The organism is Marinobacter psychrophilus, from assembly GCF_001043175.1.
GTDB lineage: Bacteria > Pseudomonadota > Gammaproteobacteria > Pseudomonadales > Oleiphilaceae > Marinobacter > Marinobacter psychrophilus.
In genome coordinates, this window is record NZ_CP011494.1 from 690797 (window position 1) to 805584 (window position 114788).

Annotated in this window: 105 protein-coding genes, 7 tRNA genes, 3 rRNA genes and 1 pseudogene (2 of these 116 running past the window's edge); 88 read left to right on the forward strand and 28 right to left on the reverse strand. The window is 53.4% G+C overall.

The features are described from left to right. Both ABA45_RS03055 and erpA read left to right on the forward strand, forming a co-directional pair. Nucleotides 1–129, forward strand: partial view of a DUF6776 family protein gene (locus tag ABA45_RS03055; RefSeq protein WP_048384299.1) — the end only. 600 nt of this gene lie to the left of the window's left edge; 129 of the gene's 729 nt are visible here — the last part of the coding sequence; the start codon falls outside the window, past its left edge; it ends in the stop codon at nucleotides 127–129. 111 nt (nucleotides 130–240) lie between these two features. After that, nucleotides 241–594: an iron-sulfur cluster insertion protein ErpA gene (gene erpA / locus ABA45_RS03060; RefSeq protein WP_014869905.1), complete on the forward strand. Its 354-nt coding sequence runs from the start codon at nucleotides 241–243 to the stop codon at nucleotides 592–594. Between the two features lie 71 nt (nucleotides 595–665). On the opposite strand, the gene ABA45_RS03065 is transcribed toward erpA, so the two are convergent. Both ABA45_RS03065 and ABA45_RS03070 read right to left on the reverse strand, forming a co-directional pair. Continuing rightward, nucleotides 666–1763 (reverse strand): anhydro-N-acetylmuramic acid kinase, encoded by a 1098-nt coding sequence (locus tag ABA45_RS03065; protein ID WP_048384300.1) that lies wholly within the window; start codon nucleotides 1761–1763, stop codon nucleotides 666–668. 2 nt (nucleotides 1764–1765) lie between these two features. Continuing rightward, entirely contained in the window at nucleotides 1766–3199 is a 1434-nt protein-coding gene (locus ABA45_RS03070; protein ID WP_048384301.1) for an OapA family protein, read from the reverse strand. Nucleotides 3200–3501: 302 nt separating this feature from the next. Here ABA45_RS03070 and tyrS point away from each other — a divergent pair, with 302 nt between their 5' ends. The 54 genes from tyrS (at nucleotide 3502) to rplQ (ending at nucleotide 44722) form a co-directional block, all read left to right on the forward strand. Beyond that, nucleotides 3502–4704 carry a tyrosine--tRNA ligase gene (gene tyrS / locus ABA45_RS03075; protein WP_048384302.1) on the forward strand — a complete coding sequence of 401 codons (1203 nt, stop codon included), beginning with the start codon at nucleotides 3502–3504 and terminating at the stop codon, nucleotides 4702–4704. 487 nt (nucleotides 4705–5191) lie between these two features. Next, nucleotides 5192–6732: ribosomal RNA gene (locus ABA45_RS03080) — 16S ribosomal RNA — on the forward strand. Between the two features lie 110 nt (nucleotides 6733–6842). Beyond that, nucleotides 6843–6919: transfer RNA gene (locus tag ABA45_RS03085), tRNA-Ile, on the forward strand. A gap of 16 nt (nucleotides 6920–6935) precedes the next feature. Beyond that, a tRNA-Ala gene (locus ABA45_RS03090) sits at nucleotides 6936–7011 on the forward strand. A gap of 365 nt (nucleotides 7012–7376) precedes the next feature. Further along, nucleotides 7377–10269: ribosomal RNA gene (locus ABA45_RS03095) — 23S ribosomal RNA — on the forward strand. A gap of 99 nt (nucleotides 10270–10368) precedes the next feature. After that, nucleotides 10369–10482, forward strand: a 5S ribosomal RNA gene (gene rrf, locus ABA45_RS03100). The 16S, 23S and 5S rRNA genes sit together here with 2 tRNA genes alongside, the layout of an rRNA operon. Before the next feature lie 262 nt (nucleotides 10483–10744). Beyond that, nucleotides 10745–11710: a biotin--[acetyl-CoA-carboxylase] ligase gene (locus ABA45_RS03105; RefSeq protein WP_048384303.1), complete on the forward strand. Its 966-nt coding sequence runs from the start codon at nucleotides 10745–10747 to the stop codon at nucleotides 11708–11710. Further along, entirely contained in the window at nucleotides 11707–12450 is a 744-nt protein-coding gene (locus ABA45_RS03110; protein ID WP_048384304.1) for a type III pantothenate kinase, read from the forward strand. The genes ABA45_RS03105 and ABA45_RS03110 overlap by 4 nt, the downstream gene beginning before the upstream one ends. A 253-nt stretch (nucleotides 12451–12703) precedes the next feature. After that, nucleotides 12704–12779 (forward strand) — tRNA-Thr (locus ABA45_RS03115). A gap of 39 nt (nucleotides 12780–12818) precedes the next feature. Then, nucleotides 12819–12902 (forward strand) — tRNA-Tyr (locus ABA45_RS03120). Nucleotides 12903–12911: 9 nt separating this feature from the next. Further along, nucleotides 12912–12986: transfer RNA gene (locus ABA45_RS03125), tRNA-Gly, on the forward strand. Nucleotides 12987–12999: 13 nt separating this feature from the next. Beyond that, a tRNA-Thr gene (locus ABA45_RS03130) sits at nucleotides 13000–13075 on the forward strand. 49 nt (nucleotides 13076–13124) lie between these two features. Further along, on the forward strand, nucleotides 13125–14321 hold the full coding sequence (gene tuf, locus ABA45_RS03135; RefSeq protein WP_014869911.1) for an elongation factor Tu: 1197 nt from the start codon (nucleotides 13125–13127) through the stop codon (nucleotides 14319–14321). A 52-nt stretch (nucleotides 14322–14373) separates the two neighbouring features. Further along, nucleotides 14374–14449: transfer RNA gene (locus ABA45_RS03140), tRNA-Trp, on the forward strand. A gap of 33 nt (nucleotides 14450–14482) precedes the next feature. Further along, on the forward strand, nucleotides 14483–14851 hold the full coding sequence (gene secE, locus ABA45_RS03145; RefSeq protein ID WP_048384305.1) for a preprotein translocase subunit SecE: 369 nt from the start codon (nucleotides 14483–14485) through the stop codon (nucleotides 14849–14851). A gap of 12 nt (nucleotides 14852–14863) precedes the next feature. Continuing rightward, nucleotides 14864–15397 (forward strand): transcription termination/antitermination protein NusG, encoded by a 534-nt coding sequence (gene nusG / locus ABA45_RS03150; protein ID WP_014869913.1) that lies wholly within the window; start codon nucleotides 14864–14866, stop codon nucleotides 15395–15397. A 102-nt stretch (nucleotides 15398–15499) separates the two neighbouring features. Continuing rightward, entirely contained in the window at nucleotides 15500–15931 is a 432-nt protein-coding gene (rplK, locus tag ABA45_RS03155; RefSeq protein WP_014869914.1) for a 50S ribosomal protein L11, read from the forward strand. A gap of 1 nt (nucleotide 15932) precedes the next feature. Next, nucleotides 15933–16631 (forward strand): 50S ribosomal protein L1, encoded by a 699-nt coding sequence (gene rplA / locus ABA45_RS03160; RefSeq protein WP_048384306.1) that lies wholly within the window; start codon nucleotides 15933–15935, stop codon nucleotides 16629–16631. A gap of 269 nt (nucleotides 16632–16900) precedes the next feature. After that, complete coding sequence (gene rplJ, locus ABA45_RS03165) at nucleotides 16901–17431, forward strand: 50S ribosomal protein L10 (RefSeq protein ID WP_048384307.1); 531 nt, start codon at nucleotides 16901–16903, stop codon at nucleotides 17429–17431. A 39-nt stretch (nucleotides 17432–17470) separates the two neighbouring features. Continuing rightward, on the forward strand, nucleotides 17471–17842 hold the full coding sequence (rplL, locus tag ABA45_RS03170) for a 50S ribosomal protein L7/L12 (protein WP_014869917.1): 372 nt from the start codon (nucleotides 17471–17473) through the stop codon (nucleotides 17840–17842). Nucleotides 17843–18083: 241 nt separating this feature from the next. Beyond that, complete coding sequence (gene rpoB / locus ABA45_RS03175) at nucleotides 18084–22160, forward strand: DNA-directed RNA polymerase subunit beta (protein ID WP_014869918.1); 4077 nt, start codon at nucleotides 18084–18086, stop codon at nucleotides 22158–22160. A gap of 76 nt (nucleotides 22161–22236) precedes the next feature. Then, complete coding sequence (gene rpoC, locus ABA45_RS03180) at nucleotides 22237–26451, forward strand: DNA-directed RNA polymerase subunit beta' (RefSeq protein WP_048384308.1); 4215 nt, start codon at nucleotides 22237–22239, stop codon at nucleotides 26449–26451. Between the two features lie 162 nt (nucleotides 26452–26613). Further along, the gene (rpsL, locus tag ABA45_RS18415; RefSeq protein ID WP_007350507.1) at nucleotides 26614–26988 is read left to right on the forward strand and encodes a 30S ribosomal protein S12; all 375 of its coding nucleotides are present in this window, start codon (nucleotides 26614–26616) and stop codon (nucleotides 26986–26988) included. 111 nt (nucleotides 26989–27099) lie between these two features. Then, entirely contained in the window at nucleotides 27100–27570 is a 471-nt protein-coding gene (rpsG, locus tag ABA45_RS03190) for a 30S ribosomal protein S7 (protein WP_007350506.1), read from the forward strand. Nucleotides 27571–27588: 18 nt separating this feature from the next. Beyond that, nucleotides 27589–29694: an elongation factor G gene (fusA, locus tag ABA45_RS03195; RefSeq protein WP_048384309.1), complete on the forward strand. Its 2106-nt coding sequence runs from the start codon at nucleotides 27589–27591 to the stop codon at nucleotides 29692–29694. Nucleotides 29695–29729: 35 nt separating this feature from the next. After that, the gene (gene tuf / locus ABA45_RS03200) at nucleotides 29730–30926 is read left to right on the forward strand and encodes an elongation factor Tu (protein ID WP_014869911.1); all 1197 of its coding nucleotides are present in this window, start codon (nucleotides 29730–29732) and stop codon (nucleotides 30924–30926) included. A gap of 185 nt (nucleotides 30927–31111) precedes the next feature. Then, nucleotides 31112–31423: a 30S ribosomal protein S10 gene (gene rpsJ / locus ABA45_RS03205; protein WP_048384310.1), complete on the forward strand. Its 312-nt coding sequence runs from the start codon at nucleotides 31112–31114 to the stop codon at nucleotides 31421–31423. Between the two features lie 75 nt (nucleotides 31424–31498). Beyond that, complete coding sequence (gene rplC / locus ABA45_RS03210; RefSeq protein ID WP_007350502.1) at nucleotides 31499–32137, forward strand: 50S ribosomal protein L3; 639 nt, start codon at nucleotides 31499–31501, stop codon at nucleotides 32135–32137. Between the two features lie 11 nt (nucleotides 32138–32148). Next, the gene (rplD, locus tag ABA45_RS03215) at nucleotides 32149–32754 is read left to right on the forward strand and encodes a 50S ribosomal protein L4 (protein ID WP_007350501.1); all 606 of its coding nucleotides are present in this window, start codon (nucleotides 32149–32151) and stop codon (nucleotides 32752–32754) included. Continuing rightward, nucleotides 32751–33044, forward strand: coding sequence for a 50S ribosomal protein L23 (gene rplW, locus ABA45_RS03220; RefSeq protein WP_007350500.1), 294 nt, complete (start codon nucleotides 32751–32753; stop codon nucleotides 33042–33044). Before rplD ends, rplW begins: the two co-directional genes overlap by 4 nt. Nucleotides 33045–33061: 17 nt before the next feature. Then, the gene (gene rplB / locus ABA45_RS03225) at nucleotides 33062–33889 is read left to right on the forward strand and encodes a 50S ribosomal protein L2 (RefSeq protein WP_048384311.1); all 828 of its coding nucleotides are present in this window, start codon (nucleotides 33062–33064) and stop codon (nucleotides 33887–33889) included. 23 nt (nucleotides 33890–33912) lie between these two features. Next, the gene (rpsS, locus tag ABA45_RS03230) at nucleotides 33913–34188 is read left to right on the forward strand and encodes a 30S ribosomal protein S19 (protein ID WP_007350498.1); all 276 of its coding nucleotides are present in this window, start codon (nucleotides 33913–33915) and stop codon (nucleotides 34186–34188) included. 17 nt (nucleotides 34189–34205) lie between these two features. Beyond that, nucleotides 34206–34538 (forward strand): 50S ribosomal protein L22, encoded by a 333-nt coding sequence (gene rplV, locus ABA45_RS03235; protein WP_014869923.1) that lies wholly within the window; start codon nucleotides 34206–34208, stop codon nucleotides 34536–34538. Between the two features lie 11 nt (nucleotides 34539–34549). Continuing rightward, on the forward strand, nucleotides 34550–35233 hold the full coding sequence (gene rpsC, locus ABA45_RS03240; RefSeq protein ID WP_007350496.1) for a 30S ribosomal protein S3: 684 nt from the start codon (nucleotides 34550–34552) through the stop codon (nucleotides 35231–35233). Nucleotides 35234–35245: 12 nt separating this feature from the next. Next, entirely contained in the window at nucleotides 35246–35659 is a 414-nt protein-coding gene (gene rplP / locus ABA45_RS03245) for a 50S ribosomal protein L16 (protein WP_014869925.1), read from the forward strand. Then, complete coding sequence (gene rpmC / locus ABA45_RS03250) at nucleotides 35659–35850, forward strand: 50S ribosomal protein L29 (RefSeq protein WP_007350494.1); 192 nt, start codon at nucleotides 35659–35661, stop codon at nucleotides 35848–35850. Before rplP ends, rpmC begins: the two co-directional genes overlap by 1 nt. A 1-nt stretch (nucleotide 35851) precedes the next feature. After that, nucleotides 35852–36118: a 30S ribosomal protein S17 gene (rpsQ, locus tag ABA45_RS03255; RefSeq protein ID WP_014869926.1), complete on the forward strand. Its 267-nt coding sequence runs from the start codon at nucleotides 35852–35854 to the stop codon at nucleotides 36116–36118. An 18-nt stretch (nucleotides 36119–36136) separates the two neighbouring features. Then, a complete protein-coding gene (gene rplN / locus ABA45_RS03260) occupies nucleotides 36137–36505 on the forward strand; it encodes a 50S ribosomal protein L14 (protein WP_007350492.1) in 369 nt (122 codons plus the stop codon). Between the two features lie 17 nt (nucleotides 36506–36522). After that, nucleotides 36523–36843, forward strand: coding sequence for a 50S ribosomal protein L24 (gene rplX, locus ABA45_RS03265; RefSeq protein ID WP_014869927.1), 321 nt, complete (start codon nucleotides 36523–36525; stop codon nucleotides 36841–36843). A gap of 15 nt (nucleotides 36844–36858) precedes the next feature. After that, nucleotides 36859–37398, forward strand: a complete 540-nt coding sequence (gene rplE, locus ABA45_RS03270) for a 50S ribosomal protein L5 (protein ID WP_048384312.1) — start codon at nucleotides 36859–36861, stop codon at nucleotides 37396–37398. A 12-nt stretch (nucleotides 37399–37410) separates the two neighbouring features. Continuing rightward, the gene (gene rpsN, locus ABA45_RS03275) at nucleotides 37411–37716 is read left to right on the forward strand and encodes a 30S ribosomal protein S14 (RefSeq protein WP_014869929.1); all 306 of its coding nucleotides are present in this window, start codon (nucleotides 37411–37413) and stop codon (nucleotides 37714–37716) included. 88 nt (nucleotides 37717–37804) lie between these two features. Further along, entirely contained in the window at nucleotides 37805–38197 is a 393-nt protein-coding gene (gene rpsH / locus ABA45_RS03280; protein ID WP_014869930.1) for a 30S ribosomal protein S8, read from the forward strand. A gap of 9 nt (nucleotides 38198–38206) precedes the next feature. Further along, on the forward strand, nucleotides 38207–38740 hold the full coding sequence (rplF, locus tag ABA45_RS03285) for a 50S ribosomal protein L6 (protein ID WP_014869931.1): 534 nt from the start codon (nucleotides 38207–38209) through the stop codon (nucleotides 38738–38740). A 9-nt stretch (nucleotides 38741–38749) separates the two neighbouring features. After that, entirely contained in the window at nucleotides 38750–39097 is a 348-nt protein-coding gene (rplR, locus tag ABA45_RS03290) for a 50S ribosomal protein L18 (RefSeq protein ID WP_007350486.1), read from the forward strand. A gap of 12 nt (nucleotides 39098–39109) precedes the next feature. Further along, the gene (rpsE, locus tag ABA45_RS03295) at nucleotides 39110–39610 is read left to right on the forward strand and encodes a 30S ribosomal protein S5 (RefSeq protein ID WP_048384313.1); all 501 of its coding nucleotides are present in this window, start codon (nucleotides 39110–39112) and stop codon (nucleotides 39608–39610) included. Nucleotides 39611–39614: 4 nt separating this feature from the next. Next, on the forward strand, nucleotides 39615–39803 hold the full coding sequence (gene rpmD, locus ABA45_RS03300; protein WP_007350484.1) for a 50S ribosomal protein L30: 189 nt from the start codon (nucleotides 39615–39617) through the stop codon (nucleotides 39801–39803). Between the two features lies 1 nt (nucleotide 39804). Then, complete coding sequence (gene rplO, locus ABA45_RS03305; RefSeq protein ID WP_014869933.1) at nucleotides 39805–40239, forward strand: 50S ribosomal protein L15; 435 nt, start codon at nucleotides 39805–39807, stop codon at nucleotides 40237–40239. 17 nt (nucleotides 40240–40256) lie between these two features. Next, the gene (gene secY, locus ABA45_RS03310; RefSeq protein ID WP_048384314.1) at nucleotides 40257–41579 is read left to right on the forward strand and encodes a preprotein translocase subunit SecY; all 1323 of its coding nucleotides are present in this window, start codon (nucleotides 40257–40259) and stop codon (nucleotides 41577–41579) included. A 30-nt stretch (nucleotides 41580–41609) separates the two neighbouring features. Beyond that, nucleotides 41610–41723, forward strand: a complete 114-nt coding sequence (gene rpmJ, locus ABA45_RS18420) for a 50S ribosomal protein L36 (protein WP_007350481.1) — start codon at nucleotides 41610–41612, stop codon at nucleotides 41721–41723. A gap of 139 nt (nucleotides 41724–41862) precedes the next feature. After that, on the forward strand, nucleotides 41863–42219 hold the full coding sequence (gene rpsM, locus ABA45_RS03315) for a 30S ribosomal protein S13 (protein ID WP_007350480.1): 357 nt from the start codon (nucleotides 41863–41865) through the stop codon (nucleotides 42217–42219). A gap of 13 nt (nucleotides 42220–42232) precedes the next feature. Beyond that, nucleotides 42233–42622 carry a 30S ribosomal protein S11 gene (gene rpsK / locus ABA45_RS03320; protein WP_007350479.1) on the forward strand — a complete coding sequence of 130 codons (390 nt, stop codon included), beginning with the start codon at nucleotides 42233–42235 and terminating at the stop codon, nucleotides 42620–42622. A gap of 17 nt (nucleotides 42623–42639) precedes the next feature. Beyond that, entirely contained in the window at nucleotides 42640–43260 is a 621-nt protein-coding gene (gene rpsD, locus ABA45_RS03325; RefSeq protein ID WP_007350478.1) for a 30S ribosomal protein S4, read from the forward strand. 35 nt (nucleotides 43261–43295) lie between these two features. Beyond that, nucleotides 43296–44300 carry a DNA-directed RNA polymerase subunit alpha gene (locus ABA45_RS03330; RefSeq protein ID WP_041635047.1) on the forward strand — a complete coding sequence of 335 codons (1005 nt, stop codon included), beginning with the start codon at nucleotides 43296–43298 and terminating at the stop codon, nucleotides 44298–44300. Nucleotides 44301–44332: 32 nt separating this feature from the next. Then, nucleotides 44333–44722, forward strand: coding sequence for a 50S ribosomal protein L17 (rplQ, locus tag ABA45_RS03335; protein WP_048384315.1), 390 nt, complete (start codon nucleotides 44333–44335; stop codon nucleotides 44720–44722). Between the two features lie 220 nt (nucleotides 44723–44942). On the opposite strand, the gene uvrA is transcribed toward rplQ, so the two are convergent. Beyond that, nucleotides 44943–47786, reverse strand: a complete 2844-nt coding sequence (uvrA, locus tag ABA45_RS03340; RefSeq protein ID WP_048384316.1) for an excinuclease ABC subunit UvrA — start codon at nucleotides 47784–47786, stop codon at nucleotides 44943–44945. 154 nt (nucleotides 47787–47940) lie between these two features. Between uvrA and ABA45_RS03345 the strand changes: the two genes are divergently transcribed. The 3 genes from ABA45_RS03345 to ABA45_RS03355 all read left to right on the forward strand — a co-directional run bounded on the left by ABA45_RS03345 (nucleotide 47941) and on the right by ABA45_RS03355 (nucleotide 52297). After that, entirely contained in the window at nucleotides 47941–49311 is a 1371-nt protein-coding gene (locus ABA45_RS03345; RefSeq protein ID WP_048384317.1) for an MFS transporter, read from the forward strand. 58 nt (nucleotides 49312–49369) lie between these two features. After that, nucleotides 49370–49954, forward strand: a complete 585-nt coding sequence (gene ssb, locus ABA45_RS03350) for a single-stranded DNA-binding protein (protein WP_048388629.1) — start codon at nucleotides 49370–49372, stop codon at nucleotides 49952–49954. 165 nt (nucleotides 49955–50119) lie between these two features. Next, the gene (locus tag ABA45_RS03355; RefSeq protein WP_053076112.1) at nucleotides 50120–52297 is read left to right on the forward strand and encodes a DUF3141 domain-containing protein; all 2178 of its coding nucleotides are present in this window, start codon (nucleotides 50120–50122) and stop codon (nucleotides 52295–52297) included. 74 nt (nucleotides 52298–52371) lie between these two features. On the opposite strand, the gene ntrC is transcribed toward ABA45_RS03355, so the two are convergent. From ntrC to glnA, 4 genes are all read right to left on the reverse strand, one after another. After that, a complete protein-coding gene (gene ntrC / locus ABA45_RS03360; RefSeq protein WP_048384318.1) occupies nucleotides 52372–53796 on the reverse strand; it encodes a nitrogen regulation protein NR(I) in 1425 nt (474 codons plus the stop codon). Continuing rightward, a complete protein-coding gene (glnL, locus tag ABA45_RS03365; protein WP_048384319.1) occupies nucleotides 53793–54935 on the reverse strand; it encodes a nitrogen regulation protein NR(II) in 1143 nt (380 codons plus the stop codon). Before glnL ends, ntrC begins: the two co-directional genes overlap by 4 nt. Nucleotides 54936–55053: 118 nt before the next feature. Next, complete coding sequence (locus tag ABA45_RS03370; RefSeq protein WP_048384320.1) at nucleotides 55054–55578, reverse strand: DUF4124 domain-containing protein; 525 nt, start codon at nucleotides 55576–55578, stop codon at nucleotides 55054–55056. 210 nt (nucleotides 55579–55788) lie between these two features. Beyond that, a complete protein-coding gene (gene glnA / locus ABA45_RS03375; RefSeq protein WP_048384321.1) occupies nucleotides 55789–57192 on the reverse strand; it encodes a glutamate--ammonia ligase in 1404 nt (467 codons plus the stop codon). 521 nt (nucleotides 57193–57713) lie between these two features. Here glnA and typA point away from each other — a divergent pair. The 6 genes from typA to ABA45_RS03405 all read left to right on the forward strand — a co-directional run bounded on the left by typA (nucleotide 57714) and on the right by ABA45_RS03405 (nucleotide 64429). Further along, a complete protein-coding gene (gene typA / locus ABA45_RS03380) occupies nucleotides 57714–59525 on the forward strand; it encodes a translational GTPase TypA (protein WP_048384322.1) in 1812 nt (603 codons plus the stop codon). 134 nt (nucleotides 59526–59659) lie between these two features. Beyond that, on the forward strand, nucleotides 59660–60619 hold the full coding sequence (pip, locus tag ABA45_RS03385; protein ID WP_048384323.1) for a prolyl aminopeptidase: 960 nt from the start codon (nucleotides 59660–59662) through the stop codon (nucleotides 60617–60619). Nucleotides 60620–60747: 128 nt separating this feature from the next. Next, nucleotides 60748–61200, forward strand: coding sequence for a D-aminoacyl-tRNA deacylase (dtd, locus tag ABA45_RS03390; RefSeq protein ID WP_048384324.1), 453 nt, complete (start codon nucleotides 60748–60750; stop codon nucleotides 61198–61200). 337 nt (nucleotides 61201–61537) lie between these two features. Then, nucleotides 61538–62533, forward strand: coding sequence for a porin (locus tag ABA45_RS03395; protein WP_048384325.1), 996 nt, complete (start codon nucleotides 61538–61540; stop codon nucleotides 62531–62533). Nucleotides 62534–62660: 127 nt separating this feature from the next. Then, on the forward strand, nucleotides 62661–63473 hold the full coding sequence (locus ABA45_RS03400; RefSeq protein WP_227506112.1) for a DUF547 domain-containing protein: 813 nt from the start codon (nucleotides 62661–62663) through the stop codon (nucleotides 63471–63473). 65 nt (nucleotides 63474–63538) lie between these two features. Then, entirely contained in the window at nucleotides 63539–64429 is an 891-nt protein-coding gene (locus ABA45_RS03405; RefSeq protein ID WP_048384326.1) for a CYTH domain-containing protein, read from the forward strand. 38 nt (nucleotides 64430–64467) lie between these two features. On the opposite strand, the gene ABA45_RS03410 is transcribed toward ABA45_RS03405, so the two are convergent. Next, nucleotides 64468–65640 carry a potassium channel family protein gene (locus tag ABA45_RS03410; protein WP_048384327.1) on the reverse strand — a complete coding sequence of 391 codons (1173 nt, stop codon included), beginning with the start codon at nucleotides 65638–65640 and terminating at the stop codon, nucleotides 64468–64470. Nucleotides 65641–65734: 94 nt separating this feature from the next. Between ABA45_RS03410 and glnE the strand changes: the two genes are divergently transcribed. The 3 genes from glnE to ABA45_RS03425 all read left to right on the forward strand — a co-directional run bounded on the left by glnE (nucleotide 65735) and on the right by ABA45_RS03425 (nucleotide 70117). Further along, nucleotides 65735–68635, forward strand: a complete 2901-nt coding sequence (gene glnE / locus ABA45_RS03415) for a bifunctional [glutamate--ammonia ligase]-adenylyl-L-tyrosine phosphorylase/[glutamate--ammonia-ligase] adenylyltransferase (protein WP_048384328.1) — start codon at nucleotides 65735–65737, stop codon at nucleotides 68633–68635. A gap of 72 nt (nucleotides 68636–68707) precedes the next feature. Continuing rightward, the gene (locus tag ABA45_RS03420; RefSeq protein WP_048384329.1) at nucleotides 68708–69634 is read left to right on the forward strand and encodes a branched-chain amino acid transaminase; all 927 of its coding nucleotides are present in this window, start codon (nucleotides 68708–68710) and stop codon (nucleotides 69632–69634) included. 78 nt (nucleotides 69635–69712) lie between these two features. Then, the gene (locus ABA45_RS03425) at nucleotides 69713–70117 is read left to right on the forward strand and encodes a DUF6165 family protein (RefSeq protein WP_048384330.1); all 405 of its coding nucleotides are present in this window, start codon (nucleotides 69713–69715) and stop codon (nucleotides 70115–70117) included. A gap of 28 nt (nucleotides 70118–70145) precedes the next feature. Here the strand turns inward: ABA45_RS03425 and ABA45_RS03430 are convergent, their stop codons facing one another. Further along, a complete protein-coding gene (locus tag ABA45_RS03430) occupies nucleotides 70146–71198 on the reverse strand; it encodes a glycosyltransferase family 9 protein (protein ID WP_048388635.1) in 1053 nt (350 codons plus the stop codon). Nucleotides 71199–71361: 163 nt separating this feature from the next. Here ABA45_RS03430 and ABA45_RS03435 point away from each other — a divergent pair, with 163 nt between their 5' ends. From ABA45_RS03435 to ABA45_RS03465, 7 genes are all read left to right on the forward strand, one after another. Beyond that, nucleotides 71362–72078: a 3-deoxy-D-manno-octulosonic acid kinase gene (locus ABA45_RS03435; protein WP_198147047.1), complete on the forward strand. Its 717-nt coding sequence runs from the start codon at nucleotides 71362–71364 to the stop codon at nucleotides 72076–72078. A 172-nt stretch (nucleotides 72079–72250) separates the two neighbouring features. Beyond that, nucleotides 72251–73621: an O-antigen ligase family protein gene (locus ABA45_RS03440; RefSeq protein WP_048384332.1), complete on the forward strand. Its 1371-nt coding sequence runs from the start codon at nucleotides 72251–72253 to the stop codon at nucleotides 73619–73621. After that, on the forward strand, nucleotides 73605–74909 hold the full coding sequence (locus ABA45_RS03445) for a hypothetical protein (protein ID WP_048384333.1): 1305 nt from the start codon (nucleotides 73605–73607) through the stop codon (nucleotides 74907–74909). Before ABA45_RS03440 ends, ABA45_RS03445 begins: the two co-directional genes overlap by 17 nt. Before the next feature lie 36 nt (nucleotides 74910–74945). Further along, on the forward strand, nucleotides 74946–75632 hold the full coding sequence (locus ABA45_RS03450) for an acylneuraminate cytidylyltransferase family protein (RefSeq protein WP_048384334.1): 687 nt from the start codon (nucleotides 74946–74948) through the stop codon (nucleotides 75630–75632). 25 nt (nucleotides 75633–75657) lie between these two features. Then, entirely contained in the window at nucleotides 75658–77274 is a 1617-nt protein-coding gene (locus ABA45_RS03455; RefSeq protein ID WP_048384335.1) for an aldolase catalytic domain-containing protein, read from the forward strand. Nucleotides 77275–77280: 6 nt separating this feature from the next. Beyond that, on the forward strand, nucleotides 77281–78024 hold the full coding sequence (locus ABA45_RS03460; RefSeq protein WP_048384336.1) for a 3-deoxy-manno-octulosonate cytidylyltransferase: 744 nt from the start codon (nucleotides 77281–77283) through the stop codon (nucleotides 78022–78024). Next, complete coding sequence (locus tag ABA45_RS03465) at nucleotides 78024–78674, forward strand: HAD family hydrolase (RefSeq protein WP_048384337.1); 651 nt, start codon at nucleotides 78024–78026, stop codon at nucleotides 78672–78674. Before ABA45_RS03460 ends, ABA45_RS03465 begins: the two co-directional genes overlap by 1 nt. Here ABA45_RS03465 and ABA45_RS03470 read toward each other — a convergent pair. The 6 genes from ABA45_RS03470 to ABA45_RS03495 all read right to left on the reverse strand — a co-directional run bounded on the left by ABA45_RS03470 (nucleotide 78648) and on the right by ABA45_RS03495 (nucleotide 84983). Continuing rightward, on the reverse strand, nucleotides 78648–79757 hold the full coding sequence (locus tag ABA45_RS03470) for a glycosyltransferase family 4 protein (RefSeq protein WP_048384338.1): 1110 nt from the start codon (nucleotides 79755–79757) through the stop codon (nucleotides 78648–78650). The genes ABA45_RS03465 and ABA45_RS03470 overlap by 27 nt on opposite strands. A gap of 2 nt (nucleotides 79758–79759) precedes the next feature. After that, complete coding sequence (locus ABA45_RS03475; protein ID WP_048384339.1) at nucleotides 79760–80917, reverse strand: glycosyltransferase; 1158 nt, start codon at nucleotides 80915–80917, stop codon at nucleotides 79760–79762. 43 nt (nucleotides 80918–80960) lie between these two features. Continuing rightward, nucleotides 80961–81785, reverse strand: a complete 825-nt coding sequence (locus ABA45_RS03480; protein ID WP_048384340.1) for a glycosyltransferase family 2 protein — start codon at nucleotides 81783–81785, stop codon at nucleotides 80961–80963. Nucleotides 81786–81865: 80 nt separating this feature from the next. Next, entirely contained in the window at nucleotides 81866–82777 is a 912-nt protein-coding gene (locus ABA45_RS03485; protein ID WP_048384341.1) for a lysophospholipid acyltransferase family protein, read from the reverse strand. Next, the gene (locus ABA45_RS03490; RefSeq protein ID WP_048384342.1) at nucleotides 82774–84195 is read right to left on the reverse strand and encodes a mannose-1-phosphate guanylyltransferase/mannose-6-phosphate isomerase; all 1422 of its coding nucleotides are present in this window, start codon (nucleotides 84193–84195) and stop codon (nucleotides 82774–82776) included. Before ABA45_RS03490 ends, ABA45_RS03485 begins: the two co-directional genes overlap by 4 nt. A 116-nt stretch (nucleotides 84196–84311) precedes the next feature. Continuing rightward, entirely contained in the window at nucleotides 84312–84983 is a 672-nt protein-coding gene (locus ABA45_RS03495) for a YrbL family protein (protein WP_048384343.1), read from the reverse strand. A 100-nt stretch (nucleotides 84984–85083) separates the two neighbouring features. On the opposite strand from ABA45_RS03495, the gene ABA45_RS03500 reads away from it, so the two are divergent. Continuing rightward, the gene (locus ABA45_RS03500; RefSeq protein ID WP_048384344.1) at nucleotides 85084–85755 is read left to right on the forward strand and encodes an SGNH/GDSL hydrolase family protein; all 672 of its coding nucleotides are present in this window, start codon (nucleotides 85084–85086) and stop codon (nucleotides 85753–85755) included. Here ABA45_RS03500 and ABA45_RS03505 read toward each other — a convergent pair. From ABA45_RS03505 to lpxL, 4 genes are read right to left on the reverse strand one after another with little or no spacing between them, the layout of a single operon-like run. After that, complete coding sequence (locus ABA45_RS03505; protein WP_053076113.1) at nucleotides 85734–86753, reverse strand: glycosyltransferase; 1020 nt, start codon at nucleotides 86751–86753, stop codon at nucleotides 85734–85736. The two genes, ABA45_RS03500 and ABA45_RS03505, sit on opposite strands and share 22 nt — an antisense overlap. Before the next feature lie 3 nt (nucleotides 86754–86756). Further along, nucleotides 86757–87884: a glycosyltransferase family 4 protein gene (locus ABA45_RS03510; protein WP_048384345.1), complete on the reverse strand. Its 1128-nt coding sequence runs from the start codon at nucleotides 87882–87884 to the stop codon at nucleotides 86757–86759. After that, nucleotides 87881–88831, reverse strand: a complete 951-nt coding sequence (locus ABA45_RS03515) for a mitochondrial fission ELM1 family protein (RefSeq protein ID WP_048384346.1) — start codon at nucleotides 88829–88831, stop codon at nucleotides 87881–87883. The genes ABA45_RS03510 and ABA45_RS03515 overlap by 4 nt, the downstream gene beginning before the upstream one ends. After that, nucleotides 88815–89765: an LpxL/LpxP family Kdo(2)-lipid IV(A) lauroyl/palmitoleoyl acyltransferase gene (gene lpxL, locus ABA45_RS03520; protein WP_084708394.1), complete on the reverse strand. Its 951-nt coding sequence runs from the start codon at nucleotides 89763–89765 to the stop codon at nucleotides 88815–88817. Before lpxL ends, ABA45_RS03515 begins: the two co-directional genes overlap by 17 nt. 144 nt (nucleotides 89766–89909) lie before the next feature. On the opposite strand from lpxL, the gene waaA reads away from it, so the two are divergent. Then, on the forward strand, nucleotides 89910–91163 hold the full coding sequence (gene waaA, locus ABA45_RS03525) for a lipid IV(A) 3-deoxy-D-manno-octulosonic acid transferase (protein ID WP_048384348.1): 1254 nt from the start codon (nucleotides 89910–89912) through the stop codon (nucleotides 91161–91163). A gap of 30 nt (nucleotides 91164–91193) precedes the next feature. Here the strand turns inward: waaA and ABA45_RS03530 are convergent, their stop codons facing one another. Further along, on the reverse strand, nucleotides 91194–92579 hold the full coding sequence (locus ABA45_RS03530) for a TolC family outer membrane protein (protein WP_048384349.1): 1386 nt from the start codon (nucleotides 92577–92579) through the stop codon (nucleotides 91194–91196). A 217-nt stretch (nucleotides 92580–92796) separates the two neighbouring features. Here ABA45_RS03530 and ABA45_RS03535 point away from each other — a divergent pair, with 217 nt between their 5' ends. The 3 genes from ABA45_RS03535 to cpdA all read left to right on the forward strand — a co-directional run bounded on the left by ABA45_RS03535 (nucleotide 92797) and on the right by cpdA (nucleotide 94871). Beyond that, nucleotides 92797–93417 (forward strand): NUDIX domain-containing protein, encoded by a 621-nt coding sequence (locus tag ABA45_RS03535; protein ID WP_048384350.1) that lies wholly within the window; start codon nucleotides 92797–92799, stop codon nucleotides 93415–93417. Further along, nucleotides 93414–93899, forward strand: coding sequence for a DUF1249 domain-containing protein (locus ABA45_RS03540; protein WP_014869973.1), 486 nt, complete (start codon nucleotides 93414–93416; stop codon nucleotides 93897–93899). Before ABA45_RS03535 ends, ABA45_RS03540 begins: the two co-directional genes overlap by 4 nt. A gap of 156 nt (nucleotides 93900–94055) precedes the next feature. After that, on the forward strand, nucleotides 94056–94871 hold the full coding sequence (gene cpdA / locus ABA45_RS03545) for a 3',5'-cyclic-AMP phosphodiesterase (RefSeq protein ID WP_048384351.1): 816 nt from the start codon (nucleotides 94056–94058) through the stop codon (nucleotides 94869–94871). 69 nt (nucleotides 94872–94940) lie between these two features. Here the strand turns inward: cpdA and metE are convergent. Beyond that, a pseudogene (gene metE / locus ABA45_RS03550) lies at nucleotides 94941–97261 on the reverse strand (5-methyltetrahydropteroyltriglutamate--homocysteine S-methyltransferase). A gap of 145 nt (nucleotides 97262–97406) precedes the next feature. Here metE and ABA45_RS03555 point away from each other — a divergent pair. The 3 genes from ABA45_RS03555 (at nucleotide 97407) to ABA45_RS03565 (ending at nucleotide 100015) form a co-directional block, all read left to right on the forward strand. After that, nucleotides 97407–98339, forward strand: a complete 933-nt coding sequence (locus ABA45_RS03555; protein WP_014869976.1) for a LysR family transcriptional regulator — start codon at nucleotides 97407–97409, stop codon at nucleotides 98337–98339. A gap of 80 nt (nucleotides 98340–98419) precedes the next feature. Beyond that, entirely contained in the window at nucleotides 98420–98809 is a 390-nt protein-coding gene (gene gcvH, locus ABA45_RS03560) for a glycine cleavage system protein GcvH (RefSeq protein ID WP_048384352.1), read from the forward strand. A 9-nt stretch (nucleotides 98810–98818) separates the two neighbouring features. Further along, entirely contained in the window at nucleotides 98819–100015 is a 1197-nt protein-coding gene (locus ABA45_RS03565) for a class I SAM-dependent rRNA methyltransferase (protein ID WP_048384353.1), read from the forward strand. 37 nt (nucleotides 100016–100052) lie between these two features. Here ABA45_RS03565 and ABA45_RS03570 read toward each other — a convergent pair whose 3' ends face one another. After that, nucleotides 100053–100709 (reverse strand): histidinol-phosphatase, encoded by a 657-nt coding sequence (locus tag ABA45_RS03570; RefSeq protein ID WP_048384354.1) that lies wholly within the window; start codon nucleotides 100707–100709, stop codon nucleotides 100053–100055. A gap of 196 nt (nucleotides 100710–100905) precedes the next feature. On the opposite strand from ABA45_RS03570, the gene ABA45_RS03575 reads away from it, so the two are divergent. The 3 genes from ABA45_RS03575 to ABA45_RS03585 are packed head-to-tail and all read left to right on the forward strand — an operon-like array spanning nucleotide 100906 to nucleotide 105054. Then, complete coding sequence (locus tag ABA45_RS03575) at nucleotides 100906–101433, forward strand: RNA pyrophosphohydrolase (protein WP_041635050.1); 528 nt, start codon at nucleotides 100906–100908, stop codon at nucleotides 101431–101433. An 18-nt stretch (nucleotides 101434–101451) separates the two neighbouring features. Next, nucleotides 101452–103764, forward strand: coding sequence for a phosphoenolpyruvate--protein phosphotransferase (ptsP, locus tag ABA45_RS03580; RefSeq protein WP_048384355.1), 2313 nt, complete (start codon nucleotides 101452–101454; stop codon nucleotides 103762–103764). A gap of 21 nt (nucleotides 103765–103785) precedes the next feature. Further along, nucleotides 103786–105054 carry a patatin-like phospholipase family protein gene (locus tag ABA45_RS03585; protein WP_048384356.1) on the forward strand — a complete coding sequence of 423 codons (1269 nt, stop codon included), beginning with the start codon at nucleotides 103786–103788 and terminating at the stop codon, nucleotides 105052–105054. Between the two features lie 54 nt (nucleotides 105055–105108). Here the strand turns inward: ABA45_RS03585 and hslU are convergent, their stop codons facing one another. From hslU to ABA45_RS03610, 5 genes are all read right to left on the reverse strand, one after another. After that, a complete protein-coding gene (gene hslU / locus ABA45_RS03590; protein ID WP_048384357.1) occupies nucleotides 105109–106437 on the reverse strand; it encodes an ATP-dependent protease ATPase subunit HslU in 1329 nt (442 codons plus the stop codon). 12 nt (nucleotides 106438–106449) lie between these two features. Then, entirely contained in the window at nucleotides 106450–106980 is a 531-nt protein-coding gene (gene hslV, locus ABA45_RS03595) for an ATP-dependent protease subunit HslV (protein WP_048384358.1), read from the reverse strand. A 116-nt stretch (nucleotides 106981–107096) separates the two neighbouring features. After that, nucleotides 107097–107723, reverse strand: a complete 627-nt coding sequence (locus ABA45_RS03600; RefSeq protein WP_048384359.1) for an SPOR domain-containing protein — start codon at nucleotides 107721–107723, stop codon at nucleotides 107097–107099. A gap of 7 nt (nucleotides 107724–107730) precedes the next feature. Continuing rightward, nucleotides 107731–109416, reverse strand: coding sequence for an arginine--tRNA ligase (gene argS, locus ABA45_RS03605; RefSeq protein ID WP_048384360.1), 1686 nt, complete (start codon nucleotides 109414–109416; stop codon nucleotides 107731–107733). A gap of 122 nt (nucleotides 109417–109538) precedes the next feature. Continuing rightward, complete coding sequence (locus ABA45_RS03610; RefSeq protein WP_048384361.1) at nucleotides 109539–111701, reverse strand: primosomal protein N'; 2163 nt, start codon at nucleotides 111699–111701, stop codon at nucleotides 109539–109541. A 315-nt stretch (nucleotides 111702–112016) separates the two neighbouring features. Here ABA45_RS03610 and rpmE point away from each other — a divergent pair, with 315 nt between their 5' ends. Together rpmE and ABA45_RS03620 are read left to right on the forward strand one after the other, a co-directional pair. Next, nucleotides 112017–112241, forward strand: coding sequence for a 50S ribosomal protein L31 (rpmE, locus tag ABA45_RS03615; protein WP_014869990.1), 225 nt, complete (start codon nucleotides 112017–112019; stop codon nucleotides 112239–112241). A gap of 249 nt (nucleotides 112242–112490) precedes the next feature. After that, complete coding sequence (locus ABA45_RS03620; RefSeq protein WP_048384362.1) at nucleotides 112491–113756, forward strand: malic enzyme-like NAD(P)-binding protein; 1266 nt, start codon at nucleotides 112491–112493, stop codon at nucleotides 113754–113756. A gap of 128 nt (nucleotides 113757–113884) precedes the next feature. Here the strand turns inward: ABA45_RS03620 and ABA45_RS03625 are convergent, their stop codons facing one another. Further along, on the reverse strand, nucleotides 113885–114788 hold the final stretch of the coding sequence (locus ABA45_RS03625; RefSeq protein WP_048384363.1) for a penicillin-binding protein 1A. 1634 nt of this gene lie beyond the right edge of the window; 904 of the gene's 2538 nt are visible here — the last part of the coding sequence; its start codon lies off the right edge, out of view — the gene reads right to left on this strand; the stop codon is at nucleotides 113885–113887.

Sequence of the window (114788 nt, forward strand, 5' to 3'; positions counted from 1 at the left end):
ATTAAGGTTTCACTCACGTTGCCCGATGGGTTTGAGCCTCTGGAGGTGCAAGTAGTAGCGCAGCCAAAAGGTAAAGAAACCGTAAACGTCCAGCGTACTTTTTTATGGAGCAAACTGGTGGCGAACTAGCCCGCGGACAGAGGCATCGCGCTGCGCAATATTTGCGTTCTGGTAATAGTTGATTGTTTTAGTCAGGAATACGATAATAATTGAAATTCAGCCAACATTCCGGAGGGGAACTTGAGCGTAGTTCAGCAACAGGTATCAGCCCCGCTGTTTTTCAGTAACAGTGCGGCGGCCAAAGCCAAAGAGCTTATTGATGAAGAAGGCAACGCCGACCTCAAGTTGCGGGTGTATGTAACCGGTGGGGGGTGTTCTGGCTTTCAGTATGGGTTTTCATTCGATGACGCCCAAGACGATGAAGACACAATTATCGAGCGCGACGGTGTGAAACTACTGGTAGACCCGATGAGTTATCAGTATCTGGTAGGTTCTACAGTCGATTATCTGGAAGGTCTACAGGGATCACAGTTTGTGGTGAACAACCCCAACGCCAGCTCCACTTGCGGCTGCGGCAGTTCCTTCTCCATCTAAATCTAACTGGCTGTTGGCGTTGTTTACTAGCTGCCAGCATTGAGTGATGAGCTGTCGGAACGCGGCATTCATTAGGCCGGGTAGATGGCCCCCAACACTCTCGGCCCGCTGGCGCCGGTCACTTCTGGCAGATTGCCACTCAGCCCCAGAACGGTGCGACGAGCTAACCAGGCAAATCCTGCGGGTTCGACCCATTGCGGGTCGAGTCCCAGTTCCTCAGTGCTGTACACCTCAGCCGGGCTAAGCGCCCGAGCAAGTTCGCGCATCAACACGGGGTTCAGTGCCCCGCCGCCACACACATACACCGTAAATGCCGCCGATTGTGGCATCTGCTGAGCAATACTGAGCACCGTAAGCTGTAACAGTGTGCGCTGCACATCTGAGGCAAGTAAGTCTGGGTAACGTTGCAGCCGAGTTTTTATCCAGCCTAGATTAAAACGTTCTTTGCCGGTACTTTTTGGTGCCGGGCTTGCAAAGTAGGCGTCAGTAAACAGATCGCCAAGCAGCGCCTCGTTGACAATACCTTCTTCGGCCAAGCGGCCATCACAGTCAAAATGACGGCCAGTCTGGTCGGCACACCAAGCATCTAACAAGGCATTGGCTGGACCTGTATCAAAGCCGTAAACGCTTCCTGTTCCAACTCTCGGTAGCCAAGTGATATTAGCAATGCCGCCCAAATTGATGATGCAGCGGTCTTCCTCTACGCTGCTGAAGAATGACTGGTGAAACAGTGGCATCAGCGGCGCGCCTTGCCCACCAGCGGCCATGTCGCGGCGACGAAAATCGGCAACGGTCGCGACTCCGGTGTACTCGGCGATGATGTTTGGGTTAGCAATTTGCAGGGAAAATGGCGCGCTACCGCTAGGCTGGTGGCGTATTGTTTGGCCATGGCTGCCCACCGCGCCAATACTCTCTAAAGGTGTGCCGGACTGCTGAATAACGGCGTTTGCAGCCTTGGCAAACAACTGGCCCGTCAGCGTATCCAGCTCACCCAACTCATCGGGTGTCGCGTGATTCTGGGCGGCCAGTTCTAGCCTGGCTCGAAGTTCGGCGGGGTAGGCCAGGGTGTGGCGGGCGTGAAATTCTATGGTGTTGGTTTCAAATGACACCAGCACGGCGTCTATACCGTCCATGCTGGTGCCTGACATTAGCCCTATCCAGGCGGTCATGTTTACTTCCCTGAAGCCAGAGTCAAAGGCAGTTTTTCATTACCGCGTAAGTCGTCTAGCTGTGCCAGCTGTTGCTGAGTGAATTTCTCGAAGCGGGCCAGTTCGGTTTTTGGAATAGGCTTGGCGTCTGGCAACTTAACGGTGCGTGAGTTGCGCGGTGCACCGTTAACCCGGAATTCATAGTGCAAGTGCGGGCCTGTGACCATGCCGGAAGAGCCAACGTAACCGATGGTTTCACCTTGCTTAACTCGCCCGCCATTTTTGATGCCCCTGGCAAGTTTGCTCATGTGGGCATACAACGTTGTAATATTATCGCCGTGTGACAATACAACCGTACGGCCGTAACCGCCTTTCCAGCCGGCAAATTTGATTCGCCCGTTGCCTACCGCTTTAATAGGTGTTCCTGGGGGGGCTGCATAGTCGGTGCCTTCGTGAGGCCTGACGACATCTAACACTGGATGCCGACGCTGCAAATTAAAGGGTGATGAAACCCGGGCGTTTAGCGGCACGCGCAAAAAGGCTTTGCGCATACTGCTGCCAGTGGGGCTGTAGTAATCGGTTTCACCCCGAGCGTCTGTGTACAGCATGGCGATGTTGTCTTCGCCGCGATTAACGAAGTTCGCCGACAGGATGCGTCCGCTGCCAAACTTCTCGCCGTCTAGATACAGCTCTTCGTACACCACCTCAAAGCGATCGCCTTTGCGCACGTCGTATACAAAATCGATGTCCCAGCCAAAGATGCCAGCCATTTCCATGGTCAGCCGGTCGTCCATACCGGCAGCGCGGGCCGCCAGGTAAAGGGAGCCATCGATGGTGCCACTAGTAAAAGCTGTTTGCACTTCAGGCTTGCGAACAACCTTTTTGCCAACGAACCCGTCTTCACCGTGGGTAATGCTTAGGCTTTCTAATTTGCTTCGCTGCAGTTCGATCCCGGCAAGGGATCCTTCAGAATCTGTGGCAAAACGGAGGGTCTCGCCGGCGTAAAGGCGCTGCAGTTTCTTGGCTTCGCCTGTTCCATGAATAACCGACAGCATAATGCCATCATTAAAGCCGGCCTTTTTGAACAGAGACGACAAAGTGTCACCCGAACGAACATCAAACGATTGCACGTCTATGGCCGGCTTGCCTGGGCCAGGGAGAAGGGCTTCGGCTGCAAGCGCGGTCGAAGGCGCGACGGCAGTTGTCAGATTTGAATTTACGTTGGTTGCGGTGTTCGATGCTTGGGTTGCTTTTGCTTGTGCCCCAGGCACTAACAATGTTGGTAGCGCAGGAGGAGAAGTAACAACGGTAGTGGCTGCGCCCGATTCAAGATCAAGCGTGATGGACATGCGCTTGGCTTCTACATCTGCACTCGGGCTCATCATCATAGCAGTGGTAACAACAACGGTGGCTGCTGCTGCGATGGTAATGTGCGTCTTGGGGAATGTTTTAAACACGTATTTCACCCGTTTAAGTCGATATTTCGGCCGCTTGTGCCGCTGTATTAAATCTGATTTTAATAGTCTGACTGATAGATTACCGTATAAGAATCATCGGCAACAGACGTCAACATTACAGTTGCGGTGTTTGTTACGCGGATTTCTCGGAGCGCGATTGTTATAATGCGTCGCCACGACGACTCAGCGATGGTTAAAAACTGAACAGTGGTATGTTAGCAAAGTCGCGGCGAATAGGCAGGGTTGTTATCAAACTCTGTGAACTGGAGCTGTTTCAAATCAAATTATGAGGTGGGGTGTTCATGGCATCGATTGATGAATCGCTAGCGCTTATTAAGCGTGGTATCGACGAGCTAATTCCCGAGGAGGAGTTAGTCGCCAAACTTAAAGAAGGGCGCCCGCTGCGTATTAAGGCTGGTTTTGATCCCACTGCGCCTGACCTTCACCTTGGCCACACGGTGCTTATTAACAAGCTGCGCCAGTTCCAGGATTTGGGTCACGAAGTCATTTTCCTGATCGGAGACTTCACCGGTATGATTGGCGACCCGTCGGGCAAGAGTGCTACCCGGCCGCCGCTGACCAGTGAGCAGGTAGCGGCTAATGCGGTTAGCTATAAAGAGCAGGTGTTCAAAATTCTGGATCCCGCCAAAACTCGCGTTGCTTTTAATTCTGAATGGATGAGCAAAATGAGCGCTGCCGACATGATTGCTTTGGCGGGGCAGTACACAGTAGCTCGCATGCTCGAACGCGACGATTTTGACAAGCGTTACACCGGTGGTCAGCCGATTGCGATACACGAATTTCTATACCCGCTCATTCAGGGATACGATTCGGTTGCCCTGAAGGCAGACGTCGAACTCGGCGGTACCGATCAGAAATTTAATCTGCTGATGGGGCGGGCGTTGCAGAAGAATTACGGTCAGAAACCGCAAGTCATATTGACGGTACCCATTCTTGAGGGTCTGGATGGGGTGCAAAAGATGTCCAAGTCGTTGGGCAACTATGTAGGTGTGAATGACGCGCCTGGTGAAATGTATACTAAGTTGCTGTCGGTACCTGATGGGCTGTTATGGCGTTACTTTGAATTGCTGAGCTTCCGGCCTTTGGCTGAAGTAGAAGAGTTTCAGGCCCAAGTAAGTTCCGGAGCTAACCCGCAGGACTATAAAAAGCTGCTGGCAGAAGAGCTGATTACGCGCTTCCATAATGAAGACGCTGCGAAGACTGCTCACAAGTCTGCGGGCAACCGTGTGGCGCTAGGCGAAATACCCGACAACGTGCCCGAGGTAAGCGTTGCGCTGGAGGGGCAGGAACAGTTGGCAATCGGTACGGTGCTGCGTATGGCCGGATTGGTCAAGAACGGCGCAGCAGCGCGGGATGTGTTGGGCCGCGGTGCTGTATTTATAGATGGCGTAAAGCTTGAGGGCGACAGAATGTTTGCCGAAGGCGACACCTGTGTTATCCAGGCCGGCAAGAAGAAGGTTGCGCGTATTACTATGGTGAAATAGGCAGACGACGGGGATTTGAACTTTTTTCAGATTGGCCGTTGACGTGTACCGAGAAGTCTGTAGAATGCGCATCTCGCTTGAGGGACAGCCGGTTACAGAGAGGCAGGAATTGAGCGGGAACTGTTTAGTAAGACGTTGAAAAGTTTAGGAAATCTGATTTAAACTTTGAACGCGAAAACGGTTGACACGGTTCGGATACGCTGTAGAATGCGCTTCTCGAATCAAGCATTACCAGCCGGTTGATTCGGTGGTTTTGGAAAGAAGATCTTCCGGAGCGGCTCGAAATACACGGTTGACAGGAAAGCGAAACGATGTATAATTCGCCTCCTGATTGAGCCACGGCTCAAACGCTCTTTAAAAAATTAACCAAGTAATTCGTGTGGGCGCTGACTGGAGTATTTCGGTAAGAAATACCAAGTCAACGACTCGTCAAGAATTGAGTTTTTGTACTTGAGCAGATTTAAGATCTTCGGATCTTGTATGATTTAAACTGAAGAGTTTGATCATGGCTCAGATTGAACGCTGGCGGCAGGCTTAACACATGCAAGTCGGGCGGAAACGATGGTAGCTTGCTACCAGGCGTCGAGCGGCGGACGGGTGAGTAATGCTTAGGAATCTGCCTAGTAGTGGGGGATAGCCCGGGGAAACTCGGATTAATACCGCATACGCCCTACGGGGGAAAGCAGGGGATCTTCGGACCTTGCGCTATTAGATGAGCCTAAGTCGGATTAGCTTGTTGGTGGGGTAATGGCCTACCAAGGCGACGATCCGTAGCTGGTCTGAGAGGATGATCAGCCACATCGGGACTGAGACACGGCCCGAACTCCTACGGGAGGCAGCAGTGGGGAATATTGGACAATGGGCGCAAGCCTGATCCAGCCATGCCGCGTGTGTGAAGAAGGCTTTCGGGTTGTAAAGCACTTTCAGCGAGGAGGAAGGCCTTAAGACTAATACTCTTGAGGATTGACGTCACTCGCAGAAGAAGCACCGGCTAACTCCGTGCCAGCAGCCGCGGTAATACGGAGGGTGCAAGCGTTAATCGGAATTACTGGGCGTAAAGCGCGCGTAGGTGGTTATGTAAGCGAGATGTGAAAGCCCCGGGCTCAACCTGGGAACGGCACTTCGAACTGCATGGCTAGAGTGTGGTAGAGGGTAGTGGAATTTCCTGTGTAGCGGTGAAATGCGTAGATATAGGAAGGAACACCAGTGGCGAAGGCGGCTACCTGGACCAACACTGACACTGAGGTGCGAAAGCGTGGGGAGCAAACAGGATTAGATACCCTGGTAGTCCACGCCGTAAACGATGTCAACTAGCCGTTGGGGATCTTGAATCCTTAGTGGCGCAGCTAACGCACTAAGTTGACCGCCTGGGGAGTACGGCCGCAAGGTTAAAACTCAAATGAATTGACGGGGGCCCGCACAAGCGGTGGAGCATGTGGTTTAATTCGACGCAACGCGAAGAACCTTACCTGGCCTTGACATGCAGAGAACTTTCCAGAGATGGATCGGTGCCTTCGGGAACTCTGACACAGGTGCTGCATGGCCGTCGTCAGCTCGTGTCGTGAGATGTTGGGTTAAGTCCCGTAACGAGCGCAACCCCTATCCCTAGTTGCTAGCAGGTAATGCTGAGAACTCTAGGGAGACTGCCGGTGACAAACCGGAGGAAGGTGGGGATGACGTCAGGTCATCATGGCCCTTACGGCCAGGGCTACACACGTGCTACAATGGCGCGCACAGAGGGCTGCAAACCCGCGAGGGGGAGCCAATCTCACAAAACGCGTCGTAGTCCGGATCGGAGTCTGCAACTCGACTCCGTGAAGTCGGAATCGCTAGTAATCGTGAATCAGAATGTCACGGTGAATACGTTCCCGGGCCTTGTACACACCGCCCGTCACACCATGGGAGTGGATTGCACCAGAAGTAGTTAGTCTAACCTTCGGGAGGACGATTACCACGGTGTGGTTCATGACTGGGGTGAAGTCGTAACAAGGTAGCCCTAGGGGAACCTGGGGCTGGATCACCTCCTTAAACGATGCCGAACGCTTCGGTCAGAGTCCACACGAATTACTTGGTTGATTAATTAAAGAGAGCAAAGGGTCTTTCAGGCCCAGCGGTCTTGTTGAAAAACAAGCGAAACCGGGTCTGTAGCTCAGTTGGTTAGAGCGCACCCCTGATAAGGGTGAGGTCGGTGGTTCAACTCCACCCAGACCCACCAGACTTGCATAGCTTTTGGGGCTATAGCTCAGCTGGGAGAGCGCCTGCCTTGCACGCAGGAGGTCAGCAGTTCGATCCTGCTTAGCTCCACCATTATACAAGTGGTCTGAATAATCTGAGAACCCTGAGAACCCTGAATGTCCTGACTTCGGTCAGTGTACAGAAAAAAGTATTTCAGTTTAGCGTCCGCTAAGTCTGAAGTTCTTCTTTCTGATCACTGGGTCAGATTTGCTCTTTAACAAATTGGATGAGATAGAACACGAATACTTTTCTCTACGGTCTTTGAGGAAAGTGTTCAAGTGATAACGATTTTTTCAAGCGTTATCCGGTGTTGTCGTTGAAGTGGTTGTTTATAACTTCGAGTGACGGTCTCTAATGTTCCCTGGAACACTCTGTTCGACTTCGGTTGAGCGGCGGTGGGCTTGAGTCATTGGCGATCAGTTGTCTTGGGGTTATATAGTCAAGCAACTAAGCGCATACGGTGGATGCCTAGGCAGTCAGAGGCGATGAAAGACGTGGAAGCCTGCGATAAGGTTCGGGGAGCTGGCAAACGAGCTGTGATCCGGACATTTCTGAATGGGGAAACCCACCCAGTTTAGGCTGGGTATCTTACACTGAATACATAGGTGTAAGAGGCGAACCGGGAGAACTGAAACATCTAAGTACCCCGAGGAAAAGAAATCAACCGAGATTCCCTAAGTAGCGGCGAGCGAACGGGGACTAGCCCTTAAGCTAGACAACTGGTAGGAGAAGGCTCTGGAAAGTGCCGCCATAGTGGGTGATAGCCCTGTATCCGAAACCTGAGTCTAGTGAAATCGAGTAGGACGGGGCACGAGAAACCTTGTCTGAATATGGGGGGACCATCCTCCAAGGCTAAATACTCCTGACTGACCGATAGTGAACCAGTACCGTGAGGGAAAGGCGAAAAGAACCCCTGTGAGGGGAGTGAAATAGATCCTGAAACCGTATGCGTACAAGCAGTCGGAGCAGACTTGTTCTGTGACGGCGTACCTTTTGTATAATGGGTCAGCGACTTATGTTCAGTGGCGAGGTTAACCGTTTAGGGGAGCCGTAGGGAAACCGAGTCTGAATAGGGCGAATTAGTCGCTGGGCATAGACCCGAAACCGGGCGATCTATCCATGAGCAGGTTGAAGGTTGAGTAACATCAACTGGAGGACCGAACCCACTGTCGTTGAAAAGCCAGGGGATGACTTGTGGATCGGAGTGAAAGGCTAATCAAGCCCGGAGATAGCTGGTTCTCCCCGAAAGCTATTTAGGTAGCGCCTCGGACGAATACCACAGGGGGTAGAGCACTGTTTCGGCTAGGGGGTCATCCCGACTTACCAACCCGATGCAAACTCCGAATACCTGTGAGTACTATCCGGGAGACACACGGCGGGTGCTAACGTCCGTCGTGAAGAGGGAAACAACCCAGACCGCCAGCTAAGGTCCCAAAATTCCAGTTAAGTGGGAAACGATGTGGGAAGGCTCAGACAGCTAGGAGGTTGGCTTAGAAGCAGCCATCCTTTAAAGAAAGCGTAATAGCTCACTAGTCGAGTCGGCCTGCGCGGAAGATGTAACGGGGCTCAAACTGGATACCGAAGCTGCGGCTGCATACTTTGTATGCGGGGTAGGGGAGCGTTCTGTAAGCCTGCGAAGGTGAGTTGAGAAGCTTGCTGGAGGTATCAGAAGTGCGAATGCTGACATGAGTAACGACAATGCGAGTGAAAAACTCGCACGCCGGAAGACCAAGGGTTCCTGCGCAACGCTAATCGGCGCAGGGTGAGTCGGCCCCTAAGGTGAGACCGAAAGGTGTAATCGATGGGAGACGGGTTAATATTCCCGTACCTTGAGTCACTGCGATGGAGAGACGGAGAAGGCTAGGTAAGCCGGGCGACGGTCGTCCCGGTTTAAGCGTGTAGGGAGGGGACTTAGGCAAATCCGGGTCCTCAATTCTGAGACGTGATGACGACTGCCCATGTGGCGGGAAGTTATTGATGCCATGCTTCCAGGAAAATCTTCTAAGCTTCAGGTGATTTGAGACCGTACCCCAAACCGACACAGGTGGTCAGGTAGAGAATACCAAGGCGCTTGAGAGAACTCGGGTAAAGGAACTAGGCAAAATGGTGCCGTAACTTCGGGAGAAGGCACGCTGGTGGTATGTGACACCCCTTGCGGGTTGAGCAGAAGCCAGTCGAAGATACCAGGCCCCTGCGACTGTTTATTAAAAACACAGCACTGTGCAAACACGAAAGTGGACGTATACGGTGTGACGCCTGCCCGGTGCCGGAAGGTTAATTGATGGGGTTAGCATTCGTGCGAAGCTCTTGATCGAAGCCCCGGTAAACGGCGGCCGTAACTATAACGGTCCTAAGGTAGCGAAATTCCTTGTCGGGTAAGTTCCGACCTGCACGAATGGCGTAACGATGGGGGCGCTGTCTCTACCCGAGACTCAGTGAAATTGAAATCGCCGTGAAGATGCGGTGTATCCGCGGCTAGACGGAAAGACCCCGTGAACCTTTACTATAGCTTCACAGTGAACTTTGAACATGTTTGTGTAGGATAGCTGGGAGGCATTGAAGCGTGAACGCCAGTTTGCGTGGAGCCAACCTTGAAATACCAGCCTGGCATGTTTGAGGTTCTAACTCTGTCCCCTTATCGGGGATGAGGACACTGTGTGGTGGGTAGTTTGACTGGGGCGGTCTCCTCCTAAAGCGTAACGGAGGAGCACAAAGGTGGGCTAAGTACGGTCGGACATCGTACGGTTAGTGTAATGGCACAAGCCCGCTTGACTGCGAGACAGACACGTCGAGCAGGTACGAAAGTAGGTCATAGTGATCCGGTGGTTCTGTATGGAAGGGCCATCGCTCAACGGATAAAAGGTACTCCGGGGATAACAGGCTGATACCGCCCAAGAGTTCACATCGACGGCGGTGTTTGGCACCTCGATGTCGGCTCATCACATCCTGGGGCTGAAGCCGGTCCCAAGGGTATGGCTGTTCGCCATTTAAAGTGGTACGCGAGCTGGGTTTAGAACGTCGTGAGACAGTTCGGTCCCTATCTGCCGTGGACGTTGGAGATTTGAGGAAAGCTGCTCCTAGTACGAGAGGACCGGAGTGGACGAACCTCTGGTGTTCGGGTTGTCACGCCAGTGGCATTGCCCGGTAGCTATGTTCGGATAGGATAACCGCTGAAAGCATCTAAGCGGGAAGCCCCTTCCAAGATGAGATCTCCCTGGGCCCTAGAGGCCCCTGAAGAGCCGTTCAAGACCAGGACGTTGATAGGTTGGGTGTGTAAGCGCTGCGAGGCGTTGAGCTAACCAATACTAATTGCTCGTGCGGCTTGACTATATAACACCCAAGACAATTGCGGATATCGCAACGAAAAAATTATTATCACGGCCCTTAAAGCCAATGTTCTATCTCATCCCCCAGTGATCAACCGTTTTGTCTGACGACCATAGCGGCCTGGTACCACCTGATCCCATCTCGAACTCAGAAGTGAAACAGGCCTGCGCCGATGGTAGTGTGGTTCGCCCATGTGAGAGTAGGTCATCGTCAGACTCTTATTGCTAATTGCCCCGATAGCTCACGCCGTCGGGGCTTTTTTTTTGCCTGAAATACAGCAGGCAAAGGTCTAATCTGTACCCGGTGGGTCACCGGTTCCAGGCTAAGGGACATGCCAGAGGACAGATTTGAAATCTGTCCTCTGGTGAAATGCGTCCTCGCTGGGTGGTTCGCCAATTCCAAGGTCATACGTAAGCTTTGAATTGGTGCGAATTTAGTGTTTAATCCAGCGCTTAGTCATTGACACGGGCACCCCTGAATGAAAGCCAAGGTATTGATAACTCGTTTGAATGACGGCAAGATCCATTCCGGGCAGTCATTAGCCACCGAATTCGGCGTTAGTCGCACTGCAATATGGAAAATAATACAGCGAGCGTTGAAGGAGGGTTTTAACATACGAACCGTGCGTGGCCATGGCTATCAGTTAGCAAGCCCTGTGGATTTTCTGGATCAGGAAATCATCGTGAAAAACGTCGAGTCTGTTAGCTCGCGACCGCTGGCGTTAAGCGTGGTCGATGAAATTGACTCAACAAACGCAGAAGTGATGCGCTTGCTGGCCAGAGGTGAGTGTGTAACGCCTGTTGTCACTGCCGAAACCCAGACCGCCGGCCGTGGTCGTCGCGGTCAGCCCTGGTGTAGTCCGGCGGGCGAGAATATCTATCTGAGCATGGGTTTGTCGTTGTCCGGCGGGTTTTCTGCGGTGGATGGTCTCAGTCTGGTACTGGGCGTGGCAGTGGCAGATGCACTGGAGTACCTTGGAGCTGCGCCAGTAGGGTTAAAGTGGCCTAACGACATCTTCATTGACGGAGCCAAGGTTGGCGGTATTCTTGTTGAGCTTCAGGGTGAGCTACAGGATGGCGTTGTACACGCTATTGTGGGTCTTGGTTTGAATGTACACATGACCGCAGCGCCTGCTATTGAGCAGGCCTGGACCAGTCTCGCGCTTGCGCGACCGCAATTGACTTGGAGCCGTAATGCACTCGTAAGTACGCTGATCACGAGTATTGCAGATGCTAGTGATAAATTCCAAAGTGTCGGCTTTGCTGGTTTTCGAAGTTCCTGGCAGTCTCGAGATGTATTCTTTAGTCGTCACATCATGGCCCGTGATGGCGAACTACAAGGCGTTGGGCAGGGCATCGATCACAGTGGTAACTATGTTCTACGTACAATTGAAGGCGATGTCGCTGTACGTTCCGGTGAAATTAGCTTGCGATTCGCCTCGTGATACTGCTTATTGATTCCGGCAATACTCGCCTGAAATGGCGGCTTGAGCGTCAGAAAAGTGCCGAGGTGTTAGTACAGGGCGTTGGTCTTTTAACCGACGCAGATCCATTGCAGACGCTGTGCTTGCCCAAAGGTTCGCGGGTAATGTCTGTGGCAGTCTCAACCGTTGCCTCTGAGCTGCGCCAGCACAACCTCGTAGCGGCTCTAAAATCGCGGTTTACTGCCCCGGTGACCTGTTACTGGTCCGAGCGTGAGCGCGATGGGTTGGTTAATGGTTATCAGCAACCAGCAAAGATGGGTGCTGACCGTTGGCATGGTATGTACGCCGCCTGGCAGAAGTGTCGGCAAGGCTTTGCGGTCGTCGACGCGGGTAGCGCGGTGACTGTCGATTATGTAGCTGCAGACGGCCATCATTTAGGTGGTTACATACTTCCCGGCTTGCAAATGATGTTGCGTAGCTTGAGCAACGATGCCGCGCGTATTGATTTTAAGTCAGAGCTCAGCCTAGAAAGCCGGCCGGGGCTGTCGACCAACGAGTGCGTCAATCACGGGTTGGCCTGGTTAAGCGCTACCTTTTCAGATCGGGTGTTAGCAGACATACAGAGTTATGGCCTGTGCGATCTGGTGCTGACCGGCGGCGATGCGTTAAGACTCCAGCGCCTGGGTTTGCAAGGGGAGATAGAACCGGAACTGGTGCTTGATGGCCTGGCGAAAGTCCATCGCGAGCGGTTTTACGGTTAGTCGAAGGGTGCAAACGCACTAAAGGTTTAAAAAAGTCGTGGAAACGTCCGTCAAGGGTGGCAACAGTGTGGTGATTTCGGCTAAGCTACGCCCCTCGTTTTGAGTGAGGTTGTACTCAGTTGTTGAGCAGCCTCTTCGGACATAACGAATTGCTCTTGGTAAATCCATTTTGTTGCGTTCAATAAGCGCCAAGGTGTTGCAAAACCAAAAGATAATCCGTAATATACTGGCCTCGTTGTTAAGGCGAGTGTGGGCTGGCGTAGCTCAGTTGGTAGAGCAGCTGACTTGTAATCAGCAGGTCGGGGGTTCGATTCCGTCCGCCAGCTCCATTTTATAGTTTATGCAGGTCCGCGTAGCGGATTTAGCTCGGAGGGGTTCCCGAGTGGCCAAAGGGATCAGACTGTAAATCTGACGCGAAAGCTTCGCAGGTTCGAATCCTGCCCCCTCCACCATTATTGTTCGCGGGCATCGTATAAAGGCTATTACCTCAGCCTTCCAAGCTGATGATGTGGGTTCGATTCCCACTGCCCGCTCCAATTTAGTTCTTGTGCTCATGTAGCTCAGTCGGTAGAGCACATCCTTGGTAAGGATGAGGTCAGCGGTTCGACTCCGCTCATGAGCTCCATTATTTACCGGTCAACGTTACGGTCCTGGTTGATTAGGGAGTTTGTCAGATGTCTAAATCTAAATTCGAACGTAAGAAGCCACACTTGAACGTGGGCACCATTGGTCACGTTGACCATGGTAAGACCACCCTGACAGCTGCCCTGACTCGTGTGTGCCACGATGTATGGGGAACGGGCACCGCAAGTGCCTTTGACCAGATCGACAATGCTCCTGAAGAGCGTGCGCGTGGTATTACCATTGCTACGTCTCACGTTGAGTACGATTCCCCGAACCGTCACTACGCACACGTAGATTGCCCGGGCCACGCTGACTATGTGAAAAACATGATCACCGGTGCGGCGCAGATGGACGGTGCTATCCTGGTTTGTTCCGCCGCTGACGGCCCTATGCCGCAGACCCGCGAGCACATCCTGCTGTCACGTCAGGTAGGCGTTCCTTACATTGTTGTGTTCCTGAACAAAGCGGACATGGTTGACGATGAAGAGCTGCTTGAGCTGGTAGAAATGGAAGTTCGCGATCTGCTGGAAATGTACGACTTCCCGGCTGACGACACTCCGATCATCACCGGTTCTGCGTTGATGGCTCTGGAAGGTCGCGATGACAACGAAATGGGCACTACCGCTGTTCGTAAGCTGGTAGAAGCGCTGGATTCGTACATCCCTGAGCCTGAGCGTGCGATTAATCTGCCGTTCCTGATGCCTATTGAAGACGTATTCTCTATCTCTGGCCGTGGTACAGTTGTAACCGGTCGTATAGAGCGCGGTATCGTCAAGATTGGTGAAGAAGTAGAAATCGTTGGTCTTAAAGACACGGTCAAAACGGTTTGCACCGGCGTTGAAATGTTCCGTAAGCTGCTGGACGAAGGTCGTGCAGGCGAGAACGTTGGTGTACTGTTGCGCGGCACCAAGCGTGACGACGTTGAGCGTGGTCAGGTTCTGTGTAAGCCAGGCAGCATGAAGCCGCACACAAAGTTTGAGTGCGAAGTGTATGTACTGAGCAAAAACGAAGGCGGCCGTCATACGCCGTTCTTCAAGGGCTATCGCCCACAGTTCTACTTCCGTACCACCGACGTAACCGGTGCTTGTGAATTGCCAGAAGGCGTAGAAATGGTTATGCCAGGTGATAACGTGAAGATGGAAGTGACTTTGATTGCTCCGATCGCCATGGAAGATGGTCTGCGCTTCGCGATTCGCGAAGGCGGGCGTACGGTAGGCGCCGGTGTTGTCGCCAAGATTCTCGAGTAATACCCGAGTTAGGGTGTTGCTGGGGTGAAAGTGCACTGAGTAGTTCCGGTGCAGGCCAGTAGCTCAATTGGCAGAGCAGCGGTCTCCAAAACCGCAGGTTGGGGGTTCGATTCCCTCCTGGCCTGCCATTTTTTAACATCTAAATACATAAGTTGATTCCTATGGAGTCAAGATCTGTTCAGTCAAGCAGCCGCTTAGATGTTGTAAAGTGGCTTGTAGTGTTTTTGCTGGTCACGGTTGGCGTGGTTGGTAATCAGTATTTTGCTGCTGAGTCTTTGCTCTATCGCGTGATTGCATTAGTGGTATTAGCTGCCATCGCTGCTTTTGTCGCAGTGCAAACGTCACGCGGTGGCCGCTTTGCGGCGCTTTTGAAAGAGGCGCGTGTTGAAATCCGCAAAGTGGTTTGGCCCACAAGGCCGGAACTCATACAGACAACAGCCATCGTGATTGTGTTTGTTTTAGTTGTCGCTTTGATGTTGTGGATAATGGACTCGCTAATCAGTTTGTTGGTCGCCGGATTTATCGGTTAACGGGAGTGGGTAATGGCTAAGCGCTGGTACGTGGTACATGCGTATTCTGGCTTCGAAAAGCATGTAATGCGCACCCTGAAGGAGCGCATTGCTCTTAACGGACTGGAAGAGCAGTTTGGCGAGATCCTGGTTCCGACCGAGGAAGTCGTCGAAATGCGTGACGGCAAGAAGCGCAAAAGCGAACGCAAATTCTATCCCGGATACGTATTGGTCCAGATGGAACTTGAAGACGCAACATGGCATCTTGTGAAGAATACGCCGCGTGTTCTTGGATTTATTGGCGGTACGAAAGAAAAGCCGGCACCTATTACGGAAAAAGAAGCCGACGCGATTTTACGTCGTCTTGAAAGCGGTGCTGATAAGCCCAAGCCGAAAACTCTGTTTGAGCCAGGCGAAGTTGTTCGTGTTGTTGAAGGTCCTTTTGCGGATTTCAACGGCGTTGTTGAGGAAGTTGATTACGACAAGAGTCGTGTCAAGGTTGCTGTATTAATCTTTGGCCGATCCACTCCGGTTGAACTGGAGTTTGGTCAGGTAGAAAAAGACTGATTTAGCAGCAATAAGATAAAAGCTCGCGCGCCATGGCGTCGCGGGCTTTTTGTGTCTGCAAACGGGGAGCTGAGAGGCGTTTGAACCCATAGGAGAGTTACAATGGCAAAGAAAATTGATGCCTATATCAAGCTACAGGTTGCTGCCGGCAAGGCCAATCCAAGCCCTCCCGTTGGCCCGGCTCTGGGTCAGCGCGGCGTAAATATCATGGAATTCTGCAAGGCGTTTAACGCCAGGACGCAGGATATGGAACAGGGTCTTCCTATTCCTACCGTGATTACTGTATACAGCGATCGCAGCTTTACGTTCATCACTAAAACTCCGCCCGCGCCGGTACTGCTGCTCAAAGCGGCAGGCGTGAAAAGCGGTTCTGGTCGCCCGAACACCGATAAAGTTGGCAAAGTAACTCGCGAACAGCTTGAAGAAATCGCGAAAATGAAAGAGCCGGACCTGACAGCCGCCACTATGGATGCTGCGATTCGGACCATTGCAGGTACAGCCCGCAGTATGGGCCTGACCGTGGAGGGCCTGTAACATGGCAAAGCCAAGCAAGCGTCAAACGTTGATTCACGAAAAAATAGAAGCTGGCCGTGCATACTCTATGGAAGATGCGGTGGCCATTCTGGTTGAGTTGGGTCAGCACGTTAAGTTCAAAGAATCTGTAGACGTTGCCGTAAATCTGGGTGTAGATGCGCGTAAATCCGACCAGGTCGTCCGCAGCAGCACTGTTCTGCCGCACGGTACCGGTAAAACAGTTCGCGTTGCTGTATTCACCCAGGGCGCTAACGTTGAGAAAGCCAAAGAAGCCGGCGCCGATATTGTCGGTATGGATGATTTGGCCGATGAAATTAAAAAAGGCAACATGGATTTTGACGTGGTTATTGCCAGTCCTGACGCTATGCGCGTCGTGGGCCAGCTGGGTCAGATCCTGGGTCCCCGTGGCCTTATGCCAAACCCGAAAGTAGGTACCGTGACCCCCGACGTAGCTACAGCGGTTAAAAACGCTAAAGCAGGTCAGGTTCGTTACCGCACCGACAAAAACGGCATTATCCATTCTCCACTGGGTAATGTTGAGTTTTCTGCGAAGAACATTCAGGAAAACCTGGAAGCTCTGATTGCAGATTTGAAAAAGGCTAAGCCTTCATCGTCCAAAGGCGTGTATCTGAAGAAGATCACACTGTCTTCGACCATGGGGCCTGGCCTGACTATTGATCAGAGCGCTCTGGATATCTAGGCGTCTGATCGATAGTTGCTTTGTAGTCTGGGCGGAAGCCAAGGCTGTCAAAGACCGCAGGCCCCCGAAGCTGCTTTTATGAAAGCGTCACAGGGGTTAAAGCAATACCTGCGCAGACGGTGTGAAGACGTTCTCTGAACCCAAACACCGTTAGGAGCCCGTAGAGAGTGGATCGCAATCACTGCAGAAAGTAAGCAGGTTGGGAAGAAGCTTTCGAGGGCATAGATGGGTTTGCCGGGATTTTCCCGGCGAAATCGAGGAGAAATCCAGTGGCAATTAGACTCGAAGACAAGAAAGCGATCGTCGCTGAAGTCAACGAAACTGCCGGTGGTGCTCTGTCTGTCGTTCTGGCTGACTACCGTGGTGTCACCTCCGGTGATATGACGGCTCTGCGTGCAAGAGCTCGTGCTGAAAATGTCCATCTTCAGGTTGTTCGTAACAATCTGGCTAAGATCGCCATTCGCGGTACCGAATTCGAGTGCATCGGCGAGGCCCTAGTCGGCCCGACTATTCTGGCTTTTTCAATGGAAGATCCAGGCGCCGCTGCGCGTCTGTTGAAAGATTTTGCCAAAGAGAAAGAAGCGTTCGAAATCAAAGGTCTTGCCGTTGGCGGAATTTTGATGGGCGCAGACCAGATCGACCGCCTTGCCAAGCTACCAACGCGTCACGAAGCGTTGACTATGCTGGCAGCGGTTACACAGGCACCAATCACCAAGCTCGCACGTACTTTGGTCGAAGTTCCAACCAAAGTTACTCGTGCAGTAGCGGCAGTTCGCGACCAGAAGCAAGAAGCTGCTTGATTCTGTTGAACACCATTTTATTATTTTTCGGAGAAAGTCATGGCTCTGTCCCACGAAGAGATTTTGAACGCAATTGCTGAAATGAGCGTAATGGATGTAGTTGCTCTGGTTGAAGCAATGGAAGAGAAATTCGGCGTTTCTGCTGCCGCTGCTGTTGCCGCTGCACCTGCTGCCGCTGCCGCTGAAGTTGTTGAAGAGCAAACCGAGTTCGACGTAGTATTGACCGGAATCGGCGAAAAGAAAGTTAACGTCATCAAAGCCGTTCGCGAGCTGACAGGCCTAGGCCTGAAAGAAGCGAAGGAAATGGTGGACGGCGCTCCTTCTACTATTAAGGAAGGCGCTAGCAAAGCCGAAGCCGAAGAAGCCAAGAAAAAGCTTGAGGATGCAGGCGCCTCTGTTGAGCTTAAGTAGTAGTCGGTTTCTGATCGGCGCCATGCATTAGCATGGTTAGGCTGGTGGCTTGTGAGCCACCAGCCTTTTTCTGTTGTATATGCTATAGAGTCTGAAAGCGGTTTTTGGTCGATTTTGAGCCATTCGGCCGTAATCAGGCTCACGTTCAAGACGGCGCGATATGCCGAGCAAATTCGGCCCCGAAGCAGAACAATGGTTGCTTCTTGATATCAGGTATCAGATTTAACGCTGGGGAATGCAGATGAGTTACTCCTACACTGAAAAAAAGCGGATCCGCAAAGACTTTAGTAAGTTGCCGTCCGTGATGGAAGTCCCCTATTTGCTGTCTATTCAGCTGGACTCGTTCCGAGACTTCCTTCAAAGCGAATCTGCTGCTGAAGATCGTCGGGAAACCGGTCTTCATGCGGCCTTCAAATCCGTATTTCCGATTGCCAGTTACTCTGGTAATGCCGCGCTTGAATACGTGAGTTACCGTATAGGTGAGCCGGTTTTTGACGTCAAAGAATGTCAGCTTCGGGGCGTCACCTATGCTGCGCCTTTGCGCGTAAAAGTTCGCCTGATTATTTATGACCGTGAATCGTCCAACAAGGCGATCAAGGACATCAAGGAACAGGAAGTCTACATGGGCGAAATGCCCCTGATGACTGAAAACGGTACCTTCGTTATCAATGGTACCGAGCGTGTTATCGTTTCCCAGTTGCATCGTTCACCTGGTGTATTCTTTGATCACGATAAGGGTAAGACCCACTCCTCCGGCAAGCTGTTGTATTCAGCCCGGGTGATTCCTTATCGGGGCTCCTGGTTGGACTTTGAGTTTGACCCGAAAGATGCCGTATTTGTGCGCATCGATCGTCGCCGTAAACTGCCGGCGACCATCCTGCTGCGCTCGCTGGGCTACACCTCCGAGCAAATGCTGGCAATGTTTTTTGAAACCTCGAAGTTCCACATTGGCGCAGAAACGTGCAAGCTCGAACTGGTGCCAAGCCGTCTTCGTGGCGATATCGCAACTTTTGATATCAAGGATAATGACGGTAATGTGATTGCTGAAGAAGGCCGCCGTATTACCGCGCGCCATATTAAGCAGCTTGAAAAAGCCAATATCTCTGTTCTGGAAGTGCCGACCGAATATCTGTATGGCCGAGTTTTAGCCAAAGACATGATCGACACTAAAACCGGGGAAATGCTGGTTGAGTGTAACTCGGAGCTGACCGCAGAGCTGATCACCACCATTCTGGACGCCGGCGTTACGGATATTGAAACGCTGTACACCAACGATCTGGATTGTGGTCCGTTCATGTCGGACACCTTGCGCAACGATCCTAGCCGCACACCGCTGGAAGCATTGGTAGAGATTTACCGGATGATGCGCCCCGGAGAGCCGCCCACGAAAGAGTCGGCGGAAAATCTGTTCAATAATTTGTTCTTCTCTGAAGAGCGTTACGACCTGTCTGCAGTCGGTCGTATGAAGTTGAACCGTCGTTTGCGCCGCGATGAAAGCACCGGTGAGAGCATTCTGACCCACGCCGATATTATCGACGTGCTGAAGACGCTGATTGACATCCGTAACGGTCAAGGCCAAGTAGACGACATCGATAACCTGGGTAACCGCCGTGTGCGTTGTGTCGGCGAGATGGCCGAAAATCAGTTCCGTGTTGGTTTGGTGCGTGTAGAGCGCGCCGTGCGTGAGCGTCTGAGCCTGGCAGAAAGTGAAGGCCTGATGCCTCAGGATCTGATCAACGCCAAGCCAGTTGCGGCGGCGGTGAAGGAGTTCTTTGGCTCCAGCCAGCTGTCCCAGTTTATGGATCAGAACAACCCGCTGTCAGAAGTGACTCACAAGCGCCGCATTTCTGCGCTTGGGCCAGGCGGTCTGACCCGTGAGCGCGCAGGCTTTGAGGTTCGCGACGTACACCCGACCCATTACGGCCGCGTGTGTCCGATCGAGACACCGGAAGGCCCAAACATCGGCCTGATCAATTCTTTGGCGACTTTTGCCCGTGCCAACTCGTACGGCTTTTTAGAAAGCCCGTACCGGAAAGTATCCGATGGCTTGGTCACCGACGAGCTGGTGTATCTGTCTGCTATTGAAGAAAGCAACTACGTTATCGCCCAGGCTAGTGCAGAGATGGACGACGGCAATCGTCTGGTTGAGGAGTTGGTGACCGTTCGTCACCAAAACGAAACCACGGTTATGCCACCGGAAGCGGTTAACTTTATGGACGTGTCACCGCGTCAGGTTGTTTCCGTAGCCGCGTCGCTAATTCCGTTCCTCGAGCACGATGATGCTAACCGCGCTCTGATGGGTGCGAACATGCAGCGCCAAGCTGTACCTACGTTGCGTGCACAGGTGCCTTTAGTGGGCACCGGTGTTGAACGTATCGTGGCTCAGGATTCCGGCGTGTGCGTAACTGCTCGTCGTGGCGGCGAAATTGAAAGCGTAGACGCCGCACGAATCGTAGTGCGGGTAAACAACGAAGAGACCGAAGCTGGTGACGCTGGTGTGGATATCTATAACCTCACCAAATACACCCGCTCGAACCAGAACACCTGTATTAACCAGCGCTCGATTGTGCGTCAGGGCGATGTCATTGCTCGTGGTGACATACTGGCCGACGGTCCATCGGTAGATCTTGGTGAGTTGGCGTTGGGTCAGAACATGCGTATCGCGTTCATGCCCTGGAACGGTTACAACTTCGAGGATTCCATCCTTATCTCTGAAAAAGTGGTGCAGGAAGATCGCCTGACCACGATCCATATTCAGGAACTGACCTGTGTGGCACGGGATACCAAGTTGGGTAGCGAAGAAATTACGGCTGACATCCCGAACGTGGGTGAGAGCGCGCTGTCCAAGCTGGATGAGTCCGGTATTGTCTATATTGGCGCGGAAGTTAGCGCCGGAGATATTCTGGTCGGTAAGGTAACACCGAAAGGTGAAACCCAGTTGACGCCGGAGGAAAAGCTCCTAAGAGCTATCTTCGGTGAGAAGGCGTCCGATGTAAAAGACACCTCCTCCCGCGTGCCGACAGGCACCCGTGGTACGATTATCGATGTGCAGGTATTCACCCGTGACGGCATCGAAAAGGACCAGCGAGCGCAAGTGATTGAAAAGCAGCAGCTGGACAAGTACCGCAAAGATTTGAAGGACGAGTATCGCATTGTTGAAGGTGCCACCTATGAGCGCTTGCTGAACGCCCTTGAGGGTCAGGAAGTGATCAGTAGCCCAGGCCTGAAAAAAGGTAGCAAGCTGGAAGCAGATTACTTGTTGAATCTGCCGCGTCCGGAATGGTTCAAATTACGCATGAAAGGCGACGATTTGAATGAGTTGCTGGAGAAATCCGAGCAGGGCCTGGAAGAGCGCAAGAAAGATCACGAAGCGCGTTTTGACGACAAGAAAGGTAAGTTGCAGCAGGGCGATGATCTGGCGCCAGGCGTTCAGAAAATCGTCAAGGTGTACCTGGCTATCAAGCGCAGCATCCAGCCAGGTGACAAGATGGCGGGTCGTCACGGTAACAAGGGTGTAATTTCGGCGGTCAAGCCGATTGAAGATATGCCGTACGACGAGTTCGGCAACACTGTTGATATCGTTCTGAACCCTCTGGGTGTGCCTTCGCGCATGAACGTAGGGCAGGTTCTGGAAACCCACTTGGGTGCCGCAGCCAAAGGTCTAGGCGAGCGTATCAGTCGTATGCTGGATGAGCAGCGCAAGGTTGCTGAGCTTCGTAAGCTGCTGGATGAGATTTACAACCATTCAGCCGAGGTAACACAGGTAGATCTGGATTCCTTGAACGATCGGGAAATCCTCGACTTGTGTAACAACCTTCGCGGTGGTGTGCCAATGGCTACGCCGGTATTTGACGGCGCTCAAGAAGCTGAAGTCAAACACATGCTTGAGCTGGCCGGCCTTAGCACAACCGGTCAGACCCGCTTGTTCGATGGTCGTACCGGTGATGCCTTCGATCGTCCGATCACAGTAGGGTATATGTATATCCTCAAGTTGAACCACTTGATCGATGATAAAATGCACGCTCGTTCCACTGGTTCGTACAGTCTGGTTACCCAGCAGCCGCTGGGTGGTAAGGCACAGTTCGGTGGTCAGCGCTTTGGCGAGATGGAAGTGTGGGCTCTGGAAGCCTACGGTGCAGCGTATACACTACAGGAAATGCTTACCGTCAAGTCTGATGATGTAAACGGTCGGACCAGAATGTACAAGAACATTGTTGATGGCGATCATCGTATGGAACCGGGCATGCCCGAATCCTTCAACGTTCTTGTCAAAGAAATTCGCTCGTTGGGTATCGACATCGAGCTGGAATCCGATTGAGCCGAATTGTTTTTGGCAGCGTGAGCGGGCACCAGCGGTGCCCGCCCGAGATTAACGCCATCCGGAGCTTTTACTGATGAAAGATTTATTGAATCTTCTGAAGAGCCAGAATCAGAGCAAGGAATTTGATGCCATCCGCATTGGCCTGGCATCACCTGACATGATCCGTTCTTGGTCCTTCGGTGAAGTGAAAAAGCCTGAAACGATCAACTACCGTACGTTCAAACCAGAGCGTGACGGTTTGTTCTGTGCCAAGATTTTTGGCCCGATCAAAGACTATGAGTGCCTGTGCGGAAAGTACAAGCGCTTGAAGCACCGTGGTGTTATCTGCGAAAAGTGTGGCGTGGAAGTGGCTTTGGCCAGTGTCCGCCGCGATCGCATGGGTCACATCGAGCTGGCCAGCCCGGTAGCTCACATCTGGTTTCTTAAGTCGCTGCCGTCACGCATTGGTTTGATGCTGGATATGACTCTGCGCGATATAGAGCGGGTGTTGTATTTCGAATCCTTCATTGTGATCGAGCCAGGCATGACCACGCTGGAGCGCGGTCAGCTACTGAACGACGAGCAGTATTTCGAAGCTCTGGAAGAGTTTGGTGATGAATTCGACGCTCGCATGGGCGCCGAGGCGATCAAAGAACTTCTGCAAGCCATTGACCTGCAGGAAGAAGTTGATCGTCTGCGTGAAGAAATTCCGCAGACCAACTCGGAAACCAAGATCAAGAAATTCAGCAAGCGTCTGAAAATTCTTGAGGCGTTTCTGTTCTCCGGCAACAAGCCGGGCGACATGGTGATGACCGTTCTGCCGGTTCTTCCGCCAGATCTGCGTCCATTGGTACCGTTGGATGGTGGTCGCTTTGCGACTTCTGACCTGAACGATCTGTACCGTCGGGTGATCAACCGTAACAATCGTCTGAAACGCCTGTTGGAGCTAAACGCTCCCGACATTATTGTGCGTAACGAAAAACGTATGTTGCAGGAAGCAGTAGACGCGTTGCTGGACAACGGACGCCGTGGACGCGCCATTACTGGCACTAACAAGCGTCCACTGAAATCTCTTGCCGATATGATCAAAGGCAAGCAAGGTCGTTTCCGTCAGAACTTGCTGGGTAAGCGAGTCGACTACTCGGGCCGTTCGGTCATCGTAGTCGGTCCGTACCTGCGCCTGCACCAGTGCGGTTTGCCTAAGAAGATGGCGTTGGAGTTGTTCAAGCCGTTTATCTTTTCCAAACTTGAGCATCGTGGCCTGGCCACCACCATCAAAGCGGCCAAGAAAATGGTCGAGCGAGAAGAGGGTGTGGTTTGGGATATTCTGGACGAAGTCATCCGGGAACACCCGATCATGCTGAACCGTGCGCCTACGCTGCACCGTTTAGGTATTCAGGCGTTCGAACCGGTACTGATTGAAGGTAAGGCTATCCAGCTGCATCCGTTGGTGTGTGCTGCCTACAACGCCGACTTCGACGGGGACCAGATGGCGGTACACGTACCGCTGACTATCGAGGCCCAGCTGGAAGCGCGGGCGTTGATGATGTCCACCAATAACGTGCTATCACCGGCAAACGGCGAGCCTATCATTGTGCCGTCGCAAGACGTTGTGCTGGGTTTGTATTACATGACCCGCGAGCGCAAAAATGCGCTGGGACAGGGCATGGTGTTTGCTGATGTTAAAGAAGTACACCGCGCTTACGGTGCTGGCAAAGTACACTTGCAAGCCACAGTTAAAGTCCGGGTAAGGGAAGTGGCGATCGCCGAAGACGGCAGCCGTAGCGAGAGTTATAACATCGTGGAAACCACGGTGGGTCGCGCGCTGTTGTTTGACATTGTGCCTGACGGCCTGTCTTACAGCTTGATCAACAAGCCGATGGTCAAGAAAGCAATCTCTAACCTGATCAACATCTGCTACCGCGATGCGGGTCTGAAAGAAACGGTTATTTTTGCTGACCAATTGATGTACACCGGTTATCAGTACGCCACCGTATCCGGCATTTCGATTGGCTTTAATGACTTCGAAATTCCGCCAGAGAAGTACCAACTGGTTGAGGCTGCGACACAGGAAGTAAAAGATATTGAAAATCAGTACGCGTCCGGTCTGCTGACTCAGGGCGAAAAGTACAACAAGGTTATCGACATCTGGTCACGCGCAAACGACAAGGTCTCTAAGGCCATGATGGAGCGCCTGTCCAAAGAAGCGGTTATGGGGCCTGACGGCAAGCCGCTGATGGATGAAAGCGGTGAGCCTGTCATGCAGGAGTCTTTCAACTCCGTGTACATGATGGCCGATTCCGGCGCACGGGGTTCCGCGGCGCAGATTCGTCAGCTTGCAGGTATGCGTGGTTTGATGGCCAAGCCGGATGGTTCGATCATCGAAACGCCGATTACCGCTAACTTCCGTGAAGGTCTTAACGTACTGCAGTACTTTATCTCCACTCACGGTGCTCGTAAGGGCTTGGCAGATACCGCTCTGAAGACTGCAAACTCTGGTTACCTGACCCGCCGTCTGGTGGATGTGTCTCAGGACCTGGTGGTTACCGAAGTAGATTGCGGAACCAGCGAAGGTCTGCTGATGATACCTCACATCGAAGGCGGTGACGTTGTTGTGCCTTTGGGTGCGCGGGTACTGGGCCGGGTAACGGCACGTGATGTGTTTACTCCGACCGACAAAGACAATGCCATTATTATGGCCGGTACTTTGTTGGATGAGAAAGCCATTGAAGCAATTGAAGGTGCGGGTGTCGACGAAGTGTGGGTACGCTCTGCAATTACCTGTAATACCCGACACGGCATCTGTTCCAAATGTTATGGACGTGATCTGGCCCGTGGTCATCAGGTCAACGTAGGCGAAGCTGTTGGTGTTATCGCAGCCCAGTCTATTGGTGAGCCAGGTACCCAGCTGACCATGCGTACCTTCCACATTGGTGGTGCGGCAAGCCGTGCTTCTGCGGTAGACAATATTCAGGTCAAGCACGGTGGTACTGTTCGCCTGCATAACCTGAAGTCGCTGGAAAAGAGCAACGGTTCGCTGGTGGTTATCTCTCGCTCCTCGGCGTTGGCGATTGCCGACGAACGGGGTCGTGAGCGCGAGTGGTACAAGCTGCCTTACGGCGCTGTGCTGTCGGTCAAAACCGGCGACGTGATTGAAGCTGGCGTTGTGGTGGCCAAATGGGACCCGCACACTCACCCGATCATCGCCGAGGCCGAAGGTACGGCCAAGTTCGTCAACATGGACCAGGGTATTACCGTGCGCACCCAGACTGACGATCTTACCGGCCTGTCGACGATGGAAGTTATCGACCCGAAAGAGCGCCCGGCCGCTGGTAAGGACATTCGTCCCGCTATCCAGATGCTGGATGAGGCCGGCAACGACGTTGATCTGCCGACCGGAGGCGCGGCGATTTTCTTCCTGCCTGCCAATGCGTTGGTGACGATGGCGAACAGTGCGCGCATCGAGCTGGGTGACGTGGTTGCACGTATTCCTCAGGAAAGCTCGAAGACCCGTGACATCACCGGTGGTCTGCCGCGGGTTGCCGATCTGTTTGAGGCCCGTCGTCCGAAAGAGTCGTCGATTCTTGCGGAAGTCAGCGGCACCGTGTCTTTTGGCAAGGAAACCAAAGGCAAGAAACGCCTGGTAATCACTCCGCGCGACGCCGATGTTTATGAAGTGCTGATTCCCAAGCATCGTCAGATGAACGTGTTTGAAGGTGAAACGGTCGAAAAAGGCGAGGTAATCTCGGACGGTCCGTCGAACCCGCACGATATTCTGCGTCTGTTGGGTGTGGTTGAGTTGGCAAGGTACATTACCAACGAAATCCAAGATGTTTACCGTCTGCAGGGCGTGGTTATCAACGACAAGCACATCGAAGTTATTGTGCGTCAGATGCTGCGCAAAGTTGAAATTACGGATCCGGGCGATACCCAGATGATTTCTGGCGATTCTGTCGAAATCAACCGGGTACTGGAAGCCAACGAAGCGGCGAATGTCGCCGACATAGAACCGGCACGGTTCGAACGTCTGTTGTTGGGCATTACCAAAGCGTCGTTGGCAACCGAATCGTTTATTTCTGCGGCTTCGTTCCAGGAAACCACACGGGTGCTCACCGAAGGTGCAGTCACTGGCAAACGTGACTACCTGCGTGGCCTGAAAGAAAACGTAGTGGTTGGTCGACTGATACCTGCAGGTACCGGTCTGGCGTATCACGCGGCACGTCGTCGCAAGCGCGAACTGGAACAGCAGGGCGTGACTGCGGCTGATGTTGAAGAAGCACTGAGCGCCGAACTCAACCGCGAAGGATGAGTCAAACGGCGGCCACCTAGGGGTAGTTACTCACACCTGGGTGGTTAAAAAGAGAACAGTCATCTTGACTGTCCGGGGGCGCGGGCTTAAACTTGCGTCCCCTAATTTTACCCCCTTCATTGGGGGTAGATTTCATTTATACGGTTTTTGGAGTTTGCTTACATGGCAACGATTAATCAGTTGGTGCGTAGGCCTCGTAAACGCAAGGTAGCCAAGAGCGATGTTCCTGCTCTTCAGGCATGTCCTCAGCGCCGTGGTGTGTGCACTCGTGTATACACCACAACGCCAAAGAAGCCGAACTCAGCGCTGCGTAAAGTGTGTCGTGTTCGTCTTACTAATGGCTTCGAGGTTTCCTCTTACATTGGTGGTGAAGGTCACAACCTTCAGGAGCACAGTGTTGTGCTAATCCGGGGTGGTCGAGTAAAAGATCTTCCTGGTGTGCGCTATCACACTGTTCGCGGAACACTGGACACCCAGGGTGTACAGAACCGTAAGCAGGGCCGCTCCAAGTACGGTACAAAACGACCCAAATCCTGATCTTAGATCGGGTGTCTTTTATCGTTGCTTGTTAGAACGATGAGAGTAAGGCTGAGTAGCTGATGCTATCTCAGGGGTTCCTGAAGACCTTTTGACATTAAGGGCTTATCGATGCCTAGAAGAAGAATTGCAGCAAAGCGGGAAATCATCCCAGATCCTAAGTTCGGCAGTGCACGTCTTGCCAAATTCATCAATCACGTGATGGAAAGCGGTAAAAAAGGCGTAGCAGAGCGCATTGTTTATGGCGCGCTCACTATTGTTGCCGAAAAATCCAAAGAAGAGCCGATCGACATGTTCGAAAAGGCCCTGGAGAACATCCAGCCGATGGTAGAGGTTAAATCCCGTCGTGTGGGTGGTGCTACCTACCAGGTGCCGGTCGAAGTACGGCCTTCCCGTCAGCACGCGCTGGCCATGCGTTGGCTCGTTGACTTTTCACGAAAGCGCGGTGAGAAATCCATGGCGCAGCGCCTGGCCGGGGAAATCCTCGATGCTGTAGAAAGTAAGGGTGCCGCTGTCAAGAAGCGGGAAGATGTTCATCGCATGGCAGAAGCCAACAAGGCGTTCTCTCACTTCCGTTTCTAAACAGCCGAGGTTTATACAGTGGCACGTAAGACTCCGATTAAGCGATATCGAAATATTGGTATTGTTGCGCACGTTGATGCGGGCAAAACCACAACTACCGAGCGGGTTCTGTTCTACACAGGTGTCTCGCACAAAATCGGTGAAGTCCATGATGGCGCTGCGACTATGGACTGGATGGAGCAGGAGCAGGAGCGTGGTATTACTATTACGTCTGCTGCAACGACCTGCTTTTGGCAGGGTATGGACAAGCAGTATCCTGAGCATCGCATCAATATTATCGACACCCCGGGACACGTTGACTTTACCATCGAGGTAGAGCGTTCATTGCGTGTGCTTGACGGCGCTGTTGTTGTGTTCTGTGGTTCTTCTGGTGTTGAGCCGCAGTCCGAGACTGTGTGGCGTCAGGCCAATAAGTACGAAGTGCCGCGCATGGTGTTCGTCAACAAGATGGATCGCGCTGGTGCTAACTTCCTGCGCGTCGTTGGTCAGATCGAAAAGCGTCTGGGTGCAAAATGTATTCCGGTTCAGTTGCCGATTGGCGCGGAAGAAGATTTTGCCGGTGTAATCGACCTGATTCGTAATAAGGCGATCTACTGGAATCCGGATGATGCTGGCGTAACGTACGAGCAGCGTGATGTTCCTGCCGAGATGGCGGACGAAGTCGCCCAGTACCGCGAAAAAATGATGGAAGCGGCTGCAGAAGCGGACGACGAGCTAACCATGCGCTACCTCGACGAAGGCGAACTCAACGTCGAAGATATCAAGAAAGGTCTTCGGATGCGCACCTTGGCAAACGAGATCGTGGTTGCGACCTGTGGTTCTGCGTTCAAAAACAAGGGCGTCCAAGCAGTGCTTGACGCTGTCGTTGAATTCTTGCCGGCGCCGAATGAAGTTAAGGCGATTCGTGGTGAAGTCGACGAAAACGGAGCCGAAGAGACCCGTAAAGCTGATGACGATGCGCCGTTTGCTGCTCTGGCATTCAAGATTGCAACAGATCCCTTTGTTGGCACTTTGACGTTCTTCCGGGTTTACTCTGGCACGCTTCAGTCTGGCAACGCCGTTTACAACTCTGTGAAGGGCAAAAGAGAGCGTGTCGGCCGTATGGTTCAGATGCATGCGAAGGATCGCCAAGAAATCAAGGAAGTTCTTGCAGGCGATATTGCTGCTGCAATTGGTCTGAAGAACGTTACCACCGGCGATACTTTGTGCGACGAAAACCACAAGATTATTCTTGAGCGTATGGAGTTCCCGGATCCGGTTATTTCGGTAGCGGTTGAACCAAAGACGAAAGCCGATCAAGAGAAGATGGGCGTTGCACTTGGTAAGCTGGCTCAGGAAGATCCGTCTTTCCAGGTCCGTACCGACGAAGAGTCTGGTCAGACGATCATCTCCGGTATGGGCGAGCTGCACCTGGATATCATCGTTGATCGCATGCGTCGCGAATTCAGTGTTGAGGCAAACATCGGTAAGCCCCAGGTGGCCTATCGCGAGTGCATCCGTAAGTCGGTGGATGTAGAAGGGAAGTTTGTGCGTCAGTCAGGCGGTCGCGGCCAGTACGGTCACGTTAAAGTCAAGATTGAACCACTGCCCCTAGACATAGAAGACGCCGAGAACTTCATTTTCGTCAACGAAATCGTTGGTGGTACTGTGCCCAAGGAATACATCCCGGCGGTTCAGCAGGGTATCATCGAGCAAATGAAGAACGGCTGTCTGGCCGGTTACCCGCTGCTGGGTATCAAGGCAACCTTGTACGACGGTTCCTTCCACGATGTAGACTCCAACGAAATGGCGTTTAAAATCGCGGGTTCCATGGCGATGAAGAAAGGCGCACTGGAGGCGAGCCCAGCTTTGCTGGAGCCGTTGATGAAGGTTGAGGTGGTAACACCTGAAGATTACATGGGTGATGTGGTAGGTGACCTGAACCGTCGTCGTGGCCTGATTCAGGGCATGGAAGACGGTGTGAGTGGAAAGATCGTGCGTTGCGAAGTTCCGTTGTCGGAAATGTTCGGTTATGCCACAGATCTGCGTTCCGCTACTCAGGGTCGTGCGTCCTATGCGATGGAATTTTCGCGGTACGCTGAAGCGCCAAATAACATTGCTGAAGCAATTATCAAAAAGGGTTGATACCCAAGACTTGAGTAACAGGAAGAGGTGTAACTGTGTCTAAATCTAAATTCGAACGTAAGAAGCCACATTTGAACGTGGGCACCATTGGTCACGTTGACCATGGTAAGACCACCCTGACAGCTGCCCTGACTCGTGTGTGCCACGATGTATGGGGAACGGGCACCGCAAGTGCCTTTGACCAGATCGACAATGCTCCTGAAGAGCGTGCGCGTGGTATTACCATTGCTACGTCTCACGTTGAGTACGATTCCCCGAACCGTCACTACGCACACGTAGATTGCCCGGGCCACGCTGACTATGTGAAAAACATGATCACCGGTGCGGCGCAGATGGACGGTGCTATCCTGGTTTGTTCCGCCGCTGACGGCCCTATGCCGCAGACCCGCGAGCACATCCTGCTGTCACGTCAGGTAGGCGTTCCTTACATTGTTGTGTTCCTGAACAAAGCGGACATGGTTGACGATGAAGAGCTGCTTGAGCTGGTAGAAATGGAAGTTCGCGATCTGCTGGAAATGTACGACTTCCCGGCTGACGACACTCCGATCATCACCGGTTCTGCGTTGATGGCTCTGGAAGGTCGCGATGACAACGAAATGGGCACTACCGCTGTTCGTAAGCTGGTAGAAGCGCTGGATTCGTACATCCCTGAGCCTGAGCGTGCGATTAATCTGCCGTTCCTGATGCCTATTGAAGACGTATTCTCTATCTCTGGCCGTGGTACAGTTGTAACCGGTCGTATAGAGCGCGGTATCGTCAAGATTGGTGAAGAAGTAGAAATCGTTGGTCTTAAAGACACGGTCAAAACGGTTTGCACCGGCGTTGAAATGTTCCGTAAGCTGCTGGACGAAGGTCGTGCAGGCGAGAACGTTGGTGTACTGTTGCGCGGCACCAAGCGTGACGACGTTGAGCGTGGTCAGGTTCTGTGTAAGCCAGGCAGCATGAAGCCGCACACAAAGTTTGAGTGCGAAGTGTATGTACTGAGCAAAAACGAAGGCGGCCGTCATACGCCGTTCTTCAAGGGCTATCGCCCACAGTTCTACTTCCGTACCACCGACGTAACCGGTGCTTGTGAATTGCCAGAAGGCGTAGAAATGGTTATGCCAGGTGATAACGTGAAGATGGAAGTGACTTTGATTGCTCCGATCGCCATGGAAGATGGTCTGCGCTTCGCGATTCGCGAAGGCGGGCGTACGGTAGGCGCCGGTGTTGTCGCCAAGATTCTCGAGTAATCTACTCGTAGGGTCTGAAAAAGGGGCTGATTTAATCAGCCCCTTTTTCTATTTTAGTTGCAATGTATGCATCAGCCGAGTCAGGCAGCATTGCTGTTGACAGGGTTGTTTATTATGCATACAATGCGGCTCCTTTTTTGAAGGTCAGCGAAAGGTTCGCTGCTACGAGTGGAGTTTGGTGCAACATGCAAAGCCAAAAGATTCGGATTCGGTTGAAGGCGTTCGATTACCGCCTGATCGACCAGTCTACGCAAGAGATTGTCGACACCGCTAAGCGGACCGGCGCTCAGGTGCGCGGACCTATTCCTTTGCCTACGCGCAAAGAAAGGTTCACGATTCTGGTTTCACCGCACGTCAATAAAGACGCGCGCGACCAGTATGAAATTCGTACCCATAAGCGTTTGCTCGACATTGTTGAGCCGACGGAAAAGACAGTAGATGCTTTGATGAAACTAGACCTGGCAGCAGGTGTAGACGTTCAGATCAGCCTCGGTTAATACCGCCTGGTATTAACCTGTGTAACTGTCATAAGGCCATAGAGGGTGCAAGCCCCGTACACTTAGAGGTGAAACATGGCAATTGGTATTGTCGGTCGGAAGGCCGGTATGACCCGTATATTTACGGAAGACGGGCAAGCGTTGCCCGTAACGGTGATCGAGGTTGATTCTAACCGCATCACCCAACTCAAAACTCTTGAAAACGACGGCTACCGTGCAGTTCAGATAACGGTAGGTTCGCGTCGTTCCTCTCGCGTTAATAAGAGTGCAGCAGGTCATTTCGCGAAAGCCGGTGTTGAAGCGGGTCGTAGCGTATGGGAATTTCGTTTGGCAGACGGCGAAGGTGAAGACCTCGTTGCCGGCGGCGAAATTACTGCGTCAGTCTTTGAAGATGGTCAGGCTGTTGATGCCACAGGTACATCCAAAGGTAAGGGTTTCCAGGGCGGCGTAAAGCGCTGGAACTTTGCCATGCAGGATGCGACCCACGGCAACTCCCTGTCTCACCGTGCTCCGGGTTCTATTGGTCAAAACCAGACTCCGGGTAAAGTATTCAAAGGCAAAAAGATGGCGGGCCAGATGGGTAATGCTCAGGTTACTGTGCAAAACCTGAAAATTGTCCGTGTCGACGCTGAGCGCAATCTTCTGCTGGTTAGTGGTGCCGTCCCCGGCGCGACTGGTGGCGATGTTGTCATCAAGCCTGCTGTTAAAGCCTGAGGAGCGGTTCGATGGAATTGACAATTACAGGTAGCGGTCAGGGAATTACGGTTTCCGAGGCTACCTTCGCAAAAGATTTTAATGAAGCATTGGTTCACCAAGTGGTTGTGGCCTATATGGCTGCCGGCCGTCAGGGTACCAAAGCTCAGAAAACCCGTTCAGAAGTCAGGGGTGGTGGTAAGAAGCCTTGGCGTCAGAAGGGTACTGGTCGTGCTCGTGCTGGTACTATCCGCAGCCCGATTTGGCGCTCCGGTGGTGTTACCTTTGCAGCGAAGCCTCGCAGCTACGAGCAAAAGGTAAACCGTAAAATGTACCGCGCTGCAATGCGCTCCATTTTGTCCGAGCTGGTCCGTCAGGAACGCCTGATTGTGGTTGACGATTTTTCGATCGACACCCCCAAGACCAAGGCCTTTACTGCCAAGTTGGCTGACATGGGTTTAAGTAATGTGCTGATCCTGTCGGAAAATCTTGATCAGAACCTGCACCTGGCCTCACGCAACGTGCCTCACGTCGATGTACGTGATGTTGCTGGTCTGGATCCGGTTAGCCTGGTTGCTCACGAGAAAATCGTAGTGACTGTTCCCGCTCTGAAGAAAATCGAGGAGATGCTGGGATGAATCAGGAACGTATCTATAAGGTTCTGTTAGGGCCTCACGTATCGGAGAAAGCATCTCGAGTGGCCGAACATGGTCAGGTCGTGTTTCGGGTCGCCCCGGACGCTACCAAGCCCGAGATTAAGAAAGCCGTTGAGCAATTGTTCAACGTCACCGTCGAAGGTGTTCAGGTTCTGAATCGTAAGGGCAAGCTTAAACGCACAGCTCGCGGGTTCGGCAAACGTAATGACATTCGTAAGGCTTATGTAAAGCTGGCTGAAGGTCAGGACATCGATTTTCTGGATGTGGAATAAGGTAAAGGGGTCGTAATATGCCGATCGTCAAAACCAAGCCAACATCTCCCGGACGCCGTCACGTTGTAAAGCTGTACAACCCGGATTTACACAAAGGGCGTCCTTACGAACCGTTGGTCGAATCGCAAAGCAAGACGGGTGGCCGTAATAATAATGGCCGTATCACTACCCGTCACATTGGTGGTGGCCATAAACAGCACTACCGCATAATAGATTTCAAGCGGATCAAAGATGGTATTCTTGCGACAATCGAACGCATTGAATACGATCCCAACCGCTCGGCGCACATCGCGCTGATCAAGTACGCTGATGGCGAGCGCCGTTACATTATCGCTCCCAAAGGCATGCAGATCGGTGAGCCTGTGCGTTCAGGAATCGACGCGCCTATCAAGGTGGGAAGTACATTACCGCTGCGGAATATCCCAGTTGGTTCTGTGATCCATTGCGTTGAGCTCAAGCCTGGTAAAGGTGCACAGTTGGCTCGCTCTGCGGGCGCATCGGTGCAGCTGGTAGCTCGGGAAGGCGCATACGCGACTATTCGTCTACGCTCAGGTGAAATGCGAAAGGTGCTTGTAGATTGTCGTGCTACGTTGGGTGAAGTATCCAACAGTGAGCACAGTCTCAAGCGGCTTGGTAAAGCGGGTGCATCACGCTGGCGCGGAAAGCGTCCAACGGTACGCGGTGTGGCTATGAACCCAGTTGACCACCCACACGGTGGTGGTGAAGGGCGTACCTCTGGCGGGCGTCACCCAGTTACTCCATGGGGTGTTCCGACCAAAGGGCATAAGACTCGTAAGAACAAACGTACTGACAATATGATAGTACGTCGTCGTTCAGCCAAGTAAACGACTACATAGAGGTAAATGCTGTGCCACGTTCTTTAAAGAAAGGTCCTTTCATAGACCTGCATCTGTTGAAGAAGGTCGAGGCAGCTCTGGAAGTGAACGACAAGCGACCAATTAAGACCTGGTCGCGTCGTTCCACGATTTTCCCAGAGTTCGTAGGCTTGACCATCGCAGTCCATAACGGCAAGCAACACGTGCCGGTTTATGTCACCGAAGATATGGTCGGTCATAAACTAGGTGAGTTCGCAGCAACGCGTACTTACCGTGGCCATTCGGCCGACAAGAAAGCTAAACGCTGATTGTGAGGGGAAATGAAATGGAAGTAGCAGCCAAGTATAAGGGCGCTCGCCTCTCAGCTCAGAAAGCTCGTCTTGTTGCCGATCAGGTTCGCGGCAAGGCTGTTGAGGACGCTCTGAATATTTTGACTTTCAGCCCTAAGAAAGCAGCTGGGATTATCAAGAAAGCTCTTGAGTCCGCAATTGCTAACGCTGAGCATAACGAAGGTCTGGACGTAGATGATCTGCGGGTCTCCACTGTTATGGTGGATGAAGGCCCAACGCTCAAGCGGATTAAAGCTCGAGCCAAGGGGCGCGCTGACAGAATCATGAAGCGCACCTGTCATATCACCGTCAAGGTCGCCGACAAGTAGGAGATGCTCAGATGGGTCATAAAGTAAATCCGATCGGCTTTCGCCTGGGTGTGATCAAAGAGCACAACTCAGTATGGTATGCCGATAAAAAGGACTACGCGAAAAACCTGTTGAACGACATTCAGGTTCGTGAATTCCTCGACAAGCGTCTGGTTAAGGCGTCTGTTAGTAAGATTGTGATCGAGCGCCCTGCTCAGAACGCCCGAATCACGATCCATACCGCCCGCCCGGGTATTGTTATCGGGAAGAAGGGTGAAGATGTTGACCGTCTTCGTCGTGAAGTTAGCGACATGATGGGTGTGCCTGTGCACATCAACATCGAAGAAGTCCGCAAGCCGGACCTGGATGCCCGTTTGGTAGCGCAAAACGTTGCTGGTCAGTTGGAGCGTCGTGTGATGTTCCGTCGTGCTATGAAGCGCGCGGTACAGAACGCCATGCGCCAAGGCGCCAAGGGCATCAAGATTCAGGTTGGCGGTCGTCTCGGGGGAGCTGAAATTGCCCGTTCCGAGTGGTATCGCGAAGGTCGTGTTCCGCTGCATACATTGCGTGCAGATATTGATTACGGAACCTACGAGGCGCATACCACTTACGGCGTAATCGGCGTCAAGGTATGGATCTTCAAAGGTGAGATTCTTGGTGGTATGGAACAAGTCCGTGCTGACAAGAAAGCCTCTGGGAAGAAAGGTTCTAAGTAAAGGGGCACTCTTATGCTGCAACCAAAACGCACCAAATTTCGCAAGGTAATGAAGGGTCGTAACACCGGCCTTGCTCACCGCGCTAACAAGGTGAGCTTCGGTGAATACGGATTGAAGGCGGTGACTCGCGGGCGTATAACTGCTCGCCAGATTGAAGCCGCACGTCGTACCATGACCCGTAAGATCAAACGGGGTGGTAAGATTTGGATTCGCGTCTTCCCGGACAAGCCAATTACTGGCAAGCCGCTGGAAGTTCGTATGGGTAAAGGTAAAGGTTCTGTCGAGTACTGGGTGGCTGAAGTTCAGCCAGGCCGTATGCTCTATGAGATGGAAGGTGTGACTGAAGAAATCGCACGCGAAGCTTTCACTCTGGCGGCTGCGAAGCTGCCGGTACAGACCACCTTCGTAACGAGGACGGTGATGTGATGAAAGCAACAGAGCTGCGTGCAAAGTCAGCCGAGGAGCTGAACAAAGAGCTGATCGGTCTCCTGAAGGAGCAGTTTAACCTGCGCATGCGTAAGGCGACAGGCCAGCTGAATCAGTCTCATCTTCTCCCTGGGGTGAAGCGTGATATTGCTCGCGTGAAAACAGTATTGAACGAAAAGGCAGGACAGTGACATGACCGAAACTACCCAAACTGCCAGAACTTTGAGCGGCAAGGTCGTGAGCAACAAGATGGAGAAGTCCATCGTGGTGTTGGTCGAGCGTCAGGTAAAGCACCCTCTGTACGGTAAGTACATGAAACGTTCAACCAAGATCCATGCTCACGATGAGAGCAACCAGTGCAATATCGGTGACACTGTGATCATTAAGGAAACCCGCCCGGTCTCTAAGACCAAAAGCTGGGCCTTAGTGGAAGTCACTGATCATGCATCCAAGGTGTAAATCGCCCGGAGAACAACCATGATTCAGACTCAAACAATGCTTGAAGTCGCGGATAACAGCGGTGCGCGTCAGGTGATGTGCATCAAGGTCCTGGGCGGTTCACACAGGCGTTATGCTGCAATCGGGGACATTATCAAGGTAACCGTTAAGGAAGCCATCCCCCGCGGTAAAGTAAAAAAAGGCCAGGTACTGAAGGCTGTCGTAGTGCGCACTCGTAAGGGTGTGCGTCGTCCAGATGGATCTCTGATTCGTTTTGATGGCAACGCGGCCGTACTTCTGAACGCCCAGGACGCACCCATTGGTACCCGTATCTTCGGACCGGTTACTCGTGAGCTGCGAAATGAGAAGTTCATGAAGATTATCTCACTGGCACCCGAAGTACTTTAAAGGACCAGAGGCCGGACATGAAAAAGATCAAACGAGATGACGAAGTAATCGTCACTACGGGGAAAGATAAAGGCAAACGTGGTAAAGTCCTGAAAGTTCAGGACGATGGTAAGGTAATTGTTTCTGGCATCAACATGATGAAGAAGCACACTAAACCAAACCCGGCGCTGAGCACCCCTGGTGGCATCGTCCAAAAAGAAGCGCCTATCCAGGCTTCTAACGTAGCTATTTTTAATCCGCAGACCGGCAAAGCCGATCGTGTTGGCTTCCAGATCAAGGAAGACGGTGCAAAACAGCGGATCTTCAAAGCGACGAAAGAAGCTGTCGATAACCAGTAAGCGGTGGTGGTTACGATGCTGAACATGAAAGAGCAGTACAGTAAGGAAGTGATACCCGCCCTGCAGGAGGTGTTCGGTTACAAGAACATCATGCAGGTGCCGCGTATTGAGAAAATCACCCTGAACATGGGTGTTGGTGAAGCTATCGGTGACAAAAAGCTGATTGATAACGCAGTCGCTGATCTTGAGCGCCTTGCGGGTCAGAAAGTGGTTGTGACCAAGGCACGCAAATCGGTTGCGGGTTTTAAAGTCCGTGAAGGTTGGCCAATTGGTTGCAAGGTTACTCTGCGTGGCGAGCGTATGTGGGAATTCTTTGATCGTCTGGTGCACATTGCGGTTCCCCGCATTCGTGACTTCCGCGGTCTGAACCCAAAATCGTTCGACGGCCGTGGTAACTACAGCATGGGTGTGCGTGAGCAGATCATCTTCCCTGAGATTGAATACGACAGGGTTGACAAGATTCGTGGTCTGGATATTACCATTACCACCTCTGCCGGTACCGACGATGAAGGTCGTGAATTGTTGAAAGCGTTTGGCTTTCCGTTCAAGAAATAAGGAACGAGAGTAATGGCAAAGGTTTCCATGAAAAACCGTGAGCTCAAGCGCGAGCTAACCGTTGCGAAATATGCGGCGAAGCGTGCTGAGATCAAGGCAACTATCAAGAACCCCAATACCAGCGATGATGACCGCTGGAATGCACAGATGAAGCTGCAACAGCTTCCTCGCGATGCATCTCCTTCGCGTCTTCGTAATCGTTGCCAGATAACGGGTCGCCCACACGGCGTCTTGCGTAAGTTCGAACTTTCACGGATTAAACTCCGAGAGTACGGCATGCGCGGAGACGTTCCGGGTCTGACCAAAGCAAGCTGGTAAGATAGGCTTCTCGACTGCGGTCGAGAGCCTGTTGGTAAGCGGTGCGGCACGCCGCTGCACAACTAAAAAGATCAGGAGTCTCATACCAATGAGCATGCAAGACACGCTTGCGGATATGTTCACACGTATCCGTAATGCCCAGATGGCATCGAAAACAGACGTTAAGATGCCGTCCTCGAAGATGAAAATCTCCGTGGCACAAGTCCTGAAGGACGAAGGTTACGTTGCAGATTTTGTGGTTACGGCTGATATCAAGCCTGAGCTGACGATTACTCTGAAGTACTTTGGTGGCAAGCCGGTTATCGAATCTATCGACCGTGTTAGTCGTCCGAGTTTGCGCCAGTATAAAGGCGCTGCGAAGCTACCGAAAGTATCCGGTGGTTTGGGAGTCGCGATTGTCTCTACGTCCCAGGGCGTAATGACAGATCGTGCCGCACGTGCTGCCGGCGTAGGTGGCGAAGTCATCTGCACCGTATTCTAGGAGAATCACATGTCCAGGGTTGCCAATAATCCTGTCGTGCTGCCTCCCGGTGTTGAAGTGGAGCTGAACGGTCAGGAAATCAACGTAAAGGGCTCCAAAGGAGCGCTTCAGTTTTCAATCCACCAAGCGGTTGAAGTAAAGCAGGAAGAAAATCTCCTACGCTTTGCAGCCCGTGATGGTGTTAAACAGTCCCGCGCTCTTGCTGGTACAACCCGCGCCTTGGTCAATAATATGGTGACCGGCGTTACCGCAGGCTTTGAGCGTAAGCTTCAGCTGATCGGTGTGGGTTACCGGGCTCAGGCGCAAGGTACGAAGCTCAATCTGACGCTGGGTTTTTCTCACCCCGTTGCGTACGAGCTGCCCGAGGGGATTACCGTTGAAACTCCGTCAAATACGGAAGTGATTATTCGCGGTATCGACAAGCAACAGGTTGGCCACGTCGCCGCTGAAATCCGCGCCTTCCGTCCGCCCGAGCCTTATAAAGGCAAAGGTGTACGTTATGCGGATGAGCAGGTAAGACGCAAAGAAGCCAAGAAGAAATAAGGCGGGACTATGAGCGCGAATAACGAAAGATTGCGTCGCGCACGTAAAGTGCGCATGAAAATTCGTGAGCTGGGTACAAACCGTCTGTGCGTTCACCGCACACCGCGTCATATGTACGCCCAGGTTACGACAGCAGATGGCAGCCAAGTGCTGGCCACTGCCTCCACGTTGGATAAGGAACTGCGCCAGGGTGCGACCGGTAACGTGGATGCCGCCAAAAAAGTCGGTCAGCTGATTGCTGAACGTGCCAAAGCGGCGGGTGTTGAGCAGGTTGCTTTTGACCGCTCCGGTTACCGTTATCACGGTCGCGTACAGGCTTTGGCCGACGCAGCCCGTGAAGCTGGCTTGCAATTCTAAGAGGTGGAGAAGATGAGCGTGAACGAACAGAAGGCGCCTGAGCTCCAGGAAAAGCTGGTTCAGGTAAACCGCGTTGCCAAAGTGGTAAAAGGCGGGCGTATATTTGCCTTTACCGCATTGACTGTAGTGGGTGATGGTAAAGGGCGTGTTGGCTTTGGCCGTGGTAAGGCACGTGAAGTGCCGGTTGCTATACAGAAAGCCATGGAAGCTGCGCGCAAGAATATGGTAGACATACCGTTGGATGGTACTACTTTGCAGTACCCGGTTCGGGCACAGCACGGTGGTTCGCGGGTGTTCATGATGCCTGCGTCCGATGGTACCGGCATTATTGCCGGTGGCGCCATGCGCGCTGTGTTGGAAGTGGCTGGTGTCCATAACGTGCTGTCTAAGTGCTATGGTTCTACCAACCCGGTGAACGTGGTACGTTCCACCATCAAGGGTCTTCAGGCAATGCAAGCGCCAGAAGATATTGCAGCCAAGCGCGGTAAATCCGTCGAAGACATTCTGGGTTGAAGTCATGGCGAACGCAAAAACGATCACAGTTACACTGATCCGCAGCCCAATCGGCTGCCAGCCCAAGCACAAGCTTTGTGTGAAGGGCCTGGGTCTTCGTAAAATTGGCCAGTCCGTGGTTTTGGAAGATACTCCTTCAATTCGCGGTATGGCTAACCGGGTAGACTACCTGGTTCGGGTTGAGGAGAACTAAGATGCGTCTAAACGAACTAGCTCCAGAACCCGGTTCACGCCCCAACGCAAGGCGCGTTGGTCGTGGTATCGGTTGTGGTTTCGGCAAAACTTGTGGCCGTGGCCATAAGGGTCTGAAAGCCCGTTCCGGCGGCAGCGTTGCCCCTGGTTTTGAGGGCGGTCAGCAGCCGTTGGCACGTCGTTTGCCGAAGTTTGGCTTCACGTCCCGTCAGCAGCGTTACGTTGCTGAAATTCGTCTGAACGAACTGGCGAAGGTAGAAGGCGATGTTGTCGATCTTGACGCTCTGAAAAAAGCAGACATCATTCGCGACGAAATTCGCGATGCAAAAGTCATGTTGTCCGGTGAAATTGACCGTGCAGTGACTGTGCAGGGTTTGCGAGTGACCAAAGGCGCACGCGCGGCGATTATCGCCGCGGGCGGCAAAGTAGAAGACTAACGCGAGTCGAGGACTAAATGGCCAAGACAGCATCATTGCCTGCGGGCGCGGGTAAAGGACTAGCAGAGCTGCGTTCGCGGCTCTGGTTTGTCTTTCTGGCATTGCTTGTGTACCGAATCGGTGCCCATATTCCGGTGCCTGGTATAAACCCCGACCGCTTGGCTGCACTGTTTGAGCAGAATCAGGGCACAATCCTGAGTATGTTCAATATGTTTTCCGGTGGTGCACTTGAGCGCATGAGTATCTTCGCGCTGGGTATCATGCCGTATATATCGGCTTCTATTATTATGCAGCTCATGACAGCGGTCAATCCGACGCTGGAGCAGCTGAAAAAAGAAGGTGAGGCGGGTCGTCGTAAGATCAGTCAATATACGCGCTACGGTACCGTAATCCTGGCCCTGCTTCAGGGTGCTGGTATTTCTGTCGGTTTGGCGTCGCAGGGCGTCACCTTCAATGACACTCTCAGCTTCCACTTTGTGGCAGTTGTATCGTTTGTTAGTGGTGCAGTCTTCATGATGTGGCTGGGCGAGCAGATCACCGAGCGGGGTGTCGGTAACGGCATTTCACTGTTGATTTTCGCCGGTATCGTTGCCGGGTTACCCGGTGCGATCGGTCAGACTTTGGAGCAGGCCCGTAACGGTGAGATGAGCTTGTTGTTGGTGCTTGGTATCGGTGTTCTGGCTATTGCCGTCATCGGTTTCGTGGTGTTCATGGAGCGCGGTCAGCGCCGATTGACGATTAACTACGCCAAGAGACAGCAGGGTGGCCGGGTATTTGCCCAGCAGTCTAGCCATTTGCCCTTGAAAGTGAATATGGCCGGTGTTATTCCGCCCATTTTTGCATCGTCCATTCTATTGTTCCCGGCATCGCTGGGTCAGTGGTTTGGTCAGGGCGAAGGCATGGAGTGGCTGAGCGATATTTCCCAGGCACTTGCGCCCAGTCAGCCCTTGTATATTATTCTGTTCGCGGCAGCAGTGGTATTTTTCTGCTTCTTCTATACGGCTCTGATGTACAATCCACGGGAAGTCGCGGATAACCTCAAACGCTCAGGCGCTTTTATTCCGGGCATTCGTCCGGGTGAGCAGACAGCCAAGTACATTGATGGCGTTCTTACCCGTTTGACATTGTTTGGAGCAATGTACATAGCAGCAGTTTCCCTGTTCCCTCAGTTCCTGATGGTGGCCGGGAATGTACCCTTCTATTTGGGCGGTACGTCTCTGCTGATTGTTGTAGTCGTAGTGATGGACTTTATGGCTCAGGTTCAGTCGCATCTGATGTCTCACCAGTATGAATCGCTGATGAAGAAGTCCAATCTCAAGGGCTATGGTCGGAACGGGTAAATCCGTTCCCCTTGAAAACTGGAGTCGACAATGAAAGTACGCGCTTCGGTAAAGAAAATTTGCCGTAACTGCAAAGTAATTCGTCGCAATGGCGCCGTAAGGGTCATTTGCTCGGAGCCTCGCCACAAGCAACGTCAGGGTTAATTCCTTCGGGAAAAACCCTTGCTTGTAAAAGGTGTACGATAATGGCGCTTGACTCGAAGCAGGGTCAGGCGTTATTATTTCGCGCCCTTTTAGTGGCGGATAATTCACACAGCATAGCTTTGAACGCGGAGTAATTTGGATGGCACGTATAGCCGGTGTCAATATACCCGATCACAAACATGTTGTTGTATCGCTCACCTATATTTTTGGTGTAGGCAAAACAACAGCTCAAAAGCTTTGCGATGCAACCGGCGTTAAGCCGGACGTCAAAGTCAAAGACTTGACTGACGAACAGCTGGAATCACTTCGTACTGATGTGATTAAAGGCTCCGTCGAAGGCGATTTGCGTCGTGAAGTACAGATGAACATCAAGCGTTTGAAGGATCTCGGATGTCACCGTGGTCTGCGTCACCGTCATGGGCTTCCAGTCCGCGGCCAGCGCACCAAGACCAACGCCCGCACCCGTAAAGGTCCGCGCAAACCTATTCGTAAGTAACAGGTAGGCAAACATGGCAAAGCCAGGTACACGTACCCGTAAAAAGGTGAAAAAAACGGTTGTTGATGGCGTCGCGCACATTCACGCTTCCTTCAACAACACTATCGTGACCATTTCGGACCGCCAGGGCAACGTATTGTCCTGGGCCACTGCTGGTGGTTCTGGTTTCCGCGGTTCACGTAAGAGTACACCTTTTGCTGCGCAGGTAGCAGCTGAAAGAGCCGGTAATGCGGCTGCTGAATACGGCCTTAAAAACCTGGATGTTGAAGTCAAGGGCCCCGGCCCTGGTCGTGAATCTGCAGTTCGTGCGCTTAACTCGTGCGGCTACAAGATCAACAACATCACAGATGTGACGCCGATTCCCCACAACGGATGTCGCCCGCCTAAAAAGCGCCGCGTCTAACACAGGAGACAGTAATTATGGCTCGTTACATAGGCCCGAAGTGCAAACTGTCTCGTCGTGAAGGGACAGATCTTTTTCTGAAAAGCGGTGTTCGCGCTCTCGACACTAAGTGCAACCTTGAAACCCCCCCGGGTATGCACGGTGCGCGTCGCGGTCGTTTGTCGGAATACGGCGTTCAGCTGCGGGAAAAACAGAAAGTTCGTCGTATTTACGGCGTACTGGAAAAGCAGTTCCGCAACTATTATAAAGAGGCGGCTCGCCTGAAAGGCGTAACGGGTGAAAACCTGTTGCAACTTTTGGAAGCGCGTCTTGATAACGTTGCTTACCGCATGGGTTTTGGTTCAACCCGCGCGGAGTGCCGCCAGCTCGTTTCTCACAAGGCAATTCTGGTCAACGACAAGGTTGTGAATATTCCTTCCTACCAGGTCAAGCCAGGTGATGTTGTGAGCGTGCGTGAAAAAGCCAAAAACCAGTTGCGCGTTAAAGGCGCTCTGGATTTGGCCTCCGGTCGCGCAGCGGTGAGCTGGGTAGATGTCGACGCCACTAAGATGTCCGGCGTTTACAGTTCAGTGCCAACACGGATTGAATTGCCGGCCGACATCAACGAGAACCTCATCGTCGAGCTTTACTCTAAGTAAAGCCCAGTTAGCAACGATAGCAGATAGGGGCGTCTATGCAGCGTTCAGTACATGAGTTATTGACACCTCGTACCATTGACGTGAAGGAATCCGGTTCCACGCGTGCCAAGGTGACCTTGGAGCCTCTTGAAAGAGGTTTCGGCCACACTCTGGGCAGTGCGTTACGCCGTATTCTCTTGTCTTCGATGCCGGGCTGCGCTGTTACCGAAGCGCAGATTGACGGTGTGTTGCACGAGTACAGCGCCATTGAAGGTGTCCAGGAAGACGTCATAGAGATTCTTTTGAATCTTAAGGGCGTCGCTGTAAAAATGCACGGCCGTGACGATGCCGAGCTTATGCTCAGCAAGAAGGGTCCGGGTGTTGTTACAGCCGGAGATATAAAGTTGGATCATGATGTCGAGATCGCCAATCCAGAACACATTATCTGTCACCTGAGCGAGAATGGTGAAGTTAACATGCGTCTGAGCATTGCCCGCGGTCGCGGCTATGAGCCTGCTGATCAGCGCGGTCTGGATGAGGACGAAACTCGTGCCATCGGACGTCTGCAGTTGGATGCTACGTTCAGCCCGGTTCGACGCGTTGCTTATTCTGTGGAAAGTGCACGGGTAGAGCAGCGTACCGACCTCGACAAGCTGGTTATTGATCTGGAGACTAATGGTACTATCGATCCGGAAGAAGCAATTCGCCGGGCCGCTACTATTCTTCAGCAGCAATTGGCCGTGTTTGTTGATTTTGATCATGAAAAAGAACCAGAGCGCGTGGAGGAAGAGGAAGAAATTGATCCGATTCTGCTGCGCCCGGTTGATGATCTAGAGCTGACAGTACGTTCCGCCAACTGCTTGAAGGCTGAGAACATTTACTACATCGGCGATTTGATTCAGCGCACAGAAGTTGAGCTGTTGAAGACGCCTAACCTGGGTAAAAAGTCGCTGACAGAGATCAAGGACGTATTAGCGTCCCGTGGTTTGTCTCTGGGAATGCGTCTTGATAACTGGCCGCCGGCAAGCCTTCGTGGTGATGACCGGGTTCTGGGCGGTTAATCGCCGATTAGTTAAGCTAAGGAATCAGAGCAATGCGTCATCGTAAGAGTGGTCGTAAGTTCAACAGGACCAGTGCGCATCGCAAGGCCATGTTTCGTAACATGTCTGCGTCACTGGTTGAGCATGAGTTGATCAAAACAACGTTGCCGAAGGCTAAAGAGCTTCGTCGGGTAGCGGAACCTTTGATTACTCTGTCAAAAATAGATTCGGTCGCGAATCGTCGTTTGGCGTTTGCACGTCTGCGTGACGATGCAGCGGTTGCCAAGCTGTTTACTCAGTTGGGTCCCCGTTACAACGAGCGTCCGGGTGGATATCTTCGTATCCTGAAGTGCGGTTTCCGCCCAGGCGACAATGCCCCTATGGCATATGTTGAGCTGATCGGTCGTCCGCTGGATATTGAAGCGGAAGAAGTTGACGAGTAGTAGGTTGTTATAAACCTTTATTTGTCTGAAGAAAGCCGGGTACCTTTTGGTAGCCGGTTTTTTTTCGTCTGCGGGAAAGTGGCTGGTTTGTTCAGACTGCTCAATAGAGGTTGGGCTGGGTGAAGTGTCGGGCTAAAACAAGATCGGGGACGGATTTCAAATCCGTCCCCGATCTTGAGTCATTCAAGGGACAGGTTTCAAACCTGCCCCTATCTGCTACCTAAGATCGTTGAGCCTCTTTTTGCTTTTCTAGCAAGGGTTTTAGGTAGCGACCAGTGTGGCTGGCTTTGTTTTCTGCTACTTGCTCTGGCGTTCCTTCCGCGACGATCAGGCCGCCGCCGGAACCTCCTTCGGGGCCCAGGTCAATTATCCAATCTGCAGTTTTAATGACGTCCAAATTGTGTTCAATGACCACGATGGTGTTGCCGTGATCGCGTAGGCGCTGCAATACGGTTAACAACTGCTGGATGTCATAGAAGTGTAGGCCGGTGGTGGGTTCGTCTAGAATGTACAGGGTTTGGCCAGTGTCGCGCTTGGACAGCTCTTTGGCGAGTTTCACCCGTTGGGCTTCACCGCCGGATAGCGTAACGGCGCTTTGGCCCAGACGGATGTACGACAAGCCCACGTCCACTAAAGTCTGAAGTTTTCTAGCCAGGAAGGGCACAGCATCGAAGAATTGGCGGCCTTCTTCGACTGTCATAGACAGTACTTCATGGATGTTTTTGCCCTTATAGCGCACTTCCAGAGTCTCGCGGTTGTAGCGTTTACTTTTGCAGACGTCGCAGGGTACGTAAATGTCGGGCAGGAAGTGCATTTCAACTTTGATGACGCCGTCGCCCTGGCAGGCTTCGCAGCGTCCACCCTTGACGTTGAAGGAGAAACGGCCAGGCTTGTAACCTCTTGAACGTGCTTCCTGGGTGCCGGAAAACAGTTCGCGGATAGGGGTGAACAGCCCTGTGTAGGTGGCAGGGTTGGATCTGGGTGTGCGGCCGATCGGGCTTTGGTCGATGTCGATGACTTTGTCGAGCAGGTCTAACCCTTCAATGCTGGCGTAAGGGCCGTGGCTTAGGGTTGTGGCTTTGTTCAATGCCGTGGCCGCTATCGGGTACAGGGTGCCGTTGATCAACGTGGATTTGCCAGAGCCGGAAACACCAGTAATACAGGTCATTACGCCTAGGGGGATGGCTAGGTCAATGTTGGTCAGGTTATTGCCGCTGGCACCGGTCAGTTTCAGGTATTCGCCGGACCCGGAGTTGCGCTTCTCGGGTATGGCGATGAACTTGGTGCCGTTAAGGTACTGGCCCGTCAGTGAATTGGGGTTTGCGAGTATGTCTGCCGGTTTGCCTTGGGCGATGATTTGCCCGCCGTGTACACCGGCGCCCGGGCCTATGTCGATTACGTGGTCTGCCGCCAGTATGGCGTCTTCGTCGTGTTCGACTACAATGACTGTGTTACCCAAGTCGCGCAGGTGGTAAAGAGTTTCCAGCAGGCGGTCGTTGTCACGCTGGTGCAGGCCAATGGACGGTTCGTCAAGTATGTACATAACGCCCACCAGGCCGGCGCCAATTTGGCTCGCCAGGCGTATACGCTGGGCTTCACCCCCGGAGAGTGTATCGGCGCTGCGCTCAAGGGACAGATATTCCAGCCCCACGTTCACCAGGAACTGCAGGCGTTGGCGGACCTCTTTCAGAACTTTTTCGGCAATTTCGCCTCTAGCGCCCGATAGTGTCAGTTGGCTAACGTATCGATGTGCCTCGCCAATTGGCAGGTGAGCGATGGCGGGAAGGTTTCTGTTGTCGATAAACACGTTGCGTGCTGAACGGCGTAAGCGCGTTCCGCCGCAGTCTTTGCACGGCTGGGTGCTAAGGTTGCGGGCCAGTTCTTCCCTGACACTTTGGGAATCGGTTTCACGATAACGCCGTTCCAGGTTGGGTAATATGCCCTCGAACGAATGCAGACGTTCCATGATGTGGCCGCGGCTGTTTACGTAGCGAAAGCTAATGTCCTCGCCGCCGGAGCCATGCAGCATCACCTGTTGCAACGGCTCGGGCAGGTCGCACCAGGGAGTGTCCAAATCAACATTGTAGTGTTCGGCCACGCTGCTAAGAAGCTGGAAGTAATACACCGCGCGGCGATCCCAGCCCTTGATGGCGCCGGAGGCAAGATTGGCCTCTGGATGTTGGATAATTTTGTCGGAGTCGAAAAATTGCTTTACGCCAAGTCCGTCGCAGGTCGGGCAGGCGCCTGCTGGGTTGTTGAACGAGAACAGTCGTGGCTCTAGCTCGCTGATGGCATAACCACACTGGTTACAGGCATAGCGAGCTGACAGTGTGGTGTCTTCGCCGCTGCCATCCATGGCGGCCACTAGCGCTATGCCGTCTGCCAGGGCCAGAGCAGTTTCAAAGCTCTCGGCCAGGCGTTGTTCCAGGCCGGGTTTGACCTTGAAGCGGTCGACCACCACATCAATATGGTGTTTACGCTTTTTGTCCAAAGCCGGGACGTCATCAATGTCGTAAACAGTGCCGTCTATCCGTAGGCGTATAAAGCCTTGGCTGCGCATGGTTTCAACCACTTGCAGGTGCTCGCCCTTGCGGTCGCGAATCACCGGGGCCAGAATCATTAACCGCGAATCTTCTTCCATCGCTAAAATCTGATCCACCATTTGGCTCACGGTTTGCGCTTCCAGCGGTTGGCCGTGGTCAGGGCAGCGAGGTTCGCCGGCGCGGGCAAACAACAGACGCAGGTAATCGTAGATTTCAGTAATTGTACCGACAGTAGAGCGCGGGTTATGGGATGTGGACTTTTGCTCGATAGAAATGGCCGGCGAAAGCCCTTCAATATGGTCCACGTCGGGTTTTTCCATCATTGATAGAAACTGGCGGGCATAGGTCGACAGCGATTCCACATAGCGCCGCTGGCCTTCGGCGTAAAGAGTGTCGAACGCCAGTGATGACTTGCCAGAGCCTGACAAACCGGTAATCACAATCAGTTTGTCCCGGGGTATATCCAGGTCGATGTTCTTCAAATTGTGGGTGCGGGCACCCTTGATCTGGATATGGTCCATATAACCTCGCGAGGAAAAAGTGATGAGTATACCGCGTTCTGCAGCTACCTTGTGAGTGCTGCGGCTGTGTAATACGGCTTCGCGCCGGCCGGGGCGGTTCTGTTACACTACGGCGCTTGATTTTAGTCTCTGCTAACGTCTGAGGAAATGTTCCATGAACGCCCTTGAAAAACGCTCGGTTTCTGCTTTGGCGTCGGTGTACGCCATTCGTATGCTCGGGCTGTTCATGGTTATGCCAGTGTTTGTGCTGCTTGGCGGAGAGCTTGAAGGCGCAACACCCGCGCTGCTGGGCTTTGCCATCGGCGCCTATGGGTTAAGCCAGGCACTGCTGCAAATTCCGTTCGGCTTGCTGTCTGACCGGGTCGGGCGCAAGCGCATGATCTACCTTGGCTTGATCCTATTTGCGGCGGGCAGTCTGTTGGCCGGCTCAGCTGAGTCAATATACGTTGTGATTCTGGGTCGGATTCTTCAGGGTGCCGGTGCCATTGCCAGCGTACTGATGGCTTTGCTGAGCGACCTGACCCGCGAAGAGCAACGCACCAAGGCTATGGCCACGGTGGGTATCTCCATCGGTATTTCGTTTTCCGTGTCTCTTGTTCTCGGGCCGCTCGTGGGCGCGCGATGGGGCCTGTCGGGCATTTTTAACCTGACCGCCGCACTGGCATTGATCGCGCTCTTGGTTGTTTGGCGCTTGGTGCCTACTCCCCACCAAAGAAAAGTCAGTGCAGAGCAACAACCGGCCCGGGCTATGGTGGGCCGGGTGTTGAAAGACCAACGCCTGTTGCGATTGGATTTTGGTATTTTCTCCCTGCACCTGGTGCTTACCGCGCTGTTCCTGGTTTTCCCCTCTTTGCTGCAAGATCGCTTGGGCCTGCCCAGCGGCTCACACTGGTGGTTTTACCTGAGCGTGATGCTGACGTCATTTGTTGCCATGGTGCCGTTCATTATTTTTGGCGAGAAAAAGCGCAAAATGAAGCCGGTGCTGTGCGGCGCCGTGGCCTTGCTGGCTTTGTCTTGCGCGGCCCTGTCGGGAGTGGGCGAAGGCCTGCTGGCCGCCTGGTTTATGCTGTTTTTCTTTTTTATGGCGTTCAATTTACTGGAAGCCAGTTTGCCGTCGCTGCTTAGTAAAGAGGCGCCAGCGGCCAGCAAGGGTACGGCGATGGGGGTGTATTCTACCTCTCAGTTTATGGGTGCGTTTCTGGGCGGGGCCTTGGGCGGCTACCTGCTGCAACAGGTCGGCGTAACCGGCGTGCTGGGATTAATGGTGGCTGTACTGGTGGTGTGGCTGCTGGTGGCGCTGACTATGCCGGCACCAGGGTATACCAGTGGTTTTGTGGTAAAGTTAGAGCCAGAAGCAACGCTCAGCTATAGCGATGTAGACAGTTTTCTACGCGCCCTGCCGGGCGTAAAAGATGTGGTTATAATGGAAGAAGCAGCGACTGCCTATCTGAAGATAGACCGGCAGTTTTTTGATGAGGCCTTGCTTGCCGACACGGAATTTGTGCAGCAAACTGACAGGCCGTGAAATTCTGGCGGCGCGCAAGGAGCGCGAGCCGCCACGAAACTTTATTCAGGAGCAGAACATGGCACGAGGCATCAATAAAGTCATTCTAATTGGCAACTTGGGGCAAGACCCAGACACCCGTTATACCCCCAACGGCAACGCCGTGGTTAATCTGAGTATAGCCACCGACGAAAGCTATAAAGACCGTCAAACCGGTCAAATGGTGCCAAAAACCGAATGGCACAAAGTTGTCATGTTCGGCAAAGTGGCGGAAGTAGCGGGTCAGTACTTGCGCAAAGGTTCGAAGATTTATGTTGAAGGCAAACTGCAAACCCGCAAGTGGCAGAACAAGGACGGCCAAGACGTTTACACCACCGAAGTGGTTGTGGATATCAGCGGCCAGATGCAGATGTTGGACAGCCGCAATAGTGACGGCGGCGGCATGAACCAAGGCCAACAAGGCCAAGGCCAGCCGCAAAATCGCCCGCAGCAGGCGCCTGCGCGTCCACAGAATGCCAATCAGCCTCCGCAAGACGATGGCGGCTATAATCAGGGCTCCCAGAACGAAAATTACAATCAGCAACCGGCCAACGCTCCGTCATCGCCGCAGAAAAACACCATGCCAGATCCGGTGGATGATTTTGATGATGATATTCCGTTTTAGCCGATAGGTGATGAATAGTGTAACGTTTGGCGTTACATTCAGTTCTAAGGCCCCGCTTTTGCGGGGTTTTTTGCAGTCCACGAGGGGTTGCCTGCGCTACAAAAAGAATCAGCGTTACTTGCTGAAACTTTTAGTGCCCCGTTAGGCGGATTTAGGAGCGAATAAATGAGTGCGAATTCTCAGTCTGCAGTCACTCCCCGCTGGCATGCCATCACGGAATACACAATCGATGCGCTACAGCGCAGCGTTTTGTTTTGCGATGTGTTGCGCCAACGCAGTCAAGAGTATTACCGGCACAAAGCGATGACAATACCGCACGTGCTGGGGTTTGATCTTGAAATAATTCTGGATGCGCGAAACTTTCAGCGCCCCGCCAATTTCTGGCTTGCCCGCATCGAGCCTCCCGCCGGTGTAGCGATTGACCCGCTCAAACGGCCGTTCGTCGTGTTCGATCCCCGCGCAGGCCAAGGGCCTGGAATCGGCGGTTTTAAGGCCGACAGCGAGCTGGGCGTGGCCATGAAGGTCGGGCATACCTGCTATTTCGTGGGCTTCACACCAGACCCTCTGCCACACCAGACTATCGACGACGTTATGCACGCCCACGGGCATTTTCTGGAGGCGGTTATTGCCCGTCACGCCGAAGCAGAGGGTAAACCCTGCATTATCGGGAACTGCCAGGCGGGCTGGGCGGTGATGATGCTGGCGGCTGTGCGGCCGGAGTTGTTTGGGCCGATTATTATCGCAGGAACTCCGCTGTCGTTCTGGGCCGGTCTGAAAGGGCAGAATCCGTCCCGTTACTTCGGCGGAATGGTGGGCGGTAGTTGGCTGACAGCACTAACCAGTGACATGGGTGGTGGAAAATTTGATGGCGGTCATCTGGTCAGTGGTTTTGATAATCTTGACCCTGCCAACACCCTTTGGAGCAAGTACCATCACCTCTGGGCCAATATCGACACCGAGGCGCCAAGATTCCTCGAGTTCGAAAAATGGTGGGGTGGCCATGTGGATTTATCCGCCGAGGAAATGCAGTGGATTGTCGACGAGCTGTTTATTGGTAACCGGATGGCAACGGCAGAACTGGTCAGCGGGGATGGCACCAGGATTGATCTGCGTAATATCCGTTCGCCGATTCTATGCTTCTGCTCTGAGGGCGACAACATCACTCCGCCATCCCAGGCGCTGGGCTGGATTTGTGATTTATACAGTTCGGACGAAGACATTTTCGCAGCCGGCCAGACCATCGTCTACGCGATTCACGAAAGCGTTGGTCATCTTGGAATCTTTGTTTCCGGCAGCGTTGCCCGCAAGCAGCATCAGGAGTTTTCATCAAATATCGATCTTATCGATATTCTGCCCCCGGGGCTCTATGAAGCGGTTATGACGCCAAAGGCCGACGATACGATGAACCCGCAGTGGGTTGAGGGCGATTGGTTGGTGCGCTTCGAACCGCGTTCGTTGGCAGACGTGGCAGCGGTTGTTCAGCCAAGCCTGGACGACGAGCGACGCTTCGCAACGGTCAAACGGGTGTCCGATATCAACCTAGGGTTTTATCGCATACTGCTGCAGCCCTTGGTGCGCGCCCAAGCCAGATTAGTCGCTGCTGTGAGCGCCCAGTCCAATGCAGATGTGATGGAGTGGCTGCATAGGTTAACGCCAGCCGAGTTGCCTTATCACGTGTTCTCTGAGCTTAACCCGCTGATGACAACGCTTGCGGACCTGGCCGAGCGGGTAAGGAAGGCACGAAAGCCAGTATCTGATGATAACTGGCTTGTTAAGCAGCAGGAAAACTATTCCGGTTCTGTGGTAGCGGCACTTGACGGCTTCCGTGACTTTCGTGATGGCGCCATCGAACGCTGTTTTATGACGTTCTACGGTTCCCCTGCTGTTCAGGCGATGGCGGGTCTGAAAACCACAGACGGGCCTCCTCGTCCACACCCTGGCAAGACGCCGGAAAGTGTCGCGCGCGTTGAACGTTGCATGGCCGAAAACCACGGGTGCATTGGTGAAGGTGGAGTGCACGAAGCCGTGGTTCGCAGTCTTGTGTATATCTCAATGGGTGGAGGTGGAGTTGATGAGCGGGCCTTTAACGCCCTGTGTGAGATGCGTGCCGAATACAGCACGCTCTCGCTTGGCTCGTTTAAGAAAACCGTGCGCGAGCAGTTTTTTGCCCTGCGACTTGACCAGCAGGCCGCGCTCGATGCCATCCCCGCAATGCTGTTTGTTGAAATTCAGTCCAAAGACAAGGCGCTGAGTGTGATTCATCGGGTGGCATCCGCCGCTGGAAAGCTGACTGCGGAGCAGGACAGGCGACTTGCGGTGGTTGAGGGGCTGTTTGCAGACTGAGCAAGACCGGGAATAGAGAACAAGACAGGGGACAGATTTGAAATCTGTCCCCAAGACCCGTCATTGGAGTTTTCTTAGTCCGGTGAATCCGCCGAGTTCAGCTCCAGTTCATTGATTTTACGGGTTAGAGTGTTGCGGCCCCAGCCCAGTAACAGGGAGGCGTCACGGCGGCGGCCCGCGGTGTGGTGTAGGGCTGCGTTGATCATGATTTTTTCAAATTCTGGCAGTGCGCCGGTCAACAGATCACTGCGGCCGCGCTTGAACTCCTGTTCCGCCCAGAGGCTAAGGGCCTCCTGCCAGGTTTTGCCGGTGGCGCTGCTGGCCGCTTGTTGGCGCAGCTCTGGCGGCAGGTCGTCGACGTGAACTTCACGGCCGCTGGCCATCACCGTTAACCAGCGACAGGTGTTTTCCAGCTGGCGCACATTGCCGGGCCAGGGCAGGGTAGACAAGTAAGCCTCGGCGTCTGGGCGCAGCAGCTTGGCGTCTACATTCAGTTCTTTTGCCGCACGTTTGAGAAAATAGCTTAGCAGTTGCGGTATGTCTTCGCGGCGCTCGGTCAGCCGCGGCAAGTGTATGCGTATCACGTTCAAGCGGTGGAACAGGTCTTCGCGAAAGCTGCCGGCCTGCACCAGGGTTTCCAGGTTTTGATGAGTGGCGGCAATAATGCGCACATCCACCTTGACCGCTGAGGTGCCACCCACCCGGTAGAATTCACCGTCGGCCAAAACTCGCAGCAGGCGGGTCTGGCTGTCTGCGGGCATGTCACCAATTTCGTCCAGAAACAGGGTGCCGCCGTCGGCTTGCTCGAAGCGTCCCTGGCGCGTAGCTGCAGCGCCAGTGAACGCGCCTTTCTCGTGGCCGAACAGCTCTGACTCTACTAAGTCTTTTGGAATCGCGGCCATATTCAACGCAATAAACGGCTGCCCGTTGCGCGGGCTGTGATTGTGGAGGGCTTGTGCCACCAACTCTTTGCCGGTGCCGCTTTCGCCGTTAATCAGCACGGTAATATTAGAGTGCGACAGCCGGCCTATGGCGCGAAACACCTCTTGCATGGCCGGCGCTTCGCCAATAATTTCGGCGCTGTCTGCGGCCTTGTCATGAACGCTGTCGGTTTTTGCGCGACGTTCGCGGCTGTGGCCGGCGGCGCGCCGAACCAGAGCCACGGCGTCGTCCAGGTCAAACGGTTTTGGCAGGTAATCAAACGCGCCGGTCTGGTAGCTGCTTACGGCGCTTTCCAGGTCAGAATGGGCGGTCATGATAATCACCGGAAGGCCGGGGTGGCTCTCGGTAATGCGCGCCAACAGGCTCAGGCCATCTATGCCCGGCATGCGAATGTCGCTGATGATGACGTCGGGCTGCTCGTGCTCGAGCTGGCGCATGATGTTGTCACCGTTGTCGAAGCTGCGGGTGCGCAGCCCGGCCTGGGTCAGCGCTCGGTCCAGTACCCAGCGGATGCTGCGATCGTCATCAATAATCCAGGCCACTGTAGACGTACTCATGTGCACTCCTCGATGGGCAGATAAATAACAAAGTTGGTGTGTCCGGGTTCGCTGTTGCATTCCACCAGTCCATGGTGGCGGCCAATAATGCTCTGGGTAATAGCCAGCCCCAGGCCATTACCGCTGGCGCGCCCGCTGATCATCGGATAAAAAATATTCTGTTGCAGCTGTGGGCTGATGCCCGGACCGTTGTCTATGACGTCTATCCGGCAGACTAAACGGTGGCGGACCGGGCCTATGGTGAACTGGCGCAGGGTACGGGTGCGGAAGGTTATGGTGGCCGGTTCGCTGGTGTTGCTCGAAGAGTTGTCACGGTTGTGCTGGCTATTAAAGCTGTCAGAGTTGCCGGGCCCGTCAGGGCTTTCCAGGCAAGCTTCCATCGCGTTGCGGGCAATGTTCAAAAATGCCTGAATCAGCTGTTCGCGGTCAGCACAGAACTCCGGCAGGCTGGGGTCGAAATCCCGCTTGAACGTCAGTTTGCCGTGGCTTTCGGCCTCTACTAGCGCGCGCACCCGCTCCAGAACCTCGTGGATGTTGGTGCGAATGAGCCTGGGCGCTTTGTTGGGCCCCAGCATGCGGTCAACCAGGCTACGTAGCCTATCGGCTTCGTCGATGATCACCTGAGTGTATTCGCGCAGTTCGGCGCTCTGCAACTCGCGGTCTAGCAATTGCGCGGCGCCGCGTATACCGCCCAGAGGATTTTTGATTTCGTGCGCCATACCGCGCACCAGCACCCGATTGGTTTCCTGCTGCGACAGGATGTCTTCTTCACGATTAATGCGCAGTAACTGGTCGCGGCGCCAGATTTCCAGCAGCAAATCACCTTCCGGGTTAATCGGCGTTACCGTGTAATCCACGATCATGCGCGCGCCGTTCATCAACATGTACTCAGCTTCATGCTGACTGAAAGACCGCCCGTGGTCGGCTGCTGCTTTCAGCCGGCATTCGGTATCGCCGGCAACCAGCACAATATCGCTGAAAGCCATACCATGGCTGCGAGTTGCGCTCACTGCCAGCAAGTTTTCGGCAGCTGGGTTCATATAGTGAATAAGCAGATTACAGTCCATTACCAACAGAGCGGTGCTCAGGCTGTCAACAATGTGTGGGTAACCGGTCACCGAGTTTGAAGCGTTAGCCATAACAAGCGGGTTCGCTGTATTTGAGTGGGTCTGGTTTTGGCAGACGGCCTTGGTCTAAGAACAGCAAGAACCGGGCCAGGCTAAGAGCCATCAGTGTTAATCACATCCGGGCGAACGCTCAGTTTAGGCGGGAAGGGCGGTGGATGGTGAAGGTAATGCCAGTGCCCGAGCCAACCTGAACACCACTGCGGTTCACGATGTTGACTCCGGCTTGATGGGTGCCACGGTCAATCTTCTGCACCAAAATAGTGCCTGATGTGCTTTGGCCCACGGGCTGGCCGTCCAGGGTTACTTCGTACTTGTGCCCATCGCGCAGTTGCGGGCTGCTGATTACGCTGAATTCTACGTCGCCATTGCCGCTGTGGAACGCCTCGTTATTGCGCGGGTAAACAATCCTCACCAGCTCATAAAGGGAGCTTGGCGGCTGTTCCTGCTGCTGCGGCTGATCAAGCTGTTCTAAATCCTGCATTTTCGGCAGCGTAATGGTTGTTACCGGCCTTACCTGTATGGTTTCGGCTCCAGAAGAGGGCTCGTCAGAAAAAGTCACATTGCCTTGGGCGTCTATCTGGCGATACACCTCGGCCTGCGCCGCTCCGTTGATCAGCAACAGGGTTGCAGCAGCAATCACAATGGCCGGTTTCATACGCTTTCCTCGGGACTGTATATAAGCTTGATTATCAGCGCCTGGGCGCTTTATTTCAACGCCGCTGAATGGCCATGCAGACATAAAAAAATCACAGACACAAAAAAACCGGAGAAGCTGATGGACAGCCGCTCCGGTTTTTTGTGCCATCGCCTGGGCGTTGAGTTACCCCGAGCGCTGGCGATGTATCATCTGTGTGGTGTCACCTGTTTAGCAAGAATAGTAGAGTTCGAATTCAACCGGGTGAGTGGTCATGTTCATACGCTCTACGTCAGCGCGCTTAAGGTCAATATAAGCGCGAATCATGTCTTCGGTAAACACGCCGCCACGGGTCAGAAACTCGTGATCGGCTTCCAGGCACTGCAGCGCTTCTTGCAGGGTCTCGGCCACTTTCGGGATGTCCAGAGCTTCTTCTTTTGGCAAATCGTAAAGATCTTTGTCCATGGCATCGCCAGGATGGATCTTGTTCTGAATACCGTCCAGACCAGCCATCATCAGTGCTGAAAATGCCAGGTAAGGGTTAGCTGCCGGGTCTGGGAAGCGCACTTCAACGCGGCGTGCCTTCGGGCTGTTAACGTAGGGAATACGGATAGAAGCTGAGCGGTTGCGGGCAGAATAGGCCAGCATAACCGGGGCTTCATAGTGCGGTACCAAACGCTTGTAGCTGTTGGTGGCGGGGTTGGTGAAAGCATTTATCGCTTTGGCGTGTTTGATAATACCGCCAATATAGAACAATGCCATTTCGCTCAGACCTGCATAGCTGTCGCCGGCAAACAGGTTTTTGCCATCTTTGCTCATCGACATGTGTACGTGCATGCCCGAGCCGTTATCACCTACCACAGGCTTGGGCATAAACGTCGCGGTTTTGCCGTAGGCGTGGGCTACGTTGTGCACGCAATATTTCAGAATTTGAACTTCATCGGCTTTGCGGGTCAGGGTAGCAGCGCCAACGCCAATTTCGCACTGGCCAGCAGTGCCCACTTCATGGTGATGCACTTCAATTTCCAAGCCCATAGAAGCCATGGCGCCGCACATGGCACCACGCAAGTCGTGCAGGCTGTCGACCGGAGGCACCGGGAAGTAGCCACCTTTTACACGCGGACGATGGCCAGTGTTATTGCCATCAAAATCTTTGCCGGACGACCAAGCAGCCTCTTCCGAATGAATCTCGTACATCGAGCCCTGCATGTCGGTTTTCCACTTCACCGAATCAAACACAAAGAACTCGGGCTCGGGGCCAAACAAAGCGCTGTCGGCGATGCCGGTAGACTTCAGGTATTCTTCGGTGCGGCGCGCTACTGAGCGAGGGTCGCGCTCGTAGCCTTGCATCGTGGTGGGTTCCACAATGTCGCAGCTGATGTTAATGGTGGATTCTTCGGTAAAGGGATCAGCCACTGCGCTGGAGTCATCCGGCATTAGAATCATGTCCGATTCATTAATGCTTTTCCAGCCAGAAATCGAAGAACCATCGAACATTTTGCCGTCGATGAAAAAGTCTTCAGAGGCTTCGGTGGCCGGTATGGTTACGTGATGTTCTTTGCCATGGGGATCGGTAAAACGTAAGTCGATCCACTTTGCATCGTGCTGGGTGATCAAATCAATGGTTTTGGACATCTGCATGCTCCGTTGGGGGTTGTGGAAGACCATCTGTTCCAGGATTTGCGCAGCTTAGCAAATGCCTGTGTGGGTTACCTTCCTTTTAACCGGTTTTAGTCGCCTTGTCACGAGTGTAGTTTCGGCCTTTACATAATGCTAAGCAAACAGCTTGCCAGTTTCAATGTGGCCAAGCCTATGGGTCTGAACTCTACAAAATTGCGGGTTAGCGCGCGGGGTGTAAGTGCTGACTAAGGTCCACAAACGGCCACCTTTGCACCAGATTTGTGCAGCTTTCGGTTTTTCGCCTGATAATGGTGCGCAAATTGTTTAAGAAATAAACATTCACGCGCATATTATCGAAACCGACTTTTCGCTATAATGCGCGACCCTCATTGCTCTGGCGATTACTTTGTGCCGGAGCCTGGCCACGCCCAGTGCCAGCGAATGGGTTCATTTTATAGATTTGAGACGGTCTAGGTGAGGCCCAGCCTTCTTAAAGCCCTCTCAGGTCATTGTAAGCACGCCGCAGGACTAAAGTTGTGATTGAGAACCTTCGTAATATCGCCATTATTGCCCACGTTGACCATGGTAAAACCACGCTGGTCGACAAACTGCTGCGCCTCTCTGGCACCCTTGACCGTAAAGAGCTCGAAAGCGAGCGCGTCATGGATTCCAATGATCAGGAAAAAGAACGTGGCATCACTATTTTGGCCAAAAACACCGCGCTGAAATGGAACGGCTACGACATCAACATTGTAGACACTCCGGGACACGCCGATTTTGGCGGTGAAGTAGAGCGCGTAATGAGCATGGTGGATTGTGTGCTGCTGGTGGTTGATTCCATCGACGGCCCGATGCCACAAACTCGCTTTGTAACCCAGAAAGCCTTTGCTGCCGGTTTGCGTCCGATTGTCATCGTTAACAAAATTGACCGCCCGGGCGCCCGCCCGGACTGGGTTGTAGAGCAAGTATTTGACCTGTTTGACAGCCTGGGTGCTACCGACGAACAGCTGGACTTCCCGATTGTTTACGCCAGTGCGCTTAACGGCATTTCTGGTTTGGAGCATGAAAATCTGGTCGACAACATGGATCCGGTATTCCAAGCCATCGTTGACCACGTGCCGGCACCTAATGTTGATCGGGAAGGTCCCTTCCAGATGCAGATCTCGCAACTGGACTACAGCAGCTTTCTGGGCGTTATCGGTATTGGTCGTATTGCCCGCGGCAAGATAAAAACCAACACACAGGTGATTGCCGTCGGCGCCGACGGCAAAAAGCGCCAGGGCCGTATTTTGAAAATTATGGGCCACTCCGGCCTGCATCGGGTTGAAGTGGACGAAGCCCAGGCCGGCGATATTATTTGTATCAGCGGTTTGGATCAGATTCACATCTCCGATACTCTGTGCGACCTCAATAATGTAGAGGCTCTGCCGCCGCTGACGGTTGACGAGCCCACCGTATCCATGACGTTCCAGGTCAACGATTCGCCCTTCTGCGGAAGAGAAGGCAAGTTCGTGACCAGCCGTAACATCAAAGACCGCCTTGAAAAAGAGCTGCTGCACAACGTGGCCCTGCGGGTTGAAGACGGCGACACCATGGACAAGTTCAAGGTGTCTGGCCGTGGCGAGCTGCACCTGTCGGTGTTGATTGAAAACATGCGTCGTGAAAACTTCGAGCTGGCCGTAGGTCGCCCGGAAGTGGTCATCAAGGTCGTAGATGGCGTAAAGCAAGAGCCCTATGAAAATGTCATCGTTGACATCGAAGAGCAGCACCAGGGCCCTTTGATGGAGCAGTTTGGATTGCGCAGGGGCGAACTCACCAACATGGTTCCCGATGGTAAAGGCCGCATGCGCTTGGAATACACCATTCCGGCCCGTGGATTGATTGGCTTCCGGAACTCGTTCCTGACCATGACATCCGGCACCGGTATCCTGACCTCAACCTTCAGCCATTACGGCCCGATCAAGGCCGGTGATGTCACCAGTCGCCAGAACGGCGTGTTGGTTTCCATGGCCACAGGCACAGCGCTGACGTACTCGCTGGAAACCCTGCAAAGCCGCGGCAAGCTGTTCCTTGACCCGGGCCAGGCTGTTTACGAAGGCCAGTTGTGTGGCATTCACAGCCGCGATAGCGATCTGGTGATCAACCCGACCAAGGGTAAGAAGCTGGATAACATGCGCGCGTCTGGCAAAGACGAAGTGATTCCTTTGGTCCCGCCCATCAAGCACACCTTGGAGCAGGCGCTGGAGTTTATTGACGACGACGAGCTGGTGGAAGTAACGCCCAAATCGATCCGTTTGCGCAAGAAACACCTGACTGAAAACGATCGTAAACGCGCCGGCAAGAAGTAACGCTGGCAGCGTAGTAAAAAACCGGTCGCTGGAAACAGCGGCCGGTTTTTTTATGCGCCGTTCATCAATCGCGCCCCTGCTTCGCTGTAACTTCGCTACACTACCGCAATCATTCCTATAACTGCGGAGCTGCCATGCGCACCTTGTTCCCCGATATAAAGCCTTACGCCACACACCGGCTGGCGGTTGAAGAGCCCCATCAACTTTACGTTGAAGAAAGTGGTAACCCTGAGGGTATACCGGTGCTGTTTATTCACGGCGGCCCTGGTGCAGGTTGCGAGGATTACCACCGGCGTTTTTTTGATGCCGAACGGTTTCGCATTATTCTGATGGACCAGCGCGGCGCAGGGCGCTCAACGCCGCTGGCGGAGCTTGCAAACAACAGTACCGACCGTTTGATAGCGGATATAGAAACCCTGCGTGAGTTTTTGGGTATTGACCAGTGGCTGCTGTTCGGTGGCAGCTGGGGCTCCACCTTAAGTCTTGTGTACGCGCAGGCCCACCCTCAGCGGGTAACGGGCATGGTGTTGCGGGGCATTTTTCTGTGCCGGCCCGAAGATATTCACTGGTTCTACCAGAACGGCGCCAGCCGGGTGTTCCCTGACTATTGGGAAGATTACCTGGCGCAGATTCCAGAACACGAGCGTGGCGATATGGTGCCGGCCTACTACAAACGCCTGACCAGTCGCAATGAGCTGGAGCAGATTCAGGCGGCGAAGGCCTGGTCTATTTGGGAAGGGCGCTGCGCTACCTTGCAGCCCAATCCAGACGTGGTCGAACACTTTGGTCACCCCCGCGTGGCGATCGCCTTGGCGCGCATCGAATGTCACTACTTTATGAATCAGTCGTTTCTTGAACCCGATCAAATCGTGCGCGATGCCCACAAACTGGCCAACATTCCTGCGGTCATTGTGCACGGCCGTTACGACATGGTGTGCCCACTGGACAACGCGCTGGCTCTTAGCCGCGCCTGGCCACAAGCGGATTTGCAGATTATTCGCGATGCCGGCCATAGCGCGTCAGAGCCCGCCATTGTAGACGCCCTGATGCGTGCAGTGGAAAACGTAGCCGCAAAAGTCGAGCGGGCGAGCTAACAAAAAATCCGCCGAGAAAGATGACAAAGCCAGGTGTTGGCCCCCGTAGGGTTGCCATCCTGATCCAGCATGGATAAACTCTTGCCGGTTCGTAATAAACTGTCGACTCCCACCTACGGGGATTTCGAATGAAAGCACTGCTTCAGCGTGTGACAGAAGCCAAGGTCACCGTCAACGGCAATACCATCGCGAGTATTGGCCGCGGTGTTCTACTGTTGCTGGGAATCGAGCAGTCTGACACGCTTCAGCAAGCCAAAGACTTGTGTCAACGAACCATCAATTACCGCATTTTTCCTGATCAGCAAGGCCGCATGAATCTGAGTCTGAAAAGTCTCGGCGGCGGTCTGCTGGTTGTTCCCCAATTTACGTTGGCCGCCGACACCAGCACTGGCGGGCGCGCCAGCTTCTCCAAGGCAGCTGCACCGGACATCGCCCATGAGCTTTACAGCCTGTTTGTGGTGGAAGCTGTCAGTGCTCTGGGCAAAGATAAAGTGGAACAGGGTAAATTTGGCGCGGATATGCAGGTGGGGCTTATAAACGATGGCCCTGTCACATTTTTACTGCGGTCGAAGGCTGCATGAACAGCCGAAAAGCTGTGAAGATAAATTTTTTGATTATTAAATATGCAAGGAAATCTCAAAAAAACCCGACAAATGCACATTAAGAATTTGCAAAAGTTCTGTTGGTGTATTAAAAAGGGCAGGTAATGCGTCGCATGAGAAACGCTCGCTAACTCATTGAGAGCCAAGCCAGACAATAAGAAATAAGTAGAGAGTTACAACGTCAGTCAGAGTGTGTCACGAAAGTGACATGGAGTTTATGGATGATTTAGCTCACTTAAACTGACAAGTGGTACCTAAAATCGGGATTCATCTCGACGTTAAAACCTGAATAAAACCCTAAAAGGAAGACGTAAAAATGAAGAAAACACTGATTGCATCAGCTATTGCTGCCATTTCTTTCTCAGGCACTGCACTGGCAATGGAAAACGCCTCTGATTTGGCTGCAAGAATGGATTCCATGCCGACTGTGTACGGCAACATCCAATACGTTCTTAAGAACGTTGATGTCGAAGGTGCTGGCTCCTCTATCGAGCACGCTGACAATGGTTCAACCTTAGGCGTAAAGCACGAACACAAAATCGCCCCAGGCCTTACTGGTTTCTTCAAACTGGAGCTTGACGGCTTCGGCGCTGATGAAAAAGGTTCGCAAGGCTCCAAAATCGATGAGGCTTACATTGGTGTTAAAAGCGACAGCTTTGGCCAAATCTTGGTAGGTTCTGACGATGGCGTTTATGAGCGTGCTGTTGTTAAGATCGGCAACTTCCACGAAGTGGGTTCCGATATTTTCAATGCGGGCACAACGGGCGAAGGCGACCAGATTCAGTATCAGTCTCCATCATTCGGTGGCTTGGTTCTGGGCGCTGGCGTTCAAATTAATGGCGACGGCGAGTCTGCCGGAGCGTCAAAGTCCTATCCGTACCAGTTGTCTGCGACGTATGCAGTTGACGCTTTGTCACTGGCGGTGGCAATGGACAGCAACGAATCTGCTGTTGGCTCCAACGAAAACACCTACGGCCTGCTGGCCACCTACAACATGGGTGACCTGAGTGTGTCTGGCGAATACCAGACCCGCTCTGATGACAAAGACATCTTCGGTGTAATTGGTGTTTACACGATGGGTGCCAACCAGTTCTCCTTGTCTTATCAGGTTCAAGACGTTGACGCGACTGACGACAAGAATGACACCATTGTTCTGCAGGCTCTGCACAACGTGTCTGACAACCTGTACGTTTATGCTGAAGGCTACTTCTCTACTGCAGACGGCGCAACTTTCTATGCCGATCCTGATGGCACTTCCGCTGCCGGTGATGAGCAAACCATCGCGGGTGTTGGCGCTGTTTACTACTTCTAATTCAGCTACGTTAGTTAGCTAATTCAGTAGTATTGAAAACCGGTGATCCTTGGATCATCGGTTTTTTTTCATTTGCGTGAAGTTTGATCAGCAAGCCGGTAACGTACACAGCAACGTTGGAGGTGGTATGCGCGTTATTTCCTGTTGCTCTATGGCCTTTATTTTGGTCGCTTTTTCGTCGATGTGTAACGCTCAGGCCAATTCAGAGCCGGCGCTTCAGGCGTTCAATGCGCAATACGCAGAGTTGCTGGATCGTCACACGACCGTGGGTGAAAAGGTCTTTATGCAGGCGCGGATGGTCGACTATTCGGGGTTGTCCGGTGATCCGGCGTGGGCAGCGTTGGTTCAGGCCCTAGCCGAGTTCCCGATTGCAGGCTTGCACACGCAAGATCAAAAAAAAGCCTTTTACCTCAACGCCTACAATATTCTTTCAATGAACATGGTTCAGCAGCATTGGCCATTACAGACGTTGCGGTCGTTAGGCTCTATGTTGAATCCGGTCTGGGCCCACGATGCCGGTGTCGTGGGTGGCGAAACTGTCACGCTTCGAGCTCTGGAGAACGATGTTTTGAGGGCGATGGGCGACCCGCGGGTGCATATGGCGATTAATTGCGCCTCCATGAGTTGTCCGGATCTGCGACATGAACCCTACGTCTCTAGTCGTCTCGACAAGCAACTGGACGACCAATGCGTTCAGTTTTTGAAACAAGACAATAAAGGCATTATTCTAAATAAGCCAGATAACGTACTTCATCTGTCCAGTATTTTCGATTGGTTTGAAGGCGATTTTGAACCCTATGGCGGTGTCGAAGCGTTTGTTCGTCATTATCGGCCATATCTCGCTAAGGACCTGACACTTGTGCCCGACATTCCTTATGACTGGCGTGTCAACGGAGCGCTGAGCGGGCGCGACCTCAGCCGTCTGCGGGCTGACATGTAATCAGGGCCCAATGACAAGTATCTGCCAGTTTTGGCATGCATTCACCGAGTGGGACAAGCGCATTGATGGCACAAGAGCTGGAAATTAAACTGACCCTGCATCCGCAACAGATTCCGCTGGGATTGGCTTGGCTGCTAGAGCAGGCGGAAGCTAGCAAGGGCGCGTGCAAACGCCTGGTGAATACTTACTACGACACCCCCGACAATCAACTGAACGTTGAACGTATTGCGCTGCGCTTGCGTGAAGCTGGCGGGCGCACTATACAAACCCTGAAAACCCAGGGCGAATTTGTCAACGGCGCTCATAATCGCAATGAATGGGAATGGGAGGTTCCCGGCCCTAATCTGCAACTGGGCTTGCTGGCAAACACACCGCTTGCGGATAACGTGAATCTGGCGCGGCTGGCGCCGGTGTTTGAAACCAACTTTGAGCGCCAGGTGATTATGTTGGCGGACGATAACGCCGTTATCGAAGTGGCGGTGGATACCGGGGAGATAATCGCTAACGGTCAAAGCCGCGAGCTCTGTGAAGTTGAATTCGAACTAAAATCCGGCAACCCTGACAACCTGTTGATCTGGGCGCAAAAGCTGGCGCAACACTGCCCGGTGTTTTTGAATCTGGTGAGTAAAGCCGAGCAGGGTTATTTTCTGGCGGACGCACCAATGGCTCATGCACGTACGGTTGAGAATGCCGGTGAGAGTGCCGGCGAGGTAGCAGCCTCTTTGAACGCGCTGCTCCAGCGTTTGAGTCAGAGCTGGCTAAAGCAGCAATCTGTAAACATGAGAAGCCTGAACCTGAGCGCACTGGCGCACCTAGCCGCAGGCTGTGCCCCGAGCCAGGCCTGGTCAGAGCTTGTTGAACAACTGCAAGGCGGAACAACGGTCAGTGATCTGTTACAGCAGCCGCTGTTAGGCCAAATTCAGTTGGCCATGCTACAACACATAGCAGGCCAGTAGGGCGCCAATAAAAAACCGAACGGGAAGTTGCGGGTCGCTCAGGAATCGGTGCTATTGCTTTCCGGGCTGTTATGCCACGTTTTCAGAAACGTCCGATAGCGATCAAGAGCTTCTTTCACCACCTCCAGGTCCGGGGTCTCGATGGAACGTACCAACACAATCAGGCCTTTGCCTTTGATCGGTTGTTTGATCGGTGGCTGGCAAATCACCTCGCCATCGTCGTCTATGTAGGCCAGGGCTGTGCCTATGCTGTGACGAATCAAAGCGCTGACGATGTCGGCCCAATTCAGGTCTTCTAACAGAAAATCGTAGCGGTGGGGGTGGTCATGTTCATAGTTGAACATGTCTTCCAGTACTTTCTCCGAGCCGGGTGCCACCACCGCGCGCACCATAATTTCCGGGTAGGTGCGCACTGGCCGAATTACCGCACGTATGCCCAGCGCTTTCAATCGCCCACGATTTCTATCGGCCACACACTCTGCGGTGGTTTGGTAGCCCAGGTTGAGTTCACTCAGGCGGTGGACAATGTCGAACGTTATGCTGTCGGAATTGTCGTCGGTTTCCTCGGTGGCCAATACCACAATGTGCCGAGCGCTGCCGGCATGAACCGCCTGCAATGCAGACGGGTCAGACCCGGTGCCGTGAAAGTGCACCAGGCCCATATCGGTCAACTCGGGTGGCAAACCGTCGGGAAACTGGCGGGTGAGCAGCATAATAGGAACGTTTTCATAGCCGGGGTTGGAGCGTATTTGCGACGCAAAGCGCATAAAATACTGCTCGCCGCCGTGCTGCGGTGTGTTGATGATAACGATGTGCTCTTTCATTTTGTAAACCCAAAGTCCGCGTAGAATACGTTCCCGGCGATAAAACCGGTATTCGATGAAGTCACTGATAATCAGCGTGAGCACCGTAATGGCACCTATAAACAGCACGATAATCGTGCTTAAGCGGCCAATCAGGGTTTGCGGCGCGTAATCGCCGTAGCCTACGGTCGACACGGTGGTCATGGTAATCCATATCGATTCGAACAGGGTCAGGTCTTCCACCGTCCAAATCACTATAACCTGGAAGATTAACAGCCCAATTAACATCGCAAAAAGTGTTTTCATGCGCTTGCGAATCAACCCGCCCATAGGCAGGTGCGATTGAGCGTAGGATTGAGCGTAAGATTGAGAGTGCTCGGCGTTCAGTGGGCGAAGATTGCGTTGCATCCGGGCGCTGGTGTCCTGTGAGTTTGATTCGTTATACAGTACCTTTAATAGCGTACTAAACCAAAAATATAAAAGAGAAACAGAGGTTTGCTTTATGTCTCAGCCCTGGAGCGCACTGCCGCAGGTTTTGGCTGCCGACGTTGCCGGGCGCTGGCCGGGTATTTTCGCGGACGGCGTGCCTTCCTGGCTCACAGAGTCTGGCGCCGTTACCCACGAGCTACTGGCGGCTGCCATTGCCAACAGTCCTTTTTTGGGCCAAACCCTGGAGCGGCAACCCGATGCGGTGCGTGAATTACTGGCTTCGCGCTGCCTCAGTAAGCCCACCACCGCCGGTTATCTGCAACAGCGCTGGCTGGAATATCTGGCACACGTTAGTGACGAGCCGGGCCTGCATCAGGCTTTGCGATGTTTCCGCCGGGAAACCCAGTTTCGCATTATCTGGCGCGATCTACTGCGCCACGCCGACCTGGCCGAAACCATGGCCGCCACCAGTGTTTTTGCCGATATTTGCATAGATGGCGCACTTGGCTGGCTTTATGACAGCGCCTGCCAACAGTTCGGTACACCCTGGGGTATTAGCCCGGTCAGCGGCGAAGAGGCACCGCAAAAAATGGTGGTGCTGGGCATGGGCAAACTGGGCGGGCGCGAACTGAACGTGTCTTCCGACATAGACCTGATATTTGCCTTTGCCAGCAAGGGTGAAACCCGCAACGGACGACGGGCGTCAGACAATCAGCAGTTTTTTGTTCGCCTTGGCCAGCGATTGATTCAGGCGTTAGACCAGATAACCTCTGACGGTTTTGTATTCCGGGTAGACATGCGCCTGCGGCCCTATGGCCAGAGTGGCGCCCTGGCCCTGAGCTTTGCCGCGCTGGAAACCTATTATCAAGACCAGGGTCGCGACTGGGAACGCTACGCTATGGTTAAGGCCCGGGTAGTCGCCGGCGACCAAGAAGCCGGCGTGGTGCTGATGGAAAGCTTGCGGCCGTTTGTGTATCGCCGCTACGTAGATTTCGGCGCTTTTGAATCCTTGCGCAGTATGAAAGCCATGATTGGCCGCGAGGTGCGCCGCAAAGGTTTGGAAAACAACATTAAGTTAGGCAGTGGTGGCATCCGCGAAATCGAGTTTGTGGTGCAGGCGTTCCAGCTAATTCGCGGTGGCCGGGACCGGGAGTTGCAGCAGCGCGAATTACTGCGGGTGCTGAACGAATTTCTGGAGCTGGAACTGCTGCCGCCGCAGGTGATAAACGAGCTGCGGGCGGCCTACGTATTCCTGCGCAATCTGGAGCGCGCGCTACAGGGCATGGAAGACCAGCAAACCCAGCTATTGCCGGATACCGACCTGGCCCGTGCCCGGGTGGCGCATATTATGGGCTATGACAGCTGGCCGCCGTGCCAGCAGCAGCTGGATGAGCACCGGGCGCAGGTGGCTACGCACTTCAGTGATATCATCACCAGTGACGACGACGACAGCCCGCAAAACAACCTTGATGAAGGCTGGCAAGAGCTGTGGTTTTGCGAGATGGACGAGCCGACCGCCTTGGCCTGGCTGGTTGAAAAGGGTTTTGAAGCGCCAGAAGAAACCCTGGCCGCATTAACCAGCCTGCGCTCTAGCCGCACCATAAAATCACTGCAGACCCAGGGCCGAAAACGCCTGCAACAGTTTATGCCCATGCTGCTGGCCACCCTGACCGAAGTCGAAAATCCGTCCCATACTTTTGGCCGGGTACAGCCTGTAATAGAAGCCATATTACGTCGTACCGCGTATATAGTTTTGTTATTGGAGAACCCCGGAGCCTGTTCCCAACTGGTGTCCCTGTGCAGTGAAAGCCCCTGGATAGCGCGCGAGCTGGCCGATACGCCGCTGCTACTGGACGAGCTTTTAAACGCTGGAAGCTTGTATTACCCACCGGCCAAAGCCGAACTGCAGGATGACTTGAACCAACAGATGCTGCGCATTTCTTATGACGATCTGGAAGACCAGATGGAGTCTTTGCGGCATTTCCGCAAAGCCCACACCTTGCGGGTGGCGGCTGCTGAAATGAAAGGTACCCTGGCGCTGATGAACGTCAGTGATTATCTGACCTGGATTGCCGAGGTGGTGCTGGAACACGTGGTGGATGTTGCTTTTGCCAATTTGGTTAGTCGCCACGGCTATCCGCGGCGAGCCGATGGTTCAGTATGCGATTCGGATTTTGCGGTGATTGGGTACGGCAAACTAGGCGGTATCGAGCTGGGTTACAGTTCCGATTTAGACTTGGTGTTTGTCTATAGCGCCGACCCCCAACAAAGCACCGATGGCGACAAGCCTATTGACAACGCGGTCTTCTACACCCGTCTGGGTCAGCGCATTGTGCATATTCTGAGTACCCAGACACCCTCTGGCCAGCTTTACGATGTCGACATGCGATTGCGTCCGTCTGGCAGCTCAGGCCTGTTGGTAATCACCTTGCAGGCCTTTGAGAAATACCAACACACTGACGCCTGGACCTGGGAACACCAGGCTTTGGCTCGCGCCCGCGGCATAGCCGGGTGCCCGCGGACTCTGGAAGGTTTTGAACAGATCCGCAAGAGCACCCTGTGCCAGCACCGCGACCGTCTGGCGCTGCGCAGCGAAGTAGTGGCAATGCGTGAAAAAATGCGCGCCAGCCTGGCCACCCCCGCCAGCCGCCGAGCCGAGACGTTCCACGCCAAACAGGACCCGGGTGGCATTGTGGATATCGAGTTTCTGGTGCAATACCTGATGTTGGCCTGGAGCGAGAAATACCCCACATTAACCCGCTGGCCAGACAACATTCGCCAAATGGAGGAATTAGGTGAGGCCGGCGTATTGCCCGCAAACGACGTTAAAACATTGCGTGCGGCTTACATTGCGCTGCGCTCCGCCATTCATCGCCGCACTCTGCAAGATTTGAACAGCCATTTGTCTGGCGATGTTTTTATCGCCGAGCGGGATTTTATCCGTTCCATCTGGCAGCGAGTCATGATTGAATAACGGTCAAAACTTTCTTCGGTGATCCTGATAGAATACCGAACTCATAAAATTGTTTTTCTGGAGCAACCTAGTATGTCGATGGCTGATCGCGATGGTGTTATTTGGCTAGATGGAGAGATGGTGCCCTGGCGCGAAGCCAAGGTGCATGTACTAACCCACACCCTGCATTATGGTCTGGGCTGTTTTGAAGGCGTGCGAGCTTACAACACCGCGGAAGGCGCCGCTATTTTCCGCATGAAAGATCACACCGACCGGCTATTCCGTTCAGCTCACATTCTGAATATGAAAATGCCTTTCAGCAAAGACGAAATCAACGCCGCCCAGTTGTCTGCGGTACGGGACAACAATCTGGACGAAGCCTACCTGCGCCCAATGGTATTTTATGGCTCCGAAGGTATGGGCCTGCGCGCTGATAACCTGAAAGCGCACGTAATGGTAGCCGCCTGGGAATGGCCGTCTTATATGGCGCCAGAGGCCAAAGAACTCGGTATCAAGGTACGCACCTCGTCTTATACCCGCCACCACGTGAACATTACCATGTGTAAGGCGAAGGCTAACGGCAACTACATTAACTCTATGCTGGCGTTGCAAGAAGCCGTGTCCAGTGGTTGTGAAGAAGCCCTGATGCTGGATAACGAAGGCTATGTGGCCGAAGGCTCTAGCGAGAACTTCTTTATTCTTCGCAACGGCGTGCTACATACACCGGAACTGACCTCCTGCCTGGAAGGCATCACCCGCCAGACTATTCTGGACTTCGCCAAAGAACTTAACATTGAGGTGAAAGAGCGTCGCATCACCCGCGACGAAGTCTACGTAGCTGAAGAAGCCTTCTTTACCGGTACCGCAGCCGAAGTGTTGCCTGTCCGCGAGTTAGATGGCCGCGTCATTGGCGCCGGCAAGCGTGGCCCGCTGACCGAAAAACTGCAGACCATGTTCTTTGATGCCGTGAAGGGCAGGTCGGCCAAGCATATGGACTGGTTGTCAGTCGTTAAGAGCTGAAAACCTAAAGTGCAAAAGCCGCTGTGCGTTGTGCACTGTGGCTTGCTGTTCTAATGATTGATTTTGCAGGTGTAGGAAATGGTAGATGTCATAAAGGTCCCGGTTTCTTTTGGCGAGGTTCTCGACAAGATCACAATTCTTGAAATTAAGTCGGAACGCATCAAAGATGACGCGAAGCTTAAAAACGTCAAGTTGGAACTGAACGAGCTAAACGCAACATGGACCGATGCAGTCAGCGACCAGAGCGCCATCGCGCAACTGCGGCAGCAACTCAAGGCGGTCAATGAAGAGCTTTGGGTGATTGAAGACGATATTCGCGACCAGGAGGCCGACCAGAATTTTGGTGCCCGTTTTATTGAATTGGCACGGGCGGTTTATGTCACCAACGATAAGCGCGCGTTTTTGAAAAAAGACATCAACCTGGCGCTGGGATCGCGCTTTGTTGAAGAAAAGTCCTATCAGGATTACACCGCCCGCAAGTAATTGCTTCTCTCCACAGTCACGCCCGGAGTCAGGCCCCGCGTTCTGGCTCCGGTCGCTTTGCCTGTGTCCACTTGTCCAACATGTCAGTGGCGTCTGTCACTTTAATCAACTCCATGGCGCCTTCAAACTCTGCTTTTGTGCCCCAGCGAGCGTCAGTGACTGTTTTTCCGGTGAACTTCTGCAACGCCTCCGGGTAACGATTAACGCACCAGGCTAACGAATTATAGGGCCCCGAGCGTAATGGGTTGCTTGCGGCGAACAGTCCCAGAACATCGGTACCCATGGCGCTGGCAATGTGGCCCGGCCCGGTATCCGGTGCGACCACGATATCGGCCCGTTTTAGAATGGCAGTAAGCTGCTTCAGAGTGTCCTTGCCACAGATATTAACCGCTGTTTCTTGCATTGCCTGCGCAATAGTCTCGCAATACGCGATCTCAAAAGGTGCAGGGCTGCCCACTAGCGTTACTTGCATGTGATGCTGGCGAATCGCATAATCCGCCAGCTGCGCGTAGCGCTCGGCCGGCCAGTTTCGTAATTTGTGACTGGCGCAGGGGCTGATGACCATGTTCGCGCGATCGTGCGCTAAATGAGCGTCGGCAAAGGCGGTATCGCTATCGGTCAACGGAATTTTCCAGCGCGGGGGAGCTGGCTTCAGCCCTAAGGGTTCAAGAAAGCTGGCCAGGCAGTCGCGCACGTGTTGTTGCTTTGCCGGGGCAATACGGCGGTTGATGAACAAACTGTGCAAGTCTTTACTGCGAGCTTTGTCGTAGCCGATGTTGATCTTCGCAGGTATCAGAGCTGCAGCCAAATTTGCCCTCAAAGCCACCTGCATATGCAAGAGTGCATCAAACTGACGGCCTTTCATTTTCACCCGCAAGTCAGAATAAACCTGGCGGCCAGCTTTTTTGTCAAAGATGATGAGCTCAACGCCGGGTAAATCGCCAATTAGCCGAGCTTCAATTTTACCAATAACCCATGTGATTCGGATACCCGGAATTTGCTCTTGCAGGCTAAGGACGACAGGGATGATATGGGTTACGTCGCCGATGGCGGATAAGCGCAGAATACAGATTGAGTTCAGGTTGTTGGGACGCGGTTGCTTGTTCAAGTTACTGTCCGTTGTTATTCTTTAACAGGCGGTTGTAGTGCCGAGGGGAGAGCGTTGGTAAACTACCCGTATTCTAACGCACTCCCCTGCCAAGGTCTTGCGATCTCCGGTAAACCTATACTGGGTATTTATGGTTATGGTGTCAGTACTCCGCGCCCCAGGTTGCGAAAACATTGATGAGAAGTGGTTTGCGCCGATGTACTGGGGCGAGAAAGCCGTGCCTGTGTCGGGTGGAGGCCGTGGTAGCGCGTGGTTTGTTCGCTCACCCAATGGACCGCTTGTCCTAAGGCATTACCGGCGGGGCGGACAGGCAGCTCTGATCTCTGTGCGACGGTACTTCTATGCAGGTTACGACAATGCACGATCATTCGCCGAGTTTCGGTTACTTAACGAGTTGCATGATAAAGGGCTCCCCGTGCCCAAGCCGGTCGCGGCGCTAGTCACACGCCATGGCATACTTTTTTATGAAGCGGCAATTCTGATCGAAAGAATTGAGGGGGCACTACCCTTGCAGGAGCATCCGAAGCTGAGCGAAAAAGATCTCTGGTGCCGGGTTGGGCAGGCTATAGCGCGGTTTCACTGCGCAGGGTTGGACCATGTGGATCTTAACTGCGACAACATTCTGGTGAGGGATGATCAGGTATTCCTTATCGACTTTGACCGATGCAAGTTGCATACCGAAGCGACATTCTTTAACAGTTGGCGGGCGAGCAATTTGAAACGTTTGCGTCGTTCGGTAGAGAAGCGCTGCTCACAGATTCCTGAAGCTCGGCTAAACACTTTGTGGGATGGGCTTATAGCCGGCTATCAACAAGCTATAAACCCTGGGCAATTGAGAAACCCGCAGGGTTAATAGCCAACATAAAATTGATCGAAGAACTCTAGGCAGCTATTTGGGTATACCGTCGAAACCATCCCGCAGTATGATGAAATGCTCAGTTAAAACTCTCTCAATACCTTCCGGAAGTATGTTGCAAAAAAATCGCACATCACTTGAACATTAAAACGCGCAGAAAAGAATATCAATGCAAAGCAAAACGTCGATTGATCAGAGTGATGCCACTGTGGAGAGTGCCGAAAACCGGCACGCCTTTTTTTTCCATTATTCGGAAAATGCGTGGGATAGAGTTTTGGAGTTTTTGGCATTTATTTCGATAGGTTCCTACCTTTTTCTGTATGTTCTTATCCCGGACGCCTATGCGTTCGGTCCGATGCTATTGCTTCTTGTGGCCTTGTTTGGTTTTCGATGGAGGAAGATGCTGCACCACGTCGATGATCAAAGCCGATGGTTAATCAGCGTATTATTACTTTATTTTTTAGGTCAAACCATTCCACTGATTATCCATGGTGAAGACATTTCCGAGTTTGATCTTTCGGCTCGTTATATTGCCGCATCACTCGTTCTTTTGGTCGTTTTAAAATATACGATTAGCGCTCGCTGGTTCTTTTCTTTGGCTGCGACGGGTGCCTTGGTGGCTGGTATTTTTGCGTTCTACCAAGCCGAGTTCCTGGGAGTTTCGAGAGTGACGGCTTTTGATAATCCGATTCATTATGGAAATGGCGCGATGGCGATGGCCCTGCTTGCGATGGCGGCTATCGGTTGGGCGATGAAGCAGAATTACCGATTTTTCTGGATTGCTTTGTTATTTGGTGGGTTTGTTGGTGGAATGTATGCTTCTTTGATGTCAGCAACTCGAAGTGGTTGGGTCGCGATACCAATCATTGTGCTTACGGGATTATACGTTTACTGGCAGCCACTGCTTCGAAGAAAAGTGCTTTCATTGGTGCTTCTCATGGTTGTCGTTGTGGGGGTCGGATCTGTATCACAAGTAGACCTGGTGGAGCGAAGAGCCGCAGTCGCTATCGATGAGTTTGTTGATTACTACGAAGAGAACCGCAACGACACCTCGGTAGGTCTGCGGCTGGACATGTGGAAAGCCGGGTGGCTGGCCTTTCAGGAGAATCTCCTAATTGGTGTTGGGCCTGCTGGCACTGATGCCGTTGTCGACAAGCTTGTATTATCGGAGGAAATACATCCTGCTGTTCAGAATTTCCGACACTTGCACAACCAATATATCGATAACTTGGCACGATATGGTTTGATCGGACTTATTTGCTATCTTCTCCTATTGGCTGTGCCGTTCGTTCTGTTCTTGAAAAAAACCCGATCTGATGTCACATCCGTGCAAGCTTTAGCGCTCGGAGGTTGTTTTTTTGTCGAATTGCATGCTGTTGTGAATCTCACGCAGAGTATGCTTGAGAGGAATATCGGCGTGATGATGTTTGCGCTCATGATTGTTTTTATCTGGGGCGCGATACGGGGTGAGGAAGTACGAACAAAAGATGAGAGCGAACAGGAAATTGCCGGCAGGAGTCATAATGTCACTTTGGATTGAGAATGCTCGCTATTTGCTCCGAAGAAAATCCCTGCAGAATCGAGATTATCGCCTTTCAATTCTGGCGACTGGTTTTAAACGTGCGTTCAAGAACTTTGATAAAGAGATGTCTGCCCGAGGTTGTCAGCAGATCGAACGGATTCTCGTAAGGACAGGAAATCAACGTTTGAGGTGCGTAAGTAGCCAGTGGTGGACTGCATTTTCGGATGCAGTGGCCGCAAATGACGCGGACTATGCAGATAAAGAAGCGAGGATGCTGGAGCTCTGCGCGGCGTTGCCAAGAGGAAGCTTGCACTCGGGTGATTGGCTTGAACTGTATCGCATTTGCCTGATTTCTGGTCTTTTTGTCGTTGGTATTAACCTTCGTCAGCGTGCTGAGGACCTCGCGTTGAAAGAGGCAAGTGCTGTCGGTGCTCCAAAAAGTGTGGTGCGGCGAGCACTTTCGGTGATGATCGAACGTGGCAACTTTGATGAGGCTCGACGCCTGTTGCAGGTGCTTCACGAAAAAAAAGATGCCCCAGATCTACTTGAACACGCATGCTGGCTACTGCAGTTGTTGAGTGGCGAAAAACCCTTAGCTTACGTTCCGCCAGACCGGTCTCCGGTTGAGACCAGTACTCTGCAATCTATGCGAGGCGCCCAAATTGCATTGGTAGGGCCAGTTCCGGTTAGTTCAAAAAATGGCTCCGAGATCGATGCGTTCGATCTTGTTGCGAAGTTTAACTATCGAGGTGGGGTAGGCGGGTTGGACCCTGAGACTCAGGGGCGGCGAGTGGACATTGCCTACTACAATCTTCAGCAAGCGAAATTTATAGCTAGAAAATCAGACCCTTCCTTTTTTTCTGAAGTTTCTTTCCCCGTATTCATCAAGGATAAAGGATCTAGGCTTCTTGGTCGTTGGACTGCCAGCGGGCGAGTTCTTTTAAACCTTCAATGGCTGCTTTTTGACAGCGAGCTGAATGCCGGGCCTAATGCCATCTTTGATTTATTACGGTTCTCGCCCTCGAGTATCAAGGTTTTCAATACTGATCTTATGCTCACAGCCGGGCGGTTTAAGGGCTACTCGCAGCCGGGCGGCGAGGAGATTAATTATTCACACTCGTTTGCCAAAACCCATGATCCGCTGATGCAGTTCCGTTGGGTGAAATTGGCGTGGTCATGCGGCCTGATAGATGGCGATGATCGTTTCCGGGATGTGATGAAGATTGATGAGGCTGCATACATCAGACTCCTTCAGGACGGGCATGGAGCGATAGCCAGGGAAAATTTGAGGGGCTGGGCTACGTAAATTCTTTTTTACAATGAGTGGTTTAGGAGCGGCAAATTGACGATTACCTGTTTTCTGCCCTGCCGGAAAGGTAGTGAGCGAGTGCCTAGAAAGAATATTCGGCCAATTGCGAGTAAACCGTTCGGGTTGCTGGAAATAAAACTGGAACAGCTTCTTTCCACTACGATGATTGATCGGATTATTCTCTCAACTAATGACGAGGAAATCATGGATTTTGCGGCGTCTTTGGGGAACCCCCGTCTCGACGTGAGATTGCGAGACGAGTCGCTTGCATCCAGCATTACGAGTACTGACGAGCTAATCGAGTATGTTAGTTCTCTGATAGATGACGGACACGTGATTTGGACTCATGTGACATCGCCGTTTCTTGATGCTGATGTTTATGATGAACTATTGAAAACGTATTTGCGGGAGCTTGATAACGGGTATGATTCTTTGATGACGGTTACCGAGCTTCAGGGTTTTATCTGGGATGACGCAGGACCGGTGAATTATGACCGTGGCGTGGAAAAGTGGCCAAGAACTCAAACCTTGACTCCGCTTTACGAGGTTAACAGCGGAGCGTTTGTCGCCTCCGCGAGCGTATACAGTGAGCGTAAGGACAGGATTGGGGGTAACCCGTTCAAGTACAAGCTCGACAAAGTTCGGGGTTTCGATATCGACTGGGAAGAAGACTTCCAAATTGCGGAAGCCTTGATGTGTGCAGGTGTTTCTCGAGTTTGAAAACGGCTTCAGGTGTTTTATTCCTATGAACGACGCAAATATCACATTTATCGACTGCACACTGCGTGACGGTGGCTATTATAATGCGTGGGACTTTGACCCAGGATTGATTGTTAGATATCTGGAAGCCATGGGAGCTTCCGGTGTTGATGTTGTCGAACTCGGTCTCAGAACACTTCGTGCGGGAGGGTTCAAAGGCGCTTGTGCCTTCTCAACCGATCAGTTTCTCCGCAGTTTGCCAATTCCAGAAAATCTGTCGGTCGGAGTAATGATCAATGCGACTGAGCTGCTCGACGGCCCGCCTATGGAGGAAAGCCTGAAACGAATGTTTCCGGTAAGAGCCGAGGAATCGCCGGTCGATCTCGTGAGGGTTGCGTGCCATGTTCACGAATTTTCTAAGGCTCTGGGCGCGAGCATATGGCTTCATGATATGGGTTATCGAGTTGGATTCAATCTTATGCAGGTCGCTGATCGGCAGCAGTCAGAGGTCGAAGAGCTTGCTCACGAAGCGTCATCCTATCCAATAGATGTGCTGTATTTTGCCGACAGCATGGGGAGTTTGGGGCCGGAGCAAACACTCATAATAATACGCTGGCTTCGTAACCAATGGAGCGGCGCGCTGGGAGTTCACACTCATGACAACCTCGGGATGGCGCTGCAGAATACGTTGGCAGCGATCTCTGAAGGGGTTGTTTGGGTAGACTCCACCGTCACTGGGATGGGGCGTGGCCCTGGTAACGCCAGAACCGAAGAACTGGCCATCGAAATAGCGGCTTTACGCCACAAAAGAATTAGCCTTGTACCCCTGATGCAACTAATTCGGCAAGATTTTCGGCCCATGCAGAAGCGTTATGCGTGGGGCACCAATCCCTATTATTACTTGGCTGGAAAATACGGAATTCATCCAACTTACATTCAGGAAATGTTGAGTGACTCCCGTTACGATGAGGAGGATATTCTGGCAGTTATCGAGCACTTGCGGGTTGAGGGCGGGAAAAAGTTCAGTGTAAATACCTTGGGTGCTGCCAGAAATTTCTACGGTAAGAACCAAGATGGCGATTGGAGTCCCACAACGCTTCTTGCGGATCGGGAGGTGTTACTCCTCGGCACCGGGCCGGGAGTGGAGCGACACAAATGGGCGTTGGAAACGTATATCCGGGAAAAAAAGCCGGTGGTAATTGCTTTGAATACCCAAGCAGCTCTGGGTTCGAACTTAATTGATTTGCGTGTGGCTTGCCATCCTGTTCGTTTGCTGGCTGATTGCCATACCCATACAACTCTCCCGCAGCCGCTAGTGACTCCGTGGTCGATGCTATCAGGTGATGTGAAAGAGTCTCTTGCGAATAAGAAGGTTCTCGACTTCGGCCTCGCTATTGAGAATGGGCGTTTCGCATTTGGTCAGTTTTCGTGCACTTTGCCGACGTCCCTGGTGGTTGCTTATGCATTAGCTATAGCGGCAAGTGGCAGTGCCAGCAGAGTATTGATGGCGGGTTTCGACGGGTATCCTGCAGATGACCCGCGAAGTCGCGAAATGCAGGAACTTCTTGATCTCTATCAGAGCACTGCCGGCGCGCGACATCTTGTGTCTGTTACACCAACCCGGTATTCGATATCCAAAGAATCAATTTACGGAATGGGTTGAAACTCAATGAAAACGGTTGCTCTGATTCCCGCGCGGTATCAATCTTCACGCTTCCCCGGCAAACCGCTTGTTAAGCTGTTGGGTAAACCCATGATTCTGTGGGTGACTGACATTGCAGCTAAAGCGTTGGGCGCTGAAAATGTCTACGTAGTGACCGATGACGAAAGAATTGCATCAGTCGTCAGGGAAGCGGGCTATCAGACGATAAAATCCAGCTTTAATGCACTGACTGGCACAGATCGCTTGGCTGAGGCGAGTGAGCATATCGCTGCGGATGTCTATATCAATATCCAGGGTGATGAACCGCTGGTAAATCCAGATGACATACTGAAGATTCGCGATGTTAAATTGGCGAATCCCGATAAGGTGATCAATGGTTTTTGCTGGCTATCCTCTGCTGAAGATCCGGCAAGTGTCAATATACCTAAAGTGATCACCAACGAGCGAAATGAGCTTGTCTATATGTCCCGCAACCCTCTGCCGGGGCATAAGGAGTCGGATCGAGCTCCCCAAAGGTATAAGAAACAGGTGTGTATCTATGCGTTCAGCCGGGCTGAACTGGCGGCATTCCGGGATTTTGGACGCAAGAGTGAATTGGAGTGGAGCGAGGATATAGAAATTCTTCGCTTTCTTGAGCTGAGTCGGCGTGTGCTGATGGTTGAAACCTCCCCAGGTAGTCTGGCGGTGGATGTGCGTGAGGATGTTGCACCAGTAGAAAAAGCGCTTGAGGAGGTTCACCGCAAGTGTTGATGAAAAACTACCGAACCTGGGTTTTCGATTGTGACGGTGTCATCCTGGACTCCAACAAGGTAAAAACGGATGCCTTCTACGATGCAGCAAAAACCTATGGGGAGGAAGCCGCAGCGGCACTGATTGAGTATCATGTCCAGCATGGCGGGATATCACGCTATACAAAATTTGAACATTTTCTGCGTCATATTATAGGTCGTTCGGAAATCCTCTCTAGTGAACTCGACAGCTTGTTGGAGGCCTACGCACAAGGAGTCGGCCAAGGATTGATGAACTGTAGAATTGCGAGTGAGCTTTCTGAGCTCAAGAAACAGACTGGCAATAGTCGATGGCTGATTGTGTCTGGGGGCGATCAGGCTGAGTTGAGGAGTGTTTTCGATTCCAGGGGCTTATCGTCGCTGTTTGAGGGCGGGATTTTTGGTAGCCCGGACGACAAGGATTGCATCCTGAAGAGAGAGTTACAGAGCGGATGTATAGAGCTGCCAGCGGTATTTGTAGGGGATAGTCAATATGACTATGAAGCGGCTTTCAGGGCTGGGTTGGATTTTATTTATCTATCGGACTGGAGCGAATCCAGTTTTAGTTTTGAGAGTGCGACAATACGAACTGGGTCCGTAAGGTCGCTAGTCGGTATTGGCATCGATTTTTAGTACATCGTAATACGCCAACAATGTATTGTGTACAAATACCTCCGGAGAGAACTCTTCGATCAGACGGGCTTTGGCGCTGGAGCCCAGTTGCTGGCGCAATTCAGGGTCAGCCGCCATACGATCCCAAGCTTCGGCGAGCTTGGCTGCATTACCTGCTTCGACGACCAGACCAGATTTCTCGTGCTCAATAAGCTCTGTTGGACCCGGAATATCAGTGATGACAATGGGCAATGCCAGTGCCATGGCTTCTTTTACTGACCGGGGTAATCCCTCTTTCAGAAGAGAGGGTTGTATATAGAGGTTCGCATAGCAAAGCCATTCGGCTGCTTTGGCAACTTCACCCATCAAGAATATTCGTGCTTGGGCTGGTCCTTTTGCGGCTAGCTGTTCTGATTCCTGACTGAAGCTGCCAAGTACAATCAGTACGCTCTTCGGGTCGTTCACACGATGAAAGGCCTCAATCAGAACTTCCAGTCCCTTATGCGGACGGCCTTTGCTATTGCCCAGGAACATACCGATAAAACGATCTTCCGGAAGCACCGGAAAGGTTGACGGTTCTGGGTTTTCAACTTTAATCCACGCAGGGTCGAACCCCTTGTAGTTCAGTCGTAATTTATGTTCAGGCAGCAGCGTTGCCATATATCGATAAACCGAATTGCTGACACAGAATGTAAGAGAGACCTTGGGGTTTAGTGTGCCTAACCAGTAGGTCGGGTCTGTCTTGCGAATGCGGGCGCTGGTGCCTCTGTAGGCGATCACTTTGGCTTTTGTGAAATACGTTGCCCAAATTGCATTGGCGAGCGACGCAGAGTCTGTTGCATGTACCAAGCTGATATCGAATTGCTTCACAATGGAACGGATCTGGCGGATAAATGGAATATCAACCTTCCCTCTCTTCCGAACCGAGGCAATGAAAATGTTCTCTTTTTCCAGAAACTCCAGAGTAGAGCTGCTTGCCCAGCACAACACCTTTATGTACACACCCCGCTTGTGTAACTGCTGGATCAGGTCCAGCTCTGCGGCATCCGGACCTGTTTTTATAAATAAAACACGGATGGCATTGTTGGTGTGATCTGCGTTCATTCTCAAACTCTTATAAGGGGTGGAGTGGAAAGAAACAATTCAACAATGCGTTTTTGGTCAAAATCTTCAAGCCACGTCGGCTTAATTGTAACAGGCAGCTCCGCCAGTGCTTTGTTTATCAATTCTGCCAAGCTTTCGGGGTTGGTATTAGATAAATACTGTTCCAAATCCCCCTTGAACACGTCGCGGATACCTCCGGAGCAATCCACTGACACAATGAGTGTCCCGCATGCGAGCGCCTCTGTTAGCACTATACCCAGCCCCTCGAATTCAGACGACAAAACAAACAGGTCTGCCTGCCTCATCCAGTTGTAGGGATTGCGACGTTTTCCTGCAAAGAACACTCGATCAGCGATGCCCAATTCGTGTGTTGTCTGTTCCAGAGTCTCACGAAGAGAGCCCTCCCCAACGATGACCAGTTTGTGCCGTGGCTTAGCAAGAGCATAAGCGTGTAACAACAGATCGTGTCCTTTTTGAGGTACAAGGCGCCCGACGTTCACAATATAGGGTTCGTCAGGAATGTCCGGATCAACCTGCTCGGCCAGAGCCCGGATTTCTTTTATGGGGCAGGGATTTGTTATCACTCTGAGGCTACGAGGAGCAATGTTGCCTTGCTCGAAAGCGGCTACCGCGGATGCGTTCACTCCGGATGATACGCAGGCCAGATGGCGGTTATTGAAAACCAGTTGCCACTCCAGTTTTTTTTGCCACAGAGGACGATCATAATGAATCACGTTTTCTAAAACATAGATATTACGGTCATCTCGGAACGACCAGAAATATTTAAACGTTCCAAGCCCTCGGAAAATGACTCGATCGAACCGGCCGTATTGTTTTTCAAGGGTGCGAACTTTACGTTTCAAAATCCAGCCGTTCAGCCAGCCAACCCAAATAAAGTGAGATTTTGGCAATACCACACCCAGAAATAGCCTTGATAATAAAAATACTGGGATGCCGATAATAGATTTTAGTAAAGACTTGAGTTGATCATGGTGATGAAGGTAAACGTCAGGATGGTTTGGTTTTAAGTCATTTGGGCGGCTTCTGCATGACAAAACATGGCTTTCGTGACCCTCTTCAGCGAATGCATCGGCGAGGTTGACGGCAACGCGCTCCATGCCACCCAATTTAAGGCTGTGAATAATAATAAGGGTTCTCATCTAAAGCGACCTGATCAATGTTGTTTAAAATTTAAAAAAAGCCCTACTTACCTTTCTCAATGCCATTAACAGCGCGATATGAGCGTTGTGTTTTTACCGCTCTGCGAATCGCTTTGTTTTTGGCCCAAATTTCCGGCTTGGCATAGCCTCTGGCATGATCTAAATGAAGGCATACTGTGCTATAGCGGATTTGTCTGGATGTGTGTCCATAGTTCCATAGGCGTTCCCCGAGCTCCCTGTCGAGCCCGCCATATTGCATATCTTCGTTGAATCCGTTGATAGCTATAAGGTCGGATGTCCAGGTTGAGCTGTTCATGCCATTCCAACTAGCTGCAGCGGGTGTTATTCCATTCATTAAGTTTTTGAAGGTAGCAGATTTGAACAATTTCCAGAGTTTGTGGGTTTTTGGTTGTCCATTTTTAACAAGCCAGTTGGGGTCAAAAACTCGCCCAGAGTTTATATCCTGTTCGGTAATAGCGAGAGAAACGGGCATCGTTAATTTGATATAGCCGCCAGAAAGGAATGTGGCGGGCTTGGCGAGCGTTTTGTGTGTTTCGATAAAGTTTGGGGCAGGAATGCAGTCACCATCAGTGAACACTAAATAGTCACAGGCTGTTTCCGCAATCGCTTTATTCAAGATCTGGCATTTTCTAAAGCCTTCGTCTTCCTGCCAAAAATGGTCAATTTTAAGTATATCTCGAACCCTGAATGTGTCGATAAGAGCACGAGTTTCGTCGTTAGATCCATCGTCTGCAATGATTACACGAAAGTCTTTGAATGATTGGTTTTCATATCCTGTCAGAACTTTTTCAAGCCAAACAGAAGAGTTGTAAGTAGTGATTACTACGCCAATTGATTGTGGGTCCATACTAATACTCGTGTAATCAGTAATAAAAATACAATTGATAAAGAGCAAAGAACTGTGCTGTCGCCCCTGTGGATAAATAGTTATTCGCGTTGACTTTTGCTTGGATTGTAAGGGTTAGGTTCGCCGGCAGGCCTATGCCGAAGGCGCTTATACTCCCATTGATATTGTTCAGGGGCTCGCCTAATCAATGCCTCAACCGACTCATTTAATGCAGTTGCTGCAACAATCGGGTCGAGGCTGGCTAGGTCGTTGCTTGCCTTATCAATGATAATTCGAAACCCTTGTGCCTTCGGCAGTCGTTCTGTGTATGTAATCAGAGCATTGGCTCCGGTTTTTTGCATCAGCTTAGCCACCAGTGTCATGGTTTTCACCTCCATGCCAAAAAACGGCGCAAAAGCATTGGTTTTGCCCCGAGGTGATTGGTCCGGCAATATGCCAGCTATGCCGCCTTCTTTCAGAATCGTCATCATCCGCAGTAGGCCACGGCGGTCACCGCGCACCGGTTCAGAGCCCAGCCGGCTTCGCACTTTAATCATGTACTCCTCGAACTCGGCCATATTAGGTGGACTGTAAAGGGCCGCCATCTTGTAACGGGACGAGAAATAAAGCCCGGCCAACTCCCAATTGCCCAGATGTGGCGCCAGCAAAATAAGCCCTTTACCGCTGGCCAGAGCGTCGTCAACCAGTTCAAGGCCTACAGTCTCACGCACCAGCCCTAAGCACCTGTCTACCGGCCACTCCCACATAAGCGGTATTTCTAGCGCGGTCATGGCTGTGTGTTTTACCGAATCTTTTGATAGCTGAGTGCGCTCAGATGCACTTAGTTCCGGTAAGCAGATAGCAAGATTGATATCGGTCACTTGGCGGGTTTTTGTGGGCAGTCGCCAAAGCACTTGCCCAACCAAGCGACCTAGCCGCTGGGCAGCGCTCAGGCTTAGCCAGCTCACTACACGCAAAAAAGAAGCGATTGTGAAATATTTCAGTTTTCTCATTTTCGCCCGTACCTATCTTCGTATCTCACAATGTCGTCTTCTCCGAGATAAGAGCCGGACTGCACTTCAATCAGCTCCAGATTGATGACGCCCGGATTTTCCAGCGAATGAACCTGGCCGACAGGAATGTAGGTGGATTGGTTTTCCGTAACAAGGTAGGTTTTTTCGCCGTTGGTCACTTTTGCCGTCCCACTGACCACAATCCAGTGTTCGGCTCGGTGGTGGTGCATTTGCACCGACAGCTTGGCCCCGGGTTTTACGGTAATCCGTTTAACCTGGTAGCGTTCGCCGCTGTCGATGGAGTCGTACACGCCCCAGGGCCGGTAAACTTCTCGATGATTCAGGTGCTCGTAGCGCCCGTCAGCTTGCAGCTGCGCCACCAGCTTTTTTACATCCTGCACTTTGTCTTTATGGGCCACCAGCACGGCGTCTTTGGTTTCGATAATCACCAGGTCGTCAACGCCAAGGGTCGCAAGCAAGCGGCTTTCGGCCCGCACCAGTGTGTTATTTGTGTCCAGTGTCATTACGTCGCCACTGGTACTGTTGCCTTGGGCGTCTTTTGGGCTGACATCCCACAGTGCAGACCAGGAGCCGATATCGCTCCAGCCAGCGTCCAATGCCACAACCGCAGCCTCGTCGGTTTTCTCCATCACCGCGTAGTCTACCGATTCATTTGCACATTCTGCGAAGCGGGCTTCGTCTACCCGGGTAAAATCAAAATCCTGGCGCAGGTTTTCCATAGCTGCCTCGCAGGCTGCGAGAATGTCAGGGCGATGTTTGCCCAGTTCTTCCAGGTAGCGCCCTGCGCGGAACATGAACATACCGCTGTTCCACAGGTAGTTGCCGGACTTCAGATAGGCTTTGGCGGTGTCCATACCCGGCTTTTCAGCAAAGGCTTCGACCCTATGGCCATGCTCATTGATTGCTTCGCCTTGGCAAATATAACCGTAGCCGGTTTCCGGATGCGTGGGCGTAATGCCAAACGTAACCAGCTTGCCTGCCAGTGCCAGGGTATTGGCCTGCTGAACACATCTTTGGAAGGCAGGCACGTTCTGAATAAGATGGTCGGCCGCCAAAACCAGCATGACAGGGTCTTCTTCGCCTTGCTGGCGAGCCTTTTGCAATTGCAGTGCGGCGAGCGCGATGGCCGGCGCGGTGTTGCGGCCGCAGGGCTCTAGTATAATATGGGCACCCTGAAAGCCCGCTTGGCGCATTTGCTCAGCGGCAATGAAGCGGTGCTCTTCGTTACAGATAATCAGCGGAGGCTGCACCGGCAGACCATTGAGCCTGGCAACAGTGGATTGCAGCATGGACCACTTCGGGTCTGTCAATTTCAGAAACTGTTTGGGATTCAGCTGGCGAGAAAGTGGCCAAAGTCGTGAACCAGTGCCACCGGCCAACATTACCGGATAAATCATGAGCTTACTCCGGGCTTGATTGAGCGCAACAGCGCCATGATGAACATAGGGTTGACTGGCACAATGCTAACATAACAGAGGTGGTCATATTACTTTTGCCCTGGCTTCTGGAGTGACTATTCTGTTTTCTGGAAGTCTTCCCAAGAGGTATTTCGCCCTTGCGCTTCCCACAGGATTCGCTGCTCAAAGCGCTGGTTCTTGCGGCTGATATAATGGTTTCGCCAGCGTGTCATTCGCGCCATCTGGTTCTGTACAGAGGGTGCACCCAGGCCGTCCACCAGAAATAGTTCCAACGTTCCTGACCTGTCTGAAATCACCAGGTTATGGGGTAGCAGGTTCCGGGTAAGAATGCCGTGAATCTTTAGCCACTGTGTAAAGCGATTCACGGCATCTTTGAGGGGTTGTGTGTAGCCGTTTTTTTTCAGCAGATCTTCAAGAGTAGGGGCGATGATGCCGTCGGCGCACCGAATCAGTTCGCTAGCATTCGCGGGCCCCATGGACGTTGATACGCTGCCAAAAAACTCTGGCAAATGGTTCCATGCCGGACACGGTTCGCCTGCCGCCACCAGTGATTTTATTGCGCTTTGGCGATAAGCTGCCATTTCTTGCCTGTTATCATTCAGTCGTTTTCTGCCCAGGCACTTCTTCAGCACTGACTGTCGGTGAAATCGCAGCTCGATATTCTCCGAGCGAATTACCTTCAGGCAGACATTTGGGTCTTTAGGATGAATAAAGCAAAAGCGGTTGTAGCCTTGGGCAAACGGTGTAAGCCCGTCTAAATTCAGCATGCTGTGCCTGATAGATTGGTTAGGTTGATTAGCTTACTTAACTTGATTAGTTTAAGGCTTACCATTTCACGTTCCTGGCTATTATAGAAGAACCAGGCAGATGAGAGGCGACTTTGTGAGCACCTGTATTGCCTATGGCGACTGCAACACCTGCGGGCTTGAAAAAAATACGGTAGAACTTTGGGCTGAGCTTGTTTGTCGACAGCTAGGCCTAAGCCTGACCAACTGTGGTCATACTATGAGTACAACCCGTGAAATGCTGCAATACAACGAAACCCATCCTGCCCGAATGCATGATGTCGCGTTGGTACAGTATGGGCTCGTGGATTCCTGGCTGACCTTTCGGGGAGCGCCCTATGTGCTTTATTACCCTGATTATTCACGCCGAAAACTGGCGCGAAAGCTAGTCAAGAAGCTTAAGCGATGGGCCAGGCAGTGGCGTTTGCAGGACCGCGTTGGGTCGATAGAGCAAGTGCCGCTGGGAGAGTATGTCGCGAATCTGCGTTTGTTGATCGGCTCAGCGCCGCAAACGCAGTTTGTTCTGGTAGCCACGGTTCCCAATCTGGATGAGCCTAGAAATCCACGGATTCGACGGTATAACCAAGCATTACAGGCCCTGGTAGCGGATGAATCGAACGTGGTTTTTGTTGATGCCTTTGACGATATCTGGGAGGAAAAGGGTCAGGCGCTGATGGCAGACGGAACTCATTTGACAGCTAGAGGGCACCGAATCGTGGCGAATAAAGTGCTTCAGGTTTTGCAGGTGTTATAGATCGCCAGTGTGCTGCTGATCATGTTCTCCATCGTCAATTCCCTGTGCGCCCGTTCACGGGCAGCAAACTGATCATTAAAAATTGCGCCTGGGTCGTTGCTCAATAGTTGGGCAAAACCATCAAGTGTGTTGCCACGATAAATATGGTGCTCTGGCAGAAACTCATTGGCAATAGGCACGCTGGTCGAAATGACCGGTTTTGATGCCAGCATGGCCTCGGCGAACACATAGGAAAACCCCTCCCGCTGCGACGAAATGACCACGCCATCGCAGGCGGCCATTAACGCAGGAATATCGTCGCGATGGCCGAGCAGGGTAACCCTGTGTTGCAGTTCGTTATCGAGAATTTTCTGTTGTAATAGCGCTTTGTCAGGGCCATCGCCGGCAATATACAGGCTACCTTTCACGCCTTTAAAACTGTCGATAAGAAACTCGAAACCTTTCACGCTGACCAGGCGCCCAACGGCAAGCCATACTGGTTTTGGAGCGGCCTCTAGCAGAAATTTTGCCGGAGCTACCACGCTTGCTGCCTGCAGGCCGTTGTACACAACCCGAACATTGCCATTAGTTAGGGATTTTGCCAGCGCGTTGCTGACGGCAATCACCGCGCTGAAGCGGTGTAAAGCGGGGTAGCGGGATTTGAAACCGTGAAGACTGGCCACCAGCGTTGGTGACAGTGGAAACCGCGCTAACGTCGCCAGCAAGGCGGCGGCTTTGGTGCCCTGAGCGTGCACCACGTTGTACTTCTTATCGCGAATGTGCCGATAAAGCTTTGCTAGTAACAGAGGGTTGTAGCGTGACTGCTTTGGGTCCAGCGCAATGCGATTAATCTCCGGGGTTAATTGGTGCTGGTGCGCAGCGGCGCAGATCAGGGTCACACGGTGGCCTGCCTGTGCCAGGCCATTCGCCAATTCACCAGTGTGTTTTTCCAGTCCGCCAACGCCTGGGTTAGCCGACATCATTATTAGCAGGATGTTCAAAGTGCTAGAGTTGGCCATTGCCTAGTGCTCCCGTGCCGCCAGAACTTTGTTATATACGCTCAGGGTGGTGTCGGTTTGCGCTTGCAGTTTGAAGCGGTAGGGAATCTCGATGGTGTGTTGGTTGTGACTCAGTAGGTGTTGAGCAGTTTGTGCAAAGCCAGACACATCGTCTGGTGTGACCAGTCCTTCGCGAAAGCAGGCTTGCAGGGTTTCGGCGGCGCCGCCGCGGTTGAACGCGGCAACCGGCGTGCCGGACGCCAGTGCTTCGGTAACCGTACGGCCAAAGGGTTCGGGTTTGGTGGATAGATGACACACCAGATCTGCTAGCTGGTACAACTCAGCCATGTCGCTGCGCTGGCCCAGAAAGCTGACGTGTTGCTGTAGGCCAAGCTCGGCACGGCGCTGGGTCAGCTCTTCCATAAAGTGTTTCTTACCCGGTTCGGCTCCGCCCACTACAATACCGTGGTAAGGCCGTTCGTTTGCTCCAACAGGGGTGTTATGAACCAGCTCAGCCATCACGTCTAAAAATTGTAACTGTCCTTTCCAGCGGGTAATTCGCCCCGGCATCATCAGGATGCGTTTATCACTGAGCTGGGGATAGTTTTGTGACAAATCCTGGCGCCACTGCTCGGAAGGCGGACGCTTGCGGAAATAGTTCACGTCGACACCGCGCTGAATCACGGTAATCTTTTGCTCGGGCACAGAAAAATTGTTGATTACGTAATCTTTTACGCAGTTCGACACCGCAATAATATGATCTGCTTTGGCCATCACCGCGCTGTAGGGGCTAACCGAATACATTCCATGGAAGCTGGTAACAATGGCCGGGCGCAATTGTTTGTCCAGGGTTTTCAGCGCCAGTTGAATAATCCAGGCGGGCATGCGCGAGCGCACGTGCACAATATCGGGTTGCACCTCTTTCAGTAACTGCACTATTGGCCAAATCTGACCAAACGAGGCCAGTGACTTGCGGTGTATGGGCAGGGTGATGTGAGTGCTGCCTTCTTGCTCGAGCATATCCGCCAGTGGTCCGCCACTAGACACAACATAAGAGTTATGGCCCAAGTGTGCTAGCTGTCTGGCGAATTCGACAGTGCCCCGTTCCACACCACCACTGTGAAGCGCTGGCAGCGCCTGAAGAATTTTCATGGTTTAGGCCCGGTTGGCAAAAAATGCGTCATAACCCAGCGCGCCGCAGCGTCTGCCTGCCAGAATAGAATCCGTGATCCGGGTCTAGCGGTCATAACCTTGTAGTGATCGTCCCAGGTGGTCACCAGATGTTGATCTTGCATCGCGGCCAGGCCCAGGGCAACGCGGCTGCGGCGCTTGGCCGGCAGTTGGAATACCCCGGTGGGCACGCCAGAGGTTGCCGCTTCACACACCATCGACATGCTGTCGGGGGTTATCCAGGCGCAGCGGCTGTGAGCCAATGCAGTGCTGAGCCAGTTCTCACCGGTATCCTGCGGGGTCAAGACCTGAATTCGGCTGGTTTCAAGCACAGCCAACGCCTGCTGGCAGCTGACGGGCGTCCGCCGGGAGCTGCTGATGATCCAGCTCCATTTTGGGTAGTTGTGCAGTAACTCATGGATCTGGGCCATTATCGTGTCATCGCTCCAGAAAAAATGCGCCGACGGACCACCCACCAGAATTAATCCGCGTGGCTGGGTGCTCGGTTCTGCAACAGGGGTGATGGCGTTGATCGCGCCTTGAGTCATAAACAGGTTCGGCCCCGGTTTCACTCGGTCGTGTTGGGGAATGATGGCGCCACTTACCCAGCGCAGTGGGAAGCCCGGTTTCATCAGCACCAGTGTGCGCGCACCTTTAACCTTGCGCAGAGCCAACAGTAAGCGATGGGATCCGGAGCCGGCGGCGATGATCAGGTCTGGCTTCGTTAGAGCAGGGTCGAGCGCGGGCGGCCGCCCCAGAAGCACTCGCCATAAGGGCGTTTCGACGGTGCTCACGTCTATCCAGTGCAGCGAGGCGCCAGCCAACACCCGCAGGCGGTTACCCAGGCCTTTGAGTTGGTTGCGGTGGCCGGATTTGTTGTCGGTTAGCAGCCAGATAACCGGGCAGGATGTGTTAGCGTTTTCGGCCATAGAAGCCTGGGTCATCTGGATCAGGTCGGGTTTTGAAACGGCGGTGCATCCACAGGTACTGGTCCGGTGCGCGTTTTATTTCCTGCTCTATGGTCTGGTTGATTGCGGTGGCGTCAACAAGGTCGTCGCCACTTGGAAAGTTCTCCAGAGCCGGATGAAAGTAAATGTCGTAGCCCGGTTTGCCGCTGCGGCGAAAGTGGCTGAAAGGCACCACCTTGCAGCCACTGCGTTCAGCAATGCGGGAAGTGGCGGTAATGGTGCCGGTTGGTATCCCGAAAAAAGGCGCAAACACGATGTCCTTGCGGCCGTAATCCTGGTCGGTAGCGTACCAGACTGCGTGGTTCTTTTTCAGACTGCGAAACAGTCCGCGCAAGTCGCGGGCGCCATGCACCATGCCGTAGCGGCGCTCACGGGATCGAGTCATTATCGCGTTCACTAACGGGTTGTTATGGTCCCGCTGCATAACGCTTGATTCTATGAAATGGGTGGCAAGGCTGCCCCCCATTTCCAGGGTACTGTAGTGCCCGCCGACCAACAGCACGCCTTTGCCGCCTTCGAGCGCGCGCTCGAAGTTCTCCAGCCCATGTAGGGTAGTAATGGCTTTGAGTTTGTTGGTATCGCAAAACCAGCACACGCCAATTTCGAGCAAGCCAATACCATTGGCTATAAAAGATTGTTTGACCAATTCGCGTTGCCGCTGTTCAGTGAGTTGCGGAAAACACAGGTGGATGTTGGCTTCGGTAATGCGCCGCCGGCTGCTACCCAGGCGCCAAGCCAGGCGCCCCAGGCCGGAGCCGAGCCACCACTGAACGCGTAAGGGCAGCTGCGCTACTAGCCACATAAAAGAGATGGCAGCCCAGGTAAGCCACCAGCGTGGGTGGCGGTACGCACTTAAGTCAGTATTTCGCGGTTGTTTACGGTATTTATTCTTCACTAGGGTCAAGCTCGCACGTCTTTGAAGTTTTGAGTGGGCCAGAGCACCGGCTTACTCAGGCGCTAGCAATAGTCTGTGCCGCTGTGAAAGGCAAATCGCTGGTGTTTGGTCTATCATAGCGCACTGTCTTATTCGGAGCCCGCTGTGCTGCAATTTATCTATTCTCAACTTATCCGCCTGCTGCTGCCCTTTATTTTGCTGCGCCTTTGGTGGGGCGGTCGCCATTCTCCGAATTTGCGCCGTAACTGGGGCCAACGTGTTGGCTTTGCGCCGGCGGTGAGTGCTCCTGTTATCTGGGTACATGCGGTGTCGGTAGGGGAGACGATTGCCGCGGCACCCATGGTGCGGCGACTTTTGGAGCGTAATCCAAATGTTACCATTTTGATGACGGCGATGACCGACACCGGGCTTGCCCAGGCTCAGAAAATGTTTGGCAAAAAGGTGCAATACGCTTACGTGCCCTACGATACACCAGGCGCGGTAAAGCGTTTTCTGGCGCGGGTTCAGCCGAGTATTCTGGTTATCATGGAAACGGAGATCTGGCCGAATCTAATCAGTCAGAGCCGTAAAGCGCGCGTACCTGTGTTTTTGATCAACGCGCGTCTATCGAGGAGTTCGGCGCGGGGTTATGAGCGCGTTCGAAGTTTGGCGAGACCCGTCATGCAAAGTATTAGCTGGGTGGCGGCGCAAGCTGAGCAAGATGCAGCGCGGTTTCGTCGAATTGGCGTGGCGGCTGACAATATTGCCGTTACTGGCAGTGTAAAGTTTGACGTGGACATTGAACCGCGGGTGCGTGAGCAGGCTCAGCAGTTGAAGGCGCAGTTTGGCGGTCGCCCTGTCTGGATCGCCGGGAGCACCCACGATGGTGAAAGTAGGCAGCTGCTTAAAGCCCACCGAAAACTACTGGCGGTTGTACCCAACGCACTGATGATTATTGTGCCTCGCCATCCCGAGCGTTTCGAGCTGGTCGCCCGCGCTGTTACAAAGGCAGGCTTCAGTCTGGCCCGCCGATCTTTGCAAGATAGCCTTGCGGCTGCCCAGGTGTATTTAGGCGACACCATGGGCGAATTGATGATGCTGTATGGCGCCAGTGATCTTGCTTTTATTGGCGGCTCGTTAATTGAGCGCGGGGGCCATAATCCTTTGGAGCCGGCGGCCTGGGGGATACCGGTGATCTCTGGCACCCACGTCTTTAACTTCGAGTCGATCTATCAGCGCCTGCGGGAGCAAGATGGAGTCACCATCGTAGAGTCTGCTGAGGAGTTGGTAGTTTGTCTGGTTCGGCTGTTAAATAATCAACGTGCGTTGCACGAAAGCGGTCAGCGCGCTCTGGCGGTAGTGGAAAGTAACCGAGGCGCTTTGGACCGTGTGGTGGCCGGCATCAGTCAGCGGGTTTAGGCCCGCCGGCTGAAAATCACGGTTACCGGCTTACTGGCTCATTGTTTGGCTGTTTAAGGTTGTATCGTCGTTGGCCAGGGCTTCGATGCCCGGTGCGTTTGCGCTCAACCAATTGTTCAGCTCTACCAGGTCCTGCGGGCTTAGGGTGCCAGCTGATTGCTTAAGCCGTAACGAGTTCACCACGTAGTCGTAGCGGGCGTTGGCGAAGTCTCGCAGCGCTACATAGTAAGCGCGTTCGGCATCCAGCACCTCAACAATGTTACGTGTGCCTACGTCATAACCGGCGCGGGTGGCGTCCAGTGCGCTGCGTCGCGATATAATGGTCCGGTTCAGGGCCGACGCGGTTTCAATGTTGTTGTTGATGGTGAGGAAGCGACTGCGGGTGTCTACGCGAACGTCACGGCGCACCGTGTTCAGCGACTCTTCTGCCACTGTCAGCAAAGAACGCTGTTGGCGCACACCGGCCTGAATGCCACCGCCGGAATAGAGCGGAACGTTTAGCTGGAAGCCAATGACGCCCTGTGTGGTGGTGCCGTTGCGCTGCTGAACGACCGTGCCACTGCTATCTAGGCCGCCGATTTTAGACTTGCCGTAAGAGGCTTGAAAATCCACCGTTGGATAATGCCCTGCCTTGGCCGCTTTCAGAGTTTTCTCGCTGGCTTTCAGGTCAAATATGGCCGCCTGAATGCTCCAGTTCTGTTCCAACGCGGTTGTTTCCCACAACTCCGGGTTCATCGGCTCGGGCGGGTTTAGTGGGAAATTCTGGCGTAGATTTTCAAGCTGCTCTGTGTATTCGCCAGTTAAGCGTGCCAACTGTTCGCGGGTGATATTAAGACTGTTTTCCGCGGCAATTCTCTGGCTTCGGCTATCATCAAACGTGGCGCGGGCTTCAAACACTTCGGTAATAGCAATCAGGCCCACATCAAAGCGTTCCTGGGCCTGGTCGTACTGGCGCTGTATAGCGGTTTCGGTGGCGCGTAGGGTGGTCACTGTGTCTTGTGCCCGTAGTACGTCAAAATAAGCGGCGGCCACATCCAGAATCAGTTGCTGCTGGGCAAGATGGTACTGGGCGCGCGCCGAGTCGGTCTGGAATTTGCTGGCATCGTAGTTAAACCAGGCATCGGCGCGAAACACTGGCTGGGTCAACTGCAGGCCAAGGCCCAAGGTTGTGTAGTCCACATTCTGTGACGGGCCATCGCTATCCGTGTAATTAGCGTCAGCGGAAGCGCCAAGCTGCGGCAGCAATTTGCTGCGGCTGATATCGCTGGCCGCCTGCTGGGCTTCAAAACTGGCGCGGGCAGAAGCAATTCCAGAGTCGTAGGAGAGTGCTTTTTCGTAGGTTTGAATCAGGTCCATGGCAAATGCGGGCGACGCCGCAAAAAGGCCGATAAGCCCAGATAGTAGTTGTTTCTTCATTTCATCTCCTGAAAACCTGTGCGCTTGGGCGAGAGCCCGCTTGATGGCAAGCAAATCTGTATCCCCCATTATGGCCAATTATCGTCGCCAGCTCTACCGTTGTAGAAGGCATGTATTAGCGCGCGCCAGTCAATCCTCAAACCAGCTCCACACCGTACTTGCAATTCATGCAGGCCAGCGACTATCTTTCAGAACTGTTTCTAGCTTAGGGCAAACCATGACCAAACCGTTCCAGTTTCAAGCCAACAACGTCAGCGTCGAAAAGCGTGAAACCGTGTTCCAGGGCTTTTTCCGTATGGACAAACTGTGGCTAAGCCACCCGCGTTTTGACGGCCGTACCATGCCCACTTTCACCCGCGAGCTGTTTGTCCGCGGCGATGCCACCTGCGTGCTGCCTTATGATCCGCAGCGCGATCAAGTCGTATTAATAGAGCAGTTTCGCCTGGGGGCGATCGGGCGCAACCAGTCGCCCTGGCTGCTGGAGCTGGTGGCGGGCATGAACGAAGAGGGCGAAAACCCGGAAGACGTGGCCCACCGCGAAGCCGACGAAGAAGCCGGCTTGAGTTTTAAACACCTAGACCCTATTTGCAGTTACCTGGTGTCGCCCGGTGGCACCACCGAAATGATTTACCTGTATTATGGTGAAATCAACAGCGCAAACGCTGGCGGTCTGTTTGGCCTTGAATACGAGAATGAGGACATTCGCGCCCACGTTCTGGCTGCTGAAGACGCCATAGCGATGATCAAGGACGGTCGTATCAACAACGCCGCCGCCATTATTGCTTTGCAATGGTTGGAGCTGAATCGCCCGCGCCTGCGGGAAGGTATGAATCGATGAATCAGTGGACCATGAAGCCCAAGCGCTACGTGCCAGATCTGCGGCAGCTGGGCGCCTTGGGTGATGGTAATTATCAAAGGCTGCATAAGCTGCGCCAGCTGGAAGCCGACGGTCAGCCCGTTGCAGAGTTTGAGCTTCACCGCGAACACCAGTACTTAGGCCGGGTGCGTATCGAAATTCTGCAAATCGCGCGCTTTACCGAAACTCTGCTGCTTGAACAGGTGCACAACGCCGGGCGCTGGCTGAACAATCCGCAAATGACGGTGCGGGTGTATCACGATGCCAAGATGGCGGAGGTGATCAGTTGTTACCGTGACCGCCAGATTGCGCCGGTGAACGATTACCCCAATCGCTATATGCACCACCCCGATGAAAAAGCGCAGGTGAACAGTTTTTTGGCTGACTGGCTGGATTACTGCCTGCGTTTTGGCCACCTGCCGATGGAACATGCGGTCTGGACATCGGGCGATTGCCAGAATTAATTCCGCCCAACCGTTTTGATAACCTGCTGAACCGCACAAAAACACGGTTTGAATTGGCCAGAATGTGACGTCTTTAGCATTCAGTTAAGGGTCGGTAAGCTCTGGGCAGCGTAAACTTGATAACACTCCTCATCCCATGTTTGCCGGATCTGCCCGATGAAGACTCAATCTTTGCTGCAAGAGCTGCGACCGCTAAGAGTTCTGCAGCTGACAGACCCTCACCTGAAAGCCGACCGCGATGGTAAGTTGTTTGGCATGAACACTCGCGACAGTCTGGCCGCAGTGATTGATGACGTACTGAAACATTGCGGTCAGCCAGATTTAGTGCTGGCCACCGGTGATTTGGCACAGGATGGCAGCGTTGATGCCTACGACGCAATGGCGCAGGCGCTGGCGAGATTCGATTGCGACAGCGTTTGGATTCCGGGTAATCACGACAATACAGACCGGCTCTGGCGAGTTGCCCAACGCTACCGTGCCGAGCGCAAATACGTGGTGCAAGGCGGCTGGCAGATTCTGATGTTGGACTCATCGGTACCGCACAAGGTGCACGGCGAGTTAACCCAGCAAGAACTGGACTGGCTAGACGCAACCCTGGAAGCCTGCCCCCGGTTGCCCGCGCTGATCGCTCTGCATCATCACCCGGTGGATATAACCGCCCACTGGATGGCTGATATTGGCTTGCACAATCGTGACGCTTTCTGGGCGATTATTAATCGCCATTCACAGGTCAGAATTATTACCTGGGGCCATATTCATCAAGAGGTGGACCGGCAAGAAAACGGCGTGCGCCTGTTGGGCACGCCCTCAACCTGTATTCAGTTTACCGCTGGCGCCCGCGAATTCTCGGTTGAAGAGCGGGCGCCTGGGTACCGTTGGTTCGAACTGGGCAGCGCCGGTGGGTTTACTACCAAAGTGCACCGGGCGTTGGACTTCAAGGTCGTGCTGGATCGCGATGGCGGGGGCTACTAGGCTCCTGTTGACTGAGTCACTACCCTATTAGCCCCTTGCCTGCTAAACACCTGTCTACTCGGCCCTATTTCAAGCGGCTTGCTCTGCCAGTTTCTGGCGTAACTCCTTGGCGGCGTCGACCATAGCTCGCAGCGCTGGCTGCACTTCTTCCCAGCGGCGGGTTTTCAGGCCGCAATCCGGGTTTACCCACAATCTTTGCGCCGGAATCCGTTCTGCGGCCTTGTTCATCAAGCCGGTAATCTGATCGACCCGCGGAATGTTCGGTGAGTGAATGTCGTAAACACCGGGGCCAATGTCGTTAGGGTAGTCAAAGTTCTTGAAGGCGTTCAAGAGCTCCATATCAGAACGCGATGTTTCAATGGTAATTACGTCGGCGTCCATGCGGGCGATGGCAGCAATAATGTCGTTGAACTCCGAATAGCACATGTGGGTGTGAATCTGGGTTTGATCATTCACGCCGTTAGCGGTTATGCGGAAAGCATCTACCGCCCATTGAAGATAGCTGTCCCAATCGGTTTGGCGTAATGGCAGGCCTTCGCGCAGCGCGGCTTCGTCAATCTGGATGATTTTCACACCATCTGCCTCCAAATCTTGTACTTCCTCGCGAATGGCCAGCGCCAGCTGTAAACACGTGTCACGGCGGGGTTGATCGTCGCGTACAAAGGACCAGTTCAGAATGGTGACCGGGCCGGTCAGCATGCCCTTAAGTGGCTTGCTGGTGAGGGACTGGGCGTAGTTTATCCAGTCTATCGTCATCGCTTTTGGCCGCGAGATATCACCGAACAGAATCGGTGGTTTCACACAGCGGGAACCGTAAGACTGCACCCAGCCGAAACGACTGAAGACATAGCCTTCCAGCTGTTCGCCAAAATATTCCACCATGTCATTGCGCTCGGCTTCACCGTGCACCAATACATCCAGTCCCAATTCTTCCTGCTGGCGCACACAGTGGGCGATTTCCTCGCGAATGCGCTCCTGGTAAGCGGCGGCGTCCAGCTCACCCTTGCGGAATTGCAGTCGGGTTTGGCGAATCTCAGCGGTTTGTGGAAAAGATCCGATGGTGGTGGTTGGAAAGGCCGGCAGATTCAACTGCTGCTGTTGCAGCGCAATGCGCTTGTCGAACGGGCTCTTGCGCTGGCCTAGTTCGGGCGTGATCGCTGCCACCGATGCGGCCACGTTTGGGTTGTGCACCCGCGGTGACCGGCGCCGGCTGGCCAGCGCTTCAGCGTTGGCGCTAAGTTCTGCAGCAACGGTGTCGCGGCCGTGGGTCAAGGCCCGGGCAGCAAGTTCAGTTCTTCCAGTTTCTGCTGGGCGAAGGCCAGCCAGTTGTGTACTTCGGCATCAAGCTCGGTTTCTTGGGCAAGGTCCACCGGCACGTGCAGCAGTGAACAGGAAGGCGCTAGCCATAGCCTGTGACCCAGTTTCTGTTGTATTGGCTCCAGCCAGTCCAGTGTTGCTGTCAGGTCGGTTTTCCAGATGTTGCGACCGCTGATGATTCCCAACGACAACACTTTGTGGCTTGGCAACCAGTCAACCAGGCGTTGAACTTCCGCCGGTGCACTAACGGCGTCCAGGTGCAGGCCCGCCACTGGCAGTTCACAGGCCAACTGCAAATTCTCCCGCAGCTCACCAAAGTAGGTCGTCAGCAACAGTTTTACAGGCGCAGATTTGAGCCGGTGGTAAGTCAGAGTAATGGCATGGCGCCAGTCGGTGTTGAGTTCGGTGACCAGCGCTGGCTCGTCAATCTGTACCCAGCTGGCGCCATTGTCCGCCAGGGTTTGCAGCAGTTGGCCGTACACCGGCAGCAGTTTGTCTAGCAGGTCCAGGCGGTCGCTGTCGTCTTTGCTTTTGCCCAGAAAAAGATACGATACCGGGCCAAGAATCACCGGTTTTGCGGCAACGCCTTGCGCGCGAGCCTCAGCCAGTTGTGCAACCAGGCGACCGGCGTTCAGACTAAATTCCGTGCCGGCGTGAAACTCCGGCACGATGTAGTGGTAGTTGGTGTCGAACCACTTGGTCATTTCGCCTGCGTGACATTCGTTCGTCTCACCGGCATGGGCAGGGCCGCAGGCGTTGTCGCTGGCCGAACGGCCGCGGGCCACGCGAAAGTAATGATCCAGCTCGGTGCCGTCCGCGGCGCTGGCGCGCTCGGGCAAATTACCGAGGGTAGCGCTCATGTCGAGCACTTGGTCGTATAAAGAAAAGTCTCCCACGGGTACCCAATTCAGCCCCTGCACCTTTTGGGATTGCCAATGTTGGGTGCGTAAAGAGGCTGCCGTAGACTGCAACTCGTCTGCGCTGAGTTTGCCTTGCCAGAAAGCCTCCTGGGCAAGTTTCAGTTCGCGCTGGGCGCCAATGCGGGGAAAACCCAGGTTGTGGGTAATGGTCATATTCATCTCCGGAATAAAGCGTGTGTTGATTGCTGTTGGTTATGAGCAATCAGATTACCGCTGAGGAGTTATGAAAAATAATGGTATTATTTCACGTATCCATGAATTTTATTCACGTTAGGCTGAGCTATGATTGAGCAGATCTGTGATTGAACGTAACCATCTGGAGGTTCTGCGGGCCGTCGAAGCGGGTGGATCCTTGACCGCCGCCGCCGAGCGCTTGCACCTGACCCAGTCGGCGCTGAGTCATTCCATCCGTAAACTGGAGCAGCAGCTAGGCACCCCTTTATGGTTGCGCGAAGGTCGGCAACTGCAGCTGACCCAGGCGGGCAAATACCTGCTGGCTCTAGCGAATCGTTTGCTGCCGCAATTCGAGCATGCTGAGTTGCAAATCGATCAGTTCGCCCGCGGCCAGGCAGGCACGCTGCGCATTGGTATGGAATGCCATCCCTGTTATCAGTGGCTGTTAAAAGTGGTGGGGCCTTATCTGGGGCACTGGCCCACGGTAGACGTAGACGTAAAGCAGAAATTTCAGTTTGGCGGTATTGGCGCGCTCTTTGGCCATGACATTGATCTGCTGGTAACGCCAGACCCGCTGCATCGGCCAGGCCTGGTGTTTGAACCGGTGTTTGATTACGAGCAGGTGCTGGTGGTCCACAGTGGCCATCGATTGGCACACAACGATTGGATCAGCGCGCAAGATCTGGAATCGGAAACTCTGATCACTTACCCGGTGGCGGTGGAGCGCCTGGACGTATACACACATCTCTTACTTCCGGCCAACATTCGCCCGGCGCGGCACAAAACCATCGAAACCACCGATATTATGTTGCAGATGGTCGCTGCCGGCCGCGGTGTAGCGGCTCTGCCTCGCTGGCTGGTGCAGGAATACCAGCAGCGTATGTCCATTGTGCCGGTACAGCTGGGCGAAACGGGCATTGGTAAACAGATCTTTCTGGGCTGTCGCGAGCGCGACCGCAATGTGGATTACCTCAGCGCGTTTCTGAAGCTGGCCACAGAGGTTCGCTGGCAGGGCATTGCGCCAGGCGTTTTATCAGGTGTCGTATTGACGAATTAGCCAGACGAGACGCCCCTTGTTCAGCTAAAATGCGGCCAATCCGTTACTACAAACTTATTTTAACTTATCAGGATTCGACCATGAGCGATGTTCCCTCTGATTTGAAATACCTTGAAACCCACCAGTGGGTGCGGGTAGATAAAAACGGCTTGGCCACCGTGGGCATAACCGACTTTGCCCAACAGCAGTTGGGCGACGTGGTTTACATTGGCGTTCCGGAACTGGGCGCTACCGTAACCGGCGGCGAAGAAGCCGGCGTGGCAGAGTCCGTTAAATCTGCCTCAGACGTATTCAGCCCGGTGACTGGCGAAGTGGTCGAAATTAACGAGTTGTTAGAAGACGAGCCAGAAAAAGTGAACGAAGACCCTTACGGCGAAGGCTGGCTGTTTCGGGTGAAAATGTCCGACGACGGCGAGCTTGATGGCCTGATGGATGCAGACACTTATAGCGACCTGGTCGCAGCGGAGTAACAATCTTTTATGAATTTCCCGGTATTATACCTCCGCAAAGGCGCCGAGCGCCGACTGCGGGCAGGCCACTTGTGGGTCTACAGTAATGAAGTGGATATTAAACGCTCGCCGCTGACAGGCTTCGAAGCCGGTGTTCAGGCAGAGCTGCGCGCATCGAACGACAAGCCTTTGGGCACCGTGTTTGTAAATCCCCATGCGCTGATTTGTGGCCGGCTGATTAGCCGTGACCCAACCCATGGCATGACTTCGCAACGGCTTACCCAGCGCATGGAAGTTGCGCTGGAATTGCGCCAGCGGCTGTTTAACAAGCCGTTTTACCGCTGGGTGTTTGGTGACAGTGATGGCCTGTCCGGGCTGGTGATTGACCGCTTTGGGGACACCGTGGTGGTGCAAATTTCCAGCGCAGGCATGGAACAGATGAAGGACGCCATTATACGGGCAATACAAAGGCTGACCCAAGTTAGCTCTATTGTGCTGAAGAACGACGGCAAAATGCGCAAAGTGGAAGGTCTGGAAAGCTATGTGGAGCAGGCCCACGGCAACGCTCCTGAAATGCTTCAGCTGGAAGAAAACGGCGTCAAATTTGAAGTGCCGCTGGCGGGCGGGCAGAAAACCGGCTGGTTTTACGACCATCGTATGAACCGTGCGCGTTTGCAGGCCTATGCGCCGGGCAAGCGGGTGCTGGATGTATTCAGTTACGTGGGCGGTTGGGGCATACAAGCCGCCAGTGCAGGCGCCACCAGCGTGACTTGCATAGACAGCTCGGCGTCAGCCATTGAGTCGGTGCACCACAACGCCCGCCTGAACGGACTTACGAACGTTGATACGATTGAAGGCGACGCCTTTGACGCGTTAAAAGCATTGGCGGATGAAAAACAGAAATTTGACATTGTGGTGCTAGACCCGCCTGCACTGATACCCCGCCGCCGTGACCAGAAAGCCGGTGAGCAAGCCTATGCGCGGCTGAATCAGCTGGGTTTGCGCCTGCTGGAGCGGGACGGCTTACTGGTGTCGGCATCTTGCTCGATGCACTTGTCCCAGGAAAAGTTGGTAGACATCATCCGCGGTAGCGGTCGTAAAATTGACCGCTTTGTGCAGCTGCTGGAGCAGGGCCATCAGGCGCCGGACCACCCGATCATTCCGGGCATTGCGGAAACCGATTACATCAAATCCTGTTTTGTGCGTTCGCTAACCGGTTTTTTATAGTCCCGGCTATCCAGCACCTGAAAATTCGCTGGGGGAATCAGTCCCGCAGCGACATGACGGGCCAATCGCGCTCGCGGGCCATGGCTTCCAGGCGCGAATCCGGGTCGACCGCCACCGGATTCGCAACCTGTTCCAGCAGGGGTGCGTCGTTGATGGAATCGCTGTAGAACCAGGCGCCGTCCAATGACTCATTGTTTTCACTCAGCCACTGCTTCAAACGCGTTACCTTTCCGCCCTGAAAACTGGGCGTGCCCGAAACCTCGCCGGTAAAGCGGCCATTCACCACTTCCGGGTTGGTGGCAATCAAGTGCTCAATGCCTAAAAGGTCGGCGATTGGCCTGGTAATAAAATGATTGGTGGCGGTAATAATCATCAGTGTGTGGCCTTGGCTGCGGTGCTGGTGAAGCAGTTCGGCGGCTTTAATTTGCAGCATCGGTTGCACGTGGCTGGCCATAAAACGCTCGTGCATGGCGTGCAGTTCGTCCAGTGAAAACTGCGCCAGGGGTTCCAGCACAAAACGCTGATAGCGAAACACGTCCAGCTCGCCGTTTAGGTAGTCCTGATAAAATCGGTCGTTGGCTTTGCGGTGTACATCGGCGTCTACAATGCCTTGCTCCGCCAGAAAAATGCCCCAGGCGTGGTCGCTGTCGCCATTCAGCAAGGTGTTATCCAGATCGAATATGGCCAGAGTCATGGTGCTGCCTCGGTGATTAAGGTGTCTGAAAACCGGCACTTGCCAGCGCCTAGCAGTGCGCAGCAGTTTATCATGGCCGCACGTAAACAGTCTTGATTGCCGATTTCTTGGGATTCTGCAAGAATGAGAGCAACTTGGAAAAACCTGACCGTCGCATTTTGCTACGGTTAACCGACTATTAACGAGGTACTGTACCGTGATCGACTCAGACGGTTTCAGACCCAACGTCGGAATCATTCTGGCCAACCACAAAGGGCAAGTGTTGTGGGCGAGACGCATAGGCCAAAACTCCTGGCAGTTCCCGCAAGGTGGAATTCATCAGGATGAAACACCGGAACAGGCATTGTACCGGGAGCTTGGGGAGGAAGTCGGGCTGTGCGCCCGCGACGTGGAAATTATCAGCTGTACGCGAGGCTGGTTACGATACCGCTTACCGCGGCGGATGGTTCGCCACAATTCGCACCCATTGTGTGTAGGGCAAAAACAGAAATGGTTCCTGTTGAGGATGCTTTCACCAGACGCGCAGGTATGCGTAGATGGAACCGATTCACCGGAATTCGACGGCTGGCAGTGGGTAAGCTACTGGTATCCGTTGGGGCAGGTGATCTCATTCAAAAAAGAAGTCTACCGACGTGCGCTGCGCGAACTGGCGCCGCGGCTGTTCCACAACATGGAGCAGGTGCGGCGTGCCGAGCACAACCGGCGCTCGAAGGAACAATCATGACGACGGGCTAATCCCAACATGCTGAGTACATTGCGAACGATCGTCCAGGAAGTAAACAGCGCCCGCGACCTGCAGGAGGCGCTGAGCATTATTGTCTCGCGTGTGCAAAAAGCCATGAACACCGAAGTTTGCTCGGTGTATCTGCTAGACCCTGCTACCAACCGCTACGTACTGATGGCCACTGAAGGGCTGTACCGCAAAGCCGTTGGGAGAGTTAGCCTGGGTTATTCCGAGGGCCTTGTGGGCCTTGTGGGCTCGCGGGAAGAGCCGATTAATCTGGAGGATGCGCCTTCTCATCCTCGTTACCGTTACTTTCCTGAAACCGGCGAAGAACGCTTCCGCTCGTTTCTGGGTGTGCCCATTATTCACCATCGCCGCCTGATGGGTGTTCTAGTAGTGCAGCAGCGTGAGAGTTCACGCAGTTTTAATGAAGGCGAAGAAGCCTTTATGGTGACTATCTCGGCTCAGCTCAGCGGGGTGATCGCCCACAGCGAGGCCACGGGCGCCATAGGTGGTTTGTCGCTCACCGGCGAGGAAGCGCATGACATCGGTTTTGACGGCGTGCCCGGAGCACCCGGCGTGGCCATTGGCACCGGCGTAACCGTTTACCCGGCGGCAGACCTGGACCTTGTGCCAGAAAAAACCACGGATGATATTGAGCACGAACTGGACCTGTTCCAGTGCGCGGTAAGTGCCGTGCGCGGAGACATCGAGCGGGTCGCAGCACGACTGGCCTCGCAGCTGAGGCCGCAGGAGCAGGCGTTGTTTGATGTGTACCTACGCATGCTCAGCGATGAAGCCCTGCCGGACGAAGTTAACGGCAAAATTCGCGAAGGTAACTGGGCCCAAGGATCGCTGAAACAGGTTGTGCAGCAGTACGTGCGCAATTTCGAGATGATGGATGATCATTATCTGCAGGAGCGGGCGGTAGACGTGCGCGATCTGGGTCGGCGGTTGTTGTCGCATCTGCAGGAAGGCGAGCAAGCCAGCCTTGAATACCCCGAACGCACCGTATTGGTGAGTGAAGAGATCACCCCCGCTATGCTGGGCGAAGTGCCCAAGGGCCAGTTGGTGGGATTGGTGTCGGTGAAAGGTTCCAGCCACTCCCACGTGGCTATTCTGGCCCGCGCTATGGGCATACCCACGGTAATGGGGCTGGTCGACATACCCGTGAATCAGCTCGACGGGAAGGAACTGGTTGTCGACGGCTTCGAAGGCCAGATCTTCGCGTCACCATCGGCGGATCTGCGCGCTTATTACCAAGTTATCTGCGACGAAGAAAACGAGCTGATTCGGGGTCTCGAAGCCCTGCGCGATTTGCCTTGTGAAACCACCGACCATCACAGGGTATCAATGCTGGTAAACACCGGGTTAATGACCGATGTGTTGCGGTCGCTGACTCACGGCGCCGAAGGCATTGGTCTGTACCGCACAGAAGTGCCGTTCATGATTAAAGATCGCTTCCCTTCGGAACAGGAACAGCGCGAATACTACCGTGAGCAGTTGGAAGCCTTTGCGCCTAACCCTGTGACCATGCGCACCCTGGACATCGGCGGCGACAAGTGCCTGACGTATTTCCCCATCCAAGAGGAAAACCCGTTTCTGGGCTGGCGTGGCATCCGGGTCACCCTGGATCACCCGGAGATTTTCCAGCTGCAGGTGCGGGCGATGATGAAGGCCAGCGAAGGCCTGAACAATTTGCAGATCATGCTGCCAATGATCAGCAATATTTCCGAAGTAGAAGAGTCTCTTCATCTGATTTACCGCGTATATCACGAAGTGCGTAAAGACGGCTACAACATCCACATGCCAAAAGTGGGCGTGTTGATTGAAGTGCCGGCAGCGGTATATCAGATACGCGAATTGGCTGACCGGGTGGATTTCCTGTCGGTGGGTACCAACGATTTAACCCAATATTTATTGGCAGTAGACCGTAATAACCCCCGTGTGGCCCCGCTGTACCATTCTTACCATCCTGCTGTGCTGCAGGCGCTGGTTCGTATTGCCCAAGACGCTCATGCCGTGGGCAAGCCTGTGGGGGTGTGTGGCGAATTAGCGGGGGACCCGGGAGGCGCCGTATTGCTGATGGCCATGGGCTACGATTCACTATCGATGAACGCAGCCAGCCTGCCAAAAGTAAAATCGGTGATTCGCAGTGTCAGTCTTGAGTGGGCGACAAATTTGTTAGCAGATATCCTGCTGCTTGATTCGCCTCATGTAATCAAAAGCTGTGTTGACTTGGCGCTGCGTAATGCCGGCTTTGGCCGCTATATGCGGCCCGGAAAATCCACTGGCAAAACGTTGGCAGAGGTAGCCTCGGCATCTGCCTGAATAACTCGAAAAGGCCAAGCTATGAGTAATGGCAAACTAACAAAAAAACCGCAGCCGACGAACGCAGCGAACGGCAAAAAACCCCGAATCGGTGTGGCGTTAGGCGGTGGAGGCCCGATAGGCGGTATATACGAAATAGGGGCGCTGAGGGCACTTGACGAAGCTCTGGAAGGGCTAGATTTCAATGATCTGGATGTTTACGTAGGGGTAAACTCAGGGTCGTTTGTGGCGGCTCATCTGGTGAACCAGGTAACCACCGCCCAGTTGTGTAGAATTTTTGTGCGCAATGAATCCGAATTGCACCCGTTTCATCCCGGCGTTTTTTACCGTCCGGCCTTCGCTGAAATGGGCCGCCGTTTACTGGCCATACCGGGGTTGATTACCACCGCGCTCACCCGTTTTTTTTACAACCCCTACGATCAGAGCCTGCTGGAAGCCTTGACCATTCTGGCCCAAGCCGCACCCGCCGGGCTGTTCAATAACGAAGGCTTGCACCATTACTTAAGGCGCGCGTTTACTATGCTCGGCCGCACCAACGATTTCCGCCAACTCAAGCGCCAGCTGTTCATTGTGGCCGCCGATGTGGAGAGTTCGAAGTCGGTGTGTTTTGGTGCGCCGGGCTTTGACGCTGTGCCCATTTCTAAAGCCATTCAGGCCAGCACGGCGTCGGCGGGCATTTACGTACCGGTGGAAATAGACGGCCATTACTACGTCGATGGTACCCTGCGTAAAGGCCTTCACGCCTCGGTGGCGTTTGACCATCAGGCTGACCTGGTGCTGGCAATCAATCCCCAGGTACCGCTAGACGCCACTGCCGCCATGAAGGCAGGCACCTTGGCAGCTGGCGAGATGACCCGCTCTGGCATGCCCAATGTGCTGGCGCAAACCTACCGCACCATGGTGCATTCGCGCATGCAGTCCGGAATAGACCGCTACGCCCAAGATTATCCGGACAAAGACATTGTGCTGTTTGAGCCTCGCAGCGAAGACGCCATTCTGTTTGGTTCCAATGTGTTCAGTTTTGAATCCCGGCGCTTGCTGTGCGAACACGCCTACCAGGCGACTCGACGCGATTTGCGCCTTCGTGCTGCAGAGCTGGAGCCCAAATTGGCGAAATACGGTATTGCTCTGCGCCACGATTGTCTGAGCGACACAGATCGCACAGTCAGCACTAGTCTGTTTGGCGAGTTACCACCGGCCACGTTAAGGGCAAAATCGCAGACACAAAAAAGCCGGCTGGCGGCCGGCTTGCAAAGTGTTAACGGGCAGACAGAAAAGGCCCGATCTTGATAGCGCGCGACCAGAATGCATTTTTATTCTGGTCGCGGTTTTAGTTATCGCCCGCTACAGAATGTAGCGGCTTAAATCTTCATCTTCCGCCAATTTGCCAAGTTTCTCCTCGACGTACTCGGCGGTGACTTCGAACTCTTCCGTGATCTTGTCGCCGGCATCGAATGACAGGCTTTCCAACAATCTTTCCAACATCGTGTGCAAACGTCGCGCGCCGATATTTTCAGTGTTCTCGTTCACTTTCCACGCCACTTCTGCCAAGCGGGTAATGGCGTCGTCGGTAAAGCTGAGCTTCAGGCCCTCGGCGCCCATCAATGCTTCATACTGCTGCACCAATGAGGCATCCGGCTCTGTCAGAATGCGCTTGAAATCGTTTGGCGTTAGCGCATGCAGTTCTACCCGAATCGGCAAGCGGCCCTGCAACTCTGGAATCAAGTCTGACGGCTTGGTCATGTGGAAGGCGCCAGAAGCAATAAAAAGGATGTGATCGGTACGAATAGCGCCATATTTGGTGGTGACCGTGTTGCCTTCAATCAGCGGCAGAAGGTCACGCTGAACGCCCTCGCGGGACACATCTGCGGAGTTGTTGTCAGAGCGTTTGGCCACTTTGTCGATTTCATCCAAAAACACGATGCCGTTTTGTTCAACAGCTTGTACCGCTTTTTGTTTGATATCTTCTTCGTTTACCAGCTTGGCGGCTTCTTCATCCTTCACCCGACGTAGAGCATCAGCCACCCGCATCTTGCGGGTTTTGCGCTTGTCCTGGGACATGTTGGCAAACATGCTTTGCAGCTGGTTGGTCATTTCTTCCATACCCGGCGGTGCCATAATTTCGACACCGGCACCGCTGTTGCGCAGATCAATCTCAATTTCTTTGTCGTCCAGCTCGCCTTCCCGCAGTTTTTTACGGAACATCTGGCGGGTGGTCGATTCTTCCTTCGGCTTGCTGTCGTTGTTGACATCCCGCGCCGGTGGCAACAGGGCGTCCAGAATGCGATCTTCCGCGGCGTCCAGAGCGCTGTTTTCGTGGCGCTTCATTTCCTGTTCCCGCAGCATTTTTACGGCTATATCAGCCAAGTCGCGAATGATGGAATCGACATCGCGACCCACATAACCTACCTCGGTAAATTTGGTCGCTTCCACTTTCAAAAAGGGTGCGTCCGCCAGTTTGGCCAGGCGCCGGGCAATTTCGGTTTTACCGACACCGGTGGGGCCAATCATCAGAATATTCTTGGGGCTGATTTCTTCACGCAGCTCGTCGTTGAGCTGCATCCGGCGCCAGCGATTGCGCAGGGCAATGGCTACCGCGCGCTTGGCTTCCTGCTGGCCAACAATGTGTTTGTCCAGCTCGAGGACAATTTCTCTAGGAGTCAGTGCAGACATGATCGCTCCGGCTTAATCGTTGGCAGAAAGCACTTCAATGGTGCGATTCTGGTTGGTGTAAATGCAGATGTCAGCCGCTATGATCAGCCCTTTTTCGGTAATCTCGCGGGCACTCATGTCGGTGTTCTCTAACAGCGCGCGGGCAGACGCCTGGGCGAAAGGGCCGCCGGAACCAATGGCAATCAGGCCCATTTCTGGCTCTATAACATCGCCGTTGCCAGTAATGATGAGTGAGGCGGTTTTATCGGCCACCGCCAGCAGGGCCTCGAGTTTTCGTAACGCCCGGTCTGATCGCCAGTCTTTGGCCAGCTCCACTGCGGCGCGAGTTAGGTTGCCCTGGTGTTTTTCCAGTTGCGCTTCAAAGCGCTCGAACAGGGTGAACGCATCGGCGGTACCCCCGGCAAAGCCCGCCAAAACCTGGCCTTTGTACAAGCGGCGCACTTTGCGGGCATTGCCCTTCATTACGGTATTGCCAAGGGACACCTGGCCGTCACCGCCCATGGTGACTTCGTCGTCACGGCGTACGGAAAGTATGGTTGTCATGTGGGCTCCAGTTGCCTGATCGAATGTGTTAGCGCAGTTATGGAGGCAGCGCCGCGATTTTCAAGGCAGAACGTTCAGCACTTAATTGTAGGTTTACGCATCAGAACTAAAAGAGATTAGCTCTTTTTGGGGATTTTCCGCACCAGCGGTTGAATGCTGATAGACACCAGTTTGTCCACAGCAGCGTTCATTTGGCTGCGGGATGTGAACGGGCCGACATTCACCCGATACCAGACATTGCCCTCTTCCAGATCGATTTTTTGCACCGCTGCGCGTAAACCCTGGAACGCGATTTCGGCGCGCTGGCGTTCAGCATCTTCAGCTTTGCGGAACGAACCGGACTGCAGCAGGTAATCGACTTGCGGGCGCCCTGGGCTAGGCGTGTATTCGTCCACCGTAGAAGGCATTACCTCGGTTTCCGGCAGCATTTCGTAAAAACGGAATTGGGGTTTGGCGATTTCCGGTTTTATCAGCGCTGGTGTTTTGGTAGGTGCCTTCTGCTCAGTGGGCGCCGCGTCTTTGGCGGGTGCCTCGCTGCCAGGCAAACTGTTCAGGTACACAATAAAGCCGATGAAACCGCCCACAGCCGCCAGTGCCAATACCGATTTCATCGACAGGTTACCGTGTTGAGCTCGCGCCGGGGCGGCGGCTTTGGGCGCCCGGGTGCGGGCAGGCTTGCCCGCTTTTTGATGAGGCGTAGTGGCCTGGTTGGGTGACGATTTGCGGGCGTAGTCTCGCGACATTTTATGGTTACATCTCGTCCGGAGCACTAACGCCCAGCAGGCCTAAGCCATTTTCGATTACCTGGCGTATGGCCAAGTACAAGCTGATGCGGGCATCGCGTAGGGCGGTGTCTTCAATCAGCACCTTGTGGGCGTTGTAATAGCTGTGGAACAGGCCGGCCAATTCCCGCAGGTACTGGCTCAGGGTGTGGGGCTCGCGCTGGGCAGCGGCACTGGCAACCAGCTCTGGATATTTTGCCAATTGGTTGGCCAGTTCTTTCTCCTCATCCAGCGTTAGCAGAGTCAGGTCGCCTACGCATTCGTGACGGCCACGCTGCACGCCTTCGACGGCCAGCTTGCGCAACACGCTGCAGATGCGGGCGTGAGCGTACTGGATGTAATACACCGGGTTTTCGTTGGTTTGCGAGCGTGCAAGATCAATGTCAAAGGTCAGCTGGGAGTCCACTCGCCGTGCGGCCAGAAAGAAACGGGTGGCGTCGCGGCCTACCTCTTCAATCAGGTCGCTTAGAGTGACATAACTGCCTGCGCGTTTGGAGAGTTTTACCTCTTCACCACCGCGGGTGACCATCACCATTTGGTGCAGCACATAATCTGGCCAACCTTCTGGAATACCGATATTCAACGCCTGCAAGCCGGCGCGAACGCGGGTAACGGTTGAGTGATGGTCGGCGCCCTGTTCGTTGATAACCGTGCTAAAACCGCGCTGCCACTTGTCCAGATGATAGGCAACATCCGGCAGAAAGTAGGTGTAGCCGCCGTCGGTTTTGCGCATAACCCGGTCTTTATCGTCGCCAAATTCGGTGGTTTTCAGCCACAGGGCGCCGCCATCTTCGTAGGTGTAGCCGTTTTCTTGCAGGCGCTTAACGGTGGCTTCAACTTTGCCGTCGTTGTACAGCGAGGATTCCAGGAAATACACGTCAAATTCGACGCCAAAGGCTTTCAGGTCAAGGTCCTGCTCGCGGCGCAGATAAGCCACGGCAAAATCCGTAATGGCTTCAAGGTTGTCCGGCTCGGCCTGGCCGGTCACTGAGCGGTCGTCTGCCGTAATTGTCTTTCCGGCTAGATAGGCCTCGGCCACGTCGGCAATATAGTCGCCGCGGTAACCATTTTCAGGCCAGCTTTGGTGATCTGGCGTTAGGCCTTTTACCCGGGCTTGAACGGATAACCCCAAGTTATTGATCTGGGCGCCAGCGTCGTTGTAATAAAACTCGCGAGTAACCTGATAGCCGTTGGCATCCAGTAGCCGACAAATGCAGTCACCTATTGCGGCACCGCGACCGTGGCCCACATGCAGAGGGCCGGTGGGGTTGGCGGAAACAAATTCCACCTGTACTTTTTCGCCCTTACCGCTGTGGTTACAGCCAAAGTTTTCAGCTTGTTCCAGTGCTGTATTCACAACGCCAAAGGCGCTGGCCGTACTCATGAAAAAGTTGATAAAACCTGGCCCGGCAATCTCCACTTTGTTGACCGCTGCACTGGCCGGCAAATTGGCCACCAGCGCCTCCGCCAGTTTGCGCGGCGCACAGCGGGCAGACTTGGCCGCCACCAGCGCAATATTACACGCGTAATCGCCGTGGGATTTGTCTTTGGTGTTGCCAATCTGTGGCGCAAAGCTTTGATCTGCTGGCAAAACGCCTTCAGATTGCAGCGCCGCCAGGGCAGACTGAAGCAGGTCGGAAACGGTCTCTTTCATGCTGTTGAATAGCTCGGCTGAACGGAAGTGGAAATGGGGCAGGGCGCCCACCAGAGTAGAAGTGTCACATTATCGCGGAAACTGATTTTGTAAGCAAAAGCCAGGGGGGGTGATAGCGGGCACTAGCCTGTTTCCTGTGGGTCTACGTCGATCATCCAGCGGCTGCCGGAGGGCTGTTTTTGTTGATCTAGATGCAGGCAAACGTTGGCGAGGGTCTTGCTCAGGCGCTTGCGGTTATCGGCGTTTATGACCAGCTGGGCGCGGTAGCGGTCGGCGCGACGGGCAATCAACGCTGGCAGTGGGCCCCAGATTTCCAGGCCCGGTGCCTGGGCCAAGGGTTTTATGGTGTCCAGTATCTGCAAACTTTTTTCCATGGTGTCGGCTTCGGCGCGGAATATGGCCATAGCGCGGTAAGGCGGCAGTTGGCCGCCTTCGCGCTCGACTAAAAGCTGTTCGGCCATATCCCCGTAGTGGCCCGTGCAAAGTGTTCTTAATAGCGGGTGGTCACTATGGCAGGTCTGCACCAGCACTGTGCCGGGCTTGTCGCCGCGACCCGCACGGCCGCTGACTTGCAGCAGGGTTTGTAGGAGCTGTTCAGGGGCGCGAAAGTCTACGCTGAACAGACCGCCGTCGGCGTTTATAACTACTACCAGCGTTACGTTGGCAAAATCGTGGCCTTTGGCCAGCATTTGAGTGCCCACCAGAATACAGGGCTCGCCGGTGTTCACGGTTTGTAGAATGGCTTGAATGCTGCCTTTACGCTGGGTGCTGTCGCGGTCAACCCGCACCACCGGGGTGTCAGGGAAGGCGGTGGTCAGTATGTCTTCGCTGCGCTCGGTGCCTTGGCCGACGGGCTTGAACGCATCACTTTGGCACTTCGGGCACTGGCTCGTTGCGGCGGCCTGAAAGTCGCAGTGGTGGCAGCGCATGGCGTTGTCACGGCGGTGGTAGGTCAGGCGGGTGTCGCAGCGCGGGCATTCGACCATGTGGCCGCAGTCAAAGCACATCATCACCGGTGCGAAGCCGCGGCGGTTCACATACACCAGCACCTGTTCGCCGTTGTCCAAAACCTGCTTGATTGCATTGAGTGCGGGGCGCGACAAACCGCCTTCTAAAGGCCGGCTACGAATGTCCAGCAGTTTTATTTGCGGTGGTCTGGCGTTGCCGGCCCGCTCCTCCAATGTGGCCAAGGTGTATTTGCCTTGCTGCGCGTTGTGCCAGGATTCCAGCGAGGGCGTGGCCGAGCCGAGTATTACCGGGCACTTGTTCAGGTGGGCGCGGTATACCGCAAGGTCGCGCGCTGAATAGCGAAAGCCATCGCCTTGTTTGTAGGAGCTATCGTGCTCTTCATCCACAATCAGCGTGCGTAAACCGGTAAAGGGCAACAAAACCGCCGAACGGGTGCCAATGAGTATGACGGGTTCGCCGTGGCGTATTTTTAGCCAGGTGTCCAGGCGCTGGCCGTCGTTCAGTGCCGAGTGCCACACCACAATCCGCTGGCCAAAATAGCGCTGGAAACGGGCCACGGTTTGCGGTGTCAGGTTTATTTCGGGCACCAGCACCAGGGCCTGATCCTGCTCACCCAAATGTTGCTTTAGATAGTGCAGATAGATTTCTGTTTTACCGCTGCCAGTGATGCCGTACAAAAGGCAGGCGCTAAAGCCCTGAGCCGGGTCTGGAAGCTGTGCTGCGGTATCTGTTTGTGCCGGTGATAACGTGGGTGCCGCAAAACTCTCTGTGGGTGTTGTTGCCAATACGGGTTCGGCGGCTTCAATTAGCTGCTTTTGTTCCAGGGTCTTCAGCTGGCTGCGGTTAAAGCCGGCGCTTAAGATGGCGCTTGTCGCAGCGCCTTGGGAATACTGCAAAAGCCAGGCTAGCAAGGCTTTTTGACGGTGGGCCTGCGGTGGCAACTGAGCACCGCTGCTGCGGGCTCGCCACCAGGCTTCGGTTTTGCGCAGTGCTGGCCGGCCGCGCCTGAGCGCTGGCGGTAAAGCCGTAAACAGGCATTCACCCAGCGGGTGTTGGTAATAGTCGCTGGCCCAGCTTAGCAGCCGCAGTGTTTCCTTTGGCAGCGCAGGCCAGCTTTCCATAACACTTCGAACCGGCTTCAGTGATACCCCGGGCGGCGGGGTTACGCCAACCGCAGTAACCAGTCCGGTTATCTGCTGGCGGCCAAAGGGAACCTGAACCCGCTGGCCGGGCTGAAGGCTGAGGTCGGCTCCAAGGGTGTAGTCAAACAGCCTTCGCAGCGGGCGGTTCATGGCGATGCGTACAACCTTGGTCACGGGATTTGCGCATTTAGATGGAAGCTATGCCTGGCAGGCGCTGCAACGGGTATTGGTGTCACGGTATATTCGTATCCTTGTGCAAGCGCCGGTTGCGGCGCTCTGCGCCGGTGGGCACGGGAATTCAGCAGTGTGGCGCTTGCCTGAGTGTTAGTTTGCAAGTAATATTCGCGCTCTGTTGGATGGGGCCGATTGTGCCCCGTCTCTCTTATTGATTCAAATATGCGGTGCCTGGCATACGGAACACTCTACGGAACATTCTTCGGAACAGCCGTAATCGTGACCAGGTGGCGGCATAACCTGACGAGGTTCTCCATGAAAGAAGGTATCCACCCGAAGTACGAAAACATCACTGCTACCTGTTCTTGCGGCAATGTGATCCATACCCGTTCTACCGTTGGTAAGGATCTGCAGTTAGACGTGTGTTCACAGTGCCACCCGTTCTATACCGGCAAGCAGAAAGTTATGGATGCCGGCGGCCGTATTGACCGTTTCCAGAAGCGTTTTGGCAGCCGTATTGTTGGCAAGAAAGAAGATTAAAGCCAGCGAATTGCAAAAAAGCGCCCTTGGGCGCTTTTTTTTGTCCCAAAAAAAGACGTATCTCGCTTTTGTAGGCGAAAATACGCAATAAGACGTATTGACGCTTTACCGGACGCTGGGATGGCCCTTGTCGTTTTATGCGGCGCGGGCCATACTGTCGTCCCGCCATAAGTACATCGGTAGTTCAATACACCGAAAGTTCAGTACGGCGGCTTTACACCCTTAAACGTGACAAACGGAATAGTGGCAATGTCTCAAGATCTGAAAGAAGCAGCCCTTGAATATCACGCCAAGCCGCGGCCTGGCAAGCTGAGTGTAGAAATCAGCAAGCCCACAAAAACAGCCCGCGATCTTGCACTGGCATACAGTCCCGGAGTTGCCGAGCCGGTCCGCGAGATCGCCCGTGACCCCGAAAACGCCTACAAATACACCATGAAAGGCAATCTGGTGGCGGTTATTTCTGACGGCTCCGCGATTTTGGGCCTGGGTAATCTTGGCCCACTGGCCAGTAAGCCAGTAATGGAAGGTAAAGGCGTTCTTTTCAAGCGCTTTGCCGGTATTGATGTATTTGATATTGAAGTCAATTCTGAAAGCCCTCAGGCTTTTATTGAAACCGTTGAACGCATTGCCGATACCTTTGGCGGCATCAATCTCGAAGATATCAAGGCGCCTGAGTGTTTTGAAATCGAGCGGGCGCTGATTGAAAAATGCAGCATACCTGTATTCCACGACGATCAACACGGCACCGCCATTGTAACGGCCGCCGGTATGCTTAACGCGCTGGAACTGCAGGGCAAGAAAATCGAAGAAACCACCATTGTGTGCTTGGGTGCCGGCGCTGCCGCCATTGCCTGCATGAAGCTGCTGATCAGTTGTGGTGTGCGTTCCGAGAATATTTGTATGGTGGACCGCAAGGGTGTGATCCACTCTGGCCGCGACGATCTGAACCAGTACAAGGCGATGTTCGCCAACGATACCGATAAACGTACGCTGGACGATGCCATCGACGGTGCTGATGTGTTTGTGGGTCTTTCCGGCCCGGACTTACTGAGCGCTGAACAGCTCAAGAAAATGGCACCTAACCCGGTTGTATTCGCCTGTTCAAATCCGGATCCGGAAATTGATCCGGCGACCGCTAACGCAGTGCGCGATGACCTGATCATGGCCACAGGCCGCTCAGATTATCCTAACCAAGTGAACAACGTGCTGGGCTTCCCCTTCATTTTCCGTGGTGCTCTGGATGTTCGTGCCACAGTGATTAACGAAGAGATGAAGATTGCTGCAGTAAACGCTATCCGCGAACTGGCGAAAGAGCCGGTGCCTCAAGAAATCTGCGAAGCCTACGGCGCTGACAGCTTCGAGTTCGGCAGGAATTACATTATTCCGAAGCCGATGGACGTGCGTTTGCTGGAAGTGGTTCCGGCGGCGGTCGCCCGTGCAGCAGTTGATACCGGTGTAGCTCGTAACCCATACCCGGCGCATTACCCGCTTAAATCCATGGACGATATTATTTAATCGACCAGGCGTTAAGCGAATAAAAAACCGGCGGTGCCTGTTAAATTTAGGCTTCGCCGGTTTTTTTGTGGGCACTTGGTTCTCTACTAAGGCCAACCGCGATACTCAGATCTGCTGCGCTCAGTTGCCTAGAACAGCTGCCGGGAAATGTCGTCGGTGTCGCCAGTTCCCAGGCCGCCGCGATCTTCCGCACTGATGACCTCGGGTTCGTCTTCTTCACGGAACAGTTCGAATACGCCTTCTTCGCCGGGGCGGGCGCGCTTGCCGGTATCTGCATTAATACGCACATTCACAATGCCATTTGGGCGCGGCATTTGCGCAGAGGGTGTTTGGTCCAGAGCGACTTTCATGTAGTCGATCCAAATCGGCAAGGCGGTACTGGCGCCGAATTCGTTTCGGCCCAAGGGCGCTGGCTGGTCAAATCCGACCCAGGCAATCACCGCCTGCTGATAGTTGAAGCCAGCAAACCAAGTGTCTATCTGTTCATTGGTGGTGCCGGTTTTGCCGGCAAGATCGTCCCTGTTCAGGGCGTTGGCGCGGCGGCCAGTGCCCAGTTTGATTACGTCGCGCATCATGGAGTGCAACATGTACACCGAGCGTTCGTCGGCCAGTCTTGGCATCCGTCGGGCTTGCGCCTGTACGACGCTTTCCAAGGGTTCATCGCTCAGTTCGGTCACAATGAAATCGTCGTTTGTGTCACCGTTGTTATCCGTGTCCTGCAAACCAGTTTTTTCAATTTCAACGGCGTTGCCGCAGTCGCTGTCGCAAAGAATTACGTCAGGTGCGTTGAAGACAGCCGTGCCTTGCGCATCTTCAATTCGGCGGATCAGAAAGGGTTCTACGTCATAGCCACCGTTGGCAATAACGGCCATGCCCCGTGCCAGTTCCATCGGCGACAGCAAGCCACTGCCCAGTGCCAGCGATAAATTAGAAGGCATGTCTGCAGTAGGTACTTTTAGCTGTTTGAGGTAATCCAGCATTGGCTGAATGCCAAGGTCGCGCAGCAAACGGATAGACACCAGGTTGCGTGAA

What these genes read in the sequence shown, in the direction of transcription:
- rplL (WP_014869917.1), top strand. Translation starts at nt 17,471, where the DNA reads ATGGCTCTGTCCCACGAAGAGATTTTGAACGCAATTGCTGAAATGAGC.
- ABA45_RS03535 (WP_048384350.1), top strand. Translation starts at nt 92,797, where the DNA reads ATGACCAAACCGTTCCAGTTTCAAGCCAACAACGTCAGCGTCGAAAAG.
- rpsN (WP_014869929.1), top strand. Translation starts at nt 37,411, where the DNA reads ATGGCAAAGGTTTCCATGAAAAACCGTGAGCTCAAGCGCGAGCTAACC.
- tyrS (WP_048384302.1), top strand. Translation starts at nt 3,502, where the DNA reads ATGGCATCGATTGATGAATCGCTAGCGCTTATTAAGCGTGGTATCGAC.
- rpoC (WP_048384308.1), top strand. Translation starts at nt 22,237, where the DNA reads ATGAAAGATTTATTGAATCTTCTGAAGAGCCAGAATCAGAGCAAGGAA.
- rplA (WP_048384306.1), top strand. Translation starts at nt 15,933, where the DNA reads ATGGCAAAGCCAAGCAAGCGTCAAACGTTGATTCACGAAAAAATAGAA.
- ABA45_RS03345 (WP_048384317.1), top strand. Translation starts at nt 47,941, where the DNA reads ATGAACGCCCTTGAAAAACGCTCGGTTTCTGCTTTGGCGTCGGTGTAC.
- ABA45_RS03455 (WP_048384335.1), top strand. Translation starts at nt 75,658, where the DNA reads ATGAACGACGCAAATATCACATTTATCGACTGCACACTGCGTGACGGT.
- hslU (WP_048384357.1), bottom strand. Translation starts at nt 106,437, where the DNA reads ATGTCTGCACTGACTCCTAGAGAAATTGTCCTCGAGCTGGACAAACAC.
- rplR (WP_007350486.1), top strand. Translation starts at nt 38,750, where the DNA reads ATGAGCGCGAATAACGAAAGATTGCGTCGCGCACGTAAAGTGCGCATG.
- ssb (WP_048388629.1), top strand. Translation starts at nt 49,370, where the DNA reads ATGGCACGAGGCATCAATAAAGTCATTCTAATTGGCAACTTGGGGCAA.
- rpsC (WP_007350496.1), top strand. Translation starts at nt 34,550, where the DNA reads ATGGGTCATAAAGTAAATCCGATCGGCTTTCGCCTGGGTGTGATCAAA.
- ABA45_RS03470 (WP_048384338.1), bottom strand. Translation starts at nt 79,757, where the DNA reads ATGAACGCAGATCACACCAACAATGCCATCCGTGTTTTATTTATAAAA.
- pip (WP_048384323.1), top strand. Translation starts at nt 59,660, where the DNA reads ATGCGCACCTTGTTCCCCGATATAAAGCCTTACGCCACACACCGGCTG.
- ABA45_RS03440 (WP_048384332.1), top strand. Translation starts at nt 72,251, where the DNA reads ATGCAAAGCAAAACGTCGATTGATCAGAGTGATGCCACTGTGGAGAGT.
- rplB (WP_048384311.1), top strand. Translation starts at nt 33,062, where the DNA reads ATGCCGATCGTCAAAACCAAGCCAACATCTCCCGGACGCCGTCACGTT.
- rpmD (WP_007350484.1), top strand. Translation starts at nt 39,615, where the DNA reads ATGGCGAACGCAAAAACGATCACAGTTACACTGATCCGCAGCCCAATC.
- rpsH (WP_014869930.1), top strand. Translation starts at nt 37,805, where the DNA reads ATGAGCATGCAAGACACGCTTGCGGATATGTTCACACGTATCCGTAAT.
- ptsP (WP_048384355.1), top strand. Translation starts at nt 101,452, where the DNA reads ATGCTGAGTACATTGCGAACGATCGTCCAGGAAGTAAACAGCGCCCGC.
- secY (WP_048384314.1), top strand. Translation starts at nt 40,257, where the DNA reads ATGGCCAAGACAGCATCATTGCCTGCGGGCGCGGGTAAAGGACTAGCA.
- rpsJ (WP_048384310.1), top strand. Translation starts at nt 31,112, where the DNA reads ATGCAAAGCCAAAAGATTCGGATTCGGTTGAAGGCGTTCGATTACCGC.
- rpsL (WP_007350507.1), top strand. Translation starts at nt 26,614, where the DNA reads ATGGCAACGATTAATCAGTTGGTGCGTAGGCCTCGTAAACGCAAGGTA.
- rplW (WP_007350500.1), top strand. Translation starts at nt 32,751, where the DNA reads ATGAATCAGGAACGTATCTATAAGGTTCTGTTAGGGCCTCACGTATCG.
- hslV (WP_048384358.1), bottom strand. Translation starts at nt 106,980, where the DNA reads ATGACAACCATACTTTCCGTACGCCGTGACGACGAAGTCACCATGGGC.
- ntrC (WP_048384318.1), bottom strand. Translation starts at nt 53,796, where the DNA reads ATGAGTACGTCTACAGTGGCCTGGATTATTGATGACGATCGCAGCATC.
- ABA45_RS03445 (WP_048384333.1), top strand. Translation starts at nt 73,605, where the DNA reads ATGTCACTTTGGATTGAGAATGCTCGCTATTTGCTCCGAAGAAAATCC.
- ABA45_RS03490 (WP_048384342.1), bottom strand. Translation starts at nt 84,195, where the DNA reads ATGATTTATCCGGTAATGTTGGCCGGTGGCACTGGTTCACGACTTTGG.
- rpsG (WP_007350506.1), top strand. Translation starts at nt 27,100, where the DNA reads ATGCCTAGAAGAAGAATTGCAGCAAAGCGGGAAATCATCCCAGATCCT.
- ABA45_RS03600 (WP_048384359.1), bottom strand. Translation starts at nt 107,723, where the DNA reads ATGTCGCGAGACTACGCCCGCAAATCGTCACCCAACCAGGCCACTACG.
- rplF (WP_014869931.1), top strand. Translation starts at nt 38,207, where the DNA reads ATGTCCAGGGTTGCCAATAATCCTGTCGTGCTGCCTCCCGGTGTTGAA.
- rplC (WP_007350502.1), top strand. Translation starts at nt 31,499, where the DNA reads ATGGCAATTGGTATTGTCGGTCGGAAGGCCGGTATGACCCGTATATTT.
- ABA45_RS03585 (WP_048384356.1), top strand. Translation starts at nt 103,786, where the DNA reads ATGAGTAATGGCAAACTAACAAAAAAACCGCAGCCGACGAACGCAGCG.
- secE (WP_048384305.1), top strand. Translation starts at nt 14,483, where the DNA reads ATGGAGTCAAGATCTGTTCAGTCAAGCAGCCGCTTAGATGTTGTAAAG.
- ABA45_RS03065 (WP_048384300.1), bottom strand. Translation starts at nt 1,763, where the DNA reads ATGACCGCCTGGATAGGGCTAATGTCAGGCACCAGCATGGACGGTATA.
- cpdA (WP_048384351.1), top strand. Translation starts at nt 94,056, where the DNA reads ATGAAGACTCAATCTTTGCTGCAAGAGCTGCGACCGCTAAGAGTTCTG.
- ABA45_RS03480 (WP_048384340.1), bottom strand. Translation starts at nt 81,785, where the DNA reads ATGGACCCACAATCAATTGGCGTAGTAATCACTACTTACAACTCTTCT.
- rplV (WP_014869923.1), top strand. Translation starts at nt 34,206, where the DNA reads ATGGAAGTAGCAGCCAAGTATAAGGGCGCTCGCCTCTCAGCTCAGAAA.
- rplN (WP_007350492.1), top strand. Translation starts at nt 36,137, where the DNA reads ATGATTCAGACTCAAACAATGCTTGAAGTCGCGGATAACAGCGGTGCG.
- ABA45_RS03620 (WP_048384362.1), top strand. Translation starts at nt 112,491, where the DNA reads ATGTCTCAAGATCTGAAAGAAGCAGCCCTTGAATATCACGCCAAGCCG.
- ABA45_RS03515 (WP_048384346.1), bottom strand. Translation starts at nt 88,831, where the DNA reads ATGGCCGAAAACGCTAACACATCCTGCCCGGTTATCTGGCTGCTAACC.
- rpsQ (WP_014869926.1), top strand. Translation starts at nt 35,852, where the DNA reads ATGACCGAAACTACCCAAACTGCCAGAACTTTGAGCGGCAAGGTCGTG.
- ABA45_RS03370 (WP_048384320.1), bottom strand. Translation starts at nt 55,578, where the DNA reads ATGAAACCGGCCATTGTGATTGCTGCTGCAACCCTGTTGCTGATCAAC.
- gcvH (WP_048384352.1), top strand. Translation starts at nt 98,420, where the DNA reads ATGAGCGATGTTCCCTCTGATTTGAAATACCTTGAAACCCACCAGTGG.
- rpmJ (WP_007350481.1), top strand. Translation starts at nt 41,610, where the DNA reads ATGAAAGTACGCGCTTCGGTAAAGAAAATTTGCCGTAACTGCAAAGTA.
- rpsK (WP_007350479.1), top strand. Translation starts at nt 42,233, where the DNA reads ATGGCAAAGCCAGGTACACGTACCCGTAAAAAGGTGAAAAAAACGGTT.
- ABA45_RS03465 (WP_048384337.1), top strand. Translation starts at nt 78,024, where the DNA reads ATGAAAAACTACCGAACCTGGGTTTTCGATTGTGACGGTGTCATCCTG.
- ABA45_RS03330 (WP_041635047.1), top strand. Translation starts at nt 43,296, where the DNA reads ATGCAGCGTTCAGTACATGAGTTATTGACACCTCGTACCATTGACGTG.
- tuf (WP_014869911.1), top strand. Translation starts at nt 13,125, where the DNA reads ATGTCTAAATCTAAATTCGAACGTAAGAAGCCACACTTGAACGTGGGC.
- rpoB (WP_014869918.1), top strand. Translation starts at nt 18,084, where the DNA reads ATGAGTTACTCCTACACTGAAAAAAAGCGGATCCGCAAAGACTTTAGT.
- nusG (WP_014869913.1), top strand. Translation starts at nt 14,864, where the DNA reads ATGGCTAAGCGCTGGTACGTGGTACATGCGTATTCTGGCTTCGAAAAG.
- ABA45_RS03485 (WP_048384341.1), bottom strand. Translation starts at nt 82,777, where the DNA reads ATGAGAAAACTGAAATATTTCACAATCGCTTCTTTTTTGCGTGTAGTG.
- ABA45_RS03405 (WP_048384326.1), top strand. Translation starts at nt 63,539, where the DNA reads ATGGCACAAGAGCTGGAAATTAAACTGACCCTGCATCCGCAACAGATT.
- ABA45_RS03565 (WP_048384353.1), top strand. Translation starts at nt 98,819, where the DNA reads ATGAATTTCCCGGTATTATACCTCCGCAAAGGCGCCGAGCGCCGACTG.
- dtd (WP_048384324.1), top strand. Translation starts at nt 60,748, where the DNA reads ATGAAAGCACTGCTTCAGCGTGTGACAGAAGCCAAGGTCACCGTCAAC.
- rpsD (WP_007350478.1), top strand. Translation starts at nt 42,640, where the DNA reads ATGGCTCGTTACATAGGCCCGAAGTGCAAACTGTCTCGTCGTGAAGGG.
- glnE (WP_048384328.1), top strand. Translation starts at nt 65,735, where the DNA reads ATGTCTCAGCCCTGGAGCGCACTGCCGCAGGTTTTGGCTGCCGACGTT.
- ABA45_RS03420 (WP_048384329.1), top strand. Translation starts at nt 68,708, where the DNA reads ATGTCGATGGCTGATCGCGATGGTGTTATTTGGCTAGATGGAGAGATG.
- ABA45_RS03475 (WP_048384339.1), bottom strand. Translation starts at nt 80,917, where the DNA reads ATGAGAACCCTTATTATTATTCACAGCCTTAAATTGGGTGGCATGGAG.
- uvrA (WP_048384316.1), bottom strand. Translation starts at nt 47,786, where the DNA reads ATGGACCATATCCAGATCAAGGGTGCCCGCACCCACAATTTGAAGAAC.
- rpsM (WP_007350480.1), top strand. Translation starts at nt 41,863, where the DNA reads ATGGCACGTATAGCCGGTGTCAATATACCCGATCACAAACATGTTGTT.
- rplQ (WP_048384315.1), top strand. Translation starts at nt 44,333, where the DNA reads ATGCGTCATCGTAAGAGTGGTCGTAAGTTCAACAGGACCAGTGCGCAT.
- ABA45_RS03400 (WP_227506112.1), top strand. Translation starts at nt 62,661, where the DNA reads ATGCGCGTTATTTCCTGTTGCTCTATGGCCTTTATTTTGGTCGCTTTT.
- ABA45_RS03570 (WP_048384354.1), bottom strand. Translation starts at nt 100,709, where the DNA reads ATGACTCTGGCCATATTCGATCTGGATAACACCTTGCTGAATGGCGAC.
- rplX (WP_014869927.1), top strand. Translation starts at nt 36,523, where the DNA reads ATGAAAAAGATCAAACGAGATGACGAAGTAATCGTCACTACGGGGAAA.
- ABA45_RS03505 (WP_053076113.1), bottom strand. Translation starts at nt 86,753, where the DNA reads ATGGCCAACTCTAGCACTTTGAACATCCTGCTAATAATGATGTCGGCT.
- rplP (WP_014869925.1), top strand. Translation starts at nt 35,246, where the DNA reads ATGCTGCAACCAAAACGCACCAAATTTCGCAAGGTAATGAAGGGTCGT.
- glnL (WP_048384319.1), bottom strand. Translation starts at nt 54,935, where the DNA reads ATGGCTAACGCTTCAAACTCGGTGACCGGTTACCCACACATTGTTGAC.
- rplO (WP_014869933.1), top strand. Translation starts at nt 39,805, where the DNA reads ATGCGTCTAAACGAACTAGCTCCAGAACCCGGTTCACGCCCCAACGCA.
- rpmC (WP_007350494.1), top strand. Translation starts at nt 35,659, where the DNA reads ATGAAAGCAACAGAGCTGCGTGCAAAGTCAGCCGAGGAGCTGAACAAA.
- rpsE (WP_048384313.1), top strand. Translation starts at nt 39,110, where the DNA reads ATGAGCGTGAACGAACAGAAGGCGCCTGAGCTCCAGGAAAAGCTGGTT.
- rplD (WP_007350501.1), top strand. Translation starts at nt 32,149, where the DNA reads ATGGAATTGACAATTACAGGTAGCGGTCAGGGAATTACGGTTTCCGAG.
- argS (WP_048384360.1), bottom strand. Translation starts at nt 109,416, where the DNA reads ATGAAAGAGACCGTTTCCGACCTGCTTCAGTCTGCCCTGGCGGCGCTG.
- ABA45_RS03510 (WP_048384345.1), bottom strand. Translation starts at nt 87,884, where the DNA reads ATGAAAATTCTTCAGGCGCTGCCAGCGCTTCACAGTGGTGGTGTGGAA.
- ABA45_RS03105 (WP_048384303.1), top strand. Translation starts at nt 10,745, where the DNA reads ATGAAAGCCAAGGTATTGATAACTCGTTTGAATGACGGCAAGATCCAT.
- glnA (WP_048384321.1), bottom strand. Translation starts at nt 57,192, where the DNA reads ATGTCCAAAACCATTGATTTGATCACCCAGCACGATGCAAAGTGGATC.
- ABA45_RS03460 (WP_048384336.1), top strand. Translation starts at nt 77,281, where the DNA reads ATGAAAACGGTTGCTCTGATTCCCGCGCGGTATCAATCTTCACGCTTC.
- rplE (WP_048384312.1), top strand. Translation starts at nt 36,859, where the DNA reads ATGCTGAACATGAAAGAGCAGTACAGTAAGGAAGTGATACCCGCCCTG.
- ABA45_RS03425 (WP_048384330.1), top strand. Translation starts at nt 69,713, where the DNA reads ATGGTAGATGTCATAAAGGTCCCGGTTTCTTTTGGCGAGGTTCTCGAC.
- ABA45_RS03530 (WP_048384349.1), bottom strand. Translation starts at nt 92,579, where the DNA reads ATGAAGAAACAACTACTATCTGGGCTTATCGGCCTTTTTGCGGCGTCG.
- rplK (WP_014869914.1), top strand. Translation starts at nt 15,500, where the DNA reads ATGGCAAAGAAAATTGATGCCTATATCAAGCTACAGGTTGCTGCCGGC.
- ABA45_RS03495 (WP_048384343.1), bottom strand. Translation starts at nt 84,983, where the DNA reads ATGCTGAATTTAGACGGGCTTACACCGTTTGCCCAAGGCTACAACCGC.
- ABA45_RS03410 (WP_048384327.1), bottom strand. Translation starts at nt 65,640, where the DNA reads ATGCAACGCAATCTTCGCCCACTGAACGCCGAGCACTCTCAATCTTAC.
- ABA45_RS03500 (WP_048384344.1), top strand. Translation starts at nt 85,084, where the DNA reads ATGAGAGGCGACTTTGTGAGCACCTGTATTGCCTATGGCGACTGCAAC.
- rpmE (WP_014869990.1), top strand. Translation starts at nt 112,017, where the DNA reads ATGAAAGAAGGTATCCACCCGAAGTACGAAAACATCACTGCTACCTGT.
- ABA45_RS03355 (WP_053076112.1), top strand. Translation starts at nt 50,120, where the DNA reads ATGAGTGCGAATTCTCAGTCTGCAGTCACTCCCCGCTGGCATGCCATC.
- ABA45_RS03395 (WP_048384325.1), top strand. Translation starts at nt 61,538, where the DNA reads ATGAAGAAAACACTGATTGCATCAGCTATTGCTGCCATTTCTTTCTCA.
- ABA45_RS03540 (WP_014869973.1), top strand. Translation starts at nt 93,414, where the DNA reads ATGAATCAGTGGACCATGAAGCCCAAGCGCTACGTGCCAGATCTGCGG.
- ABA45_RS03435 (WP_198147047.1), top strand. Translation starts at nt 71,362, where the DNA reads ATGGTGTCAGTACTCCGCGCCCCAGGTTGCGAAAACATTGATGAGAAG.